This is a genomic window from Paenarthrobacter sp. 10L412 (genome assembly GCF_056395565.1).
On sequence record NZ_JBFTJT010000007.1, the window covers coordinates 1 to 112,409 of the forward strand.

General features: G+C 61.9%; 109 protein-coding genes, 1 tRNA gene and 1 riboswitch (1 of these 111 running past the window's edge). Of the genes, 72 read left to right on the forward strand and 38 right to left on the reverse strand.

The genetic code is table 11. The features are described 5' to 3' along the window. The first annotated feature begins 247 nt into the window (after positions 1 to 247). The 14 genes from AC1DD7_RS10310 (at position 248) to AC1DD7_RS10375 (ending at position 22,880) form a co-directional block, all read left to right on the forward strand. Positions 248 to 1,921 carry a helix-turn-helix transcriptional regulator gene (locus AC1DD7_RS10310; protein ID WP_477514890.1) on the forward strand — a complete coding sequence of 558 codons (1,674 nt, stop codon included), beginning with the start codon at positions 248 to 250 and terminating at the stop codon, positions 1,919 to 1,921. Between the two features lie 168 nt (positions 1,922 to 2,089). Further along, positions 2,090 to 2,446, forward strand: a complete 357-nt coding sequence (locus AC1DD7_RS10315; protein ID WP_477514891.1) for a hypothetical protein — start codon at positions 2,090 to 2,092, stop codon at positions 2,444 to 2,446. Positions 2,447 to 2,481: 35 nt separating this feature from the next. Further along, entirely contained in the window at positions 2,482 to 3,591 is a 1,110-nt protein-coding gene (locus AC1DD7_RS10320; RefSeq protein ID WP_477514892.1) for a flavin-containing monooxygenase, read from the forward strand. 157 nt (positions 3,592 to 3,748) lie between these two features. Then, on the forward strand, positions 3,749 to 5,851 hold the full coding sequence (locus AC1DD7_RS10325) for an acyltransferase family protein (RefSeq protein WP_477515168.1): 2,103 nt from the start codon (positions 3,749 to 3,751) through the stop codon (positions 5,849 to 5,851). After that, positions 5,848 to 7,941: an acyltransferase family protein gene (locus tag AC1DD7_RS10330; protein ID WP_477514893.1), complete on the forward strand. Its 2,094-nt coding sequence runs from the start codon at positions 5,848 to 5,850 to the stop codon at positions 7,939 to 7,941. Before AC1DD7_RS10325 ends, AC1DD7_RS10330 begins: the two co-directional genes overlap by 4 nt. Before the next feature lie 257 nt (positions 7,942 to 8,198). Beyond that, on the forward strand, positions 8,199 to 9,710 hold the full coding sequence (gene guaB / locus AC1DD7_RS10335) for an IMP dehydrogenase (protein WP_223933862.1): 1,512 nt from the start codon (positions 8,199 to 8,201) through the stop codon (positions 9,708 to 9,710). Positions 9,711 to 9,813: 103 nt separating this feature from the next. After that, positions 9,814 to 11,703, forward strand: coding sequence for an ABC transporter ATP-binding protein (locus AC1DD7_RS10340; protein WP_477514894.1), 1,890 nt, complete (start codon positions 9,814 to 9,816; stop codon positions 11,701 to 11,703). A 52-nt stretch (positions 11,704 to 11,755) separates the two neighbouring features. Continuing rightward, entirely contained in the window at positions 11,756 to 12,892 is a 1,137-nt protein-coding gene (locus AC1DD7_RS10345) for a GuaB3 family IMP dehydrogenase-related protein (RefSeq protein WP_431115884.1), read from the forward strand. A 72-nt stretch (positions 12,893 to 12,964) separates the two neighbouring features. Continuing rightward, a complete protein-coding gene (locus tag AC1DD7_RS10350) occupies positions 12,965 to 14,719 on the forward strand; it encodes a glycerol-3-phosphate dehydrogenase/oxidase (RefSeq protein ID WP_477514895.1) in 1,755 nt (584 codons plus the stop codon). Positions 14,720 to 14,766: 47 nt separating this feature from the next. Next, positions 14,767 to 15,255, forward strand: coding sequence for a PTS sugar transporter subunit IIA (locus AC1DD7_RS10355; RefSeq protein ID WP_477514896.1), 489 nt, complete (start codon positions 14,767 to 14,769; stop codon positions 15,253 to 15,255). Positions 15,256 to 15,353: 98 nt separating this feature from the next. Then, complete coding sequence (locus tag AC1DD7_RS10360) at positions 15,354 to 16,235, forward strand: SURF1 family protein (protein WP_477514897.1); 882 nt, start codon at positions 15,354 to 15,356, stop codon at positions 16,233 to 16,235. Then, positions 16,235 to 16,735, forward strand: coding sequence for a DUF3817 domain-containing protein (locus AC1DD7_RS10365; RefSeq protein ID WP_431115880.1), 501 nt, complete (start codon positions 16,235 to 16,237; stop codon positions 16,733 to 16,735). The genes AC1DD7_RS10360 and AC1DD7_RS10365 overlap by 1 nt, the downstream gene beginning before the upstream one ends. A 122-nt stretch (positions 16,736 to 16,857) precedes the next feature. After that, on the forward strand, positions 16,858 to 18,447 hold the full coding sequence (guaA, locus tag AC1DD7_RS10370; RefSeq protein WP_431115879.1) for a glutamine-hydrolyzing GMP synthase: 1,590 nt from the start codon (positions 16,858 to 16,860) through the stop codon (positions 18,445 to 18,447). Positions 18,448 to 18,575: 128 nt separating this feature from the next. Beyond that, positions 18,576 to 22,880 (forward strand): AAA family ATPase, encoded by a 4,305-nt coding sequence (locus AC1DD7_RS10375; RefSeq protein WP_477514898.1) that lies wholly within the window; start codon positions 18,576 to 18,578, stop codon positions 22,878 to 22,880. Between the two features lie 26 nt (positions 22,881 to 22,906). On the opposite strand, the gene cpaB is transcribed toward AC1DD7_RS10375, so the two are convergent. The 3 genes from cpaB to AC1DD7_RS10390 all read right to left on the reverse strand — a co-directional run bounded on the left by cpaB (position 22,907) and on the right by AC1DD7_RS10390 (position 24,803). After that, positions 22,907 to 23,698 carry a Flp pilus assembly protein CpaB gene (gene cpaB, locus AC1DD7_RS10380; RefSeq protein ID WP_477514899.1) on the reverse strand — a complete coding sequence of 264 codons (792 nt, stop codon included), beginning with the start codon at positions 23,696 to 23,698 and terminating at the stop codon, positions 22,907 to 22,909. 68 nt (positions 23,699 to 23,766) lie between these two features. Continuing rightward, a complete protein-coding gene (locus AC1DD7_RS10385) occupies positions 23,767 to 24,033 on the reverse strand; it encodes an FmdB family zinc ribbon protein (RefSeq protein ID WP_477514900.1) in 267 nt (88 codons plus the stop codon). A 164-nt stretch (positions 24,034 to 24,197) separates the two neighbouring features. Then, complete coding sequence (locus AC1DD7_RS10390) at positions 24,198 to 24,803, reverse strand: 5-formyltetrahydrofolate cyclo-ligase (RefSeq protein WP_477514901.1); 606 nt, start codon at positions 24,801 to 24,803, stop codon at positions 24,198 to 24,200. Positions 24,804 to 24,914: 111 nt separating this feature from the next. Between AC1DD7_RS10390 and galU the strand changes: the two genes are divergently transcribed. From galU to AC1DD7_RS10415, 5 genes are all read left to right on the forward strand, one after another. Further along, on the forward strand, positions 24,915 to 25,847 hold the full coding sequence (galU, locus tag AC1DD7_RS10395) for a UTP--glucose-1-phosphate uridylyltransferase GalU (RefSeq protein WP_431115874.1): 933 nt from the start codon (positions 24,915 to 24,917) through the stop codon (positions 25,845 to 25,847). Between the two features lie 5 nt (positions 25,848 to 25,852). Next, on the forward strand, positions 25,853 to 26,479 hold the full coding sequence (locus tag AC1DD7_RS10400) for a GNAT family N-acetyltransferase (protein WP_477514902.1): 627 nt from the start codon (positions 25,853 to 25,855) through the stop codon (positions 26,477 to 26,479). A 131-nt stretch (positions 26,480 to 26,610) separates the two neighbouring features. Continuing rightward, positions 26,611 to 27,537, forward strand: coding sequence for a hypothetical protein (locus tag AC1DD7_RS10405; RefSeq protein ID WP_477515169.1), 927 nt, complete (start codon positions 26,611 to 26,613; stop codon positions 27,535 to 27,537). A 6-nt stretch (positions 27,538 to 27,543) separates the two neighbouring features. After that, positions 27,544 to 28,344 (forward strand): SDR family oxidoreductase, encoded by an 801-nt coding sequence (locus AC1DD7_RS10410; protein ID WP_477514903.1) that lies wholly within the window; start codon positions 27,544 to 27,546, stop codon positions 28,342 to 28,344. A gap of 35 nt (positions 28,345 to 28,379) precedes the next feature. After that, positions 28,380 to 28,452, forward strand: a tRNA-Ala gene (locus AC1DD7_RS10415). Positions 28,453 to 28,506: 54 nt separating this feature from the next. Here the strand turns inward: AC1DD7_RS10415 and AC1DD7_RS10420 are convergent. Further along, complete coding sequence (locus tag AC1DD7_RS10420; RefSeq protein ID WP_144648155.1) at positions 28,507 to 28,710, reverse strand: cold-shock protein; 204 nt, start codon at positions 28,708 to 28,710, stop codon at positions 28,507 to 28,509. A 203-nt stretch (positions 28,711 to 28,913) separates the two neighbouring features. Between AC1DD7_RS10420 and AC1DD7_RS10425 the strand changes: the two genes are divergently transcribed. Genes AC1DD7_RS10425 through AC1DD7_RS10445 form a run of 5 tightly spaced genes read left to right on the forward strand, consistent with a single transcriptional unit; the run spans position 28,914 to position 31,142 of the window. After that, complete coding sequence (locus AC1DD7_RS10425) at positions 28,914 to 29,258, forward strand: zinc ribbon domain-containing protein YjdM (protein WP_477514904.1); 345 nt, start codon at positions 28,914 to 28,916, stop codon at positions 29,256 to 29,258. Between the two features lie 15 nt (positions 29,259 to 29,273). After that, positions 29,274 to 29,780 carry a universal stress protein gene (locus AC1DD7_RS10430; protein WP_477514905.1) on the forward strand — a complete coding sequence of 169 codons (507 nt, stop codon included), beginning with the start codon at positions 29,274 to 29,276 and terminating at the stop codon, positions 29,778 to 29,780. Then, positions 29,767 to 30,198 carry a fluoride efflux transporter FluC gene (locus tag AC1DD7_RS10435; protein WP_477514906.1) on the forward strand — a complete coding sequence of 144 codons (432 nt, stop codon included), beginning with the start codon at positions 29,767 to 29,769 and terminating at the stop codon, positions 30,196 to 30,198. The genes AC1DD7_RS10430 and AC1DD7_RS10435 overlap by 14 nt, the downstream gene beginning before the upstream one ends. Continuing rightward, positions 30,195 to 30,566, forward strand: a complete 372-nt coding sequence (gene crcB, locus AC1DD7_RS10440) for a fluoride efflux transporter CrcB (protein WP_477514907.1) — start codon at positions 30,195 to 30,197, stop codon at positions 30,564 to 30,566. The genes AC1DD7_RS10435 and crcB overlap by 4 nt, the downstream gene beginning before the upstream one ends. 45 nt (positions 30,567 to 30,611) lie before the next feature. Then, entirely contained in the window at positions 30,612 to 31,142 is a 531-nt protein-coding gene (locus AC1DD7_RS10445; protein WP_431115866.1) for a ferritin, read from the forward strand. 12 nt (positions 31,143 to 31,154) lie between these two features. On the opposite strand, the gene zapE is transcribed toward AC1DD7_RS10445, so the two are convergent. From zapE to AC1DD7_RS10465, 4 genes are read right to left on the reverse strand one after another with little or no spacing between them, the layout of a single operon-like run. Continuing rightward, positions 31,155 to 32,330, reverse strand: a complete 1,176-nt coding sequence (gene zapE, locus AC1DD7_RS10450) for a cell division protein ZapE (protein ID WP_477514908.1) — start codon at positions 32,328 to 32,330, stop codon at positions 31,155 to 31,157. Beyond that, positions 32,327 to 33,322 (reverse strand): magnesium/cobalt transporter CorA, encoded by a 996-nt coding sequence (gene corA / locus AC1DD7_RS10455; protein ID WP_477514909.1) that lies wholly within the window; start codon positions 33,320 to 33,322, stop codon positions 32,327 to 32,329. The genes zapE and corA overlap by 4 nt, the downstream gene beginning before the upstream one ends. A 9-nt stretch (positions 33,323 to 33,331) precedes the next feature. Then, complete coding sequence (locus AC1DD7_RS10460; RefSeq protein ID WP_477514910.1) at positions 33,332 to 33,757, reverse strand: DUF1761 domain-containing protein; 426 nt, start codon at positions 33,755 to 33,757, stop codon at positions 33,332 to 33,334. A 47-nt stretch (positions 33,758 to 33,804) separates the two neighbouring features. Continuing rightward, the gene (locus tag AC1DD7_RS10465) at positions 33,805 to 34,293 is read right to left on the reverse strand and encodes an Lrp/AsnC family transcriptional regulator (RefSeq protein ID WP_477514911.1); all 489 of its coding nucleotides are present in this window, start codon (positions 34,291 to 34,293) and stop codon (positions 33,805 to 33,807) included. 169 nt (positions 34,294 to 34,462) lie between these two features. Here AC1DD7_RS10465 and AC1DD7_RS10470 point away from each other — a divergent pair, with 169 nt between their 5' ends. Beyond that, positions 34,463 to 35,698, forward strand: a complete 1,236-nt coding sequence (locus AC1DD7_RS10470) for an MFS transporter (RefSeq protein ID WP_477514912.1) — start codon at positions 34,463 to 34,465, stop codon at positions 35,696 to 35,698. Positions 35,699 to 35,704: 6 nt separating this feature from the next. On the opposite strand, the gene AC1DD7_RS10475 is transcribed toward AC1DD7_RS10470, so the two are convergent. From AC1DD7_RS10475 to AC1DD7_RS10485, 3 genes are all read right to left on the reverse strand, one after another. After that, positions 35,705 to 36,211, reverse strand: a complete 507-nt coding sequence (locus AC1DD7_RS10475) for an Lrp/AsnC family transcriptional regulator (protein WP_431115861.1) — start codon at positions 36,209 to 36,211, stop codon at positions 35,705 to 35,707. 114 nt (positions 36,212 to 36,325) lie between these two features. Next, the gene (locus AC1DD7_RS10480; protein WP_477514913.1) at positions 36,326 to 36,988 is read right to left on the reverse strand and encodes a TMEM175 family protein; all 663 of its coding nucleotides are present in this window, start codon (positions 36,986 to 36,988) and stop codon (positions 36,326 to 36,328) included. A 9-nt stretch (positions 36,989 to 36,997) separates the two neighbouring features. Beyond that, complete coding sequence (locus tag AC1DD7_RS10485; RefSeq protein WP_477514914.1) at positions 36,998 to 38,248, reverse strand: MFS transporter; 1,251 nt, start codon at positions 38,246 to 38,248, stop codon at positions 36,998 to 37,000. A 106-nt stretch (positions 38,249 to 38,354) separates the two neighbouring features. On the opposite strand from AC1DD7_RS10485, the gene AC1DD7_RS10490 reads away from it, so the two are divergent. Next, positions 38,355 to 39,329, forward strand: coding sequence for a LysR substrate-binding domain-containing protein (locus AC1DD7_RS10490; RefSeq protein WP_477515170.1), 975 nt, complete (start codon positions 38,355 to 38,357; stop codon positions 39,327 to 39,329). Here the strand turns inward: AC1DD7_RS10490 and AC1DD7_RS10495 are convergent. Beyond that, positions 39,304 to 40,332 (reverse strand): nitronate monooxygenase, encoded by a 1,029-nt coding sequence (locus tag AC1DD7_RS10495; RefSeq protein WP_477514915.1) that lies wholly within the window; start codon positions 40,330 to 40,332, stop codon positions 39,304 to 39,306. The two genes, AC1DD7_RS10490 and AC1DD7_RS10495, sit on opposite strands and share 26 nt — an antisense overlap. Before the next feature lie 40 nt (positions 40,333 to 40,372). Here AC1DD7_RS10495 and AC1DD7_RS10500 point away from each other — a divergent pair, with 40 nt between their 5' ends. Next, the gene (locus AC1DD7_RS10500; protein ID WP_477514916.1) at positions 40,373 to 41,308 is read left to right on the forward strand and encodes an N-acetylglucosamine kinase; all 936 of its coding nucleotides are present in this window, start codon (positions 40,373 to 40,375) and stop codon (positions 41,306 to 41,308) included. A gap of 30 nt (positions 41,309 to 41,338) precedes the next feature. On the opposite strand, the gene AC1DD7_RS10505 is transcribed toward AC1DD7_RS10500, so the two are convergent. Then, positions 41,339 to 42,361: a pirin family protein gene (locus tag AC1DD7_RS10505; RefSeq protein WP_477514917.1), complete on the reverse strand. Its 1,023-nt coding sequence runs from the start codon at positions 42,359 to 42,361 to the stop codon at positions 41,339 to 41,341. Between the two features lie 50 nt (positions 42,362 to 42,411). On the opposite strand from AC1DD7_RS10505, the gene AC1DD7_RS10510 reads away from it, so the two are divergent. From AC1DD7_RS10510 to AC1DD7_RS10550, 9 genes are all read left to right on the forward strand, one after another. Then, on the forward strand, positions 42,412 to 44,208 hold the full coding sequence (locus tag AC1DD7_RS10510) for a glycoside hydrolase family 35 protein (protein ID WP_477514918.1): 1,797 nt from the start codon (positions 42,412 to 42,414) through the stop codon (positions 44,206 to 44,208). Between the two features lie 41 nt (positions 44,209 to 44,249). Further along, positions 44,250 to 44,702, forward strand: coding sequence for an NUDIX hydrolase (locus AC1DD7_RS10515; RefSeq protein WP_477514919.1), 453 nt, complete (start codon positions 44,250 to 44,252; stop codon positions 44,700 to 44,702). A 223-nt stretch (positions 44,703 to 44,925) separates the two neighbouring features. Continuing rightward, complete coding sequence (rsgA, locus tag AC1DD7_RS10520; RefSeq protein ID WP_477514920.1) at positions 44,926 to 46,113, forward strand: ribosome small subunit-dependent GTPase A; 1,188 nt, start codon at positions 44,926 to 44,928, stop codon at positions 46,111 to 46,113. 97 nt (positions 46,114 to 46,210) lie between these two features. Continuing rightward, positions 46,211 to 47,305: an ABC transporter ATP-binding protein gene (locus tag AC1DD7_RS10525; RefSeq protein ID WP_477515171.1), complete on the forward strand. Its 1,095-nt coding sequence runs from the start codon at positions 46,211 to 46,213 to the stop codon at positions 47,303 to 47,305. After that, positions 47,305 to 48,048: an ABC transporter permease gene (locus AC1DD7_RS10530; RefSeq protein ID WP_477514921.1), complete on the forward strand. Its 744-nt coding sequence runs from the start codon at positions 47,305 to 47,307 to the stop codon at positions 48,046 to 48,048. Before AC1DD7_RS10525 ends, AC1DD7_RS10530 begins: the two co-directional genes overlap by 1 nt. Further along, entirely contained in the window at positions 48,045 to 48,791 is a 747-nt protein-coding gene (locus AC1DD7_RS10535) for an ABC transporter permease (RefSeq protein ID WP_477514922.1), read from the forward strand. Before AC1DD7_RS10530 ends, AC1DD7_RS10535 begins: the two co-directional genes overlap by 4 nt. Beyond that, a complete protein-coding gene (locus tag AC1DD7_RS10540; RefSeq protein WP_431115845.1) occupies positions 48,788 to 49,747 on the forward strand; it encodes an ABC transporter substrate-binding protein in 960 nt (319 codons plus the stop codon). Before AC1DD7_RS10535 ends, AC1DD7_RS10540 begins: the two co-directional genes overlap by 4 nt. 120 nt (positions 49,748 to 49,867) lie before the next feature. Further along, positions 49,868 to 51,088 carry a pyridoxal phosphate-dependent aminotransferase gene (locus tag AC1DD7_RS10545; protein ID WP_477514923.1) on the forward strand — a complete coding sequence of 407 codons (1,221 nt, stop codon included), beginning with the start codon at positions 49,868 to 49,870 and terminating at the stop codon, positions 51,086 to 51,088. A 52-nt stretch (positions 51,089 to 51,140) separates the two neighbouring features. Then, positions 51,141 to 51,995 (forward strand): polyphosphate kinase 2 family protein, encoded by an 855-nt coding sequence (locus tag AC1DD7_RS10550; protein WP_477515172.1) that lies wholly within the window; start codon positions 51,141 to 51,143, stop codon positions 51,993 to 51,995. An 81-nt stretch (positions 51,996 to 52,076) separates the two neighbouring features. Here AC1DD7_RS10550 and AC1DD7_RS10555 read toward each other — a convergent pair whose 3' ends face one another. Continuing rightward, positions 52,077 to 52,334 (reverse strand): exodeoxyribonuclease VII small subunit, encoded by a 258-nt coding sequence (locus AC1DD7_RS10555; protein ID WP_477514924.1) that lies wholly within the window; start codon positions 52,332 to 52,334, stop codon positions 52,077 to 52,079. Between the two features lie 69 nt (positions 52,335 to 52,403). Next, a complete protein-coding gene (gene xseA / locus AC1DD7_RS10560) occupies positions 52,404 to 53,681 on the reverse strand; it encodes an exodeoxyribonuclease VII large subunit (RefSeq protein ID WP_477514925.1) in 1,278 nt (425 codons plus the stop codon). A gap of 186 nt (positions 53,682 to 53,867) precedes the next feature. Here xseA and AC1DD7_RS10565 point away from each other — a divergent pair, with 186 nt between their 5' ends. Both AC1DD7_RS10565 and AC1DD7_RS10570 read left to right on the forward strand, forming a co-directional pair. Continuing rightward, positions 53,868 to 54,740 carry a hypothetical protein gene (locus AC1DD7_RS10565; RefSeq protein ID WP_477514926.1) on the forward strand — a complete coding sequence of 291 codons (873 nt, stop codon included), beginning with the start codon at positions 53,868 to 53,870 and terminating at the stop codon, positions 54,738 to 54,740. A 9-nt stretch (positions 54,741 to 54,749) separates the two neighbouring features. Further along, positions 54,750 to 55,835, forward strand: coding sequence for a 4-hydroxy-3-methylbut-2-enyl diphosphate reductase (locus tag AC1DD7_RS10570; protein ID WP_477514927.1), 1,086 nt, complete (start codon positions 54,750 to 54,752; stop codon positions 55,833 to 55,835). A gap of 76 nt (positions 55,836 to 55,911) precedes the next feature. Here the strand turns inward: AC1DD7_RS10570 and AC1DD7_RS10575 are convergent, their stop codons facing one another. Further along, positions 55,912 to 57,159, reverse strand: coding sequence for a DNA recombination protein RmuC (locus AC1DD7_RS10575; RefSeq protein ID WP_477514928.1), 1,248 nt, complete (start codon positions 57,157 to 57,159; stop codon positions 55,912 to 55,914). Between the two features lie 110 nt (positions 57,160 to 57,269). Between AC1DD7_RS10575 and ychF the strand changes: the two genes are divergently transcribed. From ychF to AC1DD7_RS10600, 5 genes are all read left to right on the forward strand, one after another. Continuing rightward, entirely contained in the window at positions 57,270 to 58,355 is a 1,086-nt protein-coding gene (gene ychF, locus AC1DD7_RS10580) for a redox-regulated ATPase YchF (RefSeq protein WP_477514929.1), read from the forward strand. A 1,495-nt stretch (positions 58,356 to 59,850) separates the two neighbouring features. Further along, on the forward strand, positions 59,851 to 61,536 hold the full coding sequence (locus AC1DD7_RS10585) for a peptide ABC transporter substrate-binding protein (protein WP_477514930.1): 1,686 nt from the start codon (positions 59,851 to 59,853) through the stop codon (positions 61,534 to 61,536). Between the two features lie 124 nt (positions 61,537 to 61,660). Continuing rightward, complete coding sequence (locus tag AC1DD7_RS10590; RefSeq protein ID WP_477514931.1) at positions 61,661 to 62,590, forward strand: ABC transporter permease; 930 nt, start codon at positions 61,661 to 61,663, stop codon at positions 62,588 to 62,590. Further along, entirely contained in the window at positions 62,580 to 63,524 is a 945-nt protein-coding gene (locus AC1DD7_RS10595; RefSeq protein ID WP_477514932.1) for an ABC transporter permease, read from the forward strand. Before AC1DD7_RS10590 ends, AC1DD7_RS10595 begins: the two co-directional genes overlap by 11 nt. A 10-nt stretch (positions 63,525 to 63,534) precedes the next feature. Continuing rightward, on the forward strand, positions 63,535 to 65,247 hold the full coding sequence (locus AC1DD7_RS10600) for a dipeptide ABC transporter ATP-binding protein (protein WP_477514933.1): 1,713 nt from the start codon (positions 63,535 to 63,537) through the stop codon (positions 65,245 to 65,247). A gap of 112 nt (positions 65,248 to 65,359) precedes the next feature. Here AC1DD7_RS10600 and AC1DD7_RS10605 read toward each other — a convergent pair whose 3' ends face one another. After that, a complete protein-coding gene (locus AC1DD7_RS10605) occupies positions 65,360 to 66,211 on the reverse strand; it encodes an SGNH/GDSL hydrolase family protein (RefSeq protein ID WP_477514934.1) in 852 nt (283 codons plus the stop codon). 281 nt (positions 66,212 to 66,492) lie between these two features. On the opposite strand from AC1DD7_RS10605, the gene typA reads away from it, so the two are divergent. Next, positions 66,493 to 68,409, forward strand: a complete 1,917-nt coding sequence (typA, locus tag AC1DD7_RS10610; protein ID WP_431115831.1) for a translational GTPase TypA — start codon at positions 66,493 to 66,495, stop codon at positions 68,407 to 68,409. A 33-nt stretch (positions 68,410 to 68,442) separates the two neighbouring features. Next, positions 68,443 to 68,832, forward strand: coding sequence for a hypothetical protein (locus AC1DD7_RS10615; RefSeq protein ID WP_477514935.1), 390 nt, complete (start codon positions 68,443 to 68,445; stop codon positions 68,830 to 68,832). A 21-nt stretch (positions 68,833 to 68,853) separates the two neighbouring features. Here AC1DD7_RS10615 and AC1DD7_RS10620 read toward each other — a convergent pair whose 3' ends face one another. After that, positions 68,854 to 69,090 carry a putative acetyltransferase gene (locus AC1DD7_RS10620; protein WP_477514936.1) on the reverse strand — a complete coding sequence of 79 codons (237 nt, stop codon included), beginning with the start codon at positions 69,088 to 69,090 and terminating at the stop codon, positions 68,854 to 68,856. A gap of 135 nt (positions 69,091 to 69,225) precedes the next feature. Here AC1DD7_RS10620 and fdxA point away from each other — a divergent pair, with 135 nt between their 5' ends. From fdxA to AC1DD7_RS10635, 3 genes are all read left to right on the forward strand, one after another. Next, on the forward strand, positions 69,226 to 69,552 hold the full coding sequence (gene fdxA, locus AC1DD7_RS10625; protein WP_018776555.1) for a ferredoxin: 327 nt from the start codon (positions 69,226 to 69,228) through the stop codon (positions 69,550 to 69,552). A gap of 14 nt (positions 69,553 to 69,566) precedes the next feature. Next, positions 69,567 to 70,715, forward strand: a complete 1,149-nt coding sequence (gene dapC, locus AC1DD7_RS10630; protein ID WP_477514937.1) for a succinyldiaminopimelate transaminase — start codon at positions 69,567 to 69,569, stop codon at positions 70,713 to 70,715. Positions 70,716 to 70,947: 232 nt separating this feature from the next. After that, positions 70,948 to 72,195 (forward strand): citrate synthase, encoded by a 1,248-nt coding sequence (locus tag AC1DD7_RS10635; protein WP_477514938.1) that lies wholly within the window; start codon positions 70,948 to 70,950, stop codon positions 72,193 to 72,195. On the opposite strand, the gene galE is transcribed toward AC1DD7_RS10635, so the two are convergent. Next, positions 72,192 to 73,208 carry a UDP-glucose 4-epimerase GalE gene (galE, locus tag AC1DD7_RS10640; RefSeq protein ID WP_477514939.1) on the reverse strand — a complete coding sequence of 339 codons (1,017 nt, stop codon included), beginning with the start codon at positions 73,206 to 73,208 and terminating at the stop codon, positions 72,192 to 72,194. The genes AC1DD7_RS10635 and galE overlap by 4 nt on opposite strands. Before the next feature lie 80 nt (positions 73,209 to 73,288). Between galE and AC1DD7_RS10645 the strand changes: the two genes are divergently transcribed. Continuing rightward, the gene (locus AC1DD7_RS10645) at positions 73,289 to 73,915 is read left to right on the forward strand and encodes a TetR/AcrR family transcriptional regulator (protein WP_477514940.1); all 627 of its coding nucleotides are present in this window, start codon (positions 73,289 to 73,291) and stop codon (positions 73,913 to 73,915) included. Between the two features lie 139 nt (positions 73,916 to 74,054). Beyond that, positions 74,055 to 74,666, forward strand: coding sequence for a hypothetical protein (locus AC1DD7_RS10650; RefSeq protein ID WP_431115826.1), 612 nt, complete (start codon positions 74,055 to 74,057; stop codon positions 74,664 to 74,666). Between the two features lie 29 nt (positions 74,667 to 74,695). Here the strand turns inward: AC1DD7_RS10650 and AC1DD7_RS10655 are convergent, their stop codons facing one another. Continuing rightward, the gene (locus tag AC1DD7_RS10655; RefSeq protein WP_477514941.1) at positions 74,696 to 75,538 is read right to left on the reverse strand and encodes a transglycosylase SLT domain-containing protein; all 843 of its coding nucleotides are present in this window, start codon (positions 75,536 to 75,538) and stop codon (positions 74,696 to 74,698) included. A gap of 13 nt (positions 75,539 to 75,551) precedes the next feature. Beyond that, positions 75,552 to 76,565, reverse strand: coding sequence for a 2,3,4,5-tetrahydropyridine-2,6-dicarboxylate N-succinyltransferase (dapD, locus tag AC1DD7_RS10660; RefSeq protein ID WP_477514942.1), 1,014 nt, complete (start codon positions 76,563 to 76,565; stop codon positions 75,552 to 75,554). Positions 76,566 to 76,671: 106 nt separating this feature from the next. On the opposite strand from dapD, the gene dapE reads away from it, so the two are divergent. After that, complete coding sequence (gene dapE, locus AC1DD7_RS10665) at positions 76,672 to 77,796, forward strand: succinyl-diaminopimelate desuccinylase (protein ID WP_477514943.1); 1,125 nt, start codon at positions 76,672 to 76,674, stop codon at positions 77,794 to 77,796. 94 nt (positions 77,797 to 77,890) lie between these two features. Here the strand turns inward: dapE and AC1DD7_RS10670 are convergent, their stop codons facing one another. The 4 genes from AC1DD7_RS10670 to AC1DD7_RS10685 form a co-directional block, all read right to left on the reverse strand. Continuing rightward, entirely contained in the window at positions 77,891 to 78,754 is an 864-nt protein-coding gene (locus tag AC1DD7_RS10670) for an amino acid ABC transporter permease (protein ID WP_477514944.1), read from the reverse strand. Further along, on the reverse strand, positions 78,751 to 79,401 hold the full coding sequence (locus AC1DD7_RS10675) for an amino acid ABC transporter permease (protein ID WP_477514945.1): 651 nt from the start codon (positions 79,399 to 79,401) through the stop codon (positions 78,751 to 78,753). Before AC1DD7_RS10675 ends, AC1DD7_RS10670 begins: the two co-directional genes overlap by 4 nt. Positions 79,402 to 79,496: 95 nt before the next feature. Further along, complete coding sequence (locus AC1DD7_RS10680; protein ID WP_431115819.1) at positions 79,497 to 80,378, reverse strand: glutamate ABC transporter substrate-binding protein; 882 nt, start codon at positions 80,376 to 80,378, stop codon at positions 79,497 to 79,499. Positions 80,379 to 80,454: 76 nt separating this feature from the next. Beyond that, positions 80,455 to 81,210: an amino acid ABC transporter ATP-binding protein gene (locus tag AC1DD7_RS10685; RefSeq protein ID WP_216924118.1), complete on the reverse strand. Its 756-nt coding sequence runs from the start codon at positions 81,208 to 81,210 to the stop codon at positions 80,455 to 80,457. A 163-nt stretch (positions 81,211 to 81,373) separates the two neighbouring features. Here AC1DD7_RS10685 and AC1DD7_RS10690 point away from each other — a divergent pair, with 163 nt between their 5' ends. The 4 genes from AC1DD7_RS10690 (at position 81,374) to AC1DD7_RS10705 (ending at position 84,241) form a co-directional block, all read left to right on the forward strand. Continuing rightward, positions 81,374 to 82,213, forward strand: coding sequence for an LOG family protein (locus AC1DD7_RS10690; protein ID WP_431115818.1), 840 nt, complete (start codon positions 81,374 to 81,376; stop codon positions 82,211 to 82,213). An 18-nt stretch (positions 82,214 to 82,231) separates the two neighbouring features. Next, the gene (locus tag AC1DD7_RS10695; RefSeq protein WP_477514946.1) at positions 82,232 to 82,573 is read left to right on the forward strand and encodes a DivIVA domain-containing protein; all 342 of its coding nucleotides are present in this window, start codon (positions 82,232 to 82,234) and stop codon (positions 82,571 to 82,573) included. An 80-nt stretch (positions 82,574 to 82,653) separates the two neighbouring features. Continuing rightward, a complete protein-coding gene (locus AC1DD7_RS10700; protein ID WP_477515173.1) occupies positions 82,654 to 83,844 on the forward strand; it encodes a hypothetical protein in 1,191 nt (396 codons plus the stop codon). 229 nt (positions 83,845 to 84,073) lie between these two features. Continuing rightward, positions 84,074 to 84,241 carry a DUF3117 domain-containing protein gene (locus tag AC1DD7_RS10705; RefSeq protein WP_064721643.1) on the forward strand — a complete coding sequence of 56 codons (168 nt, stop codon included), beginning with the start codon at positions 84,074 to 84,076 and terminating at the stop codon, positions 84,239 to 84,241. A gap of 123 nt (positions 84,242 to 84,364) precedes the next feature. Here the strand turns inward: AC1DD7_RS10705 and AC1DD7_RS10710 are convergent, their stop codons facing one another. Beyond that, on the reverse strand, positions 84,365 to 84,997 hold the full coding sequence (locus AC1DD7_RS10710; RefSeq protein ID WP_223946472.1) for an O-methyltransferase: 633 nt from the start codon (positions 84,995 to 84,997) through the stop codon (positions 84,365 to 84,367). 236 nt (positions 84,998 to 85,233) lie between these two features. On the opposite strand from AC1DD7_RS10710, the gene sigE reads away from it, so the two are divergent. Genes sigE through AC1DD7_RS10725 form a run of 3 tightly spaced genes read left to right on the forward strand, consistent with a single transcriptional unit; the run spans position 85,234 to position 87,266 of the window. Beyond that, positions 85,234 to 85,857: an RNA polymerase sigma factor SigE gene (sigE, locus tag AC1DD7_RS10715; RefSeq protein WP_477514947.1), complete on the forward strand. Its 624-nt coding sequence runs from the start codon at positions 85,234 to 85,236 to the stop codon at positions 85,855 to 85,857. A 7-nt stretch (positions 85,858 to 85,864) separates the two neighbouring features. Beyond that, positions 85,865 to 86,836, forward strand: a complete 972-nt coding sequence (locus tag AC1DD7_RS10720) for a hypothetical protein (RefSeq protein WP_477514948.1) — start codon at positions 85,865 to 85,867, stop codon at positions 86,834 to 86,836. Positions 86,837 to 86,867: 31 nt separating this feature from the next. After that, a complete protein-coding gene (locus tag AC1DD7_RS10725) occupies positions 86,868 to 87,266 on the forward strand; it encodes a twin-arginine translocase TatA/TatE family subunit (RefSeq protein WP_477514949.1) in 399 nt (132 codons plus the stop codon). A 31-nt stretch (positions 87,267 to 87,297) separates the two neighbouring features. On the opposite strand, the gene AC1DD7_RS10730 is transcribed toward AC1DD7_RS10725, so the two are convergent. Genes AC1DD7_RS10730 through AC1DD7_RS10740 form a run of 3 tightly spaced genes read right to left on the reverse strand, consistent with a single transcriptional unit; the run spans position 87,298 to position 90,430 of the window. Then, positions 87,298 to 88,425, reverse strand: coding sequence for an Mrp/NBP35 family ATP-binding protein (locus tag AC1DD7_RS10730; protein ID WP_477514950.1), 1,128 nt, complete (start codon positions 88,423 to 88,425; stop codon positions 87,298 to 87,300). Between the two features lie 3 nt (positions 88,426 to 88,428). Then, positions 88,429 to 89,166: a DUF1003 domain-containing protein gene (locus AC1DD7_RS10735; protein ID WP_477514951.1), complete on the reverse strand. Its 738-nt coding sequence runs from the start codon at positions 89,164 to 89,166 to the stop codon at positions 88,429 to 88,431. Then, on the reverse strand, positions 89,147 to 90,430 hold the full coding sequence (locus AC1DD7_RS10740; protein WP_477514952.1) for a magnesium transporter MgtE N-terminal domain-containing protein: 1,284 nt from the start codon (positions 90,428 to 90,430) through the stop codon (positions 89,147 to 89,149). The genes AC1DD7_RS10735 and AC1DD7_RS10740 overlap by 20 nt, the downstream gene beginning before the upstream one ends. Positions 90,431 to 90,506: 76 nt before the next feature. Here AC1DD7_RS10740 and AC1DD7_RS10745 point away from each other — a divergent pair, with 76 nt between their 5' ends. Next, positions 90,507 to 91,313, forward strand: a complete 807-nt coding sequence (locus AC1DD7_RS10745; RefSeq protein WP_477514953.1) for a YflT domain-containing protein — start codon at positions 90,507 to 90,509, stop codon at positions 91,311 to 91,313. A 102-nt stretch (positions 91,314 to 91,415) separates the two neighbouring features. On the opposite strand, the gene AC1DD7_RS10750 is transcribed toward AC1DD7_RS10745, so the two are convergent. Next, the gene (locus tag AC1DD7_RS10750) at positions 91,416 to 92,999 is read right to left on the reverse strand and encodes an aminopeptidase P family protein (protein WP_477514954.1); all 1,584 of its coding nucleotides are present in this window, start codon (positions 92,997 to 92,999) and stop codon (positions 91,416 to 91,418) included. An 80-nt stretch (positions 93,000 to 93,079) separates the two neighbouring features. On the opposite strand from AC1DD7_RS10750, the gene AC1DD7_RS10755 reads away from it, so the two are divergent. Beyond that, positions 93,080 to 93,925, forward strand: coding sequence for a PHP domain-containing protein (locus tag AC1DD7_RS10755; RefSeq protein WP_477514955.1), 846 nt, complete (start codon positions 93,080 to 93,082; stop codon positions 93,923 to 93,925). After that, positions 93,925 to 94,533 (forward strand): MarC family protein, encoded by a 609-nt coding sequence (locus AC1DD7_RS10760; RefSeq protein WP_477514956.1) that lies wholly within the window; start codon positions 93,925 to 93,927, stop codon positions 94,531 to 94,533. Before AC1DD7_RS10755 ends, AC1DD7_RS10760 begins: the two co-directional genes overlap by 1 nt. Here AC1DD7_RS10760 and AC1DD7_RS10765 read toward each other — a convergent pair. The 3 genes from AC1DD7_RS10765 to AC1DD7_RS10775 all read right to left on the reverse strand — a co-directional run bounded on the left by AC1DD7_RS10765 (position 94,506) and on the right by AC1DD7_RS10775 (position 98,908). Next, positions 94,506 to 95,420, reverse strand: coding sequence for a DNA-methyltransferase (locus AC1DD7_RS10765; RefSeq protein WP_477514957.1), 915 nt, complete (start codon positions 95,418 to 95,420; stop codon positions 94,506 to 94,508). The two genes, AC1DD7_RS10760 and AC1DD7_RS10765, sit on opposite strands and share 28 nt — an antisense overlap. 8 nt (positions 95,421 to 95,428) lie before the next feature. After that, complete coding sequence (locus AC1DD7_RS10770) at positions 95,429 to 97,138, reverse strand: DEAD/DEAH box helicase (protein WP_477514958.1); 1,710 nt, start codon at positions 97,136 to 97,138, stop codon at positions 95,429 to 95,431. Positions 97,139 to 97,423: 285 nt separating this feature from the next. Then, positions 97,424 to 98,908 carry an RNB domain-containing ribonuclease gene (locus AC1DD7_RS10775; protein ID WP_477514959.1) on the reverse strand — a complete coding sequence of 495 codons (1,485 nt, stop codon included), beginning with the start codon at positions 98,906 to 98,908 and terminating at the stop codon, positions 97,424 to 97,426. Positions 98,909 to 98,949: 41 nt separating this feature from the next. Here AC1DD7_RS10775 and AC1DD7_RS10780 point away from each other — a divergent pair, with 41 nt between their 5' ends. Beyond that, on the forward strand, positions 98,950 to 99,618 hold the full coding sequence (locus AC1DD7_RS10780) for a ferritin-like fold-containing protein (protein WP_477514960.1): 669 nt from the start codon (positions 98,950 to 98,952) through the stop codon (positions 99,616 to 99,618). Positions 99,619 to 99,661: 43 nt separating this feature from the next. Here AC1DD7_RS10780 and thiE read toward each other — a convergent pair whose 3' ends face one another. Further along, complete coding sequence (thiE, locus tag AC1DD7_RS10785; RefSeq protein WP_431115803.1) at positions 99,662 to 100,345, reverse strand: thiamine phosphate synthase; 684 nt, start codon at positions 100,343 to 100,345, stop codon at positions 99,662 to 99,664. A 27-nt stretch (positions 100,346 to 100,372) separates the two neighbouring features. After that, positions 100,373 to 100,490: riboswitch (TPP riboswitch) on the forward strand. Between thiE and thiO the strand changes: the two genes are divergently transcribed. From thiO to AC1DD7_RS10805, 4 genes are all read left to right on the forward strand, one after another. Next, on the forward strand, positions 100,483 to 101,751 hold the full coding sequence (thiO, locus tag AC1DD7_RS10790) for a glycine oxidase ThiO (protein ID WP_477514961.1): 1,269 nt from the start codon (positions 100,483 to 100,485) through the stop codon (positions 101,749 to 101,751). It overlaps the preceding riboswitch by 8 nt. After that, positions 101,748 to 101,984: a sulfur carrier protein ThiS gene (gene thiS / locus AC1DD7_RS10795; RefSeq protein ID WP_431115800.1), complete on the forward strand. Its 237-nt coding sequence runs from the start codon at positions 101,748 to 101,750 to the stop codon at positions 101,982 to 101,984. The genes thiO and thiS overlap by 4 nt, the downstream gene beginning before the upstream one ends. Before the next feature lie 4 nt (positions 101,985 to 101,988). Next, the gene (locus AC1DD7_RS10800) at positions 101,989 to 102,786 is read left to right on the forward strand and encodes a thiazole synthase (protein ID WP_477514962.1); all 798 of its coding nucleotides are present in this window, start codon (positions 101,989 to 101,991) and stop codon (positions 102,784 to 102,786) included. Positions 102,787 to 102,817: 31 nt separating this feature from the next. Further along, complete coding sequence (locus AC1DD7_RS10805) at positions 102,818 to 103,153, forward strand: 4a-hydroxytetrahydrobiopterin dehydratase (RefSeq protein ID WP_477514963.1); 336 nt, start codon at positions 102,818 to 102,820, stop codon at positions 103,151 to 103,153. Between the two features lie 79 nt (positions 103,154 to 103,232). Here AC1DD7_RS10805 and AC1DD7_RS10810 read toward each other — a convergent pair whose 3' ends face one another. Genes AC1DD7_RS10810 through AC1DD7_RS10820 form a run of 3 tightly spaced genes read right to left on the reverse strand, consistent with a single transcriptional unit; the run spans position 103,233 to position 104,580 of the window. Beyond that, positions 103,233 to 103,535 carry a hypothetical protein gene (locus AC1DD7_RS10810; protein WP_477514964.1) on the reverse strand — a complete coding sequence of 101 codons (303 nt, stop codon included), beginning with the start codon at positions 103,533 to 103,535 and terminating at the stop codon, positions 103,233 to 103,235. A gap of 35 nt (positions 103,536 to 103,570) precedes the next feature. After that, positions 103,571 to 103,795 carry a DUF3107 domain-containing protein gene (locus tag AC1DD7_RS10815; RefSeq protein ID WP_477514965.1) on the reverse strand — a complete coding sequence of 75 codons (225 nt, stop codon included), beginning with the start codon at positions 103,793 to 103,795 and terminating at the stop codon, positions 103,571 to 103,573. Positions 103,796 to 103,845: 50 nt separating this feature from the next. Then, positions 103,846 to 104,580 (reverse strand): TetR/AcrR family transcriptional regulator, encoded by a 735-nt coding sequence (locus tag AC1DD7_RS10820; protein ID WP_477514966.1) that lies wholly within the window; start codon positions 104,578 to 104,580, stop codon positions 103,846 to 103,848. A gap of 6 nt (positions 104,581 to 104,586) precedes the next feature. On the opposite strand from AC1DD7_RS10820, the gene moeB reads away from it, so the two are divergent. Together moeB and AC1DD7_RS10830 are read left to right on the forward strand one after the other, a co-directional pair. Then, positions 104,587 to 105,786, forward strand: a complete 1,200-nt coding sequence (gene moeB, locus AC1DD7_RS10825; protein ID WP_477514967.1) for a molybdopterin-synthase adenylyltransferase MoeB — start codon at positions 104,587 to 104,589, stop codon at positions 105,784 to 105,786. 40 nt (positions 105,787 to 105,826) lie between these two features. After that, entirely contained in the window at positions 105,827 to 106,816 is a 990-nt protein-coding gene (locus tag AC1DD7_RS10830) for an SDR family NAD(P)-dependent oxidoreductase (protein ID WP_477514968.1), read from the forward strand. Between the two features lie 89 nt (positions 106,817 to 106,905). On the opposite strand, the gene AC1DD7_RS10835 is transcribed toward AC1DD7_RS10830, so the two are convergent. After that, on the reverse strand, positions 106,906 to 108,225 hold the full coding sequence (locus AC1DD7_RS10835) for a glutamyl-tRNA reductase (protein ID WP_477514969.1): 1,320 nt from the start codon (positions 108,223 to 108,225) through the stop codon (positions 106,906 to 106,908). Between the two features lie 159 nt (positions 108,226 to 108,384). On the opposite strand from AC1DD7_RS10835, the gene hemE reads away from it, so the two are divergent. From hemE to AC1DD7_RS10855, 4 genes are all read left to right on the forward strand, one after another. After that, positions 108,385 to 109,512, forward strand: coding sequence for a uroporphyrinogen decarboxylase (hemE, locus tag AC1DD7_RS10840; protein WP_477514970.1), 1,128 nt, complete (start codon positions 108,385 to 108,387; stop codon positions 109,510 to 109,512). Positions 109,513 to 109,517: 5 nt separating this feature from the next. Further along, on the forward strand, positions 109,518 to 111,011 hold the full coding sequence (gene hemG, locus AC1DD7_RS10845) for a protoporphyrinogen oxidase (RefSeq protein ID WP_477514971.1): 1,494 nt from the start codon (positions 109,518 to 109,520) through the stop codon (positions 111,009 to 111,011). 72 nt (positions 111,012 to 111,083) lie between these two features. Further along, complete coding sequence (gene hemQ, locus AC1DD7_RS10850; protein ID WP_216924089.1) at positions 111,084 to 111,785, forward strand: hydrogen peroxide-dependent heme synthase; 702 nt, start codon at positions 111,084 to 111,086, stop codon at positions 111,783 to 111,785. After that, positions 111,782 to 112,409, forward strand: the 5' portion of a protein-coding gene (locus tag AC1DD7_RS10855; RefSeq protein ID WP_477514972.1) for a ferrochelatase. 596 nt of this gene lie beyond the right edge of the window; 628 of the gene's 1,224 nt are visible here — the first part of the coding sequence; its start codon is at positions 111,782 to 111,784; its stop codon lies off the right edge, out of view. Before hemQ ends, AC1DD7_RS10855 begins: the two co-directional genes overlap by 4 nt.

Below are 112,409 nucleotides of genomic sequence, written 5' to 3' on the forward strand. Positions count from 1 at the left end.
TTCGTCACGGCCTTCCGCTCAGCCATCGTCAATCCCATTCACCCGGCGTAACCCCCGTCCACTGACCGAGGCAACCGCCCACCCAGCCGGAGGATTATTAATGAGGCAACGTATCCCCCCTCGCGGAGGTTAATTACGAGTCAACGCGACCCATTGTGGGCTTACGACGGCGGCGGTACCCTGACGCTAATACGGCCGCTTGGGTGCGCCAACCGGGTTGCTCCCGGTCGCAGAATGAGTGTGGACTATGCCGGTTACAGCCTTGGATCTGGGACGCTCGGCGTTCTCCGAGCACCGCTGGGGCGATGCAATGGACTGCCTTGCCCGGGCAGACGCCGAGGGCGGATTGCCACCCCAGGACATCGAAGTCGCGGCCTCAGTGGCCATGCTGTTGGGCAAGGACTCCGAAGGCGTCGCCTACCTGACACGGGCGCACGATGAGTACCTCACAGTAGGAGACATGGCTGCCGCCGCCCGCTGTGCAACCTGGCTGGTCCTGTTCCTGATGGACATCGGGGAGCCGGCCCGCAGCTCGGGATGGATGTCCCGGGCAAAACATTTAGTGGAAGAACTGGACGAGCCCACCGAAGCTGAAGGCTACCTCCTGATTCCCTCGGCGCTGGGAGCCTTGTACGGAGGAAATCCTGAAGCAAGCAATGAACTCTTTGGCCGCGCCCTGGCTGTGGGAGAGCGGTTCCACGACAAGGACCTGATGGCCCTTGGACAGCTGGGCCTGGGCACAGCCAGCGTCACCCTTGGATTCCCGGATAAGGGCTTGGAGCTCCTGGACGAAGTCATGGTTTCCGTCACGGCAGGGGAGGTCTCGCCCATCCCTTCGGGCATCATCTACTGCGCCGTTATCGGCAGCTGCCGCCTGGCCTTCGACGTCCAGCGTGCGCATGAATGGACGGCTGCTTTGGAACGCTGGTGCGGGGACCGGCCGGACATGGTGATGTTCAGTGGGCAATGCCAGTCCCACAGGGCAGAGCTGTTCATCCTCCACGGCGCCTGGGATGAGGCCATGGCTGCGGTCCACATTGCCCAGGACCGTTCGCGCCGCGGCGATCCTGAAGCGACCTGGGGTGCGTGGTATCTGCAGGGCGAGATTCTGCGTTTGAAGGGCCGGTTTGATGAGGCCAGCGCGGCGTATGCCAAGGCTGCAGAGACCGGCTTCGAAGCTCTCCCGGGGCTCGCGCTGGTGCTCGCAGGCCAGCAAAAAGTGTCCCAAGCCCAAGCCATGTTGCGCCGGGCCGTCTCAGGCTCGGACCCCGCCAACCGACGGCGGTTGCTTCCCGCCGTCGTCGATGTTGAGCTTGCTGCCGGTGACCTTCAGGCGGCACGGGCGGCGGCTGACGAACTCGCGGCCCCGGTCCTGGAGACGGGCAGGCCCTTGGAACGGGCGCTTGCGGCGCAGGCGGAAGCCCAGGTCCTGCTCGCAGAAGGCAAGGCCGCGGCTGCGCTCGTGGCCTCCAGAAAGGCGTGGCGGCTCTGGTACAGCCTCGAGGCACCTTATGGCGCCGCCAGATGCAGGGTGTTGACGGGCCGCGCGTGTTCGGAACTGGGCGATCCCGACTCCGCCGCCATGGAATTCGAAGCAGCTATAGCCGAGTTCGCTGAACTCGAAGCAGCGCCCGCCGTGACGGAGGTGCTGGGGCTAAGTGCGGGAGCGGAGGTGGCGGGAGGTGTCAGGAATGGTTCCACGCTGACTGCCGGTGTGCTCGCTGCCCGTGAACTGACCGCCCGTGAACTGGAAGTCCTGCGGCTTGTCGCCGACGGAAAAGCCAACAAGTCGATTGCGCGGGAACTGTACCTGAGCGAAAAAACCGTTGCCCGGCATGTCAGTAACATCCTCAGCAAACTTTCCTTGCCCTCCAGGGTCGCTGCGACCAGATACGCCTTCGAACACCATTTGACCAACTGATGTTCTCTCACATCCCACAGCTTTTCTCCCGATCTTCTTTCACATCCTGCGGGGCTTTCCCGAACGCTCTATCACTCCCCGGCATGCGCATAAATACCCATGCCCATTCCAGCGGAATGCGTCATTTGGCCGACGCGGCAGAGGGCGCCGGACTCATAGCTTGGGTTTATGAACATTCCACTGCTCGCCGGCACCGTATCCACCGTGCTCTTTGCATCCAGCATGCTGCCCATGTTGTTCAAGGCAGTCCGCACCAAGGACCTGGCCTCCTACAGCTTGAGCAACATCACCCTGACCAACGTCGCCAACGCCGTGCACTCCTTCTACGTCTTCGACCTTCCGGCGGGACCAGTGTGGCTGCTGCACACCTTCTACGTGGTGACGTCGGCCCTGATGTTGGTGTGGTGCCTGCGGTACCGGAAGGCTCCCGCTGAAACCCCAGCTACTGAAACCCCAGCAACTGAACCTCCAGCAACCCGGGGTCACTTAAGGCCCATGCCAGCCGTTGCCATAGGCCAGAAGTGACCCCGCGTTGGACTAGTAACGAGAAAGGAAAAGCCATGAAAAAAGCTAATGACCCACAGTTCGATACCGTGATCGTGGGCGGTGGCCAGGCGGGCTTGGCGCTCGGCTATTGGCTGGCCAAAGAGCACCACAACTTCGTCATCCTTGATGAGAACGCCAGAACGGGCGATTCGTGGCGCCAGCGGTGGGATTCGCTTCGTCTTTTCACACCGGCCAAGTACGACGGTTTGCCGGGCGCGCCCTTCCCGGGGGACCCCCTGGCGTTCCCCAGTAAGGATGAGTTGGCGGACTACCTCGAAGAATATGCGCGGCGGTTCAGTCTTCCCGTGGTTCACGGAGTGCGTGTTGATGGGGTGACGCAACAGGGCGATCGCTTTCTTGTGAGCTCCGGTGATCGGTCCTGGGGCGCCAACAACGTAGTGGTCGCCACCGGTGGATATCGCCTGCCCAAGCGGCCGGTGTTCGCGAATGAGTTGGATCCCGGCATCGTGCAGCTTCACTCGCAGGACTACAAAAACCCCGGGCAACTCCAACCTGGACCAGTACTCGTGGTGGGGCTCGGCAATTCCGGCGCGGAGATTGCCCTTGAAGCCAGCAGGACGCACACCACGTTGCTGGCCGGCAAAGCCAGTGGCGAACTCCCTGTTCGCCACGGACGCGCCGCAGCCCGGTTTGTGCTGCCTGTGATCCGCTTCGCAGGCCTTCACGTCCTGACCCTTAACACGCCCGTTGGCCGGAAGGTGGCGCCGGTTTTCAAAACCATGGCGGCACCCTTGATCCGAACACGTACCAAGGATCTGCGTGTGGCGAAGGTGGAACTGCTGCCAAGGGTAGCCGGGGTAAAGCAAGGTAAACCGGTGCTGGAAGAGGGCCGGACCTTGGACGTGGCGAATGTCATTTGGTGTACCGGGTACCGGGAGGACTACTCGTGGCTGAAGCTCCCTTACCAGGACGGAGAGGGGACGCCGGCCCACAAGAGGGGAGTAGTGGAATCCATCCCTGGACTCTATTTCGTCGGCCAGGAGTTCCTGTTCGCGGCAGTGTCGGCAACGCTTCCAGGAGTTGGCCGCGACGCCCGTTATCTGGCACGCCGGATCACAGCGGACCGGCAGCCAACGGCTGAGCGTCGACCGGCTTTGACCTAGCGCCCTGGCGTTCAGACGGCATTTAAACAGAGTGCCTTGGCACAGGCAACGCACAGTTTCATCTTTGCAAATGCATAGTCCAACCTGAGCTAATAGAGACTCGTAAGGCGGTTCCACAGGCCGGCCCGACTGGGGTTGGCGCCTGGAACAGCGTATGATGGATGCTTTGTGCAATAGCCTTGAGGAACTGCCTAACGTGACTACATCAACGATCCGACCGCCCGCCCGTCCCAACAGGCGGGCTACCGGTCCCGTTGTAAAGTCCACCTTCCGACCCGAAATCCAGGGCCTCCGCTCCCTCGCTGTCCTCATGGTTGTGAGCTACCACATCTGGATCGGGCGGGTATCAGGCGGGGTTGATGTCTTCCTGCTGATCTCGGCCTTCCTCATGACTCTTCAGTTCACCAGCCGCTTCAAACAGCGGCGCCCGATGGACTTGCTGCGGCACTGGCTGCACTTGTTCAGGCGCCTGCTCCCGGCAGTGGTGGTGGTCCTCTTCGGAACACTGGCTGCTACCTTTGCTTTCCTGCCTCCCACCCGCTGGGTGGAAGTGGTCAATCAGGCTTGGGCCTCACTCTTCTATTACGAGAATTGGCTCCTGCAGACTCTTGCGGTCAACTACTACGCAACGGACCACAGCCTGGCCAGTCCTGTGCAGCACTTCTGGTCGCTCTCCATCCAGGGCCAGGTGTTCATTCTCTGGCCGGTGATCTTCGCCGTGATGGCGGTCATCTGCCGCAAATTCGATCTCCGATACCGGGCGTCGCTCGCCTATGTTTTTGCGCTCATCTTCGTCGTTTCCCTGACGTACTCCATCATCTTTACAGCCAACAACCAGGCGGTGGCTTACTTCGACACCTTCGCCCGGCTATGGGAGTTTGCCCTCGGAACACTTGTTGCCTTGATCTTGCCTGCCTTGGATTTTTCCAAACCTGTCCGCGTGGTGATGGGGTGGATCGGCGTGGCTGCCATGCTCAGCTGCGGCATCCTGCTGCAGGTCCAGACAGCGTTCCCGGGCTTCGTAGCGCTCTGGCCAACCCTGGCTGCCGTTGCAGTGATTGCGGCGGGACAGACCGGCAGCCGCTTCGGCGTGGATCGGATCCTGAGTTCCAAATTCCTGGTCCGGCTAGGCGATAACTCTTATGCCCTCTACCTCTGGCACTGGCCCATCCTGGTGATCGCCTTGGCTTGGAGCGGCAAGGATCATGCGGGTTGGCTTTCCGGCACCGCGATTGTGGCGTTGGCACTGATCCTGGCGTTCCTGACCACGAAGTATGTGGAGAAGCCATTCCGGGAGTGGAAGTGGCCCGAGGTAAAGCGTCGCCGCGCAGCCATCTCCATCGCCGTTTGCCTGGCCGTGGCATGCACGCCGTTGCTCGGCTTCCAGTACAAGCAGTATCTGGACCAGAAGGCCGCTGACACGCAGGCATTCAACGACAACCCTGGAGCCCATGCCCTCCTTCCGGGGTACGTGGACCAGGTCGGCCAGGATGCAAAGACGCTCCCGACGGCAGAGCAGCTGCCTGAGGACTGGGCACACCTGGGTGGGACATGCGAGGGGGCGTCCCAGCCGGAAGACAAGACACTGCAGGAGAACTGCCAGCAAAACGGTGTGGGCGATGACGCCACCAAGAGCATTGTGGTCCTGGGCGACTCCCATGCGCAGCAGTGGCTGGCTGCACTCGGTCCTCTCGCTGAGGCTGAGCACTGGAAGGTCACGGCCCTCCTGCTGGGCGGATGCCCGTTCATGCCGGAGAACCCTGACGCTGACCAGCACTGCAACGATTTCAACTCGGCCGCATTCAAGTACGTGGCAGCCCACACCCCGGATTCCGTGTTCATGGTAGGCACCAAGGCGGCCCCGTCATCACCGGATGAGGAGTTGGTGTACGGCTTTGAACAGTCCGTTACCAATTTCAACGACCTCGGCATCCAGGTGGTGGCCATCCGTGACAACCCACGCTATGACCACAACGTCACCGAGTGTGCCCTGTCCAAGGGCGTGGACAGCCCTGACTGCAAGTCTGACCTGCATGACGTCCTGGCCGCCGAGAGCCCCTTCGCGGCCGAGCAGGGAAAGTTTGGAAATGCTGCATTCCTGGATATGACAGATCTCCTCTGCAACGGCGCCCAGTGCCCCAGCGTCATAGGAAATGTGTTCGTCTACCTGGACGATAACCACTTGTCCAAGACCTACGTCACCAGCATGGGTGAGATGTTCGACGAAAGGTGGTTTGCCGCGACGGGGTGGGAGCGATGAGCGACAACGTGAAAGCAACTGCACCTTTGGGTGGCAACCCCACCACAGAGAGGCCCACGACGGCGGAACGCACCTTCCGCCCGGAGGTCCAAGGCCTGCGTGCCCTGGCTGTGTTGATGGTGGCGGCCTACCACATTTGGCTCGGCCGGGTGTCCGGTGGCGTCGACGTCTTTTTGCTCATCTCGGCCTTCCTGCTGACCCTGTCCTTTACGCGGAAGCTCGAAAACCACAAGCCCCTGAGGCTCCTGCAACACTGGCTCCACGTGTTCAAGCGGCTGCTGCCCGCCGTCGTCGTTGTCTTGTTGGCGGTTCTGACCGCAACGTGGGCCTTTGTCCCGCAGAGCCGGTGGCCGGATGTGCTCGCCGAGGCCTGGGCCTCCCTGCTGTACCGGCAGAACTGGCAGCTTGCGGACTCTGCCGTTGATTACTATGCCCAGGACCACTCCGGAGCGAGTCCCCTCCAACACTTTTGGTCCCTGTCCGTCCAGGGCCAGGTCTTTATCCTGTGGCCGCTGATTTTCGCGGCGGTGGCCCTGCTGCAGCCACAACTGGCAAAGCTGTTCCCGGGCCGGAAGGCCATAAAACACCGGCAGCTGTTGTTCATGGCGTTCGGCCTGGTCTTTGTGGCCTCGCTGGTCTATTCGATCGACCAGACGGCCAACAACCAGGCGTATGCGTATTTCGATACCCGGACAAGGCTGTGGGAATTTGCGCTGGGTTCCCTGCTGGCGCTGGCCCTCCCGTACCTCAAACCGGGACGGCGGCTTCGGGTGTTCCTGGGTTGGGCAGGGCTGGCCGCCATGCTCTCGTGTGGCTTGATCCTGACGGTCGACCGTTCCTTCCCAGGATTCGTGGCCCTCTGGCCCACGCTCGCAGCCGCGGCGGTTATCGTCGCCGGCCAGAGCAACAGCCGCTTTGGTGCGGACCGCGTGCTCAGCTCAAAGCCCCTGGTCCTGGTAGGCAACAATTCCTATGCGTTGTACTTGTGGCACTGGCCTGTCCTGGTGTTCTTCCTGCTCGTCACGGAGACCACAAGCCCCAACCTCCTGCAGGGCCTGGGCATCATGGCGGTATCCATGTTGTTGGCCGTTGCAACCACACGGTATGTCGAGGTGCCCATGCGCCGCTGGCAGTGGCCGGACGCACGGTCCTGGCGGGCCGCCGTCGTCGTTGTCTCCTGCGGTGCGCTGCTGGCGCTGCCGATGACTGCCTGGCAGGGTGCCATCGCCGCCGAAAGCGTGGCGATTGCGGATCAGCCCAAGGAACTGACGCCCGGTGCCGCAGCGCTGACGCCTGAGTTCGCGGGCCAACCGACGCCTGAGGCGATGATCATTCCGGCTCCGGCCGCCATGAAAAATGAATGGGCGGACATCGATGGCTTGTGTACTGGCGCGAACGTCCCGTCAGATCCGTTGCTGCAGGGTTGCCTCCAGAATGATGAACCTGAGGTAGTGACCAAGAGGATCGTGGTCCTGGGTGATTCCCATGCCCAGCAGTACATGGCCGCCCTGGGCCCTATCGCCAAGGAGCACGGTTGGGAAGTGGTAACTCTGCTGAAGGGGAACTGCCGTTTCGGTGCCGACACTCCTGAGCGCACCAGCGACTGCAACGACTTCAACAAGGCAAGTGCCGCTTACGTCATGGAACACAAGCCCGATGCGGTGTTCACTGTGGCGTCTCTGACTCATGTCACGGCCCCTTTCGAGACCGAAGTGCCCGGCTATTTGGAAGGCATCAAGCCGTTCACGGATGCAGGAATCGACGTCGTGGGCGTCCGCGACAACCCGAGGTTCAGCATCAACATGCCCGAGTGCGTGCAGAAGAAGGGCCCTGATTCGCCCGACTGCAACCCTCCGCTGGAAGATTCCCTCGCTGCATCCTCGCCCCTGGACGATTACGCGGGCAAAGTGGACCGGTTGTACTTGATGGACATGAGCGACTTCATCTGTGAGCGGGGAACGTGTCCGGCAGTGGTGGGCAATGTGTACGTCTACAAGGACGACAACCACCTCACCAAGACCTATGTCCAGAGCATGATTCCGATGTTCGAGGAGCGCCTGCTCGCCGCGACGGGCTGGTCTGAGCGCTAGCCCTGCCACCCGCGGGAGCATGGAACGCACGACGCCGGCCTGCCGCCAGTGCTATTGCTCACACTCAGGCGTCGCGGAATATGGCGATCGCCGCGAAGGTTCTACTATTTATTCAATACCCGAAGCACCTTTGCCTTGCAGTACCTCATGCACAGGCCCGTATTTTATGCACAGGCCAGTCCCGTAATGACGGGCTGGTCATCAGTTGCAACCCCTACCAGTTAAAGCCCCCAGAACCCAGGTAAGAGGCCGCACTCATGACCCAGCCCGAACACGATCCCTTTGGCTTCGTAGGCCTGACGTACGACGACGTCCTGCTCCTCCCCGGACACACCGATGTCATCCCCTCCGATGCAGACACGTCCTCACGCATTTCCAAGCGCATCACGGTGCAGACGCCGTTGCTGTCCGCCGCCATGGACACCGTCACGGAGTCCCGCATGGCCATCGCCATGGCCCGCCAGGGTGGTCTGGGCGTAGTGCACCGCAACCTGTCCATCGATGACCAGGCCGAGCACGTGGACCGCGTCAAGCGCAGCGAATCCGGCATGATCACCAACCCGCTGACGATTGGCCCGCAGGCCACGCTGCAGGAATTGGACGAGCTGTGTTCCCGCTATCGCGTCTCCGGCCTTCCCGTGGTGGACACCGACGGACGGCTGCTGGGTATCGTCACCAACCGCGACACCCGGTTCATTCCGGAATCTGAATTCCCGCTGCGCAGCGTCAGCGATGCCATGACCAAGATGCCGCTCATCACCGGCCATGTGGGCATCAGCCGCGAGGAAGCTTCGCACAAGCTGGCCACCAACAAGATCGAGAAGCTCCCCCTGGTTGACGAGCAGGGCCGCCTCAAGGGCCTCATCACCACCAAGGACTTCACCAAGGCAGAGCAGTACCCGTTGGCCACCAAGGACGACGAAGGCCGGCTGCGCGTAGGTGCTGCAATCGGCTTCTTCGGCGACGGTTGGGAGCGCGCCATGAAGCTCATCGACGCCGGGGTGGACGCACTCTTCGTGGACACCGCCAACGGCCACTCCCAGGGCGTGCTGGACATGATCCGCCGCCTGAAGTCGGACCCGATTGCTGCCCACGTGGACATCATTGGTGGCCAGGCTGCCACCCGTGAAGGCGCCCAGGCCCTGATTGACGCCGGTGCCGATGGCATCAAGGTCGGCGTGGGCCCAGGTTCCATCTGCACCACCCGTGTTGTAGCCGGCGTCGGCGTTCCGCAAATCACGGCCATCTACGAATCCGCGAAGGCTGCCATTCCGGCCGGCGTGCCGTTGATTGCCGACGGCGGACTCCAGTACTCGGGTGATATCGGCAAGGCACTCGTTGCCGGCGCTGACACTGTGATGCTGGGCTCGTTGCTGGCTGGTTGTGAAGAGTCTCCCGGCGAGCTCATCTTCGTCAATGGCAAGCAGTTCAAGAGCTACCGCGGCATGGGCTCCCTGGGCGCCATGCAGTCCCGTGGAAAGAACACGTCCTACTCGAAGGACCGCTATTTCCAGGCTGACGTCTCCGGCGATGACAAGCTCATCCCGGAAGGCATCGAAGGCCGCGTCGCGTTCCGTGGTCCGCTGGCATCCGTGGCGTACCAGCTGGTCGGTGGCCTTCGCCAGACCATGTTCTACACAGGCGCCCCCACGATTGCCGAGCTCAAGGCACGCGGCAAGTTCGTCCGGATCACTCCTGCCGGCCTGAAGGAATCGCACCCGCACGATATCCAGATGACGGTGGAGGCACCCAACTACGGTTCCCGCTGACCACCATCAGTTCCTGCCAGCTGTTCCCCGTGGAAGCCTCCATGGGGAACAGCTGTTTAAGGGCCGCAACGGAAATGTCGGCGGGGAGGAATAGGCTGGGGGCATGTCCGAAAAGCCCGCACAACCGCGGCATCCGGAGTCAGTCCGGCTGAACTCAGTCCAACCCGGCAAAGCGCCCCGCAAGCTTGCCCTCCGGCCGTACGCACGCGCCGTCGGGCAGGTCCTGAAAGTGAGTTTCAAGGCATCACCGGTTGCAGTCATCATGAAAGTGGCTGGCTCCCTGATTTCGGCAACGCTGCCGCTGGTAACCACCTACTTCGCCGCGTTGACCACCACGGCCTTGGCCGCCGGTTACGCGGGAGATCGCGACGCCGGTCCGCGGGCCATTCTGTACGTCATCATCACTGCGGCGCTGGGACTGTTTTGGGGCGCCTTCAGCAGCGTCGACCGGTACATCCAGCAACTGATGAGCTTCAAAGTGGGCGCAATCGTCGGCGACATGATGTATGAGCGCTTCCTGGCACTGGAGTTCTGGCGCTATGACGACAAAGAAACGGTGGACCTCTACGATCGCGCCAAGCGGTTCTCCGATTCCTATGCGCGGGTCCTGGACAGGATCGCGGCCATCTTTACTCAGTTGGTGTCGGTCATCCTGGCAGTCGGTGCGCTGCTGTTGGTCAGTTGGTGGATCGCCGTCATTGTCCTTATCGCCATCGTCCCGAGCGTCTACCTGCAGTTCAAACTCTCCCGAGAGCAAATAGCCCATTGGAATACCCAGGTGGATTCCCGGCGGCAACGGCGAATGATTGAGACCAACCTCCTGCGGCCCCAGCACATTGCCGAGATGCGGCTCTACGGAATCGTGGGCTATTTGATGGATCTGAGGTCCCGGCTTCGGGACGCTGACGAGCGCAGGCGGCTGGACTTCCAGAAGCGCTACATCCCCAAGCAACTCGCAGCGGACGCCCTGCAGTATGGGGCCGAAGTTGTGTCCTTGATTTGGGTGGTGGGACAAATCATTGCCAGGGCGCAGCCGGTAGGGCAGTTCCTCTACATCCAACAGATCGTCAGCCGGGCTCTGTCCACCGCCAACAACCTGGTCTCGTCACTGAGTTCCATCGACGAAGACCTTGCCAACCTCAAAGACTACGAGCTGTTCATGGCGCTTCCCGTGCCCAGCGGCCACGAGCCTCCCTTGGTGCAGTCGCCTTCCGTAGTGGAAATGCGGGACATCCGGTTCAGCTATACGGGGAGCGACATTGAGGTTATCAAGGGCATATCCCTGACCATCAGGGCGGGCCAGCACATTGCCATAGTTGGTGAGAACGGCGCCGGAAAGTCCACGCTGATCCGGATCCTGGCCGGTCTGTACCGGCCGGATTCAGGCCAAGTAATGCTCGACGGCGTCGATCTCACCGGTATCGACGTGACCAGTTGGCACCGGCACCTGGCGGTCCTGAGCCAGGAGTTCCTGAAGTATGAATTCGCCACCGCGGCGGAGAACATCTATCTGGGCGATGTTGATCAACCCCGGGACGAGCAACGCATCCGTAGGGCAGCCTCAGACGCCGAGGCCATGGAGTTCATCAACAAGCTGCCCAATGGCCTGGAAAACCATGTGAGCAATTGGATGGAAGATCCCCGCGGGCGCAAGGGGAGCGGCCTGTCCGGCGGGCAATGGCAGCGGCTTGCCATGGCCCGGAACTTCTACCGGGATGCCTCCTTCATGGTCATGGATGAACCAACGTCGGCCATCGATGCTTTGGCTGAGCACCGGATCTTCACCCGCCTTTTCGCCGACCGCAACAGCACCATCATTGCCATCAGCCACCGGCTGGCCACCATCGAAAAGGCAGACGTTGTGTACATGCTTGAAGATGGCCGGATTGCCGAGCAAGGGACGCACAAGGAACTTGTGGCGTTGAGGGGCCGCTACTTCCGGATGTTCGAATCCCAGCTCACCGTGGAAGAAACCAGCCAGAACACCCCCTAGGAGCAGCTTGGAACAAAACGGTGGCTTGGCCTCGGTGGGATAAACTCGAGCAGTGACTTATGAGATTGAGATTGGCCGTGGCAAGCGTGGGCGTCGTGCCTACTCCCTGGATGACATCGCGATCGTTCCGAATCGTCGGACGCGTGACCCGAAGGACGTCTCTGTCTCCTGGCAGATCGACGCCTATAAGTTCGATATGCCGGTGATTGCCGCCCCCATGGACTCTGTGATGTCGCCGGACACGGCCATTACCTTGGGCCGTTTGGGTGGTCTTGGCGTCCTGGACCTTGAAGGCCTCTGGACCCGGTACGAAAACCCACAGAAGGTGCTCGACGAGATCGCCGGCTTGGCCAACGAAACCAGCAGCCCGGCCGTCACCCGCCGGATGCAGGACCTGTACCAGGCGCCCATCCAGCCAGAGCTCATCAGCTCCCGCCTGGCCGAGATCCGCGCCGCAGGCGTTACGGTGGCCGGTTCCCTTACCCCGCAGCGCACCCAGGAGCACTACAAGACCGTGGTGGCCGCCGGCGTCGATATTTTCGTCATCCGCGGAACAACGGTCTCCGCTGAGCACGTCTCCAAAAACCACGAACCGCTGAACCTTAAGCAGTTCATCTATGAACTCGATGTCCCTGTGATCGTTGGTGGAGCGGCTGGTTACACACCGGCCCTGCACCTGATGCGCACGGGTGCCGCAGGCGTGCTCGTTGGCTTCGGTGGGGGTGCTACCACCACCACGCGCCGTGCGCTGGGCATTCATTCGCCCATGGCATCGGCTATTTCAGACGTCACTGCGGCCCGGCGCGACTACATGGATGAGTCCGGTGGGCGCTATGTCCATGTCATTGCCGACGGCGGCATGGGCAGGTCGGGCGACATCGTCAAGGCCATTGCCATGGGAGCGGATGCAGTTATGCTGGGCAGCGCCTTGGCGCGCGCGGAAGAAGCTCCGGGCCGCGGCTGGCACTGGGGTCCGGAAGCGCACCACCTCGAATCGCCCCGCGGCGATCGCGTCAACGTTGGCACGGTCGGATCCCTGGAGGAAGTCCTTTTCGGGCCGGGCCACCACACCGACGGCACGTCCAACCTCATTGGCGCACTGCGCCGGTCCATGGCGACCACAGGGTACTCCGACCTCAAGGAGTTCCAGCGCGTGGACGTCGTAGTATCCCCATATTCTGGCAACTAGGACTTCTGCCAATCGGACCGGGCAACAAGTAGGGTAGGGGACTACCAGCTGTTGCGTTTGAGGAGGGGTCCGATGAGCAATGTCGCAGGCGGTCCGCAGGTGAATTCTCCGGGAGCATTAAGCCCGGAATCCCGTGCCGCATCCATTGAAGTCCTGAAAGCCACTGCCCAAGCCGGCAAACAGCTGGACATCCTGATTGTCGGCGGAGGCGTGGTGGGGGCTGGAGCAGCCCTGGATGCGGTGACCCGCGGCCTTACAGTCGGCATCGTCGAGGCGCGGGACTGGGCCTCAGGGACATCGTCGCGCTCGTCCAAGCTCATCCATGGTGGCCTCCGGTACCTTGAAATGCTTGATTTCGGGCTGGTCCAGGAGGCACTGCAGGAACGCGGGTTGCTGATCCAGCAGATCGCACCCCATCTGGTCCGTCCTGTCCCTTTCCTCTACCCGCTGACCCGTAGGTTCTGGGAGCGCCCCTATGTGGGCGCGGGAATCATGCTTTACGACACCCTGGGCCTCACTTCCGGGCACAGCCGCGGGGTTCCCATGCACAAGCACCTCTTCAGGCGCGGCACCCTCAGGGCGGCTCCCAGCCTCAAGGACGATGCCTTCGTTGGTTCCATCCGCTACTACGATGCCCAAGTGGACGACGCCCGTTTGGTGGTCAACGTTGTGCGGACCGCAGCCCACTATGGTGCCCATGCTGTGAACAGGGTGCGTGTGGTGGACTTCCTCCGGGAAGGCGAACGCGTGGTGGGCGCCAAGCTGGAAAACCAGGAAGACGGCAGCGTCTTCGAAGTGCGTGCCAAGCAGGTAGTCAATGCCACGGGAGTCTGGACGGACGAAACCCAGGCCATGGTTACGGACCGGGGACAGCTCAAAGTCAGGGCATCCAAGGGCATCCACCTTGTGGTACCGCGGGACAGGTTCCAATCCACCGTTGGGCTGATTCTGCGCACGGAGAAGTCGGTGCTCTTCGTGATCCCCTGGGGCCGCCACTGGATCATCGGGACTACGGACACGGACTGGAAACTGGACAAGGCGCACCCCGCCGCGTCCAGCAAGGATATTGACTACGTCCTGGAGCGCGTCAACAAGGTCCTCAAGCGGCCCCTCACCCGTGAGGACGTAGAAGGCGTCTACGCTGGGCTCCGCCCGCTTCTTGCAGGCGAAAACGACTCCACCGCCAAACTCTCCCGCGAACACGTCGTGGCTCATCCGGTGCCAGGCCTGGTGGTGGTGGCCGGTGGTAAATTCACCACCTACCGTGTCATGGCCAAGGATGCCGTTGATGAGGCCACGCGGGCGATGGATGAACGCGTTCCCTCCAGCTGCACCGAAACGATCCCCTTGCTCGGTGCGGAGGGGTTCAAAGCCGCCTGGAACCGCCGCGCCCGCTCCGCGGAAGAAGCCGGCGTCCACGTTGCCCGCGTGGAACACCTGCTCAACCGCTACGGGTCCATGGCCTCGGAAGTGCTTGATCTCATCGCTGCGCAACCCGGGCTCGGGGAACCGCTTCCCGGGGCTGACGATTATCTTGCCGCGGAGGTTGTCTACGCCACCACCCACGAGGGCGCCCGTCATGTTCACGACGTTTTGACGCGCCGCACCCGAATCTCGATTGAAGCGTGGGACCGGGGTGTGTCAGCGGTGCCTGTAGTGGCTAAGCTGATGGGAGAAATCCTTGGCTGGAGCGAAACACAGCGGGAAAGCGAAATCAAGCACTATCTGGCCCGGGTCGAAGCTGAGCGGCTAAGCCAGCAACAACCCGATGACGAATCAGCTGACGCCGCGCGCATGGGAGTCGATGACATCGTTCCCCTTCGCTGAGCAACACAGGACCTGCGGCCGGAAGGCCACACTGGAGGGAACACGACTTGGCTGAACCACTTGACCGGTATGACGCGGAACTGACTACGCCGGACACCGTCATCCTGGAACTCGTTGCCGAGGACAAAATCGACGCTGCGGCCCAACTAGCGGAACGGCTTCACGCGGCTGGTCGGATTTCCAACCTTGAGGGCTTCCTGGAGCAGGTCCATTCCAGGGAACACCAGCTGGCTACCGGGCTTCCCGGTGGCATTGGACTGCCGCATGCGCGGAGTGAATTCGTAGACCGGATTTCCATAGCCGTGGGCGTCACCAAGTTCGGCCATGCCCTGGATTTCGGTGCCACTGATGGTCCCGCCACGCTGATCCTGCTCATTGCCACGCCGGCCAGCTCCTTCTCGGACCATCTGGAAGTCCTGGCTACTTTGGCGCGTTCGCTCTCCAAAGAGTCATTCCGGGAGTCCCTGCGCCGGGCGCACGATACCGAGGTCATTTCCGAACTCATCAACTCCAGCCTGGTGTTCTTCGACCACTGAGATTCGAACATTGAGAAAGGCGCCCACGGACGCGTTCAGGGCTAAGGTTCCTACCGTTCGTTTCGTTGTTCTACAGCCGGACGAAGTACGGTTAAGGGGTGTTGAAAACCGCGCTGAAACCCCGCTGGATCGCAGGACTCGTCTTTGCGCTTCTCTTGTCCGCGGTGTTTGTGCTGCTCAGCCAGTGGCAGCTCAGCCGGTCCACCCAGCACGAAGCTCCCGTTTCCTCTAGCATTGAAGAGGTCAAGCCCCTGGTGGACGTCCTGCAGCCGGGGCAGTTTTTCCCCGGTTCTGTTTCGGACCAGATGGTTAGCGCCACCGGGTCCTACGATCCCGCCAAGCAGGTCCTGGTTGAGGGCCGCCTCTACAACGGCCAGAAGGGATTCTGGATTGTCTCGGGCTTCGTGGTGGACAATGCTCCCAAACTGAGCGGTGTCGCCGCCTCGCCCAACACCTGGATTCCAGTAGCCCGGGGTTGGGTGGCCGATGCCGCCCAAGCCGGTCCGCCGCCGTCGGGCACCATCACGCTGACCGGCCGCCTGCTGCCCTCTGAAGCGCCGGTGCCACACGTCGACGCCGGTCCAGGCCGGGCGTCGGCGGTGGCCGTTGCCGAACTCATCAACATCTGGGACGTCTCCAGCTACCAGGGCTTCATTGCCGCAACATCCGAAGTAGCTGGTGGTGTTCCCGTCGCCGGCAATGACGCGGTAAAGGCCCTCAATATCCCGGCACAGCCGCCGGAACAACAGGTCAACTGGCTGAACCTCTTCTATTCAGTTGAGTGGGTGGTCTTCGCAGGATTCGCACTGTACATCTGGTGGCGGATGGTGGCAGACGACTACCGTCGCGGCCTCGAAGACGACGAGTTCGACACTCACGATGGCGGCTTCGACGGCGGCTTCGACGATGACAAAGACCACCCCAACGAACCGACAAGCCCTGAACCCCAGCAGCCTGGGCCAGAACAAAAGGTGCAGTAATGATTGAGCCCAAGCCGGCCATCCAGCCCGAGCAGTCCGGACCCAAGCCGAAGAAGCGCAGATTTGGCGGAACGGAAGCCCAAATCCGTTCGGCGCTGAAGTTCTACAAAGTCATGGCCTACCTGACCGGTGCCATGCTCCTGCTGCTCTGCGCGGAACTGATTGCCCGTTACGGTTTCGGCGTATCGCTCTTTGCCGGTGGCACGGATGCCGTCACGGGTAAGCCCTTCGGCTTCGGATTCGCTGAGTCTGAGCCCAAGGGCGTGATCGGCGGCTTCAATATCTCCACCACTGTATTGATCGTCCACGGCTGGATGTACGTGGTCTACCTGGTCTCCAACTTCCGGTTGTGGTCGCTCATGCGCTGGCCTTTCTCCAAGCTGGTCCTGTTGGCCCTGGGTGGCGTGGTACCCCTGATGTCGTTCATCGTGGAGAAGAAGTTCCATGCCCAGGTTGAAGCGGAACTGGCAGCCAACCCGCAGGCCTCAAAGCGCTACTAGCCGCGGCCAGGGCCAGGCCAGCAGGCGTCAGGGTGTGAGATGCCTAACGACCAGCCCGTAATTGACCTCTTCAGGCCACTGCCAACGTGCACCGGGGCGGCCCGGCAAAGTAGTCTTGGTTGGTGACTACTCCCACCGCACCCCAGACTTCCCAGAAGCCGGTGCTGGTTGTTGACTACGGTGCCCAGTACGCGCAGCTGATTGCCCGCCGCGTCCGCGAAGCGAATGTGTATTCGGAAATTGTTCCGCATACCTTCACCACCGAGCAGCTTCTGGCCAAGAACCCGGCAGCCATCATCCTTTCCGGCGGACCTTCCAGCGTCTACGCAGAAGGTGCTCCGCGCGTCGGAGCGGACCTTTTTGAAGCCGGGGTACCCGTTTTTGGTATCTGCTACGGCTTCCAGGCAATGGCCAACGCGCTGGGCGGCAAGGTGGCCGAGACGGGCCTCCGGGAGTACGGCGCCACCGAAGCACTGGTGGTTGGCGATGCCCGCTCGATTCTTGATGGTGTGCCCTCCTCACAGAACACCTGGATGAGCCACGGCGACTCCGTCCAGGAAGCTCCCGAGGGTTTCGAAGTGCTGGCCACGACGGCCGGCGCCCCGGTAGCCGCCTTTGCCAACGAGGAAAAGCGCCTCTACGGTGTGCAGTGGCACCCGGAGGTCAAGCACTCCGTGCACGGCCAGCACGTCCTGGAGAACTTCCTGTTCAAGGGCGCTGGTCTCAGCCCCAACTGGACCACGGGAAATATCCTCGAAGAGCAGGTGGAACGCATCCGCCAGCAGATCGGTGATTCCAAGGTCATCTGCGGTCTTTCCGGCGGCGTGGATTCTGCCGTTGCCGCAGCCCTGGTCCAGAGGGCCGTTGGCGACCAGCTGACGTGTGTCTTCGTGGATCACGGTCTCCTTCGCGAAGGCGAAGCAGAACAGGTTGAACGCGACTTCGTCGCTGCTACGGGCGTCAATCTGTATGTTGCCAACGAGCAAGAGCGCTTCCAGTCTGCGTTGGCCGGAGTCAGCGATCCCGAGACCAAGCGCAAGATCATTGGCCGGGAATTCATCCGTGCCTTCGAGGAAGCGGAGCGGGCCATCATCGCCCAGGCAGCTGCCGAGGGGGAGAAGATCAAGTTCCTGGTCCAGGGCACGCTGTACCCGGACGTCGTCGAGTCCGGCGGCGGCGAGGGCGCTGCGAACATCAAGAGCCACCACAACGTGGGTGGGCTTCCCGAGGACCTGCAGTTCGAACTCGTTGAGCCGCTGCGCGCCCTGTTCAAGGACGAAGTCCGCGCGGTGGGTGCCCAGCTGGGCCTGCCTCAGGAAATCGTCGGCCGCCAGCCGTTCCCCGGCCCTGGCCTCGGTATCCGCATCGTCGGTGAAGTCACCAAGGAGCGCCTTGACCTGCTTCGCAAGGCTGACGCGATTGCCCGTGCCGAGCTGACCGCTGCTGGCTTGGACAACGATGTTTGGCAGATGCCGGTGGTTCTGTTGGCTGATGTCCGCAGCGTCGGCGTCCAGGGCGATGGCCGCACCTACGGCCACCCGATCGTTCTCCGTCCGGTATCGTCCGAGGACGCAATGACGGCCGACTGGTCGCGCTTGCCGTACGACCTCCTGGCCCGCATCTCCAACCGCATTACCAACGAAGTGGATGGAGTTAACCGCGTGGTGCTGGACGTCACCAGCAAGCCGCCGGGAACCATCGAGTGGGAATAGCATTTTGAGTGGCCGGCCTCCTCTGGGAGGCCGGCCACTATTCTTTCGGCTGTGAAATGACGGCGAATTTCGCATTGGCACAGTGTTGCGGAGCGGGCTGAAGGAGTATTCCCGCTACCCTCGAAAGTATGCCGGTATGGTCCAAGGCGTCTAAAGCTAGTACAGAAAAGAAGGCAGCAGTTGTGTCATTAGGTCAAGGCCAAGAAGAGGGCTCCGAAGAGCTCCGGAAATGGCTGTCCGGACTTAAGCCCGTTACAGGGGCGGACACGATGCTGCGTTTCGTGAAGACGCCCGAAGGCGCCATCGATCTCAGCAACGCACATCCCTCGGGCCTCGCGCAGCTGCTGGCGGGGCGTAGAACGAGGTTGTCCACGCTTATCCGCGACCGGCAGCAATATCTGGTGGCGGCACGGGCTGCACGCAACATCCGGTCCAAAATTTTTGAGCTCAGCAATGATCGGGGTATCGAGGCCGGGTACCTCTCCGCGGGCACGGTGGTGTGGACTTCAGCCGTAGGTGGCAAACCCCAGCGGGTATCGGCCCCTGTCATGCTGACCTCCATTGTCCTGACCGTTCGCCCGGGCGAGGACGATTTCGAGCTGCAGCTCACCGAGCAAGCACGCATGAACCCGGCTTTGGTGCGTCACCTGAAGACCGTCCACGGCATCGTCTTCGACGTCAATGCAGTAGCCCGCATGGCCTACAACACGGCCAGGCTTGACCCCCAACCGGTCCTGGATCGCCTGGCTACCCTGGTGCAGCCCATTCACGGCGCCGAGGTTGAATTCAACTTGCTCGTGACCACTTTGGCTGATCTTTCGGGAAACCTGGACGATCCGTGGATCAACATGAACAACCCCACCGTGGCTGCCTTGGCAACTGCTGCCAATGGTGGCGAGATCGAGCCCGAACCCATCAAAGCGGGGCGGTTCGCCAGCCTCGATGAACGCGACCCGGCAGACGAACTACTTTTGCTCGATGCTGACACGGACCAACAGTATGTGGTGGACGCTGTCCGCGCAGGAGATTCGCTGGTTGTCAGCACCCCACCAGGCAGCGGCCAGACCCAGACGGCAATCAATGCGATTGGCGCCTTGGTCAGCGAAGGCAAATCCGTCCTCGTGGTGGGGGACCGGCAGTCCAGCCTGGCGGGACTTTCTGCGCACCTGGAGTCGCTGGGCCTGGATTCGATGTTGTTCCGTCCGGGCAACGGCACCACACCACAGCAGCTCAAGGGCCAGTTGGTCCGTGCCATCATGCGCAATGAAAAGGCGCTGGAACCGCAGCTTGGGAACCTCCATCAGACGCTGATCGGACACCGGCATGCCTTGATGGACCATGTTGCCTCGCTCCACAACGTCCGCGAACGTTGGGGCTGCTCGCCCTACCAGGCCATGCAATCGTTGGCCGAATTGACGTCCATCCACCCGGCGCCGTCCACCACAGTGCGCCTCAAGCGCAGCGTGCTGGACAACATCAAGGACCGTGAAGAACTGGCTGGCCGCTTGCGTCGTGCTGCCGAGCTGGGTAGCTTTAGCCGGTCTTCCACCTCCAGCCCTTGGTATGGTGCCCGCCTCGTAACCCGCAAGGAGACAGAAGAGGCCCAACAGCTTGCCCGCATCGCCGAGGAGAAACTTCCCGTCCTGCGCGAGCGTATGAAGCAGGTTTCGGATCACGCCGAGATCCGTTTGGCGGATACCTTCACCGAGTGGGGCGCACAGCTTGAATTGCTGATTGCCGTGCGCGAAAGCCTGGACAAGTTCACTCCGGATATTTTCGATCGCCCGGTGCATGATCTCATCTCTGCAACTGCCAGCTCTGCGTGGCGCCGGGAGCGCAATCTGGAGATGCCCTCCATGCAGCGTTCGAGGCTGCGGCGGGTGGCAAAAGAGTATGTGCGGCCTGGTGTTCACATCGCGGACCTGCACAGCTCCCTGGTCCTCGTCCAGGAGCAGCGTGCCTTGTGGGCAGGCTATGCCACCACCCAGCGCCACCCGGCCGTGCCGTCCGGGCTCGCCGACCTCGGGTCCTTGTACCGCGAACTGGATGGCGAGCTTCGCCGCCTGGGTGAGGCGCTCAAGCACACCTCTGCCGGTGGTTCGCTCCACCAGACTCCGTACCTGGAACTCATGGAGCGGCTCGAACGGCTCGTGGCGGACACAGCCACGCTTGAAACACTCCCGGAGCGCACGCTCCTGATTGAGGAGATGCGCGAGCATGGACTCGGCGAGCTGCTCGCTGACCTTGCTGCCCGTGAAGTGCCGGCCGCTTCGGTTGCAGCCGAGCTGGACCTCGCCTGGTGGCAGTCTGCCTTGGAAGCAATGATCAGTGGTGACGACTACCTCGCCATGTCCGACGGCGACTCCCTCCGCCGCCTTGAAGCTGAGTACCGCCTTGCGGACCAAGCCCACATTGCCAGTGGTGCTGCGCGTTTGCGGTGGCAGTTGGCCCGGAAATGGGGCGAGGGGATAGTGGAGCACCCCCGGCAGGCTGAGTTGCTTCGTGCCCTGCTCAAGGATGGTCGGGTGACCCTCCCGGCTTTGAGTGCGCAGGCTCCTGACCTCGTACCCATGCTCGTTCCGGTGTGGTCCGTGAGCCCCTACCTGTTGACGGGAGTTCTTCCCGCGGAGCAGAAGTTTGACGCCGTGATCATCATCGATGCCGAATCGACGTCGCTTCAGGCCGTCCTTCCGGCGATTGCGCGGGCCCGGCAAGTCATAGCCTTCGGTGATGCGAAGATCGCGAATGCCCGCACCTTCAGCGTGGCCGTGGAACCTCCTGTGGCGGGGGTGGCCAGCCACGAGACCGTGGACAGCGCGTTCAAGGCCCTGGCACGCGTCCTGCCCACCTGGCAGCTGAACTGGGTTTACCGGGCCGTCGATGAGGACCTGATCCTGCAGTTGAGCAAGAACTACTACGACGGCGGCCTCCGGCGTTTGCCCGATGGCAGTTCGGTGACGGGCCTGGATCGTTCGATCCTGGTGGAGTACATCCCCGATGGAACAGGACTCCCGGGCGCCGACCATGAGGGCGTTGAGTCCGTTACGGCGGAGGTCAACCGCGTGGTGGACCTTGTCTTCGAGCACGCCAGATTGCGGCCCCGAACCTCGTTGGCTGTGGTCACGGCCAGCCTGCGCCACGCTGCGCGGATTGGCGAGGCGATCCGGCTTCAATTGCCCAACCACCCCTTGTTGTCCGCCTTCTTCGGCGCCGGTCCTGAGTCCTTCCGCGTAGTGGACCTGGAGCGAGCCCAAGGCCTGGTGCGTGACCATGTCATTTTCTCTCTGGGCTACGGCCGGACACCTCATGGCCGCGCCTTGCACTCGTTCGGACCCCTGTCCACCGAGGGCGGACGAAACCGCTTTGCCTTGGCAATGACCCGCGCCCGCCGTTCCATGCACGTCCTGAGCTGCTTCCGCCCGGAAGATCTGGATCTGGATCGCCTGGCGCACGGGGCTGTGGAATTTTACGAACTGCTGGACAGGGAACTGTCCGGGAACAGCAACCTTGGAACTCCTGCCTCGCGCGCCGTTGCCAGCGAACAGGCTTTGGGGGAGGACCCTCTGGTTGCCGATCTCGGCGAGAGGTTGCGGGCCAGGGGTGCCCGCGTGTGGCACCTTTACGACGGTGTCCTGGACATTGCCGCCGCTGCCGATCCCGTCCACACGATTGGACGGGAAGGCGCCGAGATTCCCACGCCAGTGGCAATCGAGTCCGATGGCACGGAACGTTACCGGCGCATGAGTGTCCGTGAACGCAGCCGTCTGAGGCCCCAACTGCTGGAACGCATGGGCTGGCGTTACATGTCCCTGTGGACCATTGAAGTGTTCACGGATCCTTCGTCCTGCGCAGATCGAATCGGGTCCTACTTGGGACTTGAGAACCATGTTCCCCAGGCCGCCCCGCCAGCGGAGCATGGCTTCCTGGACATGGATGTTGAACAATTGAATCTGGACAATGCAGGTTCCTCGTATGCCAGCTCCTCGTATGGGATTTCCTCGTACAGCAGCTCCTCGTACAGCAGTTCCTCCGCAACCCGGGCTTCGCATCGGCAAAGCCCGGGAAGTGCCCAGGCATCGCTGGAATCCCAGCAGCCCGGACAGGCAGATGTGAACAGGCGGAGGGGGGCGGATGGCGAACCAAGCAACGCAGAAGCCAGCAATCCAACCCCCAGTGATCCAGAGGATGGGACTGAAGTACCAGTGAATGAACAGGGAACCGGCAACGAAAGCGGCTCTGACGAACAGACCGCAGCTGTGGACGCCGAAAACGCTGAAGAGAAGGCAGAGTCAAAGACACCAGCGGCGAAGCAAGCCTCCGGTGGAATCTTGCCTACCAAGGCGGCTGAAGACGATCCCCGACGTTGGGGCGACGAAGGCAACTATGACCATGAGCAGTGGTTGAAGGAGCAGAAGCCCCCGCATTGGGGCTGATTGGGTCATGGAATCCAGGCCCTGCATTAGGGATTGACCAAAACAAAGAAAAGCTTGCCTTGCGTTGATGCGCCGGCAAGCTTTTCTGCTTGTGGAGGATCTGCAGCCACTACCATCAAGCCGTCGGTGTCGCTGGTTCCGAGCCATTGGCCGGGTTTACCCCCTTGGGCGGATGTCCATAGGACAGGGACGGAGGCGGCCAGGACTTCGGTTTGCCGGGACTCGTCGTATGATCCGGCGGCGGTAAGTACTACATTCACCAGCTGTCCCGGGGACAGAAGCTGGATGGATGAAGGGTCAGCCATGCGAAGGGGGACCGCAGCTGAGCCTACAGGTGCACCGGTGAGGAGTCCCGGCCCCAGAAGATTGGATTCGGTGGGAATCTGCCCTTTAGTCAAGGGCGAGGCAAGCTGGCGGCCCACCAGTGAAACGTGATCCTCCAGGGCTCCGGAAATCGCGAGGTCGGGCGGCACGCCAACAGTGGTGAAGTCGGCCCCGGTGAGGCTGGTGCCTGCGGCAAGATCATGGGCAGCGACGAGAATGCTGACACGCTGCTCAGAGGCAGGGGTTAGCTGTTGGACAGTAATGCCCGTGGCCAGGCAGAGCAGCAGTGCAACTGTCAGCCGACGATTCCGGGAGACCCAGAAGTTCAGGCTCTGCCTGGGGCCCAGCCGCAATTGGCGATGTGGCCCCTGCTTCCGTGGGAGGAAATGGCCAGCCACGGTGGTGGGCTTATTCCGGGAGCGACCACGGCCCCTGGCAGGCGGACTGGAGTGTTCGCGGCGGGGGAGTGGCGAAGTGGTTGACTTTAGTGGCATAACGCCACGTTAGCCACCGGTCTCGGCCGCCCAACAGCGGCCGAGTGCCTTATGTGGAAAAGTGCTGGCTAGCTCGCTGCGGCTGCTGGTGCAGGCGTGGCAGCCGGGGCCGGAGTCGCCGGGGAGGAGGGCGCAGCGGAGACGGTGCTGCCCTTGGCATCGCGCGAATCCGTGCGGTAGAAGCCCGAGCCCTTGAAGACAACGCCGACGCTGTTGAACTTCTTGCGGAGCGCGCCCTGGCATTCAGGGCACTCCGTCAGGGAGCTGTCAGAGAAGGACTGGACGATGTCAAAGGCATGGTCACAGTCTTTGCAGGCGTATGCGTATGTGGGCACTGAGTTCCTCCTTCAGGACAAGGTTCAGGTCCTGTAGAGCCATGGCGGAGAATCTCCGCATTAGCAGTCGCAGGGCCTGAGTGCCAATTCTATCATCCGCATCCCGCTCATTCGCTATCTGCCAACTCCACGTAAGTGCGGGACTTCACGTAGCGTCAACCAGGTCACTCCCCGCCGCCAAGCGTGATGATTCCCGACGGCGTCAACGCATCCGGCACCGGGCGGTCAAAAGGCTCGGCGGGGATAGCTCCGGAAGGCAACACATCGTCGTCGTACACCACCGCGATGGTGGGTGGCCGACCACCGGAGCTGTCCAGGCGTTGGAGGAGGCGGTCGTAGTAGCCGCCGCCTTGTCCGATGCGGTTGCCATCCCGGTCCACGGCGGTGGCCGGCATGAAGATGCCCGCAACAGCGCTCACCACAGCACTGTCCAAACGCTCGCCTTCGGGTTCGTCGATGGGTGCGTAGTCGGACCGGACGAAGGCTGTCTCCGGCGTCCAGTACACCCAGCTCAACTGGCGTCCGGCCTCGCAGACGGGAAGCAGGACCTGGTGGCCGGCGTTGTGGAGTCCTGCGATCAGGGGCATGGTTGGGGGTTCGTGGGAGACGCCGACGTAGATCGCGAATGTCCTGGGTGATCCGGCGGAAATCTTCCGGGCCCACGCCAAGCCGTGCCGTGCAATTGATTCACCGGCTTGGGCTACTTGCTCCTTGGAGAGGCCGCGCCTGTACAGGCGGCGGCTGCTGCGGATGTCTTCCTTCGATGCCATTTTTGTCCGATCATGAGATTCGCGCGGGCTACCGTGTCTACGTAAAGCAGCAAATCCGCTCCAGTTCAAGGGCTGTTTCTGCGTCTTGCCACGGCGAGGGTTTACCCGTTGATGTATTCCTTCCGTTACATTAGTCCGGTGACTCTCGATAACAATGCTGTCCGTAAGGCCGTCATCCCCGCAGCGGGTCTTGGTACCAGGTTCCTCCCCGCCACAAAGGCGATGCCGAAGGAAATGCTGCCCGTGGTTGACAAGCCAGCCATCCAGTACGTCGTCGAAGAAGCGGTGAAGGTTGGCCTGCACGACGTCCTGATGATCACCGGGCGCAGCAAGCGCGCCCTGGAAGATCACTTTGACCGTGTGCCGGCGTTGGAAGCAACGCTGGCAGCGAAGGGCGATACTGCCAAGCTTGAAGCCATCCAGTCCGCCACCAACCTGGGCGACATCCACTACGTCCGCCAGGGCGACCCCAACGGCCTCGGCCACGCGGTCCTCCGTGCAAAGCAGCACGTCGGGTACGAGCCGTTCGCCGTTTTGCTGGGCGATGACCTGATCGATCCCCGCGAGGACCTGCTCAGCGAAATGATCGCTGTCCAGCAAAAAACCGGTGGTTCCGTTGTTGCCCTCATTGAAGTTGAGCCTTCGAAGATCAGCGCCTACGGTTGCGCCGACGTCGAGGAAAACGGTGAAGACGGCTACGTCCGCATCAAGCAGCTGGTGGAAAAGCCGTCCCCCGAAGAAGCTCCATCCAACCTCGCGGTGATCGGTCGCTACGTCCTGCACCCGGCAGTGTTCGACGTCCTGGAGAAGACTGCTCCCGGACGCGGCGGAGAAATCCAGCTGACGGATGCCCTTGAGGTTCTGGCTGCCGGGGAAGGTGAAGGCTACGGCGTTTATGGCGTCGTCTTCCGTGGACGCCGCTATGACACCGGTGACAAGCTGAGCTACCTGAAGGCCTGCATCGAGTTGGCATGCGAACGCGATGACCTGGGGCCCGAGCTCCGCGAGTGGCTGCCCACCTTCACTGCCGGCCTTCCCAAATAACACCGGTGTACGGCTCTGCGATCTGGCCGGTAACGCTGGAAAGCGGAGCCTTGGTGCTCCGGCCAATCCGTTACCGCGACAAGCGGGAGTGGTCTGAAGTCCGTTCGCGGAACAGTGAATGGCTTGCACCCTGGGAGGCGTCCAATCCTGCGCCGGGTGGGCGCCTGCCCAGTTACCGCCAAATGGTGGCATCCCTGAACGCACAAGCCCGGCAGTCCACGGCCTTGCCATTCCTCATCACGGAGCGGACCGAGGGGTTCCGTGAGCCGCAAATTGTGGGGCAGCTGACGGTCTCATCCATCGTGTGGGGTTCGGCGATGATGGCGACCCTTGGCTACTGGGTTGATAAGGAACGCGCCGGGCACGGTATTGCTCCCACGGCCGTTGCCATGGCTACGGACCACTGCTTCCGGACCCTGGGCCTGCACAGGATGGAAATCAATATCCGGCCGGAGAACGCGCCAAGTCTCCGGGTGGTGGAAAAGCTCGGATTCCGGGACGAAGGCTACCGGCTGAGATACCTGCACATCAATGGCGAGTGGGCGGATCATCGCTCTTTCGCACTCACGTCGGAGGAAGTTCCGCAGGGACTCCTTGACGAGTGGCTCAGAGGAAGAACAGGCAGGTCATAGGCCCTTTTGAGCCGTATCTCCATTCATTTGCGGACTCGCCGACGACACACCGACCGCAATGCCGCCGCCCCTGATGATTTGCTTCTACGGTTTTGAATGTGGACTTCCCTCTCAGCAGCTCAGTGATACTCGTGGTCACTGTCGCGCTTTGGATGGTATGGGTCGCTCCTTACGTTCTTCGGAACAGACGGCAGCAGGTCCAGGCAGCCACTGTTTCAGCAGAGGCATTTGACGACGAACCAGACGAAACGCAGGCAGGGGTGGTACTGACTTTGGCACCCCGGCAGGAGAAACCGATGGAGACCATGCACAGCAAAGCACCGGCGTCGCCCCAGGAATCCAGCGTGGCTGAGTCGTCGGCCAGGAAGCCGCCCACAACTCCCTTTACGATCCGTTATGCCCGGCTCACCTTGGCCCTGGCCGGCCTTGCTTTATTGATGACTGCCATTGTTTCGGGCGTGCTGCGGCTGTTCGGCACCGGTACCGTCTGGCTGCCGTTGGTGTCGTTCGTGGGCTCGGTACTTGCCGTGGTGACTTTGCGGCGCCTCGCCCTCCGGGATCTCCGGGAACGCCGCGCGCGTCGGTCTGCACCAGTGGTGCCAATCAAAACCCCGGCTCGGTACTTGCCAAAGGAACCGGCCGTCGAAGCCAAGGAAGTACCGGTTTTCGATGCTGAGGCTGGAAAGCTCGAAGCCGCTCGCCTTTCGGCCGTGGAACTACGCCAGGCTGCCTTGGCTGTTGCCCTTGCCGCCGGCGACAAGTCCGCTGGAGACAAGTCCGCTGGAGACAAGTCCGCTGAAGCGGCCGTTGGCTCCGAAGATGCCAGCTGGGAACCGGTTGAGGTTCCCAAGCCTACTTACGTTGGTGCCGCCAAGGCGCCGCGCCCCGCTCCGGAGCCCTTGGATCTTCCTGAAGCTCCCAAGCCCGTGGGCAAGCCAGTGCTGAAGCAAAGTGTTGAGCAGGCGGAGGCCGCCGCAGCTGCACAGGTGCGTACTGCATCCAAGGGCCAGAGTGCCCTGAGCAACTTGGACGATGTCCTGCAGCGTCGCCGCGCCTAGCCCGGCATGACCACGCTCTGTGTTGCAGGTGGCACCGGCCAGGTAGGCCGTGAAGTTGTTCGCCAGGCGCTCGACGCCGGGCACACAGTTTCCGCCCTGAGTCGCCATGTGCCGCCTCCCGGTTCGGAGAAGCAGTACGACGGCGCCACCTACTTTGCTGGCGACGTCACCACAGGCGATGGCCTGGCAGCTGCGCTGGCGGGTGTCGACGTCGTCATTGATTGCCTTGAGGGTCAGTTCGGGAAAGCCCAAAAGCAATTTGCCGACGGCGGCGAGCGTCTTCTTGGCGTGGCTCACCAGGCAGGTGTTCGCAGGGCTGTGGCGTTGTCGATTATCAACTGCGACAAGAGCGCCCATTCCTACTACGTCTCCAAAGCGGCAAAGGAACGGGTCTACGCGAGGGCCGAACTGGAAACGGTGGTTATCAGAGCCACGCAATTCCACAGCCTGGTGGAAATGATCTTTGCTGCAGGCGCAAAGACGCGGTTGATTCCGGCATTCAAGGGAGTGCGCTTCCAAACGATTTCACCCAGGGAAGCCGGAGCTGCATTGCTCGAAGCTGCGCTGGAACCGGCTTCTCCCGAGCAGCACCGGGTCAGGACCGTTGGCGGCCCCGAGGTCCTGGCCATGAAGGACATGGCGGCGTCGTGGAAAGCCATTACTGGCGCACGAGGCAAGGTTCTGGAAGTCCCACTGCCGGGTGCCATGGGCGCCTACCTGCGCGCAGGACTCAACCTCATGCCCGAGCAAAGGTATGGCACTGAAACGTTCGTGTCGTGGTTGGAAAAGCGCCGGGAAACTTTGTAGCCTAGGGACACTGGTCCGGCCGTAAGCCGTACCCAGGGGCTATAGCTCAGTTGGTAGAGCGCTTCGTTCGCATCGAAGAGGTCAGGAGTTCGAATCTCCTTAGCTCCACAGATACAAAAAACCGGCCAGGCACAATGTGCCTGGCCGGTTTCGTATGGGAGTTTAGAGGGGTTGGATGTTCTCCGCCTGAGGTCCCTTGGGGCCTTGGGTGATGTCGAACTGGACCTTCTGGTTCTCGTCCAAGGAACGGTATCCGCTGGAGGTAATTGCGGAATAGTGGGCGAATACATCCGGGCCACCGTCGTCCGGGGCAATAAATCCGAAGCCCTTTTCAGCGTTGAACCATTTTACTGTGCCTGTAGCCATGCTTGTTTTTCCTTCACGGGTCGCTGGTCGGTACCGCTTGTCGGATCACCGTCCCCGCCACTCACATTATTGAGCCTATGTGCCGATCTGACATGGGGCAACAGATTCTGCCGTGCCTTTCGTAATGTCGTTGTGTCGGGGTACGCTGTCGGGCTGTGGTTGGAAGAGCCTGGCGACGGTGGATGCACCTCTAGAATTACCTTGTGAACGACTCCCTGCCTCCGTGCCCCGAATGCTCCAGTGAATACACGTACCAGATGGGCGCGCTGTTGGTTTGCCCTGAATGCGCCCACGAATGGTCACCCGCGGCCGAGAGCGACGGGCAGGCGCATGTCATCAAAGACGCCGTGGGCAACATCCTGAGTGACGGCGACACCGTCACGGTGGTCAAGGACCTCAAAGTTAAGGGCAGTGCCACGGCCATCAAGGTCGGCACCAAAGTGCGGAACATCCGGCTCGTCGACGGCGTGGGAGACCACGATATTGACTGCAAAGTGGACGGATTCGGCCCCATGCAGCTCAAGTCCAGCGTTGTGAAGAAAGTCTGACGGGAGCCTTAGAAAATGACCGGGACCCCAGCTTCCAAAGGCCTCAACGGCCCCATCCTGGTAGGCGTCATGCCCGGGCAGCGGCCTGTCGTCGTCGAGCGTGCCGCTGAGGTGGCGCTTAGCGCCGGGCTCCCGCTGGTGTGTGCGTTCGTCGATGTGACCGTCTATCCCGTGGACGGCACCACGGGCGGGCCGTCGGCCCCGATTGATCCCGACGGCGTGGACGATGACGCCGAGAGCGCCCCGGAATCCGTGCGGACAGCAATTGCCACCCAGTTGGCCGAAGCTGATCTGAATTGGTCCATCGTTTCCCTGGCAGGGGAGCCGGCACGGGCATTGGCCCGTGAGGCCGAAGATATCGGGGCGTCCATGATTGTGGTGGGCTCCAGGGACCGCAAGCTCGGCTCGGCCATCAAAGAGCTGACGGCGGGCTCCATTGCCCGGCAGCTCTGCCACCGCCAGGACCGTCCTGTGCTCGTTGTACCTGTGGAGCCGCGGGTGCCGGTGGATGATGACGACTGAGATCAGGCGTCCCGTCCATCTTCACTGGGGGTTCATCGGAATTGTGGCCGTAGGCGGCGTCTTCGGGGCGCTCGCCCGCTACGGCCTCGGACTCTTGATTCCTGCGCCAGGGTCCTGGCCGTTACCCACCCTTCTGATCAACCTTTCCGGCGCCCTGGCGCTCGGCGCTTTGCTGGAGGGGCTGGCGAGGAGGGGGCCCGACGTCGGACGTCGCCGGGCGTTGCGCCTCGCCTTGGGTACGGGCTTCCTGGGGGCTTACACCACGTACAGCACGCTCGCCTTGGATGCGGTGCACCTGTTCACTGCGGGTGAGACGACTGCTGCCCTGGGTTATCTGGGCATGAGCCTGCTGGGTGGAGCGGCAGCAACCATGGCCGGAATCTGGCTCGCCGCATGGCATCACAGGCGTGCGAAATGACTGTCGTCCTGTTGGCCCTCGCCGGGGGACTGGGCGCGGCTGTTAGATTCATGATGGACGGGCTCATCCGGGCACGCGTCCGTACTGCCCTGCCGTGGGCCACCATCTTCATCAATGTCTCCGGTTCCTTGCTCCTGGGGTTCCTGGCTGGACTGGTGATGGAAGGGCAGGCGCCCGAATCCCTTCAACTCATCCTCGGCACTGGTTTCCTGGGAGGCTATACCACCTTCAGCACGGCAAGCCTGGAGACCATCAGGCTGGTGCAGAGTGGGCGGATGGGGCTGGCGCTCGTCAACGGCTTGGGTTCCATGGCCGTTAGCGTCGGGGCTGCCGCTGCCGGCGTTTGGTTCGCTCTGCTGCTGGCTTAACGGATGACCGCTTGGCTGTCTTGGCCCGGCTGTAGGATCGGTGCCATGGCTAAGAAGACATTCAATGAGCTGTTGTCCGTTCAGGTCGCCAATGAGTTTGCGGCCTCCCAGCAATACATTGCAGTAGCCGTGTATTTTGACGGTCAGGACTTGCCGCAGCTTGCCCGGCATTTTTACCGCCAGTCCCTCGAGGAACGGAATCACGCCATGATGATGGTCCAGTACATGCTGGACCGCAACGTGCCCGTTGAGATCCCCGGCATCGCCCCGGTTCGCAACAACTTCTCCAACGCCAAGGAACCCATCGCTTTGGCTCTTGAACAGGAAAGGGAAGTCACCCGCAACATTGAGGAGATGTTCCGCGCCGCCCGTGCTGAGGGCGACGCCCTGGGCGAGCAGTTCATGCTGTGGTTCCTGAAGGAACAGGTTGAGGAAGTTGCCTCCATGACCACGCTTCTCAACATCACGGAGCGGGCGGAGAACCTCTTCGATATCGAGAATTATGTTGCCCGTGAGAGCGTAGGCGATGCTGGGCATGATTCCAGTGCGCCCTCTGCTGCCGGCGGCGTGATCTAGCGGCAAAAAAGCTCAGCTTCCGGCGGCCTCTTCGATTGCCAAGGCATCGTCATGATCGGACCTGCCCAGCAGGGACAGGCGACTGGCAATGCGGGCAAGATCCACGGGCAGGACACTGCCGGAGGCCTCGGCGTCCCAGTCCAGGGGTCCCGCGCCGATCAGGAACAAGGTGATGTCCTGATCGTGAAGCACGTCGACGGCATTGCTGAACCGTTGCCATGCGGGCACGGAAGCAGGGTCGCCCCCGGCAGGGGAGGGAACGTCGTCGATGACCCAGGTCTTGAAACTGTGCGCCAAGGCCAGGAAGTCCGCGGTGGAGGTCAGCCCTGCGCACAATTCCGGAAACCCCACCCAGAGCAGGTCCGGGTCTGCGTTCTTGACCACGATCGGTTGCGTTGTTGGGCTCAGCACACGGCTTTGGGACGCGGATGGACGGAAGAGCCCCAACCGTCCCAGTTGTTTGGGCGTGCCCGGCGTGATGATCCGGCCAGAGCTGAAGGCCTTGGGCGCGTCGCCGGGTTCTGTACCTGCTGCAGGAAACCGCCGGAAATCGGCGGGGCCGTTGATCTCCACAATCTCCATCATCTCTTTGATGGCTTCGATCGTGGGCACAAAATGGTCGTGCCACAGGGGATTGGGCAGTAAATCGTCCGGAGCGTAGTTGGACGTCACCACCAAGGGAATCCGGCGCTGCGCCGCGGTGCGCAGCAATCGCGCGATAAACATTCCGTCCCCAACGTCATGGACATGGAATTCGTCGAAGAACAGGACATCGATGTCCGCCAGGAGCGCATCCACCGAGTGCTGTACGGCGGTCCCATCCGCGGAACCGGAACGGTGCGTTCCGGCGTGGAGCCTGCGGAAGAAATCATGAAAGTGGACGCGACGTTTCCGTGCCCGGAGCCTGTCGTGGAAACTGTCCATGAGCCACGTTTTACCGCGACCCACAGGTCCGTGAAGGTAGATGCTTCGCGGCGTCCTCAGCTGTAGCGCGCGACGGCGGGCCGTCACCGCTGCACCAAAGGCCGCCAACTGCTGCGCTGCTTCATGCTGACTGGGCTCAAGCTGGAAACCCAACCGTCCGGCGTCGTGCGTTATGCCCTCCAAGAGCTCCAGGACAGTTTCCGGGTTGCCCTGTTTTCCTCGTTGCGGGCGGCTTCCTCGTTGTGGGCCGAGCGGGGGCGTCACAGCCAGCCTTTCCGCTTGAAAATGAGATACATCAGCATTGCTGCTCCAACCATGAGCCCGATCGCCATTGGATAGCCGAAGTCCCAGTGCAACTCCGGCATATGGTCGAAGTTCATGCCATAAACGCCGGCCACAAAGGACGGTGCGAACAGAATGGCGGCCCATGAGGAGATCTTCTTGACCTGCTCGTTCTGGGCAGCGCTCGCCTCGTTCTGCCGGTTCGCTGTCAGGGTGCCGTCCAGGGTCAGGGCGTTCTGGAGGAGATCCCTGAAGGAGTTCACCCTGGAGATCACGCGCTGGACGTGGTCCTCTACGTCCCGGAGGGAGCGCTGGAGTTCGATGTCCACGCCGTACTTCTCGAAGCCCTTCTCAAGCAGCGCCATGATGTCCGGCAGTGGCTGGATAGCCCTTTGGAATTGGATGACTTCACGGGCAAGTTCATAGATTCGCCGTGAAACCGCGGTGTCGCCGCTGAAGAGCTGATCCTCAATTTCGTCGATGTCGTTCTCGAGTCCGGCCACAACAGGCGCGTAATCGTCCACCACCTGGTCCAGAAGGGCATACAGCACCGCTTCCGGTCCATGCCGCAAGAGGTCCGGGCGCTGTTCCAAACGGTGGCGGACACGCGCAACTCCGCCGGTCTCAGCGTGCCTGATGGTCACCACGAAGTTGGGACCGGTGAAGACGTGCAGCTCGCCGAACTCCACGGTTTCGGTTGCATCGAGATACCGGGCGGGGCGCAGGACCGTGAAAAGGTTGTTGTCGTAGCGTTCCAGCTTCGGCCGCTGGTGCGCCGAAACGGCATCCTCAACTGCGAGTTCGTGGAGGCCGAATTCCTGGGCGACGGCAGTCATCTCGTCCCGGGTGGGCCGGTAAAGCCCGATCCATGCCATACCACCTTGCTCCGAGAGTGTCTCGAAAGTTTGCTCCAGGTTGTGCGGGGTGGCTGTGCGCACACCCTCTACATAGACGGCGTTATCAATGATGGTCACGAGTGAACGCTACTGCATGGCACCGATGATGGCCCCGGCAATGGTCATGGCGAGGATGTCGTGCCCCGCATCAATAACGGTCACCTCAGATGGGCGCCCGGCGAAACCATTGTGGATGACATGTCCTCCGGCACGGAAAACCAAGGCCAGGATCAGAGCGAAGACGCCACCGCCCAGGAAAGTGTTGAGCTCCAGGGCGCTGATCAGGATGGCCAGGAGAATGCTGGTCAGCGCCGCGGCAGTCATCATGGGAATCCAGATGCCCGCACCGCCGTCGATGTTTTTCAGGTCCTCTTCGGTTTTGCCGATCGCTTGCATCCACCGGCGCCCCAGGACGGCCGGCATGTACCAAACGAACCCGATCACCATGCTTGAGATGAAAGCCAGGAGGACAGCGAGCCAGTTGATCTGCAATATGTGTGAGAGCCAATCCATGGTCAAAAGCCTAATCGGGTGCGACCCCTGGAACCGTGTTCAAGCGCTCATGCTGACCGCGTGTTGGTGGAACCGGCCAACCTTTCCATCAGAGGCTCTGTGCGGTAGGGGATATGCGTGTGGAGGGCCAGGACAGTTTCTGTTCGGATCACGCCCTTGGTACGCAGGACGGACCTCAGCGCGGATTGCAGATTATGCGTATCGGTTGCCACCACGCGGCACCAGAGATCTCCACGTCCGGAGATTTCGTGGACCTCCAGCACTTGTGGAATCAGCCGCAGGGCGCCGATGACGCCATCGAGTTCGCGGTGGGTCACTTCAATGGTGATGAAAGCTACGACGTCGTACCCCACCTTTTCGAGGTCCACTTCGCGGCCTGCTGCCTGAAAGACCCCGGACCGGAGCAGCCGTTTAAGGCGGCTCTGTGCAGTATTGCGGGCGATGCCGAGGGAATCGCTGAGCTCGGCGATCTGGATGCGGGGGTCCTTGATGAGTTCCAGCAGGATCTTCAAGTCCATGGGGTCCAAGGTATTCAAATGGTCACTCCGGCTTACTTAGACGACACTACTTTGAGTATTTTGCTCAATTTTCCCACGTTCCTGCTTCGTTGAGCGCAGTACTGCGGCAATCTGTTGCTACCGAAACCTGGCTGCGCCCTCCATCCCACAAGGAACCCCCGCGCAGCCCCGAATCAAAGGCACGGATATGACTGTCTTGAGCGAACTCCGCATGCGTCCGGCCAAAGCCGGCGCCTGGAGTTGGGATGCCACCACCACTGCAAGGCTGGTCCTGGCCGGCATAGTGATGTTCACGCTGCTGGTGGGCGCTAACCTGGCCACACCTCTATACCCTTTGCTGCAGGCCAGCCTGGGTATGTCCTCCTTGGACGTCACGGTGGCCTTTGCCAGCTACGTGCTGGCGCTTGTTGTGGCTCTGATGGTGGCGGGGCATTGGTCCGATCACATTGGGAGGCGGGCAGCACTGGTGCTTGCCGTCGTCATGGGTTTGCTGGGCGGCATCATCTTCGCGAATGCGGACAGTCTTGGCATGTTGTCCCTCGGCAGGGCCTTCCAAGGCGTGGCAGTAGGGCTGGCCACAGGGGCCAGCTCCGCAGCCCTGCGTGAACTGTTGCCCCAGAGGCCTGACTGGGCTTCGCGCTTCACGTTGCTCTCCTCGGCTGGTGGCGTGGCTGCCGGACCCGCGATCGGTGGTCTCCTGTCGCTGCTTCCGGACCCTACGCGAACGCCCTATTACATCCACTCCGGGGTGCTGCTTGCCACGCTCATTCCACTGTGGCTACTCAAGGCAAGGCCCGCGATTGCCCCCGCTGCAGGAAAGCCGGCGTTCAAGGTTCTCGCTCCACGAAAACCCGCCGTCTCCAGTCACGCACGCGGTGCTTTTTGGATGGCATCGGCAGTGGGCTTCCTGAGCTTCGCAGTCTTTGGCTTCTGTCTGTCGCTGGCTCCCGGGTATTTCGCAACGGTGGTGCATGCTGATTCCAGACCCCTTATTGGGCTGCTGGCTGGGGTGACCTTGGGTGCATCGGCGCTCAGCCAGCTGGTGGGAGTCCGCGGACGCTACCTGGTCCCCGTTGCCCTGGCGGTGTTGGGCATCTCGATAGTCCTGGTGGGAGCTGCCGCAGCTTGGTCGAGTCCGTTGTTGCTGGTTGCAGGCAGCGTCACTGCGGGTGCAGGGCAGGGCATCGCCTTCCGTCAGGTGTTCAACGACGTTGCCGGGAAGGTCGAGGCGGCCCGGCATGCGCAGGTCATCAGCACGGTGTACGTCATCACCTATTTGGGAAGCGCGGTTCCGGTGATTGGCTTGGGATTGGCGGTCTCGGCGCTGGGCTTGCAGGCCGCCGTCGTTGGTTTTACCGTGCTGTGCGGGGTTGCGGCCCTGGCGCTCGCTGCGGCTTCACTCCGGGGTGCCCGGCGCGCCTGAGCCTGGCTACTCGGGAAGCGGACCGCGGTTGCCGGGAATGTGCTGGAAGACCATCGTGGTTTCTGTGTGTCCGACCACCGGATCGGTAGCGAGGTTATCGAGCAGCCAGTTGCGGAGGTCGTCAGTATTGGCAACAGCAATGTGCAGAAGATAGTCCACGGAGCCTGTTGTGTGGAATGTGGAGATCACCGCAGGCAGCTTCGGGACGCGTGCGGTGAAGCGGTCGATCTGGTCCCGATCATGGGCGCGGAGGCGGACAGCAATGAGCGCCTGCACCGAGCGGCCGATGGCCGGCAGGCTGAGGATCGCCTCAAAGCCTTCGATGATTCCGCGTTCGGACAGGGCCCTTGTCCGCATCAGCGCAGTGGAGGGAGCGATTCCCACGAGTTCTGCCAATTGCTTGTTGGAGATGCGGGCGTCCTCCACCAAAGCGGCGAGGATCCGTTCATCAATAGCGTCCAGCGGCTCGGCGCTGCCTGAATTTGGCCGAACATTCTTCGCGGGGTTGCTCACGGATCCTCCTGAAATTGCCTTTCATTCATCATAATCACTGAAATCCTGGCTATCCATTCGTTCCTGCTTGCAGTTCCCGAATATTTGCCTGAGGTCACCCCGGTACAACGTGGATTATTTTTGTGCTGTGTCCAGACCTTTTCGCTCGCTGTTCTTGAGGCCCCGACGCCGGAAGAGCCGTTGGAGTGGCTCACTGAGCACCATCAGGAGCAGTGGCAGGTTTCCCATGTCCGGAACAATGAGAGCCAGGATCAGCGCGGCGAGAAAGAGCGCCGCCACGATGGTCCCGGCCTGGATCCCGGACCTCGTGGCCGCCTCGTCCAGGTCATGCAAGTGCGGGTGCGAGCGAAGATAGACGCGAGCCAGCAGCAGCAGGAAGCTCGTAGCGAAAAGGGTGCCTATGTAGACAAGCGGCTGCGCCCAATCCCCCTGCATCTGTGTTGACAGTGCAGTTGCCACCGGCATCCACACAATGGTGAACATCCATGCGATAGTCAGCCACAAAAGTACTGAATCCACGAGCCGGACGTTGCGGAACAGCCGGTGATGGTGCACCCAGAAAACAGAGATAAGGACGAAGCTCAGGACGAATCCCAGAAGGGGATACCGCTCCTCGGCAAACCACTGGGCTGTGGTGCCTTTATGGTCAGCCAGTTCACCAACGCTCTCCATGAGAGGAAGGATCAGCAGCGTCAAGGCGATCGCCACCACGGCATCGGTAAACGCCTGCAGCCGTTCCGGCGAGGACAGCTCCCGGGAACTTGTGACCTCTGTCATGCCTGACGATTATAGGGGTTCCGGTGCCGAAAGCGGCCTCGTTTGCGCCGGCGGTGAGCGATGTACGACGGCGGTGATTACCGCCGTCGTGACGGCAAGGGCCATGACGCTCCACGCCAAAGCCGGCCACCCGAACGCCTGGAAAGCCAGGCCTCCCGCCCAGCCGATGACACTGGAGCCCAAATAGTAGGAGAGGTTATAGAGCGATGCCGCTTGGGCGCGGCCTGTTGTGGCGATGGCGCCGGTCCAGCCGGAACCCACGCTGTGGGCTGCGAAGAAGCCGCCAGTAAACACCACGAGGCCGATCAACGTTGCCACAAGGTTCTCTGCCAACGTGAGGGCGAGTCCTGCAATCATCATGAGAATCCCGAAGAGCAGGACATTGCGCCGCCCAAAGCGCGTGGTGAGTCCGGCCGCCCATCGGGAGGTTACGGTACCGGACAGATAGGCCAGGAAAATGAGGCTCACCAGCGTGGTGGGAAGTCCGAATGGTTCACCATGGAGCCGGAATCCAAGGTAGTTATATACCGCGACAAATCCACCCATGAGCAGGAATGCCTGAAGGTAAAGGGAGAACAGTTTGGGGTTTCTGGAATGGCTACCCAGCGTGCGCAAGGCTCCTCGGAATCCGCTGGCCGGTGCCGGCATGAAACGTCGCTGTTTGGGAACCAGCACCACGAACAGGACCGCAGAAATGGTTGCCAGCAGGGACACTGCCAGCGCAGCTGCCCGCCACCCCCATAGTTCTCCCACTGGACCCGCCACCAAGCGTCCGGCAAGTCCGCCGAGCGTGGTTCCAGCAACGTAGCTTCCGGCCGCCAGTGCCGTGTGGATCTTGGTGACTTCTTCGTTGAGATACGCGATGGCTATGGCTGGGATTCCGCCCAGGGCCATGCCTTCGAGAGTTCTCAGTCCCAGGACCAGTGGAACGGTCGGTGCAAGTGGAACAACCAGCCCCAGCACCGTTGCCGCTCCAATGCCGAGGGCCATTGCACGAACCCGGCCGATCCTGTCTGCGACGAAAGACCACGGCAGGACGCTGACGGCAAGTCCCACGGTGGCCAGGGAGATACTCAGTGCGGCTTCTGCTGCGGAGATTCGGAGGTCGGCCGCCATAAGTGGCAGGACCGCCTGGGTGGAGTACAGCTGGGCGAACGTAGCGACGCCGGCCAAGGCCAATGCGGCAAGCACACGTCGGTAGCCACGGGAACCCTTTGCGTGCCCGTCCCATGCTGTAACGCTCACGGCTTTTTTAGTCACTGGCCCAGATTAGGCTTCCTGGACTGTGCGTTCCAATGCATGATTCGCTTATGATTTATGCAGGAATGCATGATTCTTACTGATGCTGGAGCGGAACGGCAGGCACATGGAACCGGATCACCAACAGCTTGTGCAACTCCTGCCGCTCCTACCCGTCCTGGCAGAATTGGGCCGCACGGAGCATATGACGGAGACGGCTGAGCTCCTCGGCGTTCCCCAGTCCACTGTGAGTCGAGCAGTGGCCAGGGCAAGCGCGATTGTAGGGATGGATCTTCTTGTTCGTGATGGGCGTGGCATCCGCCTGACTCCGGCGGCAAGGACGTTGCTGCCTTATATCGAAGCGGCGCTGGAAGACTTCCAAGCCGGATTGGACAGGGTAAGGCACGAATCGGACGTGGTCAGGGGACGCATCGGCGTCTCGTTCCAGCACACGTTCGGTGAAGCGACGCTGCCCCTGCTCATCAGCGCGTACCGCGGCCGCCATCCGCATACGGTCTTCGAGCTCCGGCAGGGTCCGCGCGACGACTGCCTGGAAGAACTGGCCAGGGGCGATACGGATTTCGCCCTCACCGCACCGATCGCCCCGGAAGGCAGAGGCATCCACTCCCTGCCCCTTTACAGGGAGCCGCTGCGCGTAGTGCTGCATTATCGACACCCCCTCGCGAGCCGCTCAATCGTGCACCTGTCCGAGCTGAGGCATGACCCTTATGTGACGCTGCCCGCCGGCGTCGGCCTCCGGGCCCTGGGCGAAGCGCTGTTGCGCGAAGCAGGTTTCCGTCCGCGGACCGCCTTTGAAGTCCAGGAATCCCACACTGTCCGGGGGCTGGTCGCGGCCGGTCTGGGCTTCAGCATCCTGCCTCCCGCCGGGCCGGGCTCCGGAACTGGCCAGTTCCTGCCGGGGGCCGAGCTGGGACTTGTGGAAGTTCCCATCGAATCCGACCTTGCCTTCCGTCAGATCGGCATGGCTTGGCGGGAGCGCACTTTCGAACCCGACGCCGTCAGGCTGTTCCGTGAGCTGGTGGTCGGGGAGGGTGAAGCGTTGCTGGCCGAGCTTGTCAGAGCGCGCTCAGGAAACCCCTGACAACGTCCTCCGCGGATCCTTCCTTTGCGGATCGCCAACCGGTGCCCGCCCACAGATTAAGGCGGTCAGGATCACCCGCCGCCGATGCTGCTGCCCGGATCGGCGCCGTCAGGTGATGGATCGCCGGATAACCCTCTGGCGCGTCCGCGTGGTCTCGGACGAACTCGTTGACCAGCGAGCGGGCGAATCGTCCCGTAAAGGCCCGGGTCCTGGCCGTCTCCGTATAGCGCGGGTCGCCCAGGGCATCTTTATGCGGTTGCCGGGCTCCGCTTTCCTCCGTGCGTATCAGCGCCGTACCAACTTGCGCGGCTGCCGCACCAGCAGCCAGGACTTCGCGAAGCGCTGAACCGTCGCTGATCGCACCGGCCGCAATCAGCGGAAGGTCGACGGCGGCACGCACCTGGGCGATGAGACCCGCCGTCGTGCTGGATTCTCCGGGTTCGGCCGCGAGGAACGCCGCGGAGTGTGCCCCTGCGGAGCTGTGCTGCACCGCAAGGGCATCCGGGCCTTCCTCCGCTGCGGCAAGGGCCTCGGCAACGCTCGTCACACTGGAGATAACAGCAGTTCCGGCCTTCTGCAAGGCCTTGACCACAGAGCGTCCCGGAAGCCCGAAGACGAAGCTGACGAACTCCACAGGATCCGCGATCAGTGCGTCGATTTTGTCCTGCCAGGCGTCGTCGTCGTCAAATCGAAGGGCTGGGACTGCCACGCCGTAGCGGGCCGCCTCTGCTTCAAGTTCCGTCCGGTACGCCTCCATCCTCGTGCGCGCCGCCGGGGACGGGGAGAGTTGCGCCATATCCGGCACAAAAACGTTCATTCCGAAACGGATGCCCATGGCACGCGCAGCTGCGATCTCGGCCGTCATGGCCTCGGGGCTTTTATAACCGGCGGCAAGAAAACCCAAGCCGCCGCCGGCTTGAACTGCCTGCGCAAGGGCGGTAGTAGACGTTCCACCAGCCATGGGCGCTGCAATGAAAGGCGTATCAAACAGGGAATGCGACATTGCTGTTTCTCCTCGGGGCGCTCCAAGCTAGTCTTTCACGGTGAACAATCTTGACTCTGCCATGCATTCCCACGCGTCCCCGGAGGCACTCACCGGTACCGTGATCGGGCTGGATATCGGCGGCACGAAAACGCGGGGTGTGAGGTTCGAAGACGGCGTTCCCGTCCGGGACGAAAGCGCCGGAAGCTCCAATGTGCAGAACGTAAGCCGCGAGCAGGCCATGGCAAATCTCGCCGAACTTTTCGGAAAGATCGGCGGGGGTGACATTGACGAGGTTTACGCGGGCGCCGGAGGAATTGATACCGACGAGGACGCGCAAGCGCTCGCAGACCTGATCTCTCCACACGTCCCCGGGGCCCGCATCACCGTCGTTCACGATTCCAGGCTGCTCCTGGCCGCGGGGGGAGCGAGCACGGGCGTCGCCGTGATTGCAGGAACCGGCTCGGCCGCGTGGGGTAGGAACGCCGCCGGGGAGGAAGCCCGGGCCGGAGGTTGGGGCTACCTTCTGGGCGACGAGGGAAGCGGCTACTGGCTTGGCCGCGAAGCCGTGCGCCACAGCTTGCGTCGCATGAACCAGGGGCTCGAGCCGGACACGCTGAGCCGTGCCCTGCTGGACTCCTGCGGAGTGGACGAGCCTGGCAAACTGATCGCCTTGTTCCACTCCCCGGAAACCGGTCGCCGTTATTGGGCGCAACAAGCGCGGCTCGTCGTCGAGGCTGCGGACGCCGGTGATGAAACCAGCGCCAGCCTGGTGGACCGAGCGGGGAAGGACCTGGCTGACCTGGCCGAGCAGGCCGTTCGGCAACTGGGCTTGGACGGTCCCGTAATTCTGGGCAGCGGACTGGGCATGAACGTCCGCCGCCTGCAGGAATCATTCAAGGCGCGGCTGGGCGAGCGGGGCATCGTCGATGTCCGGATTCTCCAGCAGGACCCCGTGTTCGGCGTCCCCCGGCTTGTGGCCGAGCAGCGGGCGTAGCGCTTAAACTTAGCCCCGGGTACGGGGATCTCAGCCCCGGGTACGGGGACGCAGCTTGACGCCCGGAAGCGGCGGCGCGGGGATTCGACCGGCTTCCGGCCCGGCGTCAGGACCATGGCCCTGGACCAGTCCGAAGCGTGAAGTGGCGGCAGCGTCGTCGTCGAGCAGGCCTTCGGCTTCCCATTCCAAACGCGCTTTTTCCACTTCCTCATGCGTACGTCCCACGAAGTTCCACCACATCAGGAGGTCTTCCCCGAACGGTTCGCCACCCAAAAGCATGAAACGGGTATCCGGTTGGGCCTCTACGATCAGGTTGTGCCTGCCGGCACCCAGATAGGCCAAGGGGCCCGGCTCGATGTCTTCGCCGTCGATGACCAGGTGGCCGTCCAGCACCAACACTGCATGCTCAAAGTCCGGGCGCAGTGGAAGCTGGAGCGTACCTGCGCCGGTGATGTCAGCACCCACGATGGGGCTGAACATAGTGGCAGGGGAGCGTTCACCGGCAAATTCACCCACCATCACCGTTGCTGTGTAGCCTTCGCCAGCAGCCGCTGGTAGCTCGGTGTGTTGCTCGAAGGAGGGTTCGCGGTGCCGGTGCTCGTCAGGGAGTGCAACCCACAACTGGAGTCCCCGCGACATGGGAATCTCGTCATCCGCTCCGGCCGCCGTAGCCGCAGGCAGGACCGAGAATTCAGAATGGGAGATTCCATGGCCAGCGGTCATGATGTTCAGTTCACCCGGTTTGACCACCACATCGCTTCCCACGCTGTCGCGGTGCCTCACGGCCCCCTCCAGCGGCCATGTCACGGTTTGGAGGCCACAGTGAGGGTGGGGGAGAACGCTCATTGCCACACGGTCGGGACCAAAACTGTCCAGGAAGCACCAAGCGCCAACGGTGGGCAACCCGCGCTGGGGCAAGGTGCGGAACACGTTCATGGCGCGGACTCCACCAAGCGGAACTTCGCGCTCTGGCCACAGCTGGACGCACGGGCCTTGTCCTTCATGGGCAGCGGGGCAGACTTGCTCCGCCGGCGAAGTGTCAAGATTGGTCATGTGTTCATCACCTGTGCATAAATGTTGGAAATTGAGCTAATCTGTTCCGTGTGAACAACGCCCTTTTGAGCTACCACGACGCCGTCCTCTACCGTTCGGGTGAACCGTATCGCATCCTTGCCGGAGCCATCCACTACTTCCGCGTTCACCCCGATTTGTGGCAGGACCGGCTGCGTCGACTCAAGGCCATGGGCGCCAACACTGTTGATACCTACGTTGCCTGGAACTTCCACCAGCCTAAGCGCGAAGAGTCGCCGGACTTTACAGGCTGGCGGGACATTGGCCGTTTCATCGACCTCGCCGCGAAGGAAGGTTTGGACGTTATTGTCCGGCCAGGACCCTACATCTGCGCGGAGTGGGACAACGGCGGTTTCCCGGCCTGGCTCACCGGAATCCCCGGGATCGGCCTGCGCTGCATGGATCCACAGTTTACGGCCGCGATCGAGGAGTGGTTTGATCACCTTCTCCCACACGTCGCCTCACGGCAGGCGTCGGCGGGTGGTCCCGTCGTCGCCGTCCAGATCGAGAACGAATATGGCAGCTACGGCGACGACCACGAGTACATCCGCTGGAACCGCCGTGCGTTGGAGGAGCGCGGGATCACTGAGCTGCTGTTCACAGCCGACGGCGGTACTGACTACTTCCTCGACGGCGGCTCCGTGGACGGGACCTGGGCGACAGCCACGTTGGGAAGCCGGGGTGATGAGGCCATTGCAATCTGGAAGCGGCGTCGACCGGACGAGCCCTTCTTCAATGTCGAATTCTGGGGTGGCTGGTTTGACCACTGGGGCGAACGCCACCACCGCCGCGACGCCCATGACGCCGCTGCGGAAGCACGGAAGATGCTCGATGCTGGTGGATCGGTGTGCGTCTACATGGCACATGGCGGCACCAACTTTGGCCTGGGATCGGGCAGCAACCACGATGGCACCATGCTCCAGCCAACGGTCACCAGCTACGACTCCGATGCCCCCATTGCCGAGAACGGAGCCTTGACGCCCAAATTCCATGCCTTCCGCCAGGAGTTCTACCACGCCCAGGGCATTCAGGACCTTCCTGAACTATCCGTCGAGTTGCTCGCGGATGCGCCGGTCCTTCCAGCGCAGTCGCTGGCCCTGACGGAAGGCCTGGACCTGTTGGATCTCGTCCGCGATTCGGGCAAGCCAGTTAGCAGCGTCAAACCGCTCACTTTTGAAGAGTTGGGGCTCGACGCCGGCATGGTCCTCTATGCAGCCGAAGCGACTCTCCCGGGACGCCCCGAGGCTCCAGTGGAGAGCCGCCTCAAAATCACAGGGTTGAATGACCGCGCCTACATCTGGGTGGATGGTCAGTTTGCCGGGGTCCTGGACGATGTGAATGGGGCCGAAGGGTTGGCTGTCACCGGAACCGGCGTCCCGGCCAAGCTGGAGATCCTGGTAGAGAACCTGGGCCGCATCAACTACGGACCCCTGACCGGGCATGGCAAAGGAATCCTGGGCGGCGTCCTGATCAATCAGCGCTACACCTTCCATTGGACGCAGACGCCCGTGGCTTTGGCTGAATGGGCGCCCGAGGACCTTGAAGGACTGGCGGGAGCGGAATTCGAGGCTGGGGAACCGGGGGATACATATATTGCACTCCCGGATTCCGGAAAGGGCTTCGTGTGGCTCAACGGCTTCTTGCTGGGTCGGTACTGGGACAAAGGGCCGCAGGTCACCCTGTACGCCCCGGCGCCTCTGGTAAAGATTGGCCTCAACAGCATCAAGGTGCTGGAGCTCGTCAAGGCGGGAACCGTCGTCGAGCTCCGCGAAGGACCGGACCTTGGCCCGGAAGAGGCGGGGCCAATAGCGGCGGCCGAATTGCCTTAGTGCAGACCGACTCAGAAGTAGCTGCCAACTAAGCTGGCACCATGACCCTGGAGTTCGATACCCGCCCTGCCGCTTACGCCGTCATCATTCAGGAGGACCGGATTCTTCTCGCTTACTGGAAGCAGGACGGCAAAGAAGGTTGGACGCTGCCGGGCGGGGGACTGGACCTTGCGGAGCATCCTGTGGACGGATGCCGCCGCGAGGTCTTTGAGGAAACCGGCTACGAGGCCCGGATTGATCGCATGCTGGGCATCGACGTCGGGCACTGGCCCGCTGAAGCCCTGGCAGACGGTTCGCTGCGGGACTTCCAAGCGCTACGGCTGGTTTACGAAGCTACGATCGTCGGTGGCGAGTTGACGCACGAGGTGGACGGCAGCACTACCCATGCTGCGTGGATTCCCCTGGAGGACATCGGCAAACTCAACCGGGTCTCCTTGGTGGACGTGGCGCTGCGCCTGCACAATGAGCGGCCTGCTGACGGGAAGCTCAACTAAGCGCGACTTCAAAAAAACTAGCCAAAGCCCCTTGGCTTGGCTACGCTGTAGAACGTTGCCGGCCCGCCAGCTGCCGGCCTGGATGCCGAGGAGGTGGAACTGATGATTGCCATAATCGTGCGCGCCCCGCACTCACGCGCGGCGCACCCTCATCACACCACCATTCCTGTCCCGGCATCAGCCTGCCAGAGGTAGGCGGCCGGGCCTCAGCAGAGGTTTCAACGTGAAAACTTACGCTTCTTCAAGCGACCCAAAAATCAGTTTCAGCAACGCGGGCGACGGCAACCGCCTGGAAGGCCCAACAGCCTACGGATATACCGAAAGCACCGCTGAACTCTTCCGTACCAACCCCGCTACGGACGGCGGCACGAGCGACAACACTCCGGGAAGGGTAGTCCGCCTCGACAGGAACCGCGTGCTCGTAGCCTCGAACAGCGGCCTGCTCCATCTCCCCTATCCCGGGCATGGCTTGGTTCCCGCCACCGGGGACTGGGTGTGGCTTGGGCATAACCGCGCCGGTGAGCCATCCGTCGTCGAGGTTCTTCCACGGCATTCGGCACTGAGCCGCAAGCGCGCGTTCGAGGCATCCTCCGAAGAACAAATCCTGGGCAGCAACATCGACATCGTGGCGGTAATAGTGCCCGTGGACCGGCCTCTTACCCATAACCGGTTGGAGCGGACGCTCGTGGCCGCTTGGGATTCCGGGGCAACCCCGCTGGTCGTCATTACCAAAGCCGACCTCGCTGACCTGGCAGACGACGTCGTAGGCGAAGTCATTCTTCAGGCCGCCGGAGTAGAGGTGGTCACCACGTCCGCAGAGCAGGGCGACGGCCTGGAGGAGCTCCGGCAGCACATCCCGGAAGGGGCCACGCTGGTGCTGCTCGGCCCTTCGGGCGCCGGCAAATCAACGCTCATCAACGCCCTCGCCGGACTCGATCTCCAGGAAACGGGTGAGGTGCGTGCCGGTGACGGTAAGGGACGGCACACCACCACCTCCCGGGAACTGGTGCCGCTGGGAGGCGGTGCCGTGCTCATGGACACTCCGGGTGTTCGCGGGTTTGGGCTGTTCGACGCCGAGGACGGAATGGAGGAGATGTTCGGCGACCTTGAGGGACTGTTCGCCCTCTGCCGCTTCGCCGATTGCTCCCACCAGGCCGAGCCGGGGTGTGCCGTCCAGGAGGCGCTCGCCGACGAAAGCCTTGACGCGCGCCGGTGGGGAAGCTACCTCAAACTGCAACGCGAACTGGCGGCCCTGAACCGGAAACACGATGGCGCAGCCAGGCGGGCCTATCAGCGCGAATGGCATCAAAAGGTGATGTCGGCGGACAGGGGACAGCGCGCCGCGGAAAGACACCGGTACGATCAGGCCGAACAACGCGCAGCAAAGGGCGGCAAACGACGCAAACGCTGAACATTGCCGATTCATTACGGAATACGTGGCGTCGCTGACATCGTCGGTGGTGCTGGCTACGCTGGGTGAAGATCGTCCGCCGAAGATAGGCCCGGGTATGGCTGAAGCCATGATTGAGTTCCAGAGCGTGACCAAGCGATACCAAGGCGGCCAGCCGGCCGTCGACAACCTGACCATGTCCATCGACAAGGGAGCCATCACCGTCCTCGTCGGTCCCTCGGGCTGTGGCAAGACGACTTCCCTGCGCATGATCAACCGCATGGTGGAGCCGAGCTCGGGCACCATCACGGTGGCAGGCAAGGATGTCTCCACAGTGCCGGCAGCGCAGCTTCGCCGCTCCATGGGCTATGTCATGCAGTCCTCCGGGCTGCTCCCGCACAGGTCCGTCCTGGACAACATCGCCACCGTTCCGCGGCTCAACGGCGTCTCCAAAGCGGATGCGCGCAAACGTGCTGCAGAACTTCTCGACGTCGTTGGGCTGGCTTCTGTCCTTGGCAAGCGGTATCCCTCGCAACTGTCCGGCGGTCAGCAGCAGCGCGTCGGAGTGGCCCGCGCGCTCGCGGCCGATCCACCGGTGCTTCTGATGGACGAGCCGTTCAGCGCCGTGGACCCTGTGGTTCGCGATGAACTTCAGCAGGAACTCCTGCGCCTTCAGCGTGAGCTGGCTAAAACCATCGTGTTTGTCACGCATGATATTGACGAGGCCACGGTGCTGGGCGACAAGGTGGCAGTCTTTGCGGTGGGCGGCAAGCTTGCCCAATATGCCGCCCCGGAAGAAATCCTCCGGGCGCCGGCCAACGATTTCGTGGCCTCCTTCGTGGGCAGGGACCGTGGTTTCCGCCACCTCGCCTTTGACGTCGCAGACTCCGTGAGGCTCCACCCCGTAACCATGGTGGGACAAATCGAGGGTCAAAACGCCGGCCGCCGGTCGGGGGAGTGGGCGTTGGTGGTCGACGACGAATCACGTCCCCTGGGGTGGTCCTCGCCCCGGGACGGTGCCGGGCTGATCCCCGGTGGTTCACTCTTCCATAAGGGAGACACTTTGCGCCGGGCGCTGGATTCGGCGTTGTCCTCGCCGTCGGGGTTGGGCGTTGCCGTGGACGACGACGGCAGGGTGGCCGGTGTCTTGAAGGCGCCGGAAGTCCTTGCCCTGATTGAGGAAGTCCGCCGCCACAGGGAGGACGCCACCTGATGGAGTGGTTCCTGGCGAACATTGGCTTGGTGTTCGGCTTGGCCGGCCAGCACCTTGTGCTCGCACTCATTCCGATGCTTCTTGGGCTGCTGATCTCCATTCCCCTGGCTCAGCTTGCCCGGCGTAACAGTACCTTGAGGTCTGTGGTGGCTACGGCTACGTCCTTGCTGTACACCATCCCGTCCCTGGCGCTCTTCATCATCCTGCCCACCATCCTGGGCACACGGATCCTCGATCCCCTCAACGTCGTGGTCGCTTTGACGATCTATGCGGTGGCCTTGCTGGTACGTGCTGCCATGGATGCGTTTGACTCGGTTGACGACGATCTTCGAAATGCCGCCGTAGCCATGGGATTCAAGCCCTCGGCCCGGTTCTTCCAGGTGGACCTCCCGCTGTCACTCCCGGTTCTCTTCGCCGGGCTCCGCGTTGTCTCGGTCAGCAACATCTCGCTCGTCAGCGTTGCCGCCCTGCTGGGAGTTGGCAATCTTGGAATCCTGTTTACCGATGGTTTGCAGAGGACCTTCGTCACCGAAGTCGTGGTTGGCATCATCGCCATCCTTGTCCTTGCCTTGATCATGGATGCAGTCCTGGTGGTACTGGAGCGTCTGCTGACTCCGTGGACACGTGCTGCAGCTGGCGGCCGGAGCCAACCCAAGAACGGCACCGCTTTGCTCACGGAGCCGAAGACCGGACCATCCTTGCCTCACGCCCCAGCACAGCCGGATGCGGGTGCATCGGCATGAGCAACGTTTTTACGGACACCATCGCCTGGCTGACGGACCCCACCCACTGGAGGGGGAGCGGAGGCATTCCCACCCGGCTCTCCGAGCACCTGCAGTACAGCGGGCTGGTGCTCCTCATCGCCGCGGCCATTGCAGTGCCTGTGGGCCTTTACATTGGCCACACAGGACGCGGGAGGGTGGTCGCGGTGGCCGTAGCCGGTGCCCTGCGGGCCCTGCCCACCCTGGGTCTACTGGTTCTCTTTGCCTTGTTGGCGGGCAGCGGCCTGATGCCGCCGGTGTGGGCACTGGTGATCCTCACGGTTCCACCGTTGCTTGCCGGGACGTACGCGGGTATCTCCAGTGTGGATGCCACAGTGGTGGACGGAGCCCGGGCCATGGGCATGACGGAGCTTCAGATCCTGTTCCGCGTTGAGCTCCCCAATGGCCTCCAGGTGATGTTCGGCGGCATCCGGACAGCTGTTCTGCAGGTGATTGCCACAGTTTCGGTAGTCGCCTACTTGCCGCTGGGTGGCCTGGGCCGATATTTGTTCGATGGTCTTGTCCTGCAGGACTTTCCGCGGATGCTTGGTGGATCGCTTCTGATCGCTGCCCTCGCGATCGCAGTGGACCTCGTTTTGGCCGCCTTACAGAGGCTGGTCCTCTCACCTGGCCTCACTCTCGACTCAAGCGGACGCCATACGGCGGCCGACGATCTCACAGCCACAGCTCCCGCCGCGGCTGCCGTTCAAGGAGGTACACCATGAAAAATCCCGTTCCCATGACCCTTACGCGCCGTGGACTCGGCGGCCTCGCGGCCGGCGTCGGTGTGGCCCTCGCCTTGAGCGCGTGCGGCGGCAGCCCTTTGGCCACTCCATCCACTTCTGCTCCCGGTGGATCCAGCGCCTCCAGTGGGCCGCTCGTCGTTGGGTCGGCCGATTTTCCGGAGAGCCAGGTGATTGGCGAGGTCTACGCGGGCGCCCTGAACGCCGCGGGCATTACGGCCACGACCAAGCCGAACATCGGCTCGCGCGAAATCTACTTCAAGGCTGTCCAGGACGGGTCCGTGGACCTCGTCCCGGACTACTCCGGCAACCTGCTCTCCTACGTTGATCCGGAGGCCGCGGAGGTCTCGGCTGAGGATGTGTACAAGGCGCTCCCGGGCAAGCTTCCGGACGGCTTGGCGGTGCTGGACGCTTCCAAGGCAGAGGACAAGGACGCCATGGTAGTCACCAAGGCTACAGCCGAGAAGTACCAGTTGAAGTCCATCGAGGACCTGGCCAAGGTGTGCAAGGACTTCACCATGGCTGCTCCGGCCACGTTCGAGACCCGCTCGTACGGTTTCCCGGGGTTGAAGAAGAATTACAACTGCGAGCTCAAGGGCCTGCAGCCATTCAACGACGGCGGCGGTAACCTGACGCTTCAGGCGCTGTTGGAGGATAAGGTCCAGGTGGCTGACATCTACACCACCACCCCCTCGATCGCCGACAACGACCTCGTGGTCCTGGAAGATCCCAAAAACAACTTCAAGGCCCAGCAAGTATTGCCGCTCTACAGCAAGGCCAAAATGACGGACAAGGCCAAGGACGCACTCAACAACGTGTCCAAGATCCTGACCACCGACGATTTGGTGGACCTGAACCGCGCAGTAAGCGGCGACCAGAAGCAAAGCCCCAAGGACGCCGCAGCCGCCTGGCTGAAAAACAAGGGCATCGTTAAGTAGCGCTTGACGCAAACCGCGTCCGACGGCGGTGACGGACCCGTGCGGGGCTGTCACCGCCGTCGTCGTATCTGTGAGTTAAGTCTCAGCTGAAGTCCATCCCCGGTGTGGCATATTTGATGAATGGCGAATTTCAAGCAGTCCACCAAGCTTCATAATGTCCTTTACGACATCCGTGGACCGATTCTTCAGGCCGCCCAGCAGATGGAGGCAGAGGGTCACCGGATCCTCAAACTGAACATCGGAAACCCGGCTCCCTTTGGCTTTGAAGCGCCTGACGCCATTTTGGTGGACATGATCCGGCACCTGCCCAATGCCCAGGGCTACAGCGATTCCCGCGGCATTTTCTCGGCCCGGACGGCCGTATCCCAGTACTACCAAACCCGCGGGATCCAAAACATCCACGTTGATGACATCTACCTCGGCAACGGGGTCAGCGAGCTCATCACCATGTCCCTCATGGCCCTCCTTGAAGACGGCGATGAGGTGCTTATTCCCACGCCGGACTACCCCCTGTGGACGGCTTCCGTTGCCCTGGCTGGCGGCCGGCCCGTCCACTACCTCTGTGATGAGGAGTCGGGGTGGCAACCTGATCTTGAGGACCTGGAATCCAAGATCACTCCCCGAACCAAGGGGATCGTGGTCATCAATCCGAACAACCCCACGGGCGCCGTCTACCCCGAGGACACGCTCAAACAGATCGTTGCTTTGGCCGAAAAGCATGGCCTCGTCCTGTTTGCAGATGAGATCTACGAGAAAATCCTTTACGAAGACGCTGTCCACGTGAACCTTGCCGGACTGACCGGGGACGACGTCCTGTGCCTGACGTTCAGTGGCCTGTCCAAGGCCTACCGCGTTTGCGGCTACCGCGCCGGCTGGATGGGCATTTCGGGTCCCAAGAAGGATGCTGCCGATTACCTTGAAGGCATCAACCTGCTGGCCAATATGCGCTTGTGCGCCAACGTCCCGGCACAGCACGCCATACAAACAGCGCTTGGCGGCTACCAGAGCATCAACGATCTCATCCTTCCCGGTGGCAGGCTCCTGGAGCAGCGCAACAAAGCCTACGACCTCCTGAACGCGATCCCGGGTGTCAGCACGCAGCAGGCCAGGGGCGCCCTCTACCTGTTCCCCAAGCTGGATCCAGAGGTCTACCACATCCGCGACGACGAGAAGTTCGTCCTGGACCTGCTGAAGCAACAGAAGATCCTGGTCTCCCACGGACGTGCCTTCAACTGGGTGCGGCCGGACCACTTCCGGATGGTGACGCTGCCCAACGTCAAGGATATTGAAGAGGCAATTGGCCGCATGGCGGACTTCCTGTCGAGGTACCCCGGGAACTAGCCTGAGGTCCATGGCCGCGTCACGAGGTCGCGTTCAGGCAGAAAGGCAAGCCATGCCCGTTGCAGTTGAGTTCACCGAAAGTCCAGCCAAGGCGTTGAGGGTTGGGCCCGGGTTTTCACTGGCCAGCGTCGATCCCTCGGCCACACCTGGCTACTCCGGCGCAAAGGCCGACGGCAAGTCTTTGTTGGCCGCGCAGGATGCCCGGCTTGCTGAACTGCAAGAGAAGCTGTTCGCAGAGGGGAAGTTCGGGAGCAACAAGCGGCTGCTGCTGATTCTTCAGGCCATGGATACTGCGGGCAAGGGAGGCATCGTCAGCCACGTCGTGGGCGCCATGGATCCCCAGGGCGTGCAGCTGAAGGCGTTCAAGGCACCCACTGACGAAGAAAAGTCGCACGACTTTCTGTGGCGCATCGAGAAAGAGGCGCCAGCCGCTGGAATGGTGGGAGTCTTTGACCGCTCCCACTACGAGGACGTCCTGATCCACCGCGTCCATGCATGGGCGGACGCCGGGGAACTGGAACGGCGCTACGCCGCTATCAATGATTTCGAGTCCAGGCTGGTCCAGCAGGGAACAACCATCGTCAAGGTCATGCTCAACATCAGCCAGGATGAGCAAAAGAAGCGTCTTCTCGCGCGGCTTGATGATCCCAGCAAGCACTGGAAGTACAACCGGAGTGATCTCGCGGAGCGGGCCTTCTGGGAAGACTATATGGATGCCTACAACACGGCCTTTGAGAAGACTTCCACGGACATCGCCCCTTGGCACGTTGTTCCGGCAAACAAGAAGTGGTACGCGCGGATCGCAGTCCAGCAGTTGCTTTTGGACGCCCTGGAGGGCTTGTCCCTGGAGTGGCCGAAGGCGGATTTCGACGTCGCCACTGAACGCGCGCTTGTGGAGGAATCCTGAACGGCGGAATCTGTCGTTTTTCGTCGTGTGAGCTGGTCTCCCGGAGTCGGTTAGTTCCGGAGCGGCTAGTGCAGGAGCCGGCTAGGCTGTGCCGGCGGCAGCTCCGCCGTCGTTGGTAGCGTCCCTGGCTGCAGCCAGTCGTTTACGGGCGCCCTCAAGCCAGTCCTCACAACGTTTAGCCAACGCCTCGCCCCGCTCCCATAGCGCCAGCGATTCCTCAAGGCTGGCTCCGCCTGCTTCCAACCGGCTGACCACCGCCACAAGTTGTTCGCGGGCTTCCTCGTAACTGAGGGAATCCAAGGAATCCGGTGAAGGTGCTGCGGGGTTGTTCTCTGTCATGGTGGTCCTTCGCATTCGATGATGAGTGTATGTGCCGTGCAGTTGCCGCGAAATCCAGCTGCCGCGAAATCAGCGCTCGACGAGTTGTGCTTGCCCGGTGGACACAGCCCTGAAGCGGCCTTCGGCCACGCGGATGGCCAGCGGCGTGCCTTCGGGAGTCTGAGCCGGGCTGCTGACCACTGTGTGTCCAGCTTGGTCATCACCGACGATCTGGACAACGGCGTAGCCGCGGTCCAAGGTCTTTTGTGGAGACAGCGCGCGTACCTGGGCACGCAAGTGGTGGACTTGGTCCAGCGCCCGGACCACGGCTGTGCTGACGGCGGCATGCGACCTCCGCTGAAGACGGGTGATGTCCTCTGATCGCGCTGCAACGATGGTGTCCGGCGTTGCCAGGACGGGCCGCGACCTCAACGCGTGAAGCCGGTCCGTCTCCCTGTCCACCATCCTGCCAATGCTCCGGCGAAGATGGTCCCGGGCCTGGCGGACCATGGCGAGTTCCTCAGTGACATCAGGAACGATGCGTTTCGCGGCGTCGGTGGGTGTCGACGCCCTCAGGTCAGCCACGTCGTCCAGGATGGGACGATCAGCTTCGTGGCCAATGGCGCTGACCACTGGAGTTGTTGCCGCGGCCACGGCCCTGATCAAATCCTCATTGCTGAACGGCAGAAGATCTTCCAAAGCGCCGCCACCTCTGGCGAGGACTATGACATCCACATGTGGATCGGCATCCAAGGAACGGAGCGCGGCAATGATCTGTGCAACGGCCGTATTGCCCTGGACAGCTACCTCGCGAACGTCGAACTCAACGGCCGGCCAGCGAAGCGCTGCATTACGAAGGACGTCCTTCTTGGCATCCGAATCCCGCCCTGTGATGAGCCCAATCCGGTGGGGGAGCAGGGGCAGCTTCCGCTTCCGGGAGTCGGCGAACAGGCCTTCTGCGGCAAGGGCCTGACGCAGCCGCTCGATCCTGGCCAGGAGATCACCCAGACCCACGGGCCGGATGTCTTTGACTGACATATTCAGGCGTCCGGTCTTGACCCAGAAGTCGGCCTTGACCAGCGCGACCACCCGGGAACCACGTTCAAGGGGTATCTTCTGGCGATCGAGGACCGTGGACCATACTGATGCCGGCAGGGAAATCTCGGCATCGACGTCCCGGAGAGTCAGGAAGGCGTTCCCGCCACGGCGGTTGAGTTCGATGACCTGACCTTCGATCCACGCCGCGGGAGCGCGCTCGATGTGGGCCTTCAGCTTCCTTGACAGCAACTGCAGGGGCCAGGGGTTATCCGGGCTGGTCTCCGCAGCGGTACCTGGCAGCGTCGATTCCGGGGTCGCGTCAGCTGCCATGGGTGATCCGTGCGTTTACCTGCATGTGTATATCCTCGCTAGCTGTGCGGCCGTGGTCGCGGCCAATCGGTCCCTGGGCCGGCCTTCCAACTCTATCCATAGCTTTAGCACTGGAGCCCGACATTTTTTCTATCCTGTGGACAGACCTAGGATGGTGGCACTGGCCCCTTACCCCGAGGATGACTTTTGCGCAGTTTCATTTCCGCGGTGGCAGTGGTCCTCGCCTTGTTGCTCACGGCCGTCGCAGTTCCGGCCGCTTGGGCGGACGTCAATGTGGTCAAGGAGGACGGCTTCGTCCACCTGGCCAGCGCGCTGGGCAAGGATCCCGAGTTCCAAAGCCGACTTGCTACCGCCGCAGTGGGGAACTTCGAGTCCTCCGTAAATCTTCCGGAACCACTCAAATCGGTGGCTGCGGATGCCCTCAGGGAAGCTGCCGCCGGAATGCAGTCATGGCCTGAGTATCCCAAAGCATGGGAAGAAACGGCCAGGAACAGTCATCGGTTGAACTTCGGAGGGGGGAAGCAACCGGAGGAGACGGTGTCACATACAGCGCTGCTCCTGGACATTGGCCCACTCATCAGGCTTATCCGCGACCGCCTGTCCTCCGCCAGCGGACTACAGATTGAGGTCCCGGCGGAAAGTTTGGTGACCATGGGTGAACCGTCCCAAAAGCAACTGGTTGAGCGGGTGGCGGCCTTCGCCCCGCTCTGGTGGCTTGCCGCCCTGGGGGCGGTTGTTTCGGTCCTGTTGGCCCTCGCTGCTGCGCGTCGCCGCTCTTTGGTGATGGTCGCCCTCGGACTTGGGGGCTTGGTGCTTGCTGCGCTGTGGTCGGCGGTGGTGGATCTGGCGGGCGGACTCATGGGAAGCCTCTCCAGTGGCAACGGTGTTGCAGAGCTGTTCAAGCAGGAGTTCTTTTCGGCAGTCCGGACGGGCTTCGGTGAATGGGTTGTCATCGCTGCCGTGGTGTTCGGCGCACTCCTGGCACTGGGGATCATCGCTTGGATCCTGTCCGCGAGACGGCCGTCACCTTCTGCCAGCGGCCAGGGGCCGGGCCGGTAGCATGGAGGGATGACCAGCACAGCAGTTTCCATTCCGATGCCCACGGTGCCCCGCAGACGGCGATCACCGGAAGAGGTTCAGGCGGCGGCGCCGGTTACTGGACCCAAGAAGGTTCTGCTGGCGGCTCCCCGTGGCTATTGTGCCGGCGTAGACAGGGCTGTCATTGCTGTCGAGAAAGCCCTGGAACACTACGGACCACCCGTTTATGTCCGCAAGCAGATCGTCCACAACGTGCACGTCGTCAGCTCCCTCGAAGAGCAAGGCGCCATTTTCGTCGAAGAAACGGATGAGGTTCCTGAAGGCGCTTTGGTGATCTTCTCGGCACATGGCGTGTCTCCTGCTGTGGTCCAGTCCGCCGAAGACCGCGGTCTTCGCACCATTGACGCCACCTGCCCCCTTGTCACCAAGGTCCACCGTGAAGCTGTGCGCTTCGCCAAGGAGGACTACGACATCCTGCTCATCGGCCATGAGGGCCACGAGGAAGTCGAAGGAACAGCCGGCGAGGCCCCGGAACACATCCAGATCATCAACGGCCCTCACGAGGTAGACAAAGTCACCGTGCGGAATCCCGAGAAGACCATCTGGCTCTCGCAGACCACCCTGAGTGTGGACGAGACCATGGAGACCGTCCGACTGCTTAAGGAGCGGTTCCCCACGTTGCAGGACCCGCCCAGCGACGACATCTGCTATGCCACCACCAACCGCCAGGTGGCCATCAAGAAGATCGCTCCACAGGCCGATCTGGTCATTGTGGTGGGTTCGGCGAACTCGTCCAACTCGGTGCGCCTCGTTGAAGTGGCACTTGAGTATGGGGCACGGACCTCATACCGCGTGGATTTCGCGAACGAGGTGGATGAAAGCTGGTTCGAGGGCGTGGCCACGGTGGGTGTGACCTCCGGAGCTTCCGTCCCGGAAGTGCTGGTTCAGGACGTCCTCCGGCTCTTGGCGGACTACGGCTATGGCGAAGTCCAGGAAGTGGTCACGGCTGAGGAAGACCTTCTCTTCTCTTTGCCGAAGGAGCTGCGGGCCACCCTCAAGGAAGCTGGCGACGTGAGCCGGGCCCTTGGTGGCCGCGGGAACCGTGCTACGTCCTAGACGTACTTTTGGATGTATTTAGCAGGCCCGCTGTGGCAGCAACCCTTTGGGAAGCTGCCACAGCGGGCCTGTCCTTTTAAGCCGCAGACTCCTCTTGGGCTGCTGAATCCTGGGAGTCCAGGGCAAGCAGCTCGGGAGCAGCCAAGGCCCGGGGGACTGCTTCCACGGACATGGGTGCGGCGAGTCCGGCGTCGTCCATGGTGTTGAGTTTTCGCGCCGTGGGAAGTACGCGTGCTTCCAGTGTGCCTACCATCGCGTTATAGCGATCCACAGATGTCTTCAGCGAACTTCCGAGCTTCCCGACGTTTTCGCCCAGCGTGCCCATCCGTTCGTAGAGCTGCTTGGCCAGTTCGAAGAGTTCGTGGGCGCTGTCCGTCAGGACATCCTGCCGCCACGTGAAGGCGACGGACTTGAGGACCGCCAGCAGTGTTCCTGGCGAGGCCAGGACGACGTTCCGGGAAAGGGCGTACTCCAACAAAGCGGGATCGGCTTCAAGGGCTGAAGCCAAAATCGACTCTGCGGGGAGGAAGCAGATGACGAGCTCCGGGGAGTTGCCCGGAATGTCCCAGTACTTCTTGGCTGCGAGGGCATCGATGTGGGCTTTGAGTGCCTTGGCGTGCTGTGCCAGGAGCGTCTTGGAATCCTGGTTGGCCGTTGGCCCAACCGATTCACCCATGGAGCCTTCACCGTGTACCTGTTCCTGCGCCGCCAGATAGGACGCCAACGGGACCTTGGCATCCACCACAAGTTGCTTGCCGCCTGGCAATTGCACCACAAGGTCCGGACGCAGGGTGTTCTCGCTCCGGCCGGTGTGTACTTGCTCGTGGAAGTCCACGTGGCGGAGCATCCCGGAGGCTTCGACAACCCTGCGCAACTGAACCTCGCCCCACTGACCGCGGGCGCTGTTGGATCGTAGTGCCGAAGCAAGGGCATGTGTGGAGCGTAGAAGCTGTTCGTCGGACAACCTGGCGTCCTGAAGTTGCTGTGCCAGCTGACCATATTGCTCCACCCGGTCGCGTTCCAGGAGCGAGACCTGCTGCTGTACCGCAGTGAGCTTCTCGGCCACGGGCCCCAAGGCCCGCAGCACGCTGCCGTCTGAGGTCCTTGAATCACTCAGCTCCCGGTTCTGTGCGAACAGAAGCCGGCGTTCGGCGTCGGCTGCTGCGAGCTGGGCAGTTACCTCCGAAAGGCGCGACGAAACGGCGTCGAAGTCCTCCTCCAAGCCGGCCGTCCGGCGACGAAAGACCACATATGCACTGCTGAGGCCCACTGCCGCTCCGATCAGCAGCATGAGCAATGCCAAAACAAATCCAAATCCATCCATGTGGCAACCCTGTCATAGGGGTCCGACAGTTTTAGCGCAGGGCAGTTGACGGCGTTGCCTTCAGGAGCGAACAAGCACGGTCATCGCGGCAACGGGTAGAATAAATGCTCGTGGCTCTTACTATTGGCATCGTCGGACTGCCCAACGTCGGCAAATCAACTCTTTTCAACGCACTGACCCGCAACCAGGTGCTTGCTGCGAACTATCCGTTCGCAACGATCGAACCGAACGTTGGTGTCGTTAACCTGCCGGATCCCCGTCTGGCCAAGCTGGCGGAGATCTTTGGTTCCCAGAAGTTGCTTCCCGCTCCTGTGTCCTTTGTGGACATCGCCGGTATCGTGAAGGGTGCCTCCGAGGGCGAAGGCCTGGGCAATAAGTTCCTGGCCAACATCCGCGAGGCAGAGGCCATCGCACAGGTTGTTCGGGTCTTTGACGATCCTGATGTCATCCACGTCGATGGCAAGGTTGATCCGCGCTCCGACATGGAGACCATCAACACCGAGCTGATCCTGGCAGACCTTCAGACCATCGAAAACGCGATCCCGCGTATCGAAAAAGAAGTCAAGATCAAGAAGCGCGACGCTGCCGAGCTCGCTGCCATCAAGGCTGCCCAGGCAGTTCTGGAACGCGGCGACACCATCTTCTCTTCCATCAAGAGCGACAAGTTGGAGATGGGGCACCTCAAAGAGCTCGGACTTCTCACTGCAAAGCCCTTTATCTACGTCTTCAACGCGGATGAAGGCATCCTTGGTGACCAGGAAAAGCAGGACGAGTTGCGTGCCCTGGTGGCTCCGGCAGATGCCGTATTCCTGGACGCCAAGCTCGAATCCGACCTCGTTGAACTGGACGAGGAAGAAGCCCGCGAAATGCTGGAAATGAACGGACAGAGTGAATCCGGCCTGGACCAGTTGGCACGCGTTGGTTTCCACACCCTTGGCCTGCAGACCTACCTCACGGCCGGTCCCAAGGAAACCCGTGCATGGACCATTCGTCAGGGCGACACCGCGCCCCAGGCCGCCGGCGTGATCCACTCTGACTTCCAGCGCGGCTTCATCAAGGCCGAGGTTGTCTCCTTCGATGACCTCATCGAGGCCGGTTCAATGGCCGAAGCAAAGTCCCGCGGCAAGGTCCGCATCGAAGGCAAAGAGTACGTCATGGCCGACGGCGACGTGGTGGAGTTCCGCTTCAACGTGTGATTTGGTCTTCGCCGGTTGCCAAAGTTGCGCGTACATTCGGCCTTGCGTCCGCCTTTCGGCTGACGCAAGGCCGCTGAGTCGTCATGAGAGTTGCTGTCCTCTAAGTCACACGACTCTCCTTTGTAAGCCGAACTACGGTACATTTGACGAGACTAGCTGGGAAAGTTAGGGAAAAGAGGGGGCTTCACATGACAACTCACGCATTCGGGCGCGAGAACGCAAAGCATGCGGCACCCACCTCTCTCAAATGGCTCAAGTCGCTGGCCTTTCAAGGCCGGCGATCCGAGACTTTCTCGGAGTACGTGAATCGCGTAGATTCCGTGCTGGATAGCCCGGAAATCGTCACTAAAGCACGGGCTCTACAGCCTACTCGCAAGCTGCCCCGGCGCTAAGCGCTTAGTTGTCTGATTGGGTTGATGCCGAGTTTGAACATCGGCAGTATCTTCAGCGCTTTGTCTGTTCACCGCACCCGTACCGCCGGCTCAAGAAGTTACTGAGACATGGTCTCACCGCCGGCACCGAAATATGGTCGTCGCGAGTCCAGAGCCTGGTGCGAGATCTTGAGCCGCGCCTCCTAAACCCGTGGGTCCTTACGCTCCGGTGGGATGACAGTCGTAAGCTGGTTGAGGCCGTGGGCTGTTACCGGACCGCGTGGAATCCCAGCGGAATTCATGATGTGAACGTCTACCTTCTTGCTACCCACCGAGATATGTGGGGGAGGGGCCACGGCCAAGCAACTCTAGATCGCATCTGGGATGAGGTTGGTCTAGCAAGCCTGGAGCAAACCGTGACTGTCAAGGTCGTCATGAAGGCAGATGTCCACAATCAGAACGCTCGATGCAAGAAACTCCTTGTCAAGAATGGCTGGTCATTTCTGGAGGACAACCCTGACGGGGTGCACGAAGTGTGGGCAGTTGTAGCCGATTGAGCTTGTGGCGCCGTTGAAGTCTCGTCACGGCCCGGTTACCAGCTGACCTTAATAAGCCGCACTTACCAGTTGTTCACTGTGGAAAATCTGGCAGCGCTGTTCCCGGTGAGCCGATTTACTTGGTCCGCAGAGGGGCGATTCACGGCAACTTCAGCCAAGGCCGGATGGCTCCAGGAATCAGCATGCCGAACGGCCCACTACTGCAGGAACGTACACTGAGTGCGTTCCGCTTCAGGTCAAAAGCCAGATGGCGCCTTCGGCGGCGAAATTGTAGAGGGTCTCGGTTCAGAGCATGAACCGAGGCCCTTTTTTGTGCCGAAAAACGGCTTGTCCTGCTGTCAGACAGCGAATATTACCACCCAGTAGCTTTTGACTTGAAATCCCCGCCGATTTAGGCATGTAGAGGTTGCGGAACGGTTACAGTTTGGCCAGCGAGTCCCAACATCCGGACACAATGTGGGTAGGCTTACACACACATGTAGGCAACGTCACAGTAGGAAACTGTGTCTGCGCCTGGGGGTCATCACAAATTTCCCCTGATCAACTCCACGACTCATAGGAGGCGGAATGCGTTTCTCGCGCACTTCCAAAGCTCTAGGCGTAGCGGCGATAATCGCCCTCGCAGTGACCGGTTGCGGCGGCGGCTCCGGCAGCAACAATGGACCCAGCCAGTCCGGCGGCGATCCCAACAAAATCATCACCGCATACAACAATGAACCGCAGCACCCGCTGCTGCCGGCTAACACCAATGAGGCGTACGGGGCCCACGTAGTCGAGCTGCTCTTCGAAGGTCTTCGTACCTATGACCCCAATGGCAAGGCAATCAATGCCTTGGCAGAGTCCATCGAATCCTCCGACGCCCAGAACTGGACAATCAAGGTAAAGAAGGGTTCGAAGTTCACGAATGGCGAAGAAGTCACGGCAAAAACCTTCGTAGATTCCTGGAACTTCGCCGCAAATTCCAAGAATCTCCAGACGAACAGCTTCTTCTTCGAGTCCATTGAGGGCTATGCCGATGTCAGCGCTGTTAACGAAACCACTTCCGCCGACGGCAAGAAGACATCCACTCCCGCTCCTAAGGCCGACAAGATGTCTGGTCTTGTTGCCACCGATGACTCGACGATCACCGTCAAACTTTCCCAGCCCGAGGCCGACTGGTCGCTTCGGCTGGGCTACTCCGCCTTCTTCCCGCTGCCCTCGGCAGCGCTGGCTGATCCCACGGCCTATGGCGAGAACCCCGTTGGCAACGGTCCTTACAAGTTTGCCAAGACAGGCGCCTGGGTTCATGACCAGTCCATCTCGTTGGTCAAGAACACCGACTACAGCGGTCCCCGCGAAGCCAAGAACGGCGGCGTGACCTTCAAGTTCTACACTGATCCGGGTCCCGCGTACACCGACCTTCAGTCCGACAACCTGGACGTCACTGACGTCCTGCCGTCCAATGCGCTGAAGACCTTTGTCACGGACTTCCCTGACCGTAACGCTGCGAAGCCTGTCGCCACCAACGCCACGCTGAACATTCCGCAGTACAACGCCAACTTCCAGGGTGAGGCCGGAAAGCTCCGCCGAGAGGCCCTGTCATACGCGATCAATCGCGAAGAGATCACCAAAGTGGTCTTCAGCGGAACCCGCTCGCCGGCAAAGGCGTTCGTACCGCCGGTCATCGACGGCTTCAAGGAGAACATCCCCGGTAGCGAAGTCCTGAAGTTTGACCCCGCAAAGGCGAAGGATCTTTGGGCGCAGGCTGAAAAGATCAAGCCCTATGACGCTTCCAAGCCCCTTCAGATTGCATCCAACACTGATGGTGGACACAAAGAATGGATTGACGCAGTTGCGAACGGCTTCAAGAACAACCTTGGTATCCAGGCTGAAATCCAGCCATTCGCCAAGTTTGCTGAAGTTCTGGACCTCCGCAAGTCGCAGTCCCTTCCGGGCCTGACGCGTGCTGGCTGGCAGGGCGACTACCCCTCGCTCTACAACTTCCTTGGACCGGTTTGGGCCACGGGTGCATCCTCGAACTACGAGAAGTACTCGAACCCCGAGTTCGACAAGCTTCTTAAAGAAGGTCTGGCCGCCAAGTCCACAGCCGAGGCGAACGACAAGTTCAACAAAGCACAGGAGATTCTCTTCAAAGAACTTCCCGGACTGCCGCTGTGGGACTACACCGTACCGATTGTGTGGAGCAACAACGTCGTGAAGGCTGAAACAGGCTGGAATGGCGCAATTCTCTACTACAACATCACGGCCAAGTAGTCTCAGGATCTAACTTACCGCCAGGATATGGGGGTCCGGTTTCGCGGCCGGGCCCCCATTTGCCTGCACGGTAGGAAGGCAAATATGAAACCGCATTCTTTCAATCAGGAAGGCAGGTGATCCCGTGGTCCGTTATATCTTGCGTCGGCTCCTCCAAGTGATCCCCGTCTTCCTAGGCACCACGCTTTTGGTGTATTACATGGTGTTCGCCCTCCCGGGCGACCCTATTGCGGCGCTCTTCGGTGACCGCCAGCCACCCCAGTCCGTGATCGACGCCTTACGTACCCAGTACAACCTGGATCAGCCCTTCTGGGTGCAGTACGGGATTTTCCTGAAGAATTTGTTCACCTTCAACTTGGGCAATGACTTTACAGGTCAGCCGATTGCAGCGACGCTGGCACGGGTCTTTCCAGTAACCGCCATGCTCGCCATCGAGGCACTCATCATCCAGGCTGTTTTCGGTGTAGCTTTCGGTGTCTTTGCTGGCCTCCGCCGTGGCAACTGGTTTGACTCGACCGTCCTTGTCGCGTCCTTGGTTGTTATCGCAGTTCCAACTTTCGTTCTCGGCTTCGTCTTCCAACTGGTGTTCGGAGTCCAGCTGGGATGGGCAAAACCGACAGTAGGAGCGAATGCGGACTGGGGGAACCTGCTGTTGCCCGCAGTGGTCCTGGGCCTCGTGTCGTTTGCGTATGTCCTCCGTCTGACCCGTGCATCCGTGAGCGAGAGCATGAACGCCGACTACGTGCGGACTGCTACCGCCAAGGGCCTCTCCCGGCCACGCGTCGTGTTGGCCCACATCCTGCGCAACTCGCTAATTCCGGTTGTCACATACCTGGGCGCCAACCTTGGCGGTCTCATGGGTGGCGCCATTGTCACCGAAGGAATTTTTAATGTTCCTGGCGTAGGAAACAAGCTTTACCAAGCTGTCTTGCGGAGTGAGGGGCCCACCATCGTTTCAATCGTCAGCGTCTTGGTGCTGGTGTTTGTCGTGGCGAACCTGCTCGTCGATCTCCTGTACGCATGGCTGGACCCGAGGATTCGTTATGACCAATAAGCATAGCCATTTCGTGGCACCAATCGAAGAAACCCCCTTGCTGGCTACGGATACGGTGAAGACCGATCAGGCGCCACTGAGCCTTTGGGCCGATGCCTGGCGGAAACTACGACGGCGTCCGCTGTTCATTATTTCGGCACTGCTGATTCTGGCTCTCACTGTTATCGCCCTCTTTCCCAATCTGCTATCCAGTGTTCCCCCGAACAACGGCTGTGAATTGGCCAATTCTGAGGGCCCTCCCTCCGCGGGCCATCCCTTCGGGTTCACCTTCCAAGGCTGCGATATATATTCGAGGGTTATCCACGGAACCCAGGCGTCCCTTTCGGTCGGTGTTCTGTCCGTTCTTTGCGTCCTGATCGTCGGCGTGACTTTCGGCGCTCTGGCAGGCTACTACGGTGGCTGGCTGGACACAGTACTAGCGCGACTCGGTGATATCTTCTTCGCTTTGCCCTTGATCCTTGGTGCCTTGGTCATCACGCAGCTGCCGGTATTGCGCGAAAACAAGAGTGTGTGGACTGTGGTGTTGGTTATTGCTCTCTTGGCCTGGCCGCAGATGGCGCGTATCACGAGAGGTGCAGTTATAGAGGTCCGAAATGCCGACTTCGTGACTGCTGCACGTGCACTCGGTGTCTCAAGGTTCAGCGCGTTGGTAAGGCACGTCCTTCCAAACGCATTGGCACCAGTGATTGTGCTGGCGACCCTGGAACTGGGCGTCTTTATTGTGGCTGAAGCGACGTTGTCGTTCCTTGGCATTGGTTTGCCCGAAGGAATCATGTCGTGGGGCCATGACATTGCGGCCGCCCAGTCATCCATCCGTACCAGGCCAGAGATTCTGCTCTATCCAGCTGCGGCTTTGTCCATCACCGTCCTGAGCTTCATCATGCTTGGCGACGCCGTCCGCGATGCTCTTGATCCCAAGAGCCGTCAGCGCTAAGGAGGCGAATATGACATCTGCCAACATCAGAATTGCTGAAGAAGAGACGGCCCAAGTACGTCCGATCCTTGAGATCAGGGACTTGGCCATCACCTTCAAGACCGGCTCCGGAGATGTGAAGGCCGTTAAGAACGCCCACTTGACTATCATGCCCGGTGAAACCGTCGCGATCGTGGGGGAATCCGGTTCGGGAAAGTCAACGACGGCTCTTGCTGCCATCGGTTTGCTGCCCAACAATGGACGGGTATCCGGCGGGCAGATTCTCCTCGACGGAGAAGACATCGCACATGCCCCCGAGAGGCGCATGATCGAACTCCGCGGCAGCCATATCGGTATGGTTCCGCAAGATCCAATGTCCAACCTGAACCCCGTCTGGAAGATCGGCTACCAGGTTCGGGAGACTCTTAAGGCGAACGGCCGGCCTGATGGACCTGAGGATGTTGCGCGTGTTCTTGCCGAGGCAGGCCTCCCGGATGCCGCCCGACGCGCGAAGCAGTATCCGCACGAGTTCTCCGGCGGTATGCGCCAGCGGGCTCTCATCGCTATCGGCCTGAGTTGCCAGCCGAAGCTTCTGATTGCGGATGAGCCTACCTCGGCATTGGACGTCACCGTCCAGCGCAAAATCCTGGATCACTTGGACAAAATGACCACGGAGCTCGGTACATCGGTGCTGCTCATCACGCACGACCTCGGCCTTGCTGCCGAGCGCGCGGACAAGGTAGTCGTTATGTACCAGGGCAACGTTGTGGAGGCGGGTCCTTCACTGGAACTGCTGCAGAACCCGCAGCACCCCTACACGAAGCGACTCGTGGAATCGGCGCCCTCGCTCGCCTCCCGCCGCATTCAGGTGGCGAAGGAGCGGGGCGTGGAAGCCAGCGACCTGTTGGCTCCCGTAGCGGCTGTTCAATCGCGGGCAGCGGACGAGGTCCTGCAGATCCGAAACCTGCGCAAGATCTACAAGCTGCGGCAGGGCCTCGGCCAGACCTCGGACTTCGCTGCAGTGGACGACATCAGCTTCGACGTTAAGCGCGGAACCACTACGGCGATTGTGGGGGAGTCCGGCTCGGGTAAATCCACTGTTGCCAAGATGGTCCTCCAGCTGGAGAAGCCCACCGAGGGCCAGATTGTGTTCGACGGCGTCGACACTGCTGGACTCAAAGGCAAGGACCTCTTCAAGTTCCGGCGGCGGGTACAGCCGATTTTTCAGGATCCTTACGGCTCCCTGGACCCGATGTACAACATCTTCCGGACCATCGAAGAGCCTCTCAGGGTGCACAAGATCGGAAATGCAGCTAGCCGCGAGAAGAAGGTTCGCGAGCTGTTGGACCAAGTGGCGCTGCCTCAAGCGACAATGCAGAGGTACCCGAACGAGCTTTCAGGTGGCCAGCGACAACGCATCGCCATTGCCCGTGCCTTGGCCTTGGATCCCGAAGTGATCATCTGTGATGAGGCCGTTTCCGCGTTGGACGTCCTCGTCCAGGCGCAGGTGCTGAACCTTCTCGCGGATCTTCAGGACAACCTTGGTCTGACGTACTTGTTCATTACGCACGACCTCGCCGTTGTGCGCCAGATCGCAGACCACGTCTGCGTCATGGAAAAGGGCCAGCTTGTAGAAACGGGCAGCACGGACGATGTCTTCGACAACCCGCGCGAGGCCTACACGCAGGCCTTGCTGGACGCCATTCCTGGCGGTTCGCTGCTGCTGCCGCCCGCGGTGGCCTGACCGGCGTCGTACTCTCTGCTGAGGAGACAACAGCAAGAGCCGGTGGTTCCCACGAAAAGGAACCACCGGCTCTTGCCGTTAACGCCTTCATAGCCGGGCCCCACAACGGCCCCTATTCGGGAGAAACCGAAGCGTCGGTGTCCGGGCGGGCTGTCAAACCAAGTGCGCCCAGCTCCCGCGCCAGAACACTGCCCAACTTCGCGTGCCCGGATGGCTTGAGGTGGACGCCGTCCTGAAGGTCGGCAACGGCATCGTACCGGGTCAACCAATCGCCCGCGCTGACAAACGGGATCGCTTGCTTGGCAGCGATCCGGCCAAGGAGCGCATCCACCTCGGACCGGCGGCCGCCACCGTTGTCGGCTCCACGGGCCAGTGTCCCGATCATTGCCAGCCGGGCACCGGGATAGCGCTTCTTGAGCGCAGCGAGGAGCCGGTCGGCATTACTCGTGATCTGGGCGTCAGTGGCCTTTTGTGAGGCGTCGTTGCCGCCACCCTGGACCACGATCAGCGGCGGATCTCCGTAGGGCAGCAACCAATCTCCACGCTGGAGTGCGTCGATGTAATTGCCCGTCTTGCCGTTGGAGGCCACGAACCCCGTGCCACCCATGCCCACGACGTGCAATTTGTATCCAAGCGCGGCGATTCCCCTTTGCGGCCATGAGTCCTTGGGCATGGCCTGGGAATCGCCAATCAATACGGCCGTGTGGCGCACGTCTGCCAGGACCACTTCGTCGCGGTTGTTCGCCGGATTCCTGTAGAGCGAGCCCACTGGCAGATCCAGGGCACTCGGGGTGGGCGCTATCGTTCGGGGTTTGTCTGCTGCGGACGTCTCTCCGGGAACGGGCGCAGCTGAGCGCGAGGGCGTGGATGGTGGGGTTGCTTGGTTTGGTCCGCAGCCGACCACAAGAACGCCAACGGCGATCAAGGGTGCGAGCAGGCGGAACGCGGCCGAGGCTTTGCGCATCGTTGGTCTCCGTATAGCACTGGTTCTGCAGCAATCATGGGGCAAAGGAAACAGAAAATCCAGCATCTTGACTGCCGGTTACTAAAGCGTGATGTTCTGTGATGGACACCACAATTAGGGGCTAAATGGCTTGCTTTTTAGGCTGATAAATGCAACTGCGTTTAGACTTGCTGTAGGTGCCCTGTGTCCCGGGGTCTTTTCGTTGTGTGTTCCGATCAGGTGATCAGGTATGCGCGCGGATACAAACAACTGACTTCACCACTGAAACGAGTCATCAACGCATGTCTGAAACCATCACCAACACTGCGTCGCGGAGCGATCTGCGCAACGTCGCGATCGTCGCACACGTTGACCACGGCAAGACCACCCTGGTCGACGCCATGCTCAAGCAGACCAACTCCTTCGCTTCCCACGGTGAGGTTGAGGACCGCGTCATGGATTCCGGTGACCTGGAGCGCGAAAAGGGCATCACGATCCTCGCCAAGAACACCACGGTTGCCTACAACGGCCCGTCGTCCAACGGCGAAACCATCACCATCAACGTCATCGACACCCCCGGCCACGCCGACTTCGGTGGCGAGGTTGAGCGCGGTCTTTCCATGGTCGACGGCGTCGTCCTGCTGGTCGACTCCTCCGAGGGCCCGCTGCCCCAGACCCGCTTCGTGCTCCGCAAGGCCCTTGCTGCGCACCTTCCGGTGATCCTCCTGGTCAACAAGACAGACCGTCCCGACGCCCGCATCGATGAGGTTGTCCACGAGTCCATGGACCTGCTCCTGGGCCTGGCTTCGGACCTTGCCGATGAAGTTCCGGACCTGGACCTGGACAAGGTCCTCGAAGTTCCGGTCGTTTACGCTGCTGCCAAGGTTGGCCGCGCCTCCCTGGAGCAGCCGGAGAACGGCTCCGCCCCGGAGAACGAGGACCTTGAGCCCCTGTTCAAGACCATCATCGAGCACATCCCGGCTCCCACATACAACCCGGATGGCGTGCTTCAGGCGCACGTGACCAACCTGGACGCATCGCCGTTCCTTGGTCGCCTCGCCTTGCTCCGCATCTACAACGGCACGCTCCGCAAGGGCCAGACCGTTGCCTGGGCTCGTGCCAACGGTGAACTCAAGAACGTCAAGATCACCGAACTCCTGGCCACCAAGGCCCTGACGCGCGTTCCTACCGAATCGGCCGGCCCGGGTGAAATTGTTGCCGTGGCAGGCATCGAGGAAATCACCATCGGTGAAACTCTGACGGACGCCGAGAACCCGCAGCCGCTGCCGTTGATCACCGTGGATGACCCGGCGATCTCCATGACCATCGGTATCAACACCTCGCCGCTGGCCGGCAAGGTCAAGGGCGCCAAGGTCACCGCCCGCCAGGTGAAGGACCGCCTGGACAAGGAACTGATCGGTAACGTCTCCATCAAGGTTCTGCCCACCGAGCGTCCCGACGCTTGGGAAGTACAGGGCCGTGGCGAGCTCGCGCTTGCAATCCTCGTTGAGCAGATGCGTCGCGAAGGTTTCGAGCTGACCGTTGGCAAGCCGCAGGTAGTCACCAAGACCATCGATGGCAAGATCCACGAGCCGATGGAACACATGACCATCGACGTCCCCGAAGAGTACCTCGGTGCCGTGACGCAGCTCATGGCAGCCCGCAAGGGCCGCATGACCAACATGGCCAACCACGGCACTGGCTGGTGCCGCATGGAATTCATCGTTCCGGCCCGTGGCCTCATCGGCTTCCGCACCAAGTTCCTCACCGACACCCGCGGTGCCGGTATCGCGGCTTCCATCTCCGAAGGCTACGAGCCGTGGGCCGGTCCCATCGAATACCGCACCAACGGATCGATGGTTGCCGACCGCGCAGGTGTCGTCACCCCGTTCGCCATGATCAACCTGCAGGAGCGCGGTTCCTTCTTCGTGAAGCCCACCTCCGAGGTTTACGAAGGCATGATCGTGGGCGAGAACTCACGCGCCGACGACATGGACGTGAACATCACCAAGGAAAAGAAGCTCACCAACATGCGTGCTGCTTCTTCGGACACCTTCGAGAACCTGACGCCGCCGCGCGATCTGACCCTCGAAGAGTCCCTCGAATTCGCACGTGAAGATGAGTGTGTTGAGGTGACGCCGGAGGACATCCGTATCCGCAAGCTCATCCTCGATTCCAACGAGCGTGCCAAGGCCAACCGCGCCCGCGCAAAGGCCTAGTCCGGCCCGGTTGAACCCGGCTGGAACAGCAGAATGAACAAGGGAGTCGCCAGTACGGCCCGTGGCATAGCCGCGGCCGTGCTGGCGGCTCTTTTTGTTGCTGCGGCAGGAACGGCATTGCACCGGCAGACCATGGTGATATCCGGCGTCGACGTCGCCTGGGGTGTCTGCGCCGCGCTGCTGCTGCTTGCGTCGGTCCAGTTGTGGCTGGCGGCCTGGTCCGGTTCAGTAATCCCGACGGCGGCAGCTGGGGTGGTTGCTTACGCTACCGTCGGTGCATTGTCGTCCGGAGGACCCGACAAGCAGCTGTTGCTGGGCGACGCCGTGGGCAACGTCTGGGTGTTTGGCATAGCGGTGGTCACGTTGATCATGCTTCTGGTTGCCAGCCGCCTGCGGAAGCGATGGCGGACAGCTGTTGAGTAGGTAGCGTCCAGTACGCAGCCGCTAAGGCCGCCCGCGCCGGGGCGGCGGCGGGGGAACCTCTTTCGCTGCGATGACCAACGCCAAGGGAATTTCGACGTCGGAGGTCCGCGTTCGTACGGTGCAGCTGCTTTCTGTGGTGGTCACCAGATACCCCAGCGCATCCGTCAGGCCGTCCTGGATCCTGTAGCGGACCACCACTCGAATGCCCGGCTGGGCTTTGAGCAGAAATTGTCGAGGTGGCAAATGCGGGGGAGTCACCGTTTCATACTAAGACGCGGGCTAGGTTGGCGTCATAGCCCTGTTGGATAATAGGCTCAGAAGTTGAGTGTCCGGCATGATGCCGGCCGTATTACCCCGGCTATAGCCGGGACAAACCGTGGAGAGGTCTGGGACGTGACGTACGTAATCGCGCAGCCGTGTGTAGATGTCAAGGACAAGGCATGTATCGAAGAGTGCCCTGTTGACTGCATTTACGAAGGTGAGCGTTCCCTCTACATCCACCCTGATGAATGCGTCGACTGTGGTGCCTGCGAACCCGTATGCCCCGTCGAGGCCATTTACTACGAGGATGACACCCCGGAAGAGTGGGCTGACTACTACAAGGCCAATGTCGAATTCTTTGACGACCTCGGTTCCCCGGGCGGCGCTGCGAAGATCGGCAACACCGGCAAGGACCACCCGTTCATTGCAGCCTTGCCTCCGCAGAACCAAGACCACTAAGGGCGGTTGCTTCCTTGATTTCCGCGGCACCGGCCTTTGGCCTTAACCTGCCCGACTACCCGTGGGAGGCCATGGCGCCGTATGTGGCCACAGCCGCCAAGCACCCCGGAGGCGCAGTTAACCTGTCCATCGGAACGCCGGTTGACCCCACTCCCGTGCTGATCCGCGACGCGCTGGCTGCGGCGTCGGATGCCCACGGCTACCCAACTGTGCATGGCACCGAAGCCTTGAGGCAGGCTGTTGTGGACTGGTTCGCCACCCGCCGCGGAGTCCTCAACCTGGATCCAAGGGACGTTATGCCCACCGTGGGCTCCAAGGAGCTCGTCGCCTGGTTGCCCTTCTTGCTTGGCCTTGGCACTGGCGACGTCGTGGTCAGGCCTACGGTGGCCTACCCCACGTACGATATCGGCGCGATGCTGGCAGGAGCTACAGCCGTACCGGCGGATAGCCTGGACGAACTGGATGCAGCCACTCGGGCAAGGGTTCGCTTGGTTTGGATCAATTCGCCGGGAAATCCCACAGGCAGTGTCCGGAGCGTTGAATCCCTTCAGCAGATCGTCCGTCAGGCGCGGGAAATCGGCGCCGTAGTGGCCTCCGACGAATGCTACGCCGAGCTGGGCTGGGGCGAATGGGATGTCCAGCGTGGGGGAGAAGCTGTCCCGAGCATCCTGGACCCGCGGGTTTCCGGTGGTTCCACGGATGGCCTGCTTTGCGTCTATTCCCTGAGCAAACAGTCCAATCTCGCCGGCTATCGAGCCGCTTTCGTGGCTGGTGACTCCGCGATTATGGCCAACCTTGTTAACAGCCGGAAGCATGCAGGAATGATCGTGCCCTATCCGGTGCAGGAGGCGATGCGCGTCGCATTGGGCGATTCGGGCCACGTACTTGCCCAGAAGGATCTGTACCGCGGGCGTCGGGAGAGGATTGTTCCGGCTCTTGAGAAGTTCGGATTGCAGATTCATGACTCCAACGCCGGCCTTTATCTGTGGTCTACGGCCGGCGAAGCCACATGGGACACGGTGGGCCGTTTTGCTGAGCTGGGGATCGTCGTAGGTCCCGGTGTCTTCTACGGAGATGCCGGCAACGGCTTCATCCGGGTGGCACTTACCGGCAGCGATGAACGCATTGACGCAGCCGTGGAGAGGTTAAGCGCAAGCTCATAACAATGCTGTGACTTGTGCCACAAGTCGCGTCATTCCGCCAGTAACCGGACGGAACGGATTAGTTCCGGGGGGTTACTGGCGGTAGCTTTTTAACTGACTATCAATGGTGGCCTTCAATAAGAAAGCACTGCGGTCGTTGGAGCCCTGCAACAGTGGGGCCGAAGACGACGTCACCAGAAGTTGGTTGGACAAGCGTTCTATAGAGGCCCAGAGGCCTCATGAAGGGGACTCCATGACTGAGACCACCAGCGCGACACTGCGCCATGCCGGCGGCGAACTTGAACTGCCGCGCATCCAGGTTGTAGAAGGAAACGAAGGTTATGACGTTTCCAAGCTGCTGAAGCAGACGGGCGCCGTTGCCTATGACCCCGGCTTCATGAACACAGCGGCCACCACCTCTGCCATCACGTACATCGACGGCGACGCAGGCATCCTGCGCTACCGCGGGTACCCGATCGAGCAACTCGCCCAGCACTCGAGCTTCCTTGAAGTTTCCTACCTGCTGATCTACGGCAACCTTCCCACCCCCACGGAGCTGGAAGCCTTCGATCAGCGCATCCGCCACCACACGCTCCTGCATGAGGAACTGAAGGGCTTCTTCGGCGGATTCCCGCGCGACGCCCACCCCATGCCGGTGCTTTCCTCGGCCGTTTCGGCGTTGTCCACGTTCTACCAGGACTCGCTGGATCCCTTTAACGCGGAGCACGTGGAAGTTTCCACCATCCGCCTCATGGCCAAGCTGCCCGTTATTGCCGCTTACGCCCATAAGAAGTCCATCGGCCAGCCGATGCTCTACCCGGACAACTCCATGAACCTGGTGGAAAACTTCCTACGGCTGAGCTTCGGCCTCCCGGCCGAGCAGTACGAGCTGGACCCCGTTGTGGTTAAGGCGCTGGACCTGCTGCTCATCCTGCACGCTGACCACGAGCAGAACTGTTCCACCTCTACCGTGCGCTTGGTGGGTTCTTCCAACGCGAACCTCTTCGCTTCGGTATCCGCCGGCATCAACGCCCTCTTCGGCCCCGCCCACGGCGGCGCCAATGAGGCCGTGCTGAAGATGCTGCGCCAGATCCAGGCCGAGGGCATCAAGCCCGAGGACTACATGGAGAAGGTCAAGAACAAAGAAGACGGCGTCCGCCTCATGGGCTTCGGTCACCGTGTCTACAAGAACTACGATCCCCGTGCCAAGATCATCAAGGCAACGGCCCACGAGGTCCTGGGCAAGCTCGGCGGCAACGACGAACTGCTGGACATCGCCATGCGCCTTGAAGAGAAGGCCCTGGCTGATGACTACTTCATCCAGCGCAAGCTGTACCCGAACGTGGACTTCTACACCGGCCTGATCTACAAGGCGATGGGTTTCCCGGAGAAGATGTTCACCGTCCTCTTCGCCATCGGCCGCCTCCCGGGCTGGATTGCCCAGTGGCGCGAGATGATCAACGATCCCCAGACCAAGATCGGCCGCCGTCGTTGGTGTTAGGAAGCGTTGTACCCGTACGGGTTGTTCTTCTGCCAGCGCCAGTGGTCCTCGCACATCTGGTCCACAGTCTTCGTGGTGGACCATCCGAGGTCTGCGAGGGCGGAAGAAGCGTCGGCCCAGAAGGCTGGGAGGTCGCCAGCACGCCTGCCCGTGATTTCGTAGGGCAGCTCGTGTCCGACGGCCTTTTCGAAGGACCGCAGTACCTCCAGCACGGAGGATCCCTTGCCGGACCCCAGGTTCCAGCGGCGGACTCCCGCGCGGTCAGCGATGAAGTTCAGTGCCGCCACGTGACCTTCAGCGAGATCCACGACGTGGATGTAGTCGCGCTGGGCTGTTCCATCAGGGGTGTCATAGTCGCCACCGAAAACCATGAGCTTCTCGCGGCGTCCCACGGCAACCTGGGCGATGAACGGGACAAGGTTGTTCGGAATGCCCTGCGGGTCCTCGCCGATGCGTCCGGACGGGTGGGCGCCAACCGGGTTGAAGTAGCGCAGCAGTGCGATATGCCAGCGGTCGTCCGCGTTGCCCAGGTCCGAGAGGATGTCCTCGATCTGTTCCTTGGTGCGGCCGTACGGGTTGTTGGCACCGATTTCCATCTTCTCGATGTACGGGATGGGATTGTGCTCCCCATACACGGTTGCGGAAGAGCTGAACACGATGGAACGGACGTTGTGCTTGTCCATGGCCCGGAGCAGGTTCAGCGTGCCCACGATGTTGTTGTAGTAGTACGCCAGTGGCTCCTGGACGGATTCGCCCACGGCCTTGAGTCCTGCGAAGTGGATCACGGCGTCGATCTGGTGCTGGTCGAACACGGCCTCGACGGCGGGCTCGTCCACCAGGTCAACCTTGTGGAAGGCTGCAGTCTTGCCGGTGAGCTCGGAAACCCTGCGCAGGGACTCTTCGCTGGAGTTCACGAGGTTATCGAGCACGACGACATCATGGCCGGCTTCCTGGAGGGACAGAACGGTGTGCGAACCGATGTAGCCGGTGCCACCCGTGACAAGAATTTTCATGGTGTCTACGCTATCGGAAATCCGAGCCACGCCGCTCAGTGTTGAGCGGTGTTGAAGCACGTTCGTGCTAAAAAATACTGGTGCCCAAAATTGTTGATGCCGAAGCCCGGCGCCAGGAAGTTGTCCAAGCTGTCTTCAGAATCATTGCAAGCGACGGTTTGGAGCGGGCATCCCTTCGTGAAGTAGCTGATGAAGCAGGGCTGGCCGTAGGCTCGGTGCGGCACTATTTTTCCAGCAGCGACGAGCTTCTCGTGTTCTCCTTTGCCTCCGTCATCGACCGTATCAGCGGCCGGCTGGAGTCAGCTTTGCCGGCCGTTGAAAGCGAGATCCCGGGCAGCGCCGGGCAGCACGCGGCGGTGTTGAACCTCCTGGGACAGTTTCTTCCCTTGGACGAAGAGCTCGCTGTGGACGCCTGCGTTTGGATGGCCTTCCGCCACGCTGCGCGAATCAGACCCGTCCTGGCTGCCGAGGCCGAACGCAGTCACCGCGTGGTCGCTGCCATTGTGGGACGCCTCATCATCCTGTTGAGCCCCGGCGAAGCCGCCGCCCCGCAAAGCCTTGTCACAGAGGCTGAACGGCTCCTGGCCACCATGGACGGCCTTTGCATGCACGCGCTGCTCCAGCCCGAATGGATGACTGCCGAGATGTGCAGTGACGTCCTCACGGCCCATCTCGCGGCTTTCGCTCCGGTGCCGGCGACGCCATAGGCTGTCCCGGCATGCCCTAAGGACGTCCACAGGAAGACCGGTGTGCCGCCCAGCAACCAGTGCCTCCCGCACCGTTACCGTAGCAAGCCAACGGGAATAGACTGGGACATGTCGGGAACCTGCCAAGGGAGGAATTCGGATGCATGAGTCAGGCGGCCCGGGATGGCGCATCACCATGGACACGTCCGGGCCGATGCTCATCGCCCTGTACTTGCGCGACGTAGCTGGACTCGACGGTGCCGGAAAACCGTTACTGTCGCACGCTGCTCCCAAGGTCCGCCATGCCGATCATAGCCACCTCACCTCGGATGTGGGTGGGATCCATGCCCTCAAAACCGAGTGGGAGGCTTGGTGGGAGAAGCTCGTGAAGACCTATCCCAACCCGGCACTTGAGCTCGCGCCGCCCAGTTTCAAGGCCTTCGGCAATTCCCCTGCCCTCCAGCGTGTCCTGCAGGCACACTTTGGCTCAGCTTTGGGATGGGCAACGGACAGGATCGATGAATACGCGAAGATCGAGGCAGAGCGCGAAGCCAACGGGGTTACGGGAGTCTTGAACGAGATGGTGGAGGACAGGCTTCTGGAAGTCGGGCGCAGTTCGCGGGACTTTGATCTCACAATCATCGAGTTGCCGCTCAACGAACCCCGCGCCTGGTATTTGGAGCCCAGCACCATGATCATGAGCCACAAGCTGCTGTCCGAGCCCGATGTCTTCCGCAGTTATGTCCAGCCTGTGGTGGAGATACTTGCCTAAGCAGGGGCTTGCACAAGCTATACACAAATTCAGGTAGTCGGTGCCGAGACCGTGATGGTCAATGACTCAGAGGGCGCCGCCGAAGCAATCCACCCGCTGCGTTTTTCCCTGTTCCACGTCTGACCGCCAACATCGACTTGCGTGATGGAGAGGGACTTGGCGTTGGCAACTGCCCAATGGGCAACTGCCCAGGCTTGCGTACCAGTGATATCCAGTTGCACCGAGCGGCCCTGGACTGTGGCTGGTTGGGGGCCGAACGCCGTCGTCAGTTCCTCCACGACGGCGGCAGGGTCACCGGCCGCTTCAGGCATGCGGAGTTCACAGGTCAGCGCGGATTCGGAATGCCCGGTGAGGGCGGAAGCGAAGGCGCGTCCCATGTTCTCGTGCTGGGCGTATGCCCGGGGGAACGCGGAGCGCTGGACCTGCTGGGCTGCCTGGGTAATTTCCATGGTCTCGTAACCGGGAATTTTGATGAGTCCATTATAGAAGGCGTTCGTCGCGTAGACGGGGTCCATGACCTGTGCCTCGGTTCCCCAGCCTTGCGATGGCCTCTGTTGGAACAACCCCCGGGAATCAGGTCCTGCATCGTCGCCGTAATTGATGTTCCGCAGCTTGGATTCCTGCATCGCGGTGGCGAGGGCGATGCTTGCAGCCCTTGGTGGAAGTCCGCGGTGGACGGAGATAGCCGTGATGAGCGCGGCGTTGGCCGCTTGGTCGGTGGCCAACTCGTAGCTTTCGGAACCCATGACGGCGACGCAGCGCTCCGAGACCAGGGTCTCGGAGCGCTGCAGTATGGCAACTATCGCGTAGATAGCACCGGCCACGAGGGCCAGCGCAAGCACCGCAACGATGGCGCGGCGGAACCGGCGCATTGCTTGTCTTCTGCTAGTTGGCGTGGAGTGCCTCGTTCAACTCCACGGTCTGGCCCTTGCGGGGCAGGACTTCCACGCCACCGGTGGTGGAGTTGCGGCGGAACAGCAGGTTGGGAACACCGGAAAGCTCGACGGCCTTGATGATCTTGCTGGTGTCTTCGCCGTTCTCGTCCTTGGGACCAGGGACACGGACGCGGGTGCCGGCGGTGACGTAGAGGCCGGCTTCCACCACCGAATCGTCGCCGATGCTGATGCCGACGCCGGAGTTTGCACCAAGCAGTACCCGCTCGCCCAAGGCAATCTTTTCCTTGCCGCCGCCGGAGAGCGTACCCATGATGGAGGCACCGCCGCCAACGTCCGTGCCGTCACCGGCCACCACTCCAGCGGAGATGCGGCCTTCCACCATGGACGTGCCGAGGGTTCCGGCGTTGAAGTTCACGAAGCCTTCATGCATCACCGTGGTGCCCTCGGCCAGGTGCGCACCCAAGCGGACGCGGTCGGCGTCGGCGATCCGCACACCTGTGGGAACCACGTAGTCAACCATGCGCGGGAACTTGTCCACGCCGTAAACCACCACGTTGCCGCGCTTACGCAGGCGCGCACGCGTCATTTCAAAACCTTCGACGGCGGCTGGACCGAAGTTGGTCCATACGACGTTGGGGAGCTTGCCGAAGACGCCATCCAGATTGATGCTGTTGGGCTTGACCAAGCGGTGCGAAAGGAGGTGAAGACGCAGGTAAGCATCGGCGGTGTCGGCCGGCGCGGCGTCGAGATCGATCTGTGCAAAGACCACTTTTTGTTCCGTGCCGCGATCGGCGTCTTTGCCGTCGTCAGCCAGGGCAGTGAGCGCGGGATCGGCATTGTCAACGTCGCGAAGGGTTTCAGCGGCTACACCCAGGGCCGGTGCCGGGTACCAGACATCCAGCACGGTTGCTTCCCCGGAAGGCGAGGTTGCGATGGTGGCGAGGCCGAATCCGTAGGCTGATCGGTGGTTTGCGGGCACAGCAGAGGAAACAGTTTCAGTCATGGCCCCAGTGTATCGATCGCCCGTGGCACGGCTGAAACCCGTCTCACCCCGGATAGGTCGCATTTGTTGCCCGAAACACAGCTGCCCGGGGAGTTAAGGTGGAGTGGTGACCCTTAACCCTGCCCCCGCCCTACTGGACCTGCGCCAGGACGTCGCCTTGCTGACAGCCGCGCTCATCGATATCAACAGTGTCTCCGGCAACGAGACCCCGCTTGCCGATCTCGTCGAGGCCGCCCTGCGCGCCATCCCCGAATACACCGTGGTGCGCGACGGCGACGCCATCATTGCCCGCACTGAACTTGGCCGCGCCGAGCGCGTCATCCTCGCCGGACACCTGGACACTGTTCCGCTGCCCACCGTGGAAGGCTCGCTGGGCACCGTTCCGGCAACGTGGGAATCAGGCATCCCCGGGGAGGGAGTGCTTTATGGCCGGGGGACTACCGACATGAAGGGCGGCGTTGCCGTGCAGCTCGCACTCGCGGCGACCCTGTTCGACAACGGCAGCGAGCCGGACAAGGATGTCACCTTTGTCTTCTACGACCACGAGGAAGTGGAGGCCGTCAAGAGCGGCCTGGGCAGGCTGGTCCGCAACCATGGTGACCTGCTCCTGGGGGACTTCGCCATTCTTCTTGAGCCCACACACGGCACAGTTGAAGGGGGCTGCAATGGAACCAGCCGGTTCGAAGCGACCACCATCGGTGAGGCGGCCCACTCAGCCCGCGCGTGGATGGGCAGCAACGCGATCCACGCGGCGGCACCAATCCTCGCCCGCCTCGCAGCGTACGAGCCCCGGACGATCAACGTGGACGGCCTCGATTATCGGGAGAGCCTCAATGCGGTCAGGATCAATGGCGGCACTGCCGGCAACGTCATCCCGGACCGCTGCGTGGTAGAGATCAACTACCGCTTCGCTCCGGACAAGACCCCGGACCAGGCGGAGGCCCACGTGCGGGAGCTTCTGGAGGGATTCGACGTCGTTCGCACGGACGCTGCTGCCGGCGCCCGGCCCGGACTGAACCACCCTGCAGCTGCGTCTTTCGTGGCCGCAGTCGGCGCGGAACCCAAGCCCAAATACGGTTGGACCGACGTCGCGCGTTTCAGCGAGCTAGGCATCCCGGCAGTGAATTTCGGACCCGGAGATCCGTTGCTGGCGCACAAGGACAATGAACACGTCGACGCCGATGCCATCCGTGAGTGTCTTCGTGCTCTCCGGACGTGGCTGGTTCGCTAAAGCCTAAAAGCACTCTAAAAGCACAAAAGAGAAGGTCCGCAGCCGAATGAACGGCTGCGGACCTTCTTTCATGACTAAAGGAATGTTCCCGGTACTACTTCGTTTCAGGTCCAGGGACGTTGACTTCGAGGTCGACGGTCTTGATGGCCGAAGCCATGCCGCCTGCGGCCTTCTTGGAGCCTCGCCTTTCGATCCAGATCGCAAGCCGGGAAACCGACAAGTTGATCAGGATGTAGATCGCGGCGCCAACGAAGAAAGCGGAGAACAACAGGCTGGGTTCCAGATCTGAGATCAGCTTCACCTTACGCAGCAGTTCCTCGTAGGCCACGATGTAGCCAAGCGAGGTGTCCTTAAGGAGAACGACCAACTGTGCAATGAGTGACGGGAGCATGCGGCGGATTGCCTGGGGAAACTCGATGCTCATCCTGGACTGGAAGCTGCGAAGGCCAATGGCCAAACCGGCTTCGCGTTGTCCCTTGGGAAGTGACTGAATACCTGCCCTCAGAATTTCGGCGAAGATCGCTGCGTTGTAGAGGACCAAGCCACTGACCACAGCAGTGAAGGGGGCCGTAGCAAACACCAGGAGCACGAAGAGGATCATGAGCACCACCGGCATGCCGCGGAGGAACTCAAGCACCACCTGTGTGGGAACGCGAATCCAGGAGATCAGGGAAATACGGAGTAGGCACAGTGCCACCCCCAGGGGAAAAGCAATGACGGCTGCGACGCCGGCAGCCTGCAGGGTGGCAAGAACGCCATAGCCGAGCTGCGTCCAAACGTCCTTGGCAGATTCGTTAACAAAGACTTCCCAACGGGAGGCGTTGAATATGCCCTGCGAAGACAGGATGACAATGGCTCCCACCACGCCACCGGCAATGATGATGGACCCGACAACTGAACCAATGAGGGAAACGCGGCGGGCCTTGGGGCCTGGTACGTCATAGAGAACCGAAGTCATCGGGCAATCGCCACCTTTTTCTCGACGAAGTGGGCCAACAAGCCCAGGGGCACGGTGATCAGCAGGTAGAAGAATGCAACACCAATCAAGATCCACATGACCGCGTCACCATGGCTGTTTGACAGCTGCAGGCCATAGCCGAAGAGCTCCAGGACAAAGAAGGCACCCGCGACGGATGAGTTCTTGACCAAGGCAATCATGATGTTGATCAATGGGGGTATGACCGTCCGAACAGCCTGTGGCAGGACCACCAGGCCCAAAACCTGCGTGAACGTCATGCCGATACTGCGGGCTGCCTCGGCTTGCCCCACCGGGACGCTGTTGACGCCGGATCGAACGGCTTCGGCAACAAATGCTGCCGTGTAACTGCTCAACGCGATGATGGCGGCCACTTCAAATTGTTCGAACTTGACGCCGAGCCGGGGAAGCACGATTGCTGAGAAAAAGAAAATGATTGTGAGTGGGGTGTTTCTGGCGACTTCAACATAGAACGTGCTGAAGCCCCGTAAGGCTGCCACGGGCGAGACACGCATTGCGGCGAGGAGAGTACCTGCTGTCAGTGCGATTACGCCGGATGCGACGGCTAGAAACAGGGTTCGGAGAAATCCGTCCCAATATTGGGGGAGGCTTTCGAAGATGGCGTCCATTGGCTTCCTTCGGCTGCTGCGAAAAGGTAGGGAGTCCTCAAGGTCGGTGGCTGCCGCCCTTCCCCAAGGGGAGGGCGGCAGCCACCGGCTTCCGACTAGTAGCGGTCGATCTTGGGCAGCTCAGGAGCGGTCTTGATGACCTTTCCTGCTGTTGCTTCCCAAGCCTTCTTGTACGTGCCGTCCTTGGCGAATCCCTCCAACTGGTCATTGATCCAGTTGCGGAAGACCGTGTCATCCTTCTTCAGGCCGATGCCGTACGGCTCTTTGGTGAACGTTTGGTCCGATGCGAGCTTGAAGGCCTCCGGTTCCTTGTCAACGTAGCCAGCGAGGATCACGTTGTCCGTGGTGACGGCGACAACCTGCTTGTTGCGCAACGGCTCAAGGCAAGCGGTGTAGTTTGCGGCCGGGACCAGTTCGGCACCGTACTTTTCGACGATGGTCTTAGCCGGGGTGGAACCCGTAACAGAGCAGACCTTCTTGCCCTTGACGTCCTCGGGTTTGGTGATGGAGTTGTCGTCCTTGTTCACCAACAGGGCCTGGCCGGCTTCGTAGTACGGACCTGCGAATGCGACCTTCTGCTTGCGGGCATCGTTGATCGTGTAGGTGGCAATGACGATGTCAACGCGGCCCTGCTCGATGAACGGTTCACGGTTGGCGGAAACAGTTTCCACCCATTCGATCTTGTCAGGTTCAATGCCGAGCTTGGCGGCGATGGCCTTGCCGATTTCGACGTCGAAGCCGACAGGCTTGCCGTCCAGGCCCTTCTGGCCGAACAGCGGCTGGTCAAACTTGGTACCAATGGTGATCTTCTTGGCCTGGTTCAACTTCGCCATCGTGGTACCGGCCTCGAAGCTCGCCGAGGCAACAGGCGGAGTGGTGGTGCCACTGCCTCCACCACAGGCGCTCAGCGAGAGGGCCAGTGCAGCCGAAGCGGCCACCAGGAGAGATTTCCTCCGGGTAATAAAAGCCTTCTTCATGACATTCCTTTCATTGGTTGGCCGGCGTACGGCCTGGGTGCGGTCCGTGCGGGCCTGGATGCGGGTCAGCAGGGAGCTAGTGGGTCAGAAGCTTGGACAGGAAGTCCTTGGCGCGGTTGCTCTGCGGATTGGTGAAGAATTCCTCGGGTGTTGAATCTTCCACGATCTGGCCATCGGCCATGAACACGACGCGGTCGGCTGCCTTGCGGGCAAAGCCCATCTCGTGGGTGACCACGATCATGGTCATGCCTTCTTTTGCCAGCTGGATCATGACGTCCAGGACCTCGTTGATCATTTCGGGGTCCAGGGCCGAGGTGGGCTCGTCGAACAGCATCACCTTCGGCTTCATGGCAAGCGCGCGGGCAATGGCCACACGCTGTTGCTGGCCACCGGAGAGCTGCGCGGGGAGCTTGGGAGCCTGGTGGCCGACGCCGACACGTTCCAGGAGGGCCATGGCCTCCCTTTCCGCCGTGCCTTTGGCAACGCCCTTCACCTTGATCGGTCCCAGCGTGACGTTCTCAAGGATCGTCTTGTGGGCGAACAGGTTGAAGGACTGGAAGACCATTCCGACGTCGGCACGCAGGTGGGCGAGTTCCTTGCCTTCTTCCGGGAGCTTCTTCCCGTCGATCGCGATGTCGCCGTCGTCGATCGTTTCCAAACGGTTGATGGCACGGCACAACGTGGACTTTCCGGAGCCGGACGGCCCGATGACCACGACGACTTCACCCTTCCGAACCTGGAGGTTGATGTCTTTGAGGACGTGCAATTGACCGTAGTGTTTGTTGACGCTGTTCAGGGAGACGAGCGCATCGCCGGACACTTGAGTAGTCATAGGACGAATCTAGCGAACAAAGACACAATTATGACCACGGTCACGGCAAGTTCCTCCAGATCGTGACTGAACAGAAACCTGCCCTCCAGCGATATACCAGACTGCAATGCAAGAACCGCGTCGTAGCGTCTTCGCTTGCATTCATCCGCGCTAGCCTTGGGCAATGAGCATTAGCCAGCACCCGATTCCCAGCCCGGACGCGAATGGCCACGTCGCGGGCGTCCACGTGCCCCTGCCTTCGGAGATTGCACCGGCCAAGCACAAGGGCCCTTTGGAACTGCGGCGCAAACAGGCGGACAAGGGAATGTCCGATCAGCATTTGCTGGACACGAGCGGTGCCGGGCAGTTCATCCACACCGATCCCTGGCGCGTCCTGAGGATTCAGAGCGAATTCGTTGAGGGCTTTGGGGCATTGGCCGATATTGGTCCGGCAGTCAGTGTTTTCGGTTCAGCCCGTACCAAACCGGGAACCGAGTACTACGAGATGGCAGTGGATGTAGGGCGCAAGCTCGCCGAAGCCGGAGTCGCAGTGATCACCGGCGGCGGTCCGGGCTCCATGGAAGCCGCCAACAAGGGTGCTGTGGAGGGCAATGGCGTATCTGTCGGGCTGGGCATTGAGTTGCCGTTCGAGCAGGGCCTGAACCAATGGGTGGACCTGGGCATCAACTTCCGGTACTTCTTCGCCCGCAAGACCATGTTCGTGAAATACGCCCAGGGCTTCGTCGTCTTGCCCGGCGGACTTGGAACCTTGGATGAGCTCTTCGAGGCAATGGTCCTGGTACAGACACGCAAGGTGACATCGTTCCCGATCGTGCTGTTGGGTGTTCGTTTCTGGGGTCCAATGATCGAGTGGATCCGGGACACTTTGGTTGCTGAAGGGATGGTGTCCGAAAAGGACCTGGACCTGATCCAGCTGGTGGATGACCCTGCCGATGCCGTCCACCGCGTGTTGCACGGTGCCCCGCTTCCCGCCACCACCAATGGAAACCAGCGCCCGGAGTAGGCGGCTGTTTCTGGCACGATGGTGGCTGTGAGCTTTTTCCTGGTGTTTGTCGCGATTGTCCTGATTGGTGCCGCTTTGTATTTTGGGGCCGGCATCATCCGTGGCGGCTCCGTGGGAGCTGGCCTGGATGACTCCCTGCCCAACTTGCCTCCGGTGCTGCTCCCGGAGAAGGCTGCAGCCACAGACGTCGACGCCGTGCGCTTTGCACTGGGCCTCCGCGGTTACCGCATGGACCAGGTGGACCAGGTCCTTGATGAGCTACGGGGCCAACTGGTAGCCAAGGACCGTGAAATCGAAAGACTCAGTCTGTTGGTCCAATCAAAGCTTGAGGATGGCGACGCCAAGCGGACCACACAGTGAGCACACGTGCACCTGCCCGCTTTGGCGGGGAGGGACCCACTGCGCGCCTTTCGCGGGGTATCTCCGCCGCGGGGGCCCGGATGGCACATTGGCCGTGGTGGCTGCAGGTTTCCTTGGTTTTTGTAGTGGCCCGGGTGGTCAGTGCCTGCATCTTCATGGCGGCTGCCGTGCATCAGGGAGTGAATCCATGGTTCCCTCCCACGCCGGACTACTGGAACTTCATCACCATCTGGGACGGGCGTTGGTACGCGCAGGCTGTGGACAACGGCTACCCCTCCGTGCTCCCGGTGGATGCCAACGGGGTAGTCAAGGAGAACGCCTGGGCGTTTTATGCCTTGTTCCCGTTCCTGGGACGAGGACTCTCTGCCATTACGGGCCTGGGCACTCTGCAGTCCCTCACCGCCATAGCCATGGTTGCTGGCCTCGGTGCTGCCTTGGTGATCTTCAAACTGTTCAGGGAAGCGGCCAGCCGGCGCACCGCGATGTGGGGCGTCATCTTCGTGTCCACCTTCCCGGTGTCGCCAATTCTCCAGGTGCCCTATGCAGAATCCTTGAACCTCATGCTGTTGTCCGGCTCACTGCTCCTTGTGGTCCGGCGACGCTACCTGACAGCCATACCGGTGGTGCTGTTGATGTGTTTGTCCAGACCCACAGGAGTCCCCTTCGCTGCCATGCTGGGCCTCCTCCTGGTTTGGCGGCTCTGGCAGCGTTTCAGGCCCGCAAGCCCGCATGAGGAGCCGCAGGCCAAGTCTTCGTCCACGCCGGAACTGCTGTCCCTGGGGGCCTTGGTGCTCGCCACCGGACTCGGAGCCCTGGCATGGCCCGCCATCGCTTGGGCAGTCACGGGGGATCCCAGCGCCTACACGCGTACGGAAACTGCCTGGCGCGGACATGACCTGGTGCCCTTCAAACCGTGGTTCGATACCGGAAGGATGCTGTTCGGTCCGGTTCTTGGCGTGCTTGCGCCCTTCGTTTTCGTCGGCTTGTTCGTCCTGCTGATGGTTTCAAAGCCTGTCCGGGCACTGGGAACGGAAATGCGGCTTTGGTGCGCCTGCTACATGGGCTATTTGCTGGTGTTCCTGCATCCTCAAACCAGTACTTTCCGGATGCTCCTTCCGCTTTTCCCGCTGGCCCTCGGGGCAGCGCTGCTGTCCAAGTCCAAGGCGTACAGGGGAACCGTCGTCGTCATGTTTGTCCTCCTCCAGATCGTCTGGGTGGTGTGGCTTTGGGCGTGGGCGCCATTGCCCGGAGGCGGTGACTATCCGCCATAACCCGACTGTCCGCCGTCGGGAAGTGTCTTTGTTCCGTGTCGGGGTAATTAGTCCATTGATTCGCTACGGACGGGTAAGTACGGGATAATGGAATACGAGCAAGGACAAAAGCACCTAAAAGTGCCCGGCCAAGGCGGCCTCCCAAGCGGTGCCGCCGGCTGCAATTGCGAAGCGGATCCAGCCCGGCCGGGTTGGGCGTGACTTGGGACAAATGGAGGGGATTTTCCTAATGGCGGCTATGAAACCACGTACTGGCGACGGCCCTATGGAAGTAACCAAAGAGGGACGCAGCCTGATCATGCGTGTGCCGCTCGAAGGCGGAGGACGGCTTGTAGTCGAGCTCAATGCCGCGGAGGCGGAGAACCTCAAGGAATGCCTTGTAGGCGTTACCGAATAGATTCATAGGCAGGCTGGATTCAAAAGACCAGGGCCCGGCGAGAGCCGGAGCCCTGCTTTTGTTTAAGCAGTAGCGTCTTTCTTCGGTGCCGTTCTTTAAGAATGTCCGCTAAATGGCAATTGCCTATTTTTTGACAGCCACCAGAAGTCCGTCACCGGTGGGAAGCATCGCAGAGGCCAGGCGGTCGTCGTCGCGAATGGATTTTCCAACTTGCCGGAGAACCACAGTGGTGGAGTCGCGGGCTGCTGGATTTGAGACGCGGTCCTTATCCAGGGCGTCGTTGATCACCAGGGTGCCTCCGGTCTTGAGCAACCGGACAGCCTGTTCAACGTAGCGGGGGAAGTTCGGCTTGTCGGCGTCGATGAAGACAAGGTCGTAGGCGGAGTCCGTGAGGCGTGGGAGGACGTCGGCGGCCCTGCCGGAGATGGTCCGCGTGCGGTTGGCGGGGCTGCCGGACTCCAGGAAGGCTTCGCGGGCGGCCTTGAGGTGTTCGACATCGACGTCGATGGTGGTCAGGACGGCTTGTGGACCCAGACCGCGCAAAAGACAAACACCTGAGACTCCTGCGCCTGAACCAACCTCAACTACTGTCTGTGCCTTTGAAGCGGCGGCAAGGACGGTCAACACCGCGCCAACGCCGGGGCTGATGGGCTTAACCCCCAGCTCGAAGGACCTCTCCCGGGCGCGCAACAAGACGTCATCCTCAGCAGGCAGATCTTCTGCATAGGACCAGCTGGTTGACTTGTCGGCACTCATGAAGGGTTCGCTTTCCGCGCGTAGGGGTGTCTCTACCAGCCTACTGTGTCCGGTGCTGCAAACCCCGTGTTCGCAGCCGTCCCGGGATTGTGTCTGCGGCAGGATTTCGCCTTGCGTGGAAATTGTGCCTTAGTCAGGAAATTCCCAGACAAACTTGGGATGATATTGATCCGGTCATCCACGTGGTGGGCGGCACCGGACAAGTACGGTGAACCACAGTTTGAGGGGAGTGGACGATGCCGGCATCGCATGCTGCGCCAGTCCAGACATCGGAGAGCCTGGAGGCCGTTACGGACTGGGTTATGCCCAGTTGGGAGGACGTGGTCGCCAACCACTCCGCCAAGGTATACCGCCTTGCCTACCGCCTGACCGGAAATAAGTTCGACGCCGAGGACCTCACCCAGGAGGTGTTCGTCAGGGTTTTCCGTTCGCTGGAAAACTTCAAGCCGGGGACCCTGGACGGGTGGCTGCACCGTATTACCACCAACCTTTTCCTGGACCAGGCACGTCGTAAGAGCCGAATCCGCTTTGACGCCCTTGCCGAGGACGCCGAGTCACGCCTGCCGGGCCGTGAGCCAGGCCCCGAGCAGAGCTTCGAGCACAACAACCTGGACCTTGATGTTCAGCGTGCGTTGGAAGAATTGCCACCGGATTTCAGGGCTGCCGTTGTTCTGTGCGATCTTGAAGGATTGTCTTACGACGAAGTGGCGGAGGCGCTGGGCGTGAAGCTGGGCACCGTCAGGTCCCGTATCCACCGTGGCCGCACCATGCTGCGGGAGAAGCTGGCCCACCGTGACCCCCGCCCGGCTGACGCCCGCAAGCCCCGCCTGAAGATGCCTCGCATCGCCAGCATTCTTTAGGTAGTCGATGCCTCGACGCCACATCCGTCCGGGTGCCCTGTCACGTCGCAAACTGGCTGCACGTTACAAACTGGCTGCCCTGCGCCACACCCGGAACCCTGAGCACCTACGGCATTGCCCGGAGTGCCGTGCTGCCCTGAACAGGGAACGGCAGTATCTCGAACGGCTTCGCGGTGCGGCGGTGCCCGAAGCCAGCCATGACCTTACGGCGCGTTTGCTCCAGCACACACAACGCCTCGCGAATGAGCAGGCCCCGCCGGTCGCAAATTGGCGGACCGGGCGTGGTGCGACCATGGGTGGTGCGTGGCGGGCCGTTCGGATCGCCGGCGTGGCCGCGGGCACTCTCACGGTCAGCGCAGGTGCACTGGGCCTTGCCGCATATGCGGTGGCAGGAGATACCGCGCCGCAAGCAGGCATCGGTGCAGGCAACCACGCCTCGTCCCTTTCCAGCGCATTCACCGGCGGCCCCGCGGAGCTGATGGTGACGCCGGAATTCGTGGCGACGCCGGACTTCCGCCCCACCGCACCCGTGAATTTGAGCTCGGAGCAGTTGGATGCCCTGCGGGACCGGGGATGGGCATGTCCTGAACTTGGCGGTATGGGCTTCCACGTCGTTGCTGCCAAGGCCACCATGCACAACGGTCACCCGGCGGTGGAACTCCGGCTGGAAAGCAACGGCCATTACGCCACTGTTGTGGAAGAGCACCTGCAGGCTTCAGACATCGCCGTCACTGGACGCCCGGCATCGGCGCAACTCTCTCTCACGCAGGGGACGCCGTGGGAGGCTGTATACCGGACCTCCGCGGCAGTCCTCAGCTACTCATCGGACCTGCCGGCTGATGTAGCCGACGACGCCGTTCCCGAGTTGGTTCGTGCAGGCGACTCCATGATCAGCACGAAAGCTCCGCACGCCTCCGAGACGTGGTCCGAACGGATGATCCGCGGCCTCCGGACACTGCTCCGTCCCGCTGGTTTATGACCGGCACCACAGACAAGGTAATCTTCGTAGCGTGTTTGGAATCAACGGCCCGGAGTTCATACTCCTTCTGATTATCGGCGTACTCGTCATCGGTCCCAGCCGCTTGCCCGAATACACTCAAAAGCTCGCCAACCTGGTGAAGGAAGTCCGCCGGATGGCCTCCGGCGCACGCGAGCAGATCAAGGAAGAAGTCGGCATCGACATCGATGAGGTCGACTGGAAGAAGTACGATCCCCGCCAGTACGATCCGCGACGCATCATCAAGGATGCGTTGCTTGATGACGATTCCAAACCCGTCAACGCCGGGGCGCCTGCCGCGGCGGCGACAGTTGCGGCCGCAGCAGTGGACACGAAGCCCAAGGCTCCGGCCCGCATTATTGAGCGCCTCGCCGAGGGCGAGGCCGCGCCTTTCGATACCGAAGCTACGTAACCTCCCAAGGCCTTTTCGAAACCCAGTGGCTTCAGCGCGGCTGGATTCCCAGGGGCATGCCGGATAGTCCCCGCGGGCGCGTTGCCAACATCCCGGCAATGCCTTCCAACGCTTTCGCAGCAGCAGTTTCGCTCGCGCCAAGGACTACAGGCTTTCCGGCATCCCCGCCCTCACGCAACCGGATGTCCAAGGGAATCTGGCCGAGAAGAGGCACGTCGCTGCCCACGGCAGCACTCAAACGCTCAGCAAGGATGGCACCGCCGCCACTTCCGAACAATTCCATGCGACCGCCGTCGGGCATTTCCAGGAAGGACATGTTCTCGATGACGCCGGCAACCTTCTGGCCGGTTTGGGTGGCGATGGTTCCGGCGCGTTCGGCGACATCCGCAGCGGCAGCCTGCGGGGTGGTTACCACGAGGATTTCGGCGTTCGGGAGGAGCTGGGCCACGGATATTGCGATATCGCCTGTTCCGGGCGGAAGGTCCAGGAAAAGGGCATCGAGGTCACCGAAGTAGACGTCCGTGAGGAACTGCTCCAAGGCGCGGTGCAGCATGGGACCACGCCACGCCACGGGCTGGTTTCCCGCAACGAACATGCCAATGGATATGACCTTCACCCCGTAGGCCACAGGAGGCAGGATCATGTCATCCACCTGCGTCGGTTTCTGCGTGATGCCCATGAGCCCTGGGACGGAGAAGCCGTGCACGTCGGCGTCCACGATACCCACGCGCAGGCCCTGGGCGGCCAAGGCACAGGCAAGGTTGACCGTGACCGAAGACTTACCCACGCCGCCTTTTCCACTGGCCACTGCGTAGACCTTCGTCAAGGACCCGGGCTTGGCGAAAGGGATGCCCCGCTGACCGCCGGGACCGCGCAGTTGTTCCTTCAGGGCCTCGCGCTGGGCGGGGGTCATGACCTTCAGCTCCACGTCAACACCGGTGACGCCTGCAATGCCTGACAACGCAGTGGTCGCGTCCGCCGTAATGGTGTCGCGGAGCGGGCAACCGGCGATCGTGAGCAGCACTGCTACATGGACGTTGCCGTCGTCGTTGGCCGACACCGACTCCACCATGCCAAGTTCGGTGATTGGACGCCGCAACTCGGGGTCAATGACGGTTGCCAAGGCAGCGTGAAGTGCCTCGGCCGATGGGGTGGTCATGGGTTACGCTCGGCTTTCAGGATTTTCGGTAGGGGCCGGCTTCGCGCTGGAGTGCTGGGGCCCCGGACGTTGCGGGCGTACTTTGGGGATCTGCTGCGTGCGTGGTCCACGCGACTTGTCCCGTTTCTCCTTGAGCTTCTCCTTGACCTTGTCGGCCGAAGACTCGCTGCCCTCTGCTGCGGCTTCGCCCTCCCGCAGTTCCTCCTGGGCATCGATGATGTCTTCCAGCAGGCTGCGGAGCTCGGCGCGGACGTAGTCACGAGTGGCTACTTCACGAAGTGCGATTCGCAGGGAAGCCAGTTCACGGGTCAAGTATTCAGTGTCTGACAGGTTCCGCTCGGCGCGCTGGCGATCCTGCTGCAGCGATACGCGGTCCCGGTCGTCCTGGCGGTTTTGGGCCAAGAGCAGAAGCGGTGCCGCGTAGGAGGCCTGGAGCGACAACATGAGCGTCAGGAGTGTGAAGCCGAGCTCCACGCGGTCGAACTGCCACTCCGTGGGCGCAAACGTATTCCATGCCAGCCAGAAGAGACAGAAGATCGTCATGTAGACGAGGAATTGCGGCGTGCCCATGAACCGGGCGAAGCCCTCGGTGGCATTGCCGAAGGCATCGGGGTTGGGGGAGAACTTGGGCAGTATGCGTTGACGCCCGCTTAGTGGCGTGTCAAGGCTGCCGGGATTGTTCGTGCGTCCAGTGGACCTGGGGGATCGGGTGGCGTTGATATCAGCCAATGCGGCCTCCAAGTTTCCTTATAGGGGCGTCGTCCTCGTGAGCGCGCCAGTCATCGGGCAACAGGTGATCCAACACGTCATCAACAGTCACCGCCCCCACAAGGCGGCCGTCGTCGTCGACGACGGGCAGCGAGTTCAGGTTGTACGTGGCCAGGGTCCGGGCTACTTCGCTGATGTGGGCCTGGTCCGACAACGGCTCAAGGTTCTTGTCAACAAGGTTTCCCAGCGGCTCCGGCGGAGGAAAGCGCAGGAGTTGTTGTATATGTACGACGCCAAGGAAGCGCCCGGTGGGCGTTTCCAGCGGCGGCCGCGCGATGAAGATGGAGGACGCCAAGGCAGGGGAGAGTTCTTCGCGGCGAACGTGTGCCAGCGCTTCGGCCACCGTGGCTTCAGGAGGCAGGATGACGGGCACTGGTGTCATGAGGCCACCTGCAGTGTCTTCGTCGTACTCCAAAAGACGCCGGACGTCTTCGGCTTCCTGGGGCTCCATGAGCTGCAGGAGTTCTTCCGCTTGGGCGGAGGGCAGTTCGGCGAGGAGGTCGGCGGCGTCGTCGGGATCCATTTCCTCCAGGACGTCGGCGGCCCGTTCCACGTCCAGCGCAGAGAGGATCTCCACCTGGTCGTCCTCGGGAAGCTCCTGGAGGACGTCTGCCAACCGCTCGTCCTGAAGTTCGCTTGCCACTTCAAAGCGGCGCTTGTCGCTCATCTCCTGCAGGGCTTCGGCGAAGTCGGCAGGTTTCAGGTCCTCATGCGTGGCAACGAACTGTGTGGCCGCCTGAGGCTCGTTATGCCCGCCGGTCTGCGCGTCCGCCCAGTCAATGATCAGGGTTTCGTTGCGGCGGAGCCTGCTCAGGGGTGACAAGGAATGCCCGCGACGGACGAAGAGCTTGCTGACGAACCAGTCCTTGGACCTGTGCTGGTCCATGGCGATGTCCTCGATGGTTGCATCTCCGCTGCCATCGGCAAGGGTGACGCGACGATCAAACATCTCCGCTACCACCAGGGTCTCAGCACCCCGTTGCTCGAAACGACGCAGGTTTACCAATCCAGTGCAGATGATCTGGGTCTGGTCGATGGAGGTGATCCGGGTCATGGGTACGAAGACCCGCTTCTTGCCAGGTACTTCCACCACGATGCCCACGACATGCGGGGCTCCGCGGCCCCCCCGGGAGAGCACGACGACGTCGCGCAACCGGCCTAAACGATCGCCCAGGGGGTCGAAAACGTCCAAGCCGAGCAGACGCGCGACAAAGACGCGTGAGGGATGTGTGCTCATGTTTACAGGCTACCGAGTCTGCTCTCTTTTAGCTGAATTCCAGCCGCTTCACATCTACATGCGACACAATGGGGCTATGTCTAACATTTTTGGTGCTCCCAAAGCCGTTGAGGAATCCCGCAGCGTACCCCAAGGTGACACTGTTGGTTCGTACACGTCATATTTGGATGCCCAAAAGGCGGTGGACTACCTCGCGGACCAGCAGTTCCCCGTCCAGTTGGTGTCGATCGTGGGCAACGACCTCAAAATGGTGGAGCGCGTAACCGGCCGCCTGAGCTACCCACGCGTTGCCTTGTCCGGCGCTTTGAGCGGCATGTGGTTCGGCCTCTTCGTCGGCGTCATGCTCTCCTTCTTCACGCCCGGTGGCGGCACTTTCTCCATCATCACCTCCGTGCTCATGGGTGCAGCTTTCTTCATGCTGTTCGGCATCGCGACGTACGCCACCCAGCGCGGCAAGCGCGACTTCACGTCCACAAGCCAGGTGGTCGCCACCAACTACGATGTCATTGTTGCCATCGAGGCAGCCCACGAAGCCCGCCGGTTGCTCCACCAACTGCCCATGAATTCCGCCCAGGCTGCCACCGGACAAGCACAAAATTACAGTCCGCCCAACGCGCCCTTCCAGCAGCCCGGCCAGGCACCTGACCGTCCTGCCACCTGGAACGATCCCTATGGCCAGCGCGGACCGGAGGCCACGGAGTCGGATGCTTCCGGCGCGCAGGCTCCTGCTGCACAGCCGGTACAGAACCCGACGCCATCACCGGTGCGCTATCCGGACCTGCCCGATGGCCGCCCCCAGTACGGCGTCCGGGTCACGGAGGGCCAGAACGCCCCCCGGCAGGAGGAACAGCGGCCTGGGAACGACGATTCCCAGAAGCAATAGCTGTCATAAGAAGCACAAAGGAAAGGCCACCGGATATACATCCCGTGGCCTTTCCTGTGTGCTGTTGTTGCCTGGGAGGGGACGGGGTCCCTTTGCTGGCGGCTAGCCAGCAGCTTCCTGGTAGATGCCGGCCATCCAGGACTCGACGTCGTCGGCCTTGCGTGGCAATGCCGCGCTCAGGTTCACGGGACCATCTGCGGTCATGAGGATGTCGTCCTCAATGCGGACGCCGATGCCACGGTATTCGGCAGGAATGGCCAGGTCTTCGTTCTTGAAGTACAGGCCGGGCTCGATCGTGAAGACCATGCCCTCCGTGAGGATTCCATCAAGGTAAAGCTCGCGCTTGGCCTGGGCGCAATCGTGTACGTCCAGGCCCAGGTGATGGCTGGTGCCGTGTGGCATCCAGCGGCGGTGCTGCTGTCCCTCGGGGCTGATGGCTTCCTCAACAGAGACAGGCAGCAGACCCCATTCAGCGAGGCGCTCGGCAAGGACCGTGGTGGCCGCTGTGTGGATGTCCCGGAATTTCACGCCCGGCCGTGCGGCGGCGAACCCCGCATCAGCGGCGTCCAGGACAGCTTCGTAGACCTTGCGCTGCACCGCGGTGAAAGTGCCGTTTGCCGGCAAGGTCCGCGTGACATCCGCTGTGTACAGCGAATCAGCCTCCACTCCTGCGTCAAGCAGCAGGAGTTCACCAGCGTTGACGGCGCCCGAGTTGCGGGTCCAGTGCAACACTGTGGCGTTGTTGCCTGACGCCGCGATGGTGTCGTAGCCGAGTTCGTTGCCTTCCTCGCGGGCACGGGCGAAGAAAGCGCCTTCAACCACGCGTTCGCCGCGCTTGTGCGTCAAAGCACGCGGGAGGGCCCGCACGACGTCGGCGAAGCCTTCCACCGTGGCGGCGACGGCGATCTTCATCTGCTCGATCTCCCACTCGTCCTTGATCAGGCGGAGTTCGGAGAGTGCTTCACTAAGCTTTTCGTCCAAAGCATCCAGCTCGCCCAAGTCAAGGTTCTCAGGATCCTTGGCCGTGTTGTAACGGGCAGTGTCCACCAAAGCGTCGATGTTCTCATCTACCTTGCGGACCAGGCGTATGGAGATGCCGCCAATTTCCGGCGCGCCCACGTTCTTGGTGATGGCCAGTTCAAGTTCGGAAATGTGCGCCGTGGGCAGAGCCAGGCGGGCTTTGAATTCTGCCAGTGTGGGCCGTGCGCCAATCCAGAATTCACCGGCGCGGGAGTCGGCGTAGAACTGTTCGGTATCGCGGCCCGCCAGGGGACGGAAGTACAGCGTCGCAGTGTGGTGACCGCCGTCGTCGCCCTTTCCTTCACCTGCCGGTTCCAGGATCAAAACGGCATCCGGCTCGTGGTCCAGGCCCAATCCGGTGAGATGGGCGAATCCGGAGTGCGGGCGGAAGCGGTAGTCGCAGTCGTTTGAGCGGACCTTGAGCGGACCGGCCGGGATAACGAGCCGTTCGCCCTTGAACAGTTCGGAAATTGCACGACGGCGGCGGGCAGCGTGGTCTGCGACGGCGTCACGAGCGGGGTTTACCTGCGGTGCGGGCGCCCAGTTGCTGGCCATGAATGCCTTGAAGGCATCGGAGGTGGGCCGCTGCGAACGGTTGTTGACGCGTTCTTGCAGGGGCTGGGAATCTGTGGATTCCGCGTACGGGGTGTTTTCGGCATCATTCACCGTTACATCGTCCCACCAGTTTCGTGAGGAGGCCAACGGCGCAACGCCCCAAGGCGGTCCGCATCCCATAGGCTGGGAAAGTGAGGATAGACCTGCATACGCACTCGAATGTTTCCGACGGAACCGAGACCCCCGCCGGGGTGATCATTTCGGCCGCAGCTGCAGGCCTGGACGTCATTGCACTGACGGACCACGATTCCACTGATGGGTGGAAGCTGGCTGCTGCCGCTGCCAAGGAGCACGGAGTCACTTTTGTTCCCGGAATGGAGATCTCGTGCCGGACGGAGCAGGGGATCAGCGTCCACCTGTTGAGCTACCTGCATGATCCTTCCCACCCCGGGCTTCTTGAAGAGATCACCAAGTCAAAGGACGCCCGGCTCACGCGCGCCGAGCGCATGGTCACACTGTTGTCCGAGGATTACCCCCTGACGTGGGACGACGTCATCCACCATGTTGCTCCTGGCGCTACCGTAGGGCGCCCGCATATCGCGGATGCCTTGGTCGCTGCTGGCGTGGTCGCGGACCGCTCCGAAGCCTTCACGTCCATCCTCACCTCGCATTCGCGATACTTCGTGCAGCACTACGCACCCGACCCCGCTATCGCCGTCGAGCTTGTCCGTGCCGCTGGTGGCGTGCCGGTCTTCGCGCACCCGGTCGCTTCGGCGAGGGGACGAATTGTGGGGGAGCGGACGTACCGGGAGATGATCGACGCCGGACTGCTTGGCCTGGAAATTGAACACCGCGACAACCCTGAAGAAGGACGTGGGTTCCTTCGCAACCTGGCGTCCGAACATGGGCTGCTCATCACGGGATCATCCGACTATCACGGAGCCGGAAAACCGAATCGGCTGGGAGAGAACCTGACATCCCCGGACGTCCTGGCACGGATCGAGGAACTCGCAACCGGCAGCACGGTTGTTCGCTGATGGATCTGCAGTTGTTCGCATCCGTGATCGTCACGCTGTTCGTGATCATGGATCCTCCCGGCACGGTGCCAATATTCATGTCTTTGACTGCCCAGATGCCTGCCCGCGACCGGAACCGTTCGGCGTTGCAGGCTCTTGTGGTGGCTACCGGCGTGATCGTGGTGTTTGCGATCTTCGGCCAGTCGATCCTCAACTACATGCACATCTCATTGGCGGCCTTGCAAGGTGCCGGGGGATTGTTGCTGGTGCTGATCGCCCTGCAGCTGCTCACAGGTTCCACCAGCGGCGAGGAGAACGCCGCGAAGTACAAGAATGTGGCCTTCGTGCCTTTGGGGACGCCATTGATGGCAGGGCCGGGCGCCATTGTTGCGGTCATGGTTTTCGTCCAGCAGTCCAGCGTCCTGTCTGAGTACCTTGCGGTCGGGCTGGGCATCGCGGTGGTGCTTTGCTCGCTCTACCTGGCCATGCGGTTCGCGGGTGTGGTGCAGCGCGTCCTTGGCGAGAACGGCGTGGAGCTCGTCACCAGGATCGCGGGGCTTTTGCTTTCGGCCATCGCCGTGCAAATGATCGCCGACGCTGTTCAGGCATTCGTGAAGGGCACGGCCTGATCCAGGGTGCCTTCCGGCAAAGGCTCCGTCCGGTGGAAGACGGCCTTGGTGCCAAGGCGCTTCCGCATGACGTCGATGGCTTGCTCGTTCTGGTCCACGCAGACGAAGTTGCGCCCCAGCTTGGCGGCAACAGCGCCGAGGGTTCCTGATCCGGCAAAGAAGTCCAGGCACCAGTCGCCCTCGCGGCTTGAAGCAGAGACGATCCTGCGCACCAGGCCTTCGGGTTTTTGGGTAGGGTAGCCGGTCTTTTCCCTGCCGGTGGGCGAAACGATGGTGTGCCACCAGACGTCCGTGGGAAGTTTTCCCCGCTCGCGTTTGGCAGGCGTGACCAGGCCGGGGGCCATGTAGGGTTCGCGGTCCACTTCAGCGTTGTCGAAGTGATACTTCGCAGGGTTCTTTACGTACACCAGGATGTTGTCGTGCTTGGTGGGCCAGCGGTTCTTGGCCCGGGCGCCGTAGTCGTAGGCCCAGATGATCTCGTTGAGGAAACACTCCCGGCCGAAGATGGCGTCCAGCATCACCTTGGCGTAGTGCACCTCGCGGTAGTCCAGGTGCAGATACAGCGTGCCGTCGTCGGCAAGGAGCCGCCAGGCCTCTACGAGCTTGGGTTCCAGGAAGGACCAGTAGTCGCTGAAGGCGTCATCGTAGCTGTGAAGGGCACCCTTGATGGTGTCGTAGGAGCGTCCCTTGAACCCGACGCGGTCGCCGTCGCCGTCCGCGTTGCGGACCATGCGTGTTTCCTGGCGGCGTTGGACCCGGCCCGTGTTGAAGGGCGGGTCCACGTAAATGAGTGTGAAGGCGCCGTCCGGCAGTGTCGGGAGGAATTCCGCGTTGTCCGCGTGCACCACCAGATTGCCGCCGTCCGGCGCCCAAACAGTTTCAGTCATTGAGGACTTTAGGCCTCGGAGTTGCCGGACTGGGCGCCAGCGGTCTCGCCGGAAACCACTTCGCCGTTACGGCGGCGCGTGCGGGTACGCCGCGTGCGGGCCGGCTTCTCGGCATTGTCGCCAGTAGCGGTGCGGGTTTCGGAGGAACCGGCAGCAGGGGCCGCATCGGCTTCGGATGTACGACGGCGGCGTGTACGGTTGCGTCCGCCCTCACCGTTGGATTCCGAGTTGGCTTCGGTGGACTTGGCTGCGTTTCCACGGCCACGGCCGCCGTCCCTGCCACGGCCGCCATCGCGTCCACCGTCACGGGATGAACCGCCGGAACGGGAGTTCTTCTTGCCTGTTTCGCCCAGGTCCTCGAGGACCTCGGCCTCGACACCGGCAAGGGTGCGCTTGTTGCGCGGGAGGCGGCCCTTGGTGCCCTCGGGAATGTCGAGGTCACTGTAGAGGTGGGGGGAAGAGGAGTAGGTTTCAACCGGCTCCGGAACGCTGAGCCCCAGTGCTTTGTTGATCAGGCCCCAGCGGGGCATGTCGTCCCAGTCGACGAAGGTGACGGCGGTTCCCTTGTTGCCGGCGCGGCCCGTACGGCCCACGCGGTGCAGGTAGATCTTTTCGTCTTCCACGCACTGGTAGTTGATGACGTGCGTAACGTCATCAACGTCGATGCCACGGGCGGCAACGTCCGTGGCAACCAGGACATCCACCTTGTTGTTGCGGAACGCGCGCAGAGCCTGTTCGCGGGCGCCTTGGCCGAGGTCGCCGTGGATCGCAGCAGCGGCAAATCCGCGGTCCACCAGTTCCTCTGCGACCTTGGCCGCGGTGCGCTTCGTTTTGGTGAAGATGATGGTGCGGCCACGTCCGCGGGCCTGCAGGATGCGGGCCACTACCTCTGTCTTGTCCATGCTGTGGGCACGGTAGATGAGCTGGCGGATGTCGCGCTTGGTGAGGCCTTCGTCGTTCGGATCGGCAGCGCGGATGTGGGTGGGCTGCGTCATGTAGCGGCGGGCCATCGCGATGACCGGGCCGGGCATGGTGGCGGAGAAGAGCAGGGTCTGGCGAACGGCCGGAGTACCTGCGATGAGTGTTTCCACGTCCGGCAGGAAGCCGAGGTCCAGCATTTCGTCGGCCTCGTCAAGGATCACCATTTTGACGTTCTTCAGGCTGAGGTGCTTCTGCTTGTAGAGGTCGATCAAACGGCCGGGGGTGCCAACCACTATCTCGACGCCCTTCTGGAGGGCGTCAACCTGCGGTTCGTAGGCACGGCCACCGTAGATCGTGGCGATGCGGGCGTTGCGTTTACGGGATGCCGTCTGGAGATCATTGGCCACCTGTACCGCAAGCTCACGGGTAGGAACGATGACCAAGGCCTGCGGTGCACCGGGGACGGCCAGCTTGGCGTAGCCGGGGTCATCCCGGCCTTCCACGCGCTGCAGTGCCGGAATGCCGAAACCGAGGGTCTTGCCTGTACCGGTCTTGGCCTGACCAATGATGTCGTGGCCGCTGAGGGCTACGGGCAGCGTCATGGCCTGGATGGGGAAGGGGTGGGTGATACCGGCATCGGCGAGGGATTCGACGATGTCGGCGCGGACGTTGTAGTCAGCGAACGATTTCTCTTCGATCTCGTGGGGCGTCTCATCAGAGATGATCGTTTCCTCGGGTTCGATGGATTCGGTGCCGGTGGCGTCCGTCAGGACTTCATGGGTGTGCAATTCACTCACAGGGAGTTTCCTTATTCATTTGGGCATTGGCGCTGCATGCTCAACGGGTGGCGGAGCCGTACCGGAGCACGAACGGGCGCGCAAGCTAATCCAGTGGAAGCCGATCGCGGGCTATCTAGTACTGGCACTGGTGACCAGCGGGCACATCTCAAGATCGCGTAGGGGCGGGCTTGTTGAGTTCAAAAATTAACTGAATCAACGACCGGGCATCCATTACTACAGGGTCAGTCTATCCTCTGGGAGCGCTAAAGCCCGGATCGGGGTCAGTTCGGGTGCTGCGGGGCTTCAGGGGAGCAGGGTAAAACGGATCTCGCGGCTGGCGATATCGGCCTTCAGGAGTTGCACCCGGACCTTGGTGCCTGATTCCAGTTCGCCGTCACATCGGGCTGTCACCGCCGGTTCGGCTATCTGGATGATGCCGAACGGCCCATTGCCGTTTCCGTTTGCCCTTCCATTGCCATTGGTCGTGCCATTGGATGGCTTGGAACCGGAGATGACCACGGCATCGAACTCTTCGCCGATGTGGTTCGCCACGAGTGCAGCTTCCACGGTGTCCATGGCCAGACGCTCCAGCCGCCCGGCCAGTTGGTCGGATGCGGCCATGATCTCAGGCAGGGATGGAAGTGCTTCCCGCGCCCACGCCGGGATCTGGTGGCCGTTGCTGAGGGCCTCGCAGATCACCAGGACAAAGCGGTCGATGAGGCGACGCAAAGGGGCCGTGGTGTGGGCATAGGGCGCGCCGATGGCTGACTGGATGATGTTGGGTGGAAGTTCGCCATCGAAAGGTGTGTATCCAGCGCCGCGGAAGAGTGTTCCTGCAGAGTGCAGGATGGCCAGCTGTTTGGGATCCGAAGCGTCAAGTGTCCGGAGGTATTCACCGTACGTGACCTCGCCGTCCCAGGGTTTCCCGAGAGCCCTGGTCTGGCGTTTGAAATGGAGCAGTGACCGTTCGTCCGGTGCCGGCATGGTGCGCAGGATGCCCACTTTTCCGTCGAGCATCAGTTGGGCCGCTGCCATCCCGGTCATCAGTGATATCTGCGCGTTCCAGTCCTCCACAGGCAGGGACGGCGCTGCCACAATCCTGTAGCCGCCGCCACCGGTTGCCTGAACGATTTCCTGCTCCGGCATGTTCAGGTTGGCGCCACCACGCAGACGTTCCAGTTCCGCCCGCTTGAGGCCAACCTCCTTGAGGAGGTCAAGCACTGGTGGGGCCGTGCCGGCATCGATCTGTTCCTGGGCACCCCTGTAACTCAGCTTGGCGCGGCTACGGACGGTGCCACGGGCCACTGACGTGGCGGATACCTCCGCATTGTGGTCCAGTTCGAAGTCCCACACGAAGGCGCTGCAGTCCTGACCAGCCAGCAGGCTTCCGGCGTTCTCGCTGATAACCTCCGGGTGCAGCGGGATCCTCCCGTCAGGAGCGTAAAACGTTTGCCCCCGCTGCCGGGTTTCGGCATCGAGTGCCCCGCCGGGAGCAACAAAGGATGGCACGTCCGCGATTGCGTAGAGGACTTTGTAACCGTCACCGGCACGTTCAATGAACACCGCTTGGTCCAGGTCGGTGGACGTGGCCGGATCAATGGTCACGAACGGAATGTCCCTGAGGTCACGGTCCGGCAGCATGTGGTTTTCCACTGCTTTCCGGGCTTCCGTCACGGCCTCGGCCGGATACTCGCCCGGGAGTTCCAGTTCGGTCCGGAGGGCTGCAAATGCCTCCGCGAGCTGGTCCGACGAGTCGTCGACGTTGGGCGAAATCCGATGATGTGACACGAAAATCAGGTTAGCCCGAAATCGCTGGATAGTCTTGGACCATGAGCACTTCCTTGGACGATAATGCTCGCGTCCAGCGCCTCTCTTCGGAGCTGCTGGGAGCCATGGCGTACGGCGAGCTCTCCGCGTTTGGCCGGTTGTCTTTCGACTCCCGGTACGCTCCCACCCTCCATGACAGGGCAGTGCTGGCAAAGATTGCCGTTGGCGCTTACGGAAACTTCGCCTTGATCAGCAGCCGGCTATCGGAGATGGGACTCGATGCCGAAGAGGCCATGCTTCCGTTCCAGCGCTCGTTTGACCACTTTCACGAGCGAACAAAGCCAGCGGACTGGTTTGAATCCGTCATGAAGGCCTATGTGATCGACACCGTGTCATCGGACTTTTACCGCATGGTCGCGTCGTTCCTTGACGGCGGGACGCAACTCTTTGTCCAGAAGGTTGCCTCCGCGGACCAAGCCACGGAAGTATTACGCGTCCTCCTGCGCAGGGCTCTGGCTGATGATCCCCGCCTTGCGTCGCGACTGGCTTTGTGGGGCCGCCGCCTCGTCGGTGAAGCGCTGACGCAAGCACAACGCGTAGGCATGGAACATCCCCAGTTAGGACCGCTGCTCAAGGGCGGCGGGGATGCGCGCACGGCAGTCAAGGCCCTCACGGCCGAGCTTGCGGAGCGGCATGGGCGACGCATGTCCGGGCTCGGACTCACGGCTTAGGAGACTTTCGCATATTCTCCGCGGCCACCAGGGCGCCGGGTGATTATCCGGCGTCGAGCGCTTCCAGCAAAGTCTTGGCCGCCGCCGTCGGATCCTCTGCCTCAGTGATGGCCCGCACCACGACGACCCGGCTCGCTCCCGCGGCAACCACCTGTTCAATGTTGCTGAGGTCGATGCCGCCAATAGCGAACCAGGGGAGGAGGACGCCACCTACGGTCTCCTCGTCCGCGCGCTTTACGGCTTCCGCGGCATATGTGACCAGGTCCAGCCCAACTGCTTCACGGCCTGGCTTTGTGGGCGTTGCCCACACCGGACCAACACAGAAATAATCCAGTCCGCTCCTGCCAGGGGAGGCAGCTATCGCGGCGTCAACCTGCTCCGGCGTATGGGTGGAGAGGCCGATCACGGTGCGGTCGTGGAGGAGGTGACGTGCGGCGCGCAGGGGGATGTCCTTTTGCCCGATATGGAACACCGGAGCCCCGGAAATACTGGCAACATCGGCGCGGTCGTTGACGGCCCACAGCCGCCCGTGCCGTTGGGCCACGTTGTGCAGAACCTCCAGGACCTCCAGCTCCTCGGCGGCCTCGAGCGTCTTGTCGCGAAGCTGGATGATGTCTACGCCGCCCTCGAACGCGGCGTCGACGAAGTCTTCGAAATCGCCCTGGCGTTTGCGGGCATCAGTGCACAAGTAGAGGCGGGCAGTGGTGTGGACATCATGCTGGGTCATGGAAACCAGAGTAGTTCCTCTAAACTGGGCACGTACTGCGGGAGCCGTGACAGCGTCATATGACCGTCCGGCTGAGAGGGCTTCAGCGCCGACCGCTTGACCTGATCCGGCTAATACCGGCGTAGGGAAGGAAACATATGGCAGAATCCCGCCAAAACCCCTTGCAGGCAGACGTCGCAGTCATTGGTGGCGGCATCATCGGCCTTGGCATCGCCCACGAAGCCCGCCGCCAGGGCCGCTCTGTGGTCCTCATTGATCCCACCCCCGCAGCGGGTGCGACGTTCGCTGCCGCTGGAATGCTGGCTCCGGTCAGTGAGCTCCACTACCAGGAGGAAGACCTCCTGGAACTCATGCTGGAATCCTCCCAACTGTGGCCCGCTTTCATCCGGAGCGTCCATGGCGGCGAATCAGCCAACGGATACCGCACGACGTCGACAATCGCCGTTGGTGCCGACGCCGCCGACCGCCGCGCGCTGGCAGACCTCCGCACAGTCCAGCAGGCCGCGGGGCTCCACGTGGAGCCATTGTCATTGCGGGAAGCGCGCGAGCGTGAGCCTTTGCTGAGCCCACAGATTTCCTGTGCCTTCGAGATACCGGCCGATCACCAAGTGGATCCGCGGCGCCTTGCACGGTGCCTCATGGAAGGGTTGTCAGCCCACGGACCAAGTGACCCAACGTGGGTTTGCGGAGCGGAGAGCGGTTTCGCCCTGCCGCTCCACGCATCCCGTTTGCTCTGGGACGGGGACCGCGTCACCGGGGTGGAAGTCGATTCCGGCGCCGTCGTTTTTGCCCAAGAAACTGTAATTGCCTGCGGGCTGGATGCGACAAAGATCGGCAATCTCCCCGAGGGGCTCACGCTGCCCCTGCGGCCCGTTTACGGCGACATCCTCAGGCTGCGCGTTCCCCAACACCTCCAGCCCCTCCTCACATCCACCATCCGGGGCATGGTCCGCGGGGTGCCGGTCTACATCGTGCCCCGGGACGATGGCACGGTGGTGATTGGAGCCACGCAGCGCGAGGACGGTCTATCCGCTTCCACCAATGCAGTCTCCGCCGGGGGCGTCTATCAACTCCTGCGGGACGCCCAAGTGCTGGTGCCTGCGGTGGCGGAGCTGGAACTGTTGGAAGCGACAGCACGCGCACGGCCCGGCACTCCGGACAACGCACCATTGCTTGGACGCGTTTCTGGACTGGGACGTGTTTCAGGGCCTGAGGGCACCATCGACGGTCTCGTGATCGCGTCCGGGTTCTTCCGCCACGGCGTTCTGTTGACGCCTGTGGCCGCCAAAATCGTAGGCGGGCTGATCAGCGGCTCAGCCGACCCCCGATGGTCCATTTTCCGGCCTGATCGATTTACGGCAACGCAGGATCACCGCCTCCAATCAGCAATCAAGGACACACCATGAACATCAAACTCAACGGCTCCGAACACGCCGTGGCGGACGACGCATCCGTCAGCACGCTCGTCAGCGCCATCACAGGCCGGGTCCTGGACCACCGGGGACAGGCAGCCGACGGCGGCAAGCTGGGTGTCGCCGTCGCACGTAATTCCGAGGTAGTGCCCCGCAGCCAATGGGCCGCGACTGCGCTCGCCGATGGAGACGAACTCGAACTCGTAACCGCAGTCCAGGGAGGCTGAAAAAATGACCGCAGCAAAAACTGACATCAGAACAGACGCTTTGGTGATCGACGGCGTCGAATTCGGCTCCCGCCTGATCATGGGTACCGGTGGTGCGCCGAGTCTGGACGGGTTGGGAGCAGCCCTTCTGGCTTCAGGGACGGAACTGACCACTGTGGCAATGCGCCGGTACTCGCCGGCCGAGACAGGTTCACTGTTTCAACTCCTGCTGGATCACAACATCCGGGTCCTGCCCAACACCGCTGGCTGTTTTACTGCCAAAGACGCAGTGATGACCGCGGAGCTCGCCCGGGAGGCGCTGGAGACGGACTGGGTGAAGCTGGAGGTCATCGCCGATGAACATACTCTCCTTCCGGATGCGGTGGAACTCGTGGAGGCAACCGAACAGCTGGTGAACCGTGGTTTCAAGGTCTTCGCCTACACCAATGACGATCCTGTCCTCGCGCTGCGTCTGGAAAACCTGGGTGCCACAGCAGTCATGCCCCTCGGCTCGCCAATTGGCACGGGGCTGGGCATCCTGAACCCGCACAACATCGAACTGATCGTGTCCCGGGCCTCTGTTCCGGTAGTACTCGACGCCGGCATCGGGACTGCCTCTGATGCCGCGCTGGCCATGGAACTGGGCTGCGATGCTGTCCTGTTGGCAACGGCCGTGACCCGTGCTCAGAACCCGGTGCAGATGGGCGAAGCCTTCAAACACGCGGTGATCGCCGGTAGGCTGGCCAAGCAGGCGGGCCGTATCCCGCGCCGGGAGCACGCCCTCGCGTCATCGGCCATGGAAGGCCGGGCAGAGTTCCTCTAAATGCATCGTTCCTCTCAATGAAGGAGCAGTAGTGGCTGACAGGAAAGAGCCATTGACCCAGGTCGCCCTGGAGGCCGCCCTCAAGGACCTTCCGGACTGGAAGCTCCAGGACGGCCTCGTGACGGTATTCAAAACCTCGACGGCGGCCGACGCCTTGGCGCTCATCGCCGCCATTGGCCGGATCGCCGAGGAACAGAACCACCACCCGGATCTTGACTGGCGTTACAACAGGGTGTTCTTGCGTTACGTTTCCCATGATGCAGGTGGCCAGGTGACCCAACGCGACATCGCCGCTGCGGCTGCCGTGAGCGAGGCCGCAGCCGCGTCCGGTGCCCTGGCGCAGCCGGATCGCTATCCCGGAGATTGAGCGGGATAGCAGGTTAGTTAAACGGCGCTGGCCATCACCTATGGGTGATGGCCAGCGCCGTTTAAGAGTGAGCAGCGCCTTAGAGCCTCAAAGCTTTGGTGAGGGCGGCGGTGTCATGCTGGGTGCGCTTGCGGCCCAGAAGGACCACGACGGCAATCGCGACGGCCGTCCCCAACATGATAGGGAGGACCCAGGGGATCCAAGTCAGCCCGGGCTGGTAACCAAAGCCGGCCATGATGAGAGCTATCCAGCCCAGCACGCCGACGGTTGCCGAAACGCCCGCAGGCAATGCAATGCCGTACTTGCCGTGTCGCTTGTCATTTGCCCACACGATGAATCCTGTAGCGATGGTGGCAAGAACCACCACAACGAGTGAAAGCATGGAGACTCCTTAGCGGCAGCTGTAACTGGGAACCGCTAGAGTGCGCCGAAACCGACGCGGCGGACTTCCTCGGCACCAATTTCCACGTAGCCCAACACGCTGCCGGGAACGATGATCTGGCGGCCCTTCTCATCCGTGAGCCGCAGATCCGAACCCTTGGAGATGGCCTCTCCGACGATCTTGGCTACAGCCTCAGCATCGAGTGCGGATTCGAGCACAATTTCACGGCCAACATTCTGAATGCCGATCTTTACTTCCACAGCAAGGCCTCCAAGCCAATCAAGTTTTAAGTCAGTCCTCTATTTGTAGCCTAGGACTCTTTGGGGAATCGACTGATTCCGCGCCAAGCTAAACGATAGATCAGATCACTGGCTACATCGAGGTCGAGGTTTCCGTCGGTTTCGAGCCAGTAACGGGCGCTGACCTGCGCCATTCCTGCCAGTCCCCGGCCCAGGAGCTGCGCTTCCAGAGGGGGCAACTTGGTGTCCTCGGCGATGACGTGGGCCACGGCGTCGGCGAACGTTTTGTTGAAGGTCTCCAAGCGGGAGCTGACATCGGGGTCATTAATGAGGTCGGATTCGAAAACCAGGCGGTGGGCTTGGTCGTCGTCGGCAATGAACCTGTAGTAGGCCCGCATGACTGCCTTTACACGCTCTTTGTTATCCGTGGTGGAGTTCAGGGCATTGAGCATCAAATCGGTCAGGGCGGCCAGGTGGCTGTCCAGCAGCGCCATGTACAGCTCGCGCTTGGAAGGGAAATGCTGATACAGGACCGGCTTGCTCACATGCGCCGTCTCGGCAATTTCATCCATGGCGGCACCGTGGAAGCCGTTGGATACGAAAACTTCCAAGGCGGCGTTGAGCAACTGTGCGCGGCGCTCGTCCCGGGGCAACCTTGCTGAACGCGTCGAAGCAGTCCGTTCTTGCTTCGCTGGTGCTCCATCGTTTGCCCGTGTGCCGTCAGCCACAGTCTGCCGCCTTTCCTTTGCAGTTATGACCACTGTACCGGTGGGTAATATGACCGGGCGGCATCGGCAGGCATACATTGGGGTATGGCCTCAATTCTTGCTGCCCACCCCGCGCCCGCTGTCCTGCCGCCCCTCGTTGAACCGGCCGCCGCACTAACGCCGGCCGAGGTGGAACGGTACTCCCGGCATCTCATCATTCCGGAAATCGGCGCTCTGGGCCAACGCAGGCTTAAGAATGCGAAAGTTCTTGTCATAGGTGCCGGCGGGCTGGGATCTCCAGCATTGCTGTATCTCGCCGCGGCGGGCGTAGGAACCCTGGGAATCGTCGACGACGACGACGTAGACCTCAGCAACCTGCAGCGGCAGGTCATCCACGGCGTCAAGGACGTGGGCACCCCCAAAATCGAATCTGCGCGGAAAGCCATTGCGGAGCTGAACCCTTTGGTGGATGTTGTCCTGCACAACGTCCGCCTTGACTCCTCGAATGCCTTGGAACTGTTCGCCGATTACGATCTCATCCTGGACGGCGCCGACAACTTTGCCACCCGCTACCTGGTCAACGACGCCGCCGCGATTTTGGGCAAGCCGTACGTCTGGGGCTCCATCTTCCGCTTCGACGGGCAGGTCAGCGTCTTCTGGGCCGAGCACGGCCCCACCTACCGTGACCTCTACCCTGAAGCCCCGCCCGCCGGCTCAGTGCCTTCATGCGGTGAGGGCGGAGTCTTCGGTATGTTGTGCGCCGCGGTTGGATCCCTCATGGTGACGGAGGCAGTGAAGCTGATTACCGGCGTCGGGCGTTCCTTGCTTGGCCGTGTGGCGCTGTTTGACGCGCTTGGCGGCAGCTGGCGGGAAATCAAGGTCTCCAAGGATCCTGAAGCGGAGCCCATCACTGAACTCATGGATTATGAAGCATTCTGTGGGGTGACTCCGGCTGCGGCCACTGACCAGGAGCACACCGTCACTGCGAAGGACCTTGCCCGGATGCTGGCCGAGCGGGAAGCGGGTGAACGCGACTTCGAATTGGTGGACGTCCGCGAGTCCGGCGAGCACAGCATCGTGAACATCGATGGATCTGTCCTTATCCCGCAGGGCAGGATTCTTTCAGGCGAGGCTTGGGTGGAGTTGCCGCAGGATAAGGACATCGTGTTCCACTGCAAGGCTGGGACGCGCTCTGCTGCGGTCCTGGAGGCCGCGCAGAAGGCAGGCTACACGCGCGTCAGCCATCTCGACGGCGGTATCCTCGCCTGGGTCCGCGACGTCGAACCCGAAAAGCCCGTCTACTAGTCGTTGCCCGCAGGGGTCCTGATCTGTGCAAAGCTCAAGCATGAGCGAAGAATCCACAGAAACGCCCCAACGCCCCATCGGTTCCGGTTTTGGGCATGGCTCAACTGCCATGGAAGTGGTCCAAGGCCTTGACCTGACGGGTAAGGCCGCAATAGTCACCGGCGGGTACTCGGGGCTTGGACTGGAGACTGTGAGGGCTTTGGCCTCGGCCGGGGCGACGGTTACCGTTCCGGCGCGCAGGCTCGAACACGCACAGAAGGTGCTGGCAGAGGCAGGTTTGGCGGACGCCGTGGAAGCGGATGCCCTGGACCTCGCCGATCAGGCGAGCGTCAAGGCCTTCTCATCGCGCTACCTTGACCGGCACGACACCCTGGACATCCTGATCAACAACGCGGCGATCATGGCAAGCCCAGAGCACCGCGTTGGGCCCGGCTGGGAGGCACAGTTCGCCACGAACCACTTGGGGCATTACACGCTGGTCAACCTTCTGTGGCCTGCACTGGTCGCCTCCGGGAACGCGAGGGTTGTGTCCCTTTCCTCCACCGGCCACAAGCTCTCACCCATCCGCTTTGACGACATCAATTTCACGTCAGGCTATGACAAATGGCGCGCCTACGGGCAGGCCAAAACCGCGAATTCGCTCTTCGCCGTGGAGCTGGACCGCCTGGGCAGGGACTCGGGCGTCCGTGCTTTCGCAGTCCACCCAGGCGGAATCATGACCGAACTCCAACGCCACCTGCCTCAAGAAGAAATGGTGGCTGCGGGATGGATGGATGCGGAAGGGAACCTTCGGGAGGGGTTCAAGACGCCAGAGCAAGGGGCCGCTACTTCTGTCTGGGCGGCGACGTCCCCCGCTTTGACCGGCATGGGTGGTGTCTACTGCGAGGACTGCGACATTGCTGAACGTACGGACAAGGATTCGCCCCTGGCAAGGTACAGGGGAGTCGACGCGCACGCGATTGACAGGGCAGATGCCCGGAAGCTGTGGGAACTATCCGCGGAACAGACGGGAGTGAACGCTTTCGGCTGACGGGATCTCGTTAGCCGGATCTCGTTTCCCGGATGCGCTAAGAAAGCATCTGTGGAGCCCCTGGCCGCTTCAGGCTGGGGGCTGGGACGTCAGGCGCTTTCGGAGCGGAGTTGCTCGTGGTCCACGGGGCATTCTGCAGCAGCGGGAGCCTGGGGCTGCTCCACCTGGATGCCGTACAGGGCTTCCAGGGCGGCCACGTAGTCATCTTGCTGTCCGTTGGCTGCAAGTTCGCGGGCGCGCACGGTTGGAATGTGCAGGAGCTGCTTGACCATCCGGCGGAGCGCAAACTCCACCTCTTCGGCAGCGGCGGTGCAACCGTGGCGGGCACGGACTTTTTCCATCTCCGCGTCCAGTACATTCATGGTGTGGCGCCGCAGGGCAACGATCGCGGAGTCGACGGAGCGGGATTCGCGTTCCGCTTCGAATGCGGATGCAGCGCCATTGACGATCTCGCTGGCATGGGACAGGGATTCTGCCTGTTCCTGGGGTGCAGCGAGACGTACGGACTCAAGCGTGAGGAGTTCGACGCCGTCGAGCTCGCCCACTGCGGGGTCGAAGTCGTGGGTGAGTGCGAGATCGATCGCGATGAGTGGTTTGCCGGAATTTGCCCTGACCCGGGCAAGATCCTCAGCTTCAACGCGGGTGTCCGAACCGCTGCACCCGATCATGACGTCGGCTGCGGCAACCGCCGCCGGAAGGCTATCGGCGTCGAGCGCTGTGCCACCGCGGGTAGCGACGAAACCCTCGGCGCGCCCCGAGGAAGAGTAGACGGAAATGTCGGTGCATCCGCGTTCGCGGAGCAGGGACATGGTGGCACCGGCATAGGCGCCCGTTCCGAAGACAACTACCTTCTTGGCAGACCAATCGTCACTGTCAGAAAGGTCCGTTGCCAGATCCAAGGCTACAGAGACGATGGAAAGGCCGCGGGAGCCGAGGGCCGTCTGGGCGCCAACGTCTTTTGCGGTCTTGGATGCAGCCTGGAAGAGGCGGACGAGCCCGGAACTCGCAGTGCCTTCCTGCTGCGCGGTGATCAGGGCCCGGCGGACCTGGCCGGCTATTTCGCGTTCGCCCACCACTGCAGAGTCCAAGCCCGCGCTTACAGCGAAGAGGTGGCGGGTGACGTCAGGTCCCGTGTGTGTGCTGAAGGAGCGGGACACGAGTTGTTCGTTGAGGCCGCTCAATTCGCTGATCTGGGAGACAAGGGCCGATCGGGCGGCTTCGAGGCCTGCTCCGTTGGCTGTTTCGCCGTAGATCTCATAGCGATTGCAGGTTGCCAGGACCACGGCGCCGGAGACCAGCGGGGATCCGGAGAGGGCCGAAGAGGCAAGCTCAGAGGAACCGTTGCTCAGCTGAGCAACGGTTTCGAGGTCGATGTCGGCGTGTGTAGCCACCAATGAGAAAAGAACCACAGCACCCCAATCATAGCTTTTTCGCAGGCCGGTAGAACAATGCGGCGCAGTGGGAATTCACACGCGGTTCCGTGATCCCCGCCACCCCACCGGTTGGAGGGGTGGGACGTGACAGCCTGTCGTTATCTTTTGGCCGGGATTTTCGGCACAATCAAAGGCATGACTTCTAGCGCGGCAGCATCCAATAGTACGGCCACCAACGCCCCTGCAGGCGAACCTGCCGGCAAACTTGGCGCGGATCACCCGTTGATGGACGGCCGTACGTCGGAGTCCCCGCTCATCACCGCCTACCGGGGCGGCAAGCCGTCACGCAGGCCGGTATGGTTCATGCGCCAGGCTGGCAGGTCCTTGCCGGAATACCTGAAGGTCCGCGAGGGCGTTGCCATGCTGGACTCCTGCCTTCGTCCCGAACTGGCCGCGGAGATTACCCTGCAGCCGGTTCGCCGCCATGATGTGGATGCCGCCATCTTCTTCTCCGACATCGTTATCCCCCTCAAGCTTGCAGGCGTTGGCGTGGACATCGTTCCGGGCGTGGGTCCGGTCCTGGACAAGCCGGTCCGGACGGCCGCCGATGTGGCTGCCCTTCCCAAGCTGACATGGGAAGCACTTGAGCCCATCCGCGAAGCCGTTCGCCTGACGGTGGCGGAACTTGGCAAGACTCCCCTCATCGGGTTCGCCGGCGCGCCGTTCACGCTCGCCGCCTACATGGTGGAGGGGAAACCTTCGCGAGACCACCTCGGCCCCCGGACCATGATGCACGCGGACCCCGAAACCTGGGCAGCCCTCGCCAACTGGGCAGCGGATGCTTCCGGCATGTTCCTTCAGGCACAGCTTGAGGCCGGGGCGTCAGCCGGACAGCTCTTTGACTCCTGGGCTGGGTCCTTGGGCCTGGCTGATTACGCCAACTACGTGGCTCCTGCGTCAGCGCGGGCGTTGGATCACGTGCGCGGGTTGGGTGCTCCGCTGGTGCACTTCGGTACCGGAACGTCCGAGCTCCTGGTCGCCATGCGCGACGTCGGCGTGGACGTTGTAGGGGTGGACTACAGGCTGCCACTGGATGAGGCCAACCGCCGCCTGGGTGGCACGGTTCCGCTCCAAGGCAACATTGACCCTGCCCTCCTCCCGGCCCCGTGGGAGGTCCTGGAGGCGCATGTCCGCGAAGTCATCGCGGCGGGCTCGCACGCTCCAGGGCATGTCGTGAACCTGGGCCACGGCGTGCCCCCGGAGACGGACCCGGCTGTCCTGACGCGGGTTGTGGAGCTCATCCACTCGATCCCGGCAGAGTAGGACGCATGCGCGGGGGACACGTCCACGGCAAAGCGAAGGAAGCAGCCACAACGCAATCAACGACTGGGCCTACCGCCGTTGTGGTCGGCGGCGGCATTTCCGGCCTTCTGGCTGCGCGGGAACTGGCAATGGCTGGAACCTCGGTGACCATCCTTGAGGCGAGCGAGGCCTGGGGCGGTTGCGTCGGAAGTCATGTGGTGGCCGGCCTGTCATTGGACAGCGGGGCCGAGTCCTTTGCCACAAGGTCCTCAGCTGTGGCCGATCTGGCGCGCGAACTCGGGCTGCAGGGCCAGATCGTTTCCCCGCACCCGGGCGGCGCCTGGGTGCAGCTGCCGGATGGACCGCAAGAGCTGCCCAAGACGGGAATTCTTGGTATTCCGGCCAATCCTTGGGACCCCGAGGTCAGGCGTTCGCTTGGCCTCTCCGGCGCCCTGCGTGCATCCCTGGACCGCTGGCTGCCCGCTTCGTTTGGCACAACATCCGAGGTCGCCAGCGTGTCTGCACTGGTCCGCGCCCGCATGGGGAAGAAGGTCCTGGAGCGGCTGGTTGCTCCGGTGGTGGGTGGTGTTCACTCCGCCGATCCCGGCCTGTTGGACGTCGATATGGTCGCTCCCGGCCTCCGCGCCGGCATGAAGGAGCGCGGGTCCTTGGCTGCAGCTGTTGCTGCCCAGCGCAAGGCAGCCCCCGGCCCAGGTTCCGGATCCGCTAAAGCAGGTTCCGCCGTCGCGGGTCTGAAGGGCGGCATGAACACACTGGTCACCGCGCTGGTCAACGACCTTCGCCGCCGGGGCGTGGACATGGTGAGTGGAAAGAGCGCTGACACCGTTTCGAAAACCGGCAATGGTTGGCGGGTCAGGGCCGGTGAAAGCACGTACGACGCCGGTCGGCTGGTCGTAGCGCTGGATGGACCCGCTGCCGTGGGGCTCCTGGAAAGGGCTGTACCGGAACTGTCCGGCCTTCGCCCTGCTCCCGGACCCTTGGTGAGCTTGGTGACGATGGTTGTTGACCTTCCCGAGCTTGACGGACGGCCCCGTGGCACTGGAATCCTCGTGGCCCCCCAGACCCCGGGTATCCGGGCGAAGGCCCTGACGCATGCCACTGCCAAATGGGACTGGCTGGCAGAGGAGGCCGGGCCGGGCACGCACGTCCTGCGCCTTTCCTATGGACGCCGTGAGGAGGCCGATGGGGGAGTGCCGGATGTTGTCATGGAAGATGAGGAGTTGCTGGCCGCAGCGCTTGATGATGCTTCGGCGTTGTTGACGGTGCCCGTGACGCGCGCGGACATTGTCGATTGGGATGTGGTGCGCTGGGCAGGCGCCTTGCCGTTTGCCGCCGTCGGTCATAAAAAGCGCGTAGGGCAGGTCCGGCAGGTGTGTGCCGGAGCCGATGGCCTAACGGTCGTTGGTGGCTGGTTGGCGGGTAATGGCCTTGCCGCCGTGGTGGCGGATACCCGCTCGCAGCTCGCCCAAGCCATCGGCGATATTCGCCCAATTTCGTGATTTGTGTCACTTCTACGCCTTGTAGAAGTGATCCGTTTCGACTTAGTGGCTGGCACGGGGCAAACTTGAACCATGAGCCACACTTCTGCCGAATCTGTCACTAAAACTGCTGGAACCGAAGAGCAGTTCTTTACGCTCTGGACCGTCTTCAAGCGCTCGGCCGACGTCCTGCGCAGCGGCGATGCTGCCCAGGAATTTGAAGCCCTTGAAGGGAAGCTCGCCGAAGAAGGCGTGACCCTGCGGGGCAGTTACGACGTTTCCGCCATGCGCTCGGATGCCGACATCATGGTGTGGCTGCACGGATCAAAGCCGGAAGACCTTCAGTCAGCGGTCCGTTCCATTCGCCGCAGCAAGCTCTTCGCCGGCACCGAGATCGTCTGGTCTGCCATGGGCGTCCACAGGGAAGCCGAGTTTGCCAAGAGCCACGTCCCGGCCTATGCGCGGGGCGTCGAGCCCAGCACCTGGCTGTGCGTTTATCCGTTCGTCCGCTCCTACGAGTGGTACCTGCTCCCCGCGGAAGAACGCGGAAAAATGCTGCGTGACCACGGAATGCTGGGTCGGGAGTTCCCGCAGGTCATCTCCAATACCGTTTCCTCGTTCGCGCTGGGTGACTGGGAGTGGATCCTTGGCCTGGAGGCACCTGAACTCGTTGACCTCGTTGACCTCATGCGCCACCTGCGCGCAACCGACGCCCGCAACCATGTCCGCGAAGAAATCCCGTTCTACACAGGCCGCCGCGTGACTGCTGCCGAGATTGCAGAGGTCCTCGCATGAGTGGCCTTGCCGTCTCCACCACCCCCAACGAGGTCACCGAGCGTGGTCGCCAGGAAGCAAAGCAGTACGACGCCGTGCTTCTTGCATCCTTTGGTGGTCCTGAAGGCCAGGAAGATGTCATTCCCTTCCTCCGTAACGTCACCCGTGGCCGTGGCATCCCGGATGAACGCCTTGAAGAGGTCTCACACCACTACCGCGCATTTGGGGGCATCAGCCCCATCAACCAGCAGAACCGTGAACTGAAGGCCGCGATCGAGGCCGAGTTGGCCAAACGCGGCATTGAGCTTCCGGTCCTGTGGGGCAACCGGAACTGGGACCCGTACATCGCTCCGGTCCTGCAGGACGCCTACGACGCCGGCCACCGCCGGATCCTGATGCTCACCACCAGCATCTACTCCTGCTACTCCAGTTGCCGCCAGTACCGTGAAGACATTGGCATCGCGCTGACCGAAACAGGGCTGGACGGTAAGCTCGAGGTGGACAAGATCCGCCAGTACTTCGACCACCCCGGCGTTGTGCAACCTTTCCTTGAAGGTACCGCCGCCGGCCTCGAAGAAATCCGCGGCAAGCTCATTGCCGCCGGCGAATCCGACCCCGATTCAAAAATCCGAGTCCTGTTTGCCA

Excerpts from the sequence above, each read along its gene's own strand:
- AC1DD7_RS10745 (WP_477514953.1), top strand. The coding sequence starts at position 90,507 with ATGTCTAACATTTTTGGTGCTCCCAAAGCCGTTGAGGAATCCCGCAGC.
- thiE (WP_431115803.1), bottom strand. The coding sequence starts at position 100,345 with ATGACCCAGCATGATGTCCACACCACTGCCCGCCTCTACTTGTGCACT.
- thiS (WP_431115800.1), top strand. The coding sequence starts at position 101,748 with ATGAACATCAAACTCAACGGCTCCGAACACGCCGTGGCGGACGACGCA.
- AC1DD7_RS10375 (WP_477514898.1), top strand. The coding sequence starts at position 18,576 with ATGCCGGTATGGTCCAAGGCGTCTAAAGCTAGTACAGAAAAGAAGGCA.
- AC1DD7_RS10495 (WP_477514915.1), bottom strand. The coding sequence starts at position 40,332 with ATGTCGCATTCCCTGTTTGATACGCCTTTCATTGCAGCGCCCATGGCT.
- galU (WP_431115874.1), top strand. The coding sequence starts at position 24,915 with ATGTATTCCTTCCGTTACATTAGTCCGGTGACTCTCGATAACAATGCT.
- AC1DD7_RS10655 (WP_477514941.1), bottom strand. The coding sequence starts at position 75,538 with ATGCGCCGGTTCCGCCGCGCCATCGTTGCGGTGCTTGCGCTGGCCCTC.
- dapD (WP_477514942.1), bottom strand. The coding sequence starts at position 76,565 with ATGACTGAAACTGTTTCCTCTGCTGTGCCCGCAAACCACCGATCAGCC.
- AC1DD7_RS10320 (WP_477514892.1), top strand. The coding sequence starts at position 2,482 with ATGAAAAAAGCTAATGACCCACAGTTCGATACCGTGATCGTGGGCGGT.
- AC1DD7_RS10410 (WP_477514903.1), top strand. The coding sequence starts at position 27,544 with ATGACCACGCTCTGTGTTGCAGGTGGCACCGGCCAGGTAGGCCGTGAA.
- AC1DD7_RS10680 (WP_431115819.1), bottom strand. The coding sequence starts at position 80,378 with ATGAAGAAGGCTTTTATTACCCGGAGGAAATCTCTCCTGGTGGCCGCT.
- AC1DD7_RS10800 (WP_477514962.1), top strand. The coding sequence starts at position 101,989 with ATGACCGCAGCAAAAACTGACATCAGAACAGACGCTTTGGTGATCGAC.
- AC1DD7_RS10430 (WP_477514905.1), top strand. The coding sequence starts at position 29,274 with ATGACCGGGACCCCAGCTTCCAAAGGCCTCAACGGCCCCATCCTGGTA.
- AC1DD7_RS10585 (WP_477514930.1), top strand. The coding sequence starts at position 59,851 with ATGCGTTTCTCGCGCACTTCCAAAGCTCTAGGCGTAGCGGCGATAATC.
- AC1DD7_RS10530 (WP_477514921.1), top strand. The coding sequence starts at position 47,305 with ATGGAGTGGTTCCTGGCGAACATTGGCTTGGTGTTCGGCTTGGCCGGC.
- AC1DD7_RS10605 (WP_477514934.1), bottom strand. The coding sequence starts at position 66,211 with ATGCGCAAAGCCTCGGCCGCGTTCCGCCTGCTCGCACCCTTGATCGCC.
- AC1DD7_RS10685 (WP_216924118.1), bottom strand. The coding sequence starts at position 81,210 with ATGACTACTCAAGTGTCCGGCGATGCGCTCGTCTCCCTGAACAGCGTC.
- AC1DD7_RS10600 (WP_477514933.1), top strand. The coding sequence starts at position 63,535 with ATGACATCTGCCAACATCAGAATTGCTGAAGAAGAGACGGCCCAAGTA.
- AC1DD7_RS10740 (WP_477514952.1), bottom strand. The coding sequence starts at position 90,430 with ATGAGCACACATCCCTCACGCGTCTTTGTCGCGCGTCTGCTCGGCTTG.
- AC1DD7_RS10315 (WP_477514891.1), top strand. The coding sequence starts at position 2,090 with ATGAACATTCCACTGCTCGCCGGCACCGTATCCACCGTGCTCTTTGCA.
- AC1DD7_RS10705 (WP_064721643.1), top strand. The coding sequence starts at position 84,074 with ATGGCGGCTATGAAACCACGTACTGGCGACGGCCCTATGGAAGTAACC.
- AC1DD7_RS10550 (WP_477515172.1), top strand. The coding sequence starts at position 51,141 with ATGCCCGTTGCAGTTGAGTTCACCGAAAGTCCAGCCAAGGCGTTGAGG.
- hemE (WP_477514970.1), top strand. The coding sequence starts at position 108,385 with ATGACTTCTAGCGCGGCAGCATCCAATAGTACGGCCACCAACGCCCCT.
- AC1DD7_RS10615 (WP_477514935.1), top strand. The coding sequence starts at position 68,443 with ATGAACAAGGGAGTCGCCAGTACGGCCCGTGGCATAGCCGCGGCCGTG.
- AC1DD7_RS10445 (WP_431115866.1), top strand. The coding sequence starts at position 30,612 with ATGGCTAAGAAGACATTCAATGAGCTGTTGTCCGTTCAGGTCGCCAAT.
- AC1DD7_RS10760 (WP_477514956.1), top strand. The coding sequence starts at position 93,925 with ATGGATCTGCAGTTGTTCGCATCCGTGATCGTCACGCTGTTCGTGATC.
- AC1DD7_RS10420 (WP_144648155.1), bottom strand. The coding sequence starts at position 28,710 with ATGGCTACAGGCACAGTAAAATGGTTCAACGCTGAAAAGGGCTTCGGA.
- AC1DD7_RS10730 (WP_477514950.1), bottom strand. The coding sequence starts at position 88,425 with ATGACCACCCCATCGGCCGAGGCACTTCACGCTGCCTTGGCAACCGTC.
- AC1DD7_RS10470 (WP_477514912.1), top strand. The coding sequence starts at position 34,463 with ATGACTGTCTTGAGCGAACTCCGCATGCGTCCGGCCAAAGCCGGCGCC.
- AC1DD7_RS10650 (WP_431115826.1), top strand. The coding sequence starts at position 74,055 with ATGCATGAGTCAGGCGGCCCGGGATGGCGCATCACCATGGACACGTCC.
- AC1DD7_RS10460 (WP_477514910.1), bottom strand. The coding sequence starts at position 33,757 with ATGGATTGGCTCTCACACATATTGCAGATCAACTGGCTCGCTGTCCTC.
- AC1DD7_RS10555 (WP_477514924.1), bottom strand. The coding sequence starts at position 52,334 with ATGACAGAGAACAACCCCGCAGCACCTTCACCGGATTCCTTGGATTCC.
- AC1DD7_RS10435 (WP_477514906.1), top strand. The coding sequence starts at position 29,767 with ATGATGACGACTGAGATCAGGCGTCCCGTCCATCTTCACTGGGGGTTC.
- crcB (WP_477514907.1), top strand. The coding sequence starts at position 30,195 with ATGACTGTCGTCCTGTTGGCCCTCGCCGGGGGACTGGGCGCGGCTGTT.
- AC1DD7_RS10535 (WP_477514922.1), top strand. The coding sequence starts at position 48,045 with ATGAGCAACGTTTTTACGGACACCATCGCCTGGCTGACGGACCCCACC.
- AC1DD7_RS10595 (WP_477514932.1), top strand. The coding sequence starts at position 62,580 with ATGACCAATAAGCATAGCCATTTCGTGGCACCAATCGAAGAAACCCCC.
- hemG (WP_477514971.1), top strand. The coding sequence starts at position 109,518 with ATGCGCGGGGGACACGTCCACGGCAAAGCGAAGGAAGCAGCCACAACG.
- AC1DD7_RS10700 (WP_477515173.1), top strand. The coding sequence starts at position 82,654 with ATGGCACATTGGCCGTGGTGGCTGCAGGTTTCCTTGGTTTTTGTAGTG.
- AC1DD7_RS10830 (WP_477514968.1), top strand. The coding sequence starts at position 105,827 with ATGAGCGAAGAATCCACAGAAACGCCCCAACGCCCCATCGGTTCCGGT.
- guaB (WP_223933862.1), top strand. The coding sequence starts at position 8,199 with ATGACCCAGCCCGAACACGATCCCTTTGGCTTCGTAGGCCTGACGTAC.
- AC1DD7_RS10820 (WP_477514966.1), bottom strand. The coding sequence starts at position 104,580 with ATGTATGCCTGCCGATGCCGCCCGGTCATATTACCCACCGGTACAGTG.
- AC1DD7_RS10690 (WP_431115818.1), top strand. The coding sequence starts at position 81,374 with ATGAGCATTAGCCAGCACCCGATTCCCAGCCCGGACGCGAATGGCCAC.
- AC1DD7_RS10490 (WP_477515170.1), top strand. The coding sequence starts at position 38,355 with ATGGAACCGGATCACCAACAGCTTGTGCAACTCCTGCCGCTCCTACCC.
- hemQ (WP_216924089.1), top strand. The coding sequence starts at position 111,084 with ATGAGCCACACTTCTGCCGAATCTGTCACTAAAACTGCTGGAACCGAA.
- AC1DD7_RS10710 (WP_223946472.1), bottom strand. The coding sequence starts at position 84,997 with ATGAGTGCCGACAAGTCAACCAGCTGGTCCTATGCAGAAGATCTGCCT.
- AC1DD7_RS10310 (WP_477514890.1), top strand. The coding sequence starts at position 248 with ATGCCGGTTACAGCCTTGGATCTGGGACGCTCGGCGTTCTCCGAGCAC.
- AC1DD7_RS10350 (WP_477514895.1), top strand. The coding sequence starts at position 12,965 with ATGAGCAATGTCGCAGGCGGTCCGCAGGTGAATTCTCCGGGAGCATTA.
- AC1DD7_RS10340 (WP_477514894.1), top strand. The coding sequence starts at position 9,814 with ATGTCCGAAAAGCCCGCACAACCGCGGCATCCGGAGTCAGTCCGGCTG.
- typA (WP_431115831.1), top strand. The coding sequence starts at position 66,493 with ATGTCTGAAACCATCACCAACACTGCGTCGCGGAGCGATCTGCGCAAC.
- AC1DD7_RS10515 (WP_477514919.1), top strand. The coding sequence starts at position 44,250 with ATGACCCTGGAGTTCGATACCCGCCCTGCCGCTTACGCCGTCATCATT.
- AC1DD7_RS10810 (WP_477514964.1), bottom strand. The coding sequence starts at position 103,535 with ATGCTTTCACTCGTTGTGGTGGTTCTTGCCACCATCGCTACAGGATTC.
- AC1DD7_RS10780 (WP_477514960.1), top strand. The coding sequence starts at position 98,950 with ATGAGCACTTCCTTGGACGATAATGCTCGCGTCCAGCGCCTCTCTTCG.
- AC1DD7_RS10635 (WP_477514938.1), top strand. The coding sequence starts at position 70,948 with ATGACTGAGACCACCAGCGCGACACTGCGCCATGCCGGCGGCGAACTT.
- AC1DD7_RS10330 (WP_477514893.1), top strand. The coding sequence starts at position 5,848 with ATGAGCGACAACGTGAAAGCAACTGCACCTTTGGGTGGCAACCCCACC.
- AC1DD7_RS10325 (WP_477515168.1), top strand. The coding sequence starts at position 3,749 with ATGGATGCTTTGTGCAATAGCCTTGAGGAACTGCCTAACGTGACTACA.
- AC1DD7_RS10545 (WP_477514923.1), top strand. The coding sequence starts at position 49,868 with ATGGCGAATTTCAAGCAGTCCACCAAGCTTCATAATGTCCTTTACGAC.
- AC1DD7_RS10480 (WP_477514913.1), bottom strand. The coding sequence starts at position 36,988 with ATGACAGAGGTCACAAGTTCCCGGGAGCTGTCCTCGCCGGAACGGCTG.
- AC1DD7_RS10765 (WP_477514957.1), bottom strand. The coding sequence starts at position 95,420 with ATGACTGAAACTGTTTGGGCGCCGGACGGCGGCAATCTGGTGGTGCAC.
- xseA (WP_477514925.1), bottom strand. The coding sequence starts at position 53,681 with ATGGCAGCTGACGCGACCCCGGAATCGACGCTGCCAGGTACCGCTGCG.
- AC1DD7_RS10695 (WP_477514946.1), top strand. The coding sequence starts at position 82,232 with ATGGTGGCTGTGAGCTTTTTCCTGGTGTTTGTCGCGATTGTCCTGATT.
- galE (WP_477514939.1), bottom strand. The coding sequence starts at position 73,208 with ATGAAAATTCTTGTCACGGGTGGCACCGGCTACATCGGTTCGCACACC.
- AC1DD7_RS10540 (WP_431115845.1), top strand. The coding sequence starts at position 48,788 with ATGAAAAATCCCGTTCCCATGACCCTTACGCGCCGTGGACTCGGCGGC.
- AC1DD7_RS10525 (WP_477515171.1), top strand. The coding sequence starts at position 46,211 with ATGGCTGAAGCCATGATTGAGTTCCAGAGCGTGACCAAGCGATACCAA.
- AC1DD7_RS10390 (WP_477514901.1), bottom strand. The coding sequence starts at position 24,803 with ATGGCATCGAAGGAAGACATCCGCAGCAGCCGCCGCCTGTACAGGCGC.
- sigE (WP_477514947.1), top strand. The coding sequence starts at position 85,234 with ATGCCGGCATCGCATGCTGCGCCAGTCCAGACATCGGAGAGCCTGGAG.
- AC1DD7_RS10575 (WP_477514928.1), bottom strand. The coding sequence starts at position 57,159 with ATGGATGGATTTGGATTTGTTTTGGCATTGCTCATGCTGCTGATCGGA.
- moeB (WP_477514967.1), top strand. The coding sequence starts at position 104,587 with ATGGCCTCAATTCTTGCTGCCCACCCCGCGCCCGCTGTCCTGCCGCCC.
- AC1DD7_RS10720 (WP_477514948.1), top strand. The coding sequence starts at position 85,865 with ATGCCTCGACGCCACATCCGTCCGGGTGCCCTGTCACGTCGCAAACTG.
- AC1DD7_RS10505 (WP_477514917.1), bottom strand. The coding sequence starts at position 42,361 with ATGACCAATCTTGACACTTCGCCGGCGGAGCAAGTCTGCCCCGCTGCC.
- AC1DD7_RS10670 (WP_477514944.1), bottom strand. The coding sequence starts at position 78,754 with ATGACTTCGGTTCTCTATGACGTACCAGGCCCCAAGGCCCGCCGCGTT.
- AC1DD7_RS10570 (WP_477514927.1), top strand. The coding sequence starts at position 54,750 with ATGACCAGCACAGCAGTTTCCATTCCGATGCCCACGGTGCCCCGCAGA.
- AC1DD7_RS10675 (WP_477514945.1), bottom strand. The coding sequence starts at position 79,401 with ATGGACGCCATCTTCGAAAGCCTCCCCCAATATTGGGACGGATTTCTC.
- cpaB (WP_477514899.1), bottom strand. The coding sequence starts at position 23,698 with ATGCCACTAAAGTCAACCACTTCGCCACTCCCCCGCCGCGAACACTCC.
- AC1DD7_RS10365 (WP_431115880.1), top strand. The coding sequence starts at position 16,235 with ATGATTGAGCCCAAGCCGGCCATCCAGCCCGAGCAGTCCGGACCCAAG.
- thiO (WP_477514961.1), top strand. The coding sequence starts at position 100,483 with ATGGCAGAATCCCGCCAAAACCCCTTGCAGGCAGACGTCGCAGTCATT.